Here is a 111466-nt window from a genome sequence, read left to right on the forward strand (position 1 = left end):
ATCGCCGCCGCCGTCGTGTGCCTCATCGAGGCACTGGTGCTCGTCGTGACGGCCTTCCTCTACGGACTCGAGCTGGCGGACGGTCGTGCCGTGGACGCCAATACTGCCTCCATGTCCCTCGTGGTCTGCCTCATCTTCGCCATCCTGCTCGCGGTGCTGGCCGCTGCCTGGCGCAAGGGGGCGTTGTGGCCGCGCACCCCGACCCTCGTCTGGAATGTCCTGCTCCTGCCCGCGGCCTGGACGCTCACGACGACCAACGGGATCTGGGTCGGCCTCGCTCTGGCGGGCGTCGCCGTGGCGGGGATCGTCGCGTCCGCGCTCGCGCCCTCGGCGGACCTGACCGACACGGCGCTCTGACGTGGGGACCTTCGACGTCGTCGAGGCGGACATCGCCTCCCTTCGCGCGGCGCTGGTATCCGGCGAGACGACGAGCGAGGAGCTGGTTATCGCCTACCTCGCTCGGATCGCTGCCCATGACAGTGCCGGCATCCGGCTCAATGCCGTCGTCGTCGCCAACCCGGACGCTCTCCGGGACGCGAGGGCCAGCGATGCGCGGCGGGCGAAGGGAGAGACGCTCGGCCCCCTCGACGGCATCCCCTACACGGCCAAGGACTCCTACCTCGCCCGCGGGCTGACCTGTGCCAGTGGGTCACCCGCATTTGTCGACCTCGTGGCCCAGCGTGATGCCTTCACCATCGAGCGGCTGCGCGGCGGGGGCGCGGTACTCATCGGCCTGACCAACATGCCGCCCATGGCAAACGGCGGTATGCAGCGAGGTGTCTACGGACGGGCGGAGAGCCCGTACAACGGCGACTACCTCACTGCGGCCTTCGGCTCGGGGTCGTCCAACGGGTCGGGGACAGCGACGGCGGCGAGCTTCGCGGCCTTCGGGCTGGGGGAGGAGACCTGGTCCTCCGGCCGGGCACCGGCGAGCAACAACGCGCTCTGCGCCTACACGCCCTCGCGCGGGGTGATCTCGGTGCGCGGCAACTGGCCGCTCGTGCCGTCGATGGATGTCGTCGTCCCCCAGACGCGCACGATGGCCGACCTGCTCGAGGTCCTCGACGTCGTCGTCGCCGACGACCCCGAGACCACGGGCGACCTGTGGCGCACCCAGCCCTGGATCGACGTGCCGGCCGCCTCGACCGTGCGTCCTGCGTCCTACCCCGAGCTGCACCCGCGTGACGCGTCCCCCCTTCGCGGGCTGCGTCTGGGGGTGCCCCGGATGTACCTCGGCACCGACGAGGAGGCTGGTACCGGCGTCGGATTCGGGGGGCCGATCGGCGATCGGATCGTGCCCCGCCCCAGCTCTCTGGCGCTCTTCGAGGCAGCCCGGGCCGACCTCGAGGCCGCGGGTGCCGAGGTCGTCGAGACCGACTTCCCGGTCGTCTCCAACTACGACGGGGACCGGGTCGGTGCGCCGACGGTGCGCACCCGCGGCCTGCTGCCCGACGGCTACCTCGACGAGGAGATCTGGGACCAGTCGATGTGGGGCTGGGAGACCTTCCTGCGGGCCAACGGCGATCCTGCGCTCCACCGACTCTCGGACGTCGACGGGCCGCAGATCTTCCCCCACCCGGCGGGGTCGCTGCCGTACCGCTACGGCGAGCTCGACTTCGACCTCGCCGACTACGTCACCCGAGCCCGAGAGGTGGGCGTCGTCGAGGACGTCACCACCCTGCCCCTGCTCGAAGGGGGCCTGCGCGGCCTCGAGGAGACGCGACGGGTCGACCTCGAGGAGTGGATGGACGGGCTCGGGCTCGATGCCGTGATCTTCCCGGCGGTCGCCGACGTCGGCCCGGCCGACGCGGACGTGCGCGAGGAGTCGGCCGACATCGCCTGGCGCAACGGTGTGTGGGTGGCCAACGGCAACCTCGCGCCGCGGCATCTGGGCATCCCGACCGTCACCGTCCCGATGGGCACGATGACCGACATCGGCATGCCGGTCGGACTGACCTTCGCCGGGCGTGGCTGGGACGACAACCGGTTGCTGAGGATCGCTGCGGCCTTCGAGGCGACGGGTCGGCGGCGCACGGAGCCGCCTCGCACGCCGCGCCTGGGCTGACCGCTGACGACGAGGACCGGACCCGACCCGACCAGGCGCCGGGATCACGGGCGGGTCGCCGGCACCGTTGCCGGTGGGTGAGCGACCTGCACCTCCTCGGCCCGACCGTCGACGACGAGATATCCGCGCCCGGGGACGCGGGGGAGAGCCGGCACCCGCAGGCCGAGGGCATCACCGTCGGAGCGTGCCGAGGGCTGCAGGAGCAGGCCGGTGCGGGCCCGGGCCAGGTCGGAGACGAGGCCGCGGACCTGGCCCGCGGCGGTCTGTGTCGACGTCGAGGCGATGACGAGGCCGCGGTCGGCGTCGAGCCGGCGCAGGATCTCCTTGAGCACATCAGCGACCGGGGTGCCGTCGAGCCGCTCGACGTCGTCGGCGACGACGGCCAGGTCCGGATGGCGTTGACGCAGCGCCACGAGCGTGTCGCGATCGTCCGGCCCGACGACGGGGCAGCCGAGGTCTGCGGCGACCTCGGCGGAGCCGATCACCACCAGGGGGTGGCCGGCGGTCACGAGCTGGCGGGCGAGCAACGTCAGAGTTGTTGAGCGTCCGCTGCGTGGGGGGCCGCAGACGAGGAACCGGCGCGCTCCGTCGGTGCGCCAGACCACCGGCTCCCTGCCACAGCCCCCGACCCCGAGGGGTACGCGCTCGCGGTCGGCCCCGGCGAGCTGGCCGAGCGGGACGGCTGTGGGCAGAGCCTCCACGACCCATGGTGGAGTGCGGGGTCCGGGCTCCTCGACCGGCCCGTCCGGCAGCCACCGGGGCAGCGCCACCTGCACGAGGTGGCCGCCGGGCTGGAGCCGCCCCCGTCCGGGGACCAGGCGCTCGGAGACCTCGGTGCGTGTGAGGCCCGCGAGGGCTGCATCGCCACGGTCACTCAGGTGCAGTACGAGGCGGGTCGTGACGAGCGAGGACACCCTGCCGGAGAGCAGCTCGCGACCCCCGGTCACGAGCACCCGCAGGCCCAGTGCGATGCCATCACGCATGAGCGTCTCCAGCGCCTCGGCGCTCTCGCCGAGGTCGATCGACCCGCGGGAGCGGGTGACGCGCCCCCACCCGTCGATCGCGAGCAGGAGGTGGGGCGGGGGCGGCGTGCTCCTCGGGTCCGTGTCGTGCGCCGCCCACCAGGCGTCCAAGGTCGAGTGACCGCTGGCACGCAGGACCGAGCGTCTCTCGGCGAGGTCGTCCTCGAGGCGGTCGAGGAAGCGCCCGACCACCGTGCTCTCCTCGCCGTCGACGACGCTGCCGACATGAGGCAGCTGCGCCAGGGCGGACAGGCGGGAGGAGCCGTCGCCGATGACCTGTACCTGCAGACGGTCCGGCGCCCACCGTCCGGCAGCGGCGGTGATGAGCGAGGCGATGCTGCTCGTGCGCCCGGAACCGGGGCCGCCGACGACCATCCAGTGTCCCTCGGTGGTCGACCAGTGCAGAGGTGACTGGCGTTGCTCGACCGGCAGGTCCACGAGACCGAAGGGCGCCCCGCCCACCTCGTCGACGGGCAGTGCCGCAGCCTCGAGCGTCTCCGGCAGTGGAGGCAGCCAAGGGCGGTGGGGCACCGGCAGATCCAGCGAGCCGGCGAGCCGGGTCATCATGCTCGTGAGGCGCTGCAGGTCGGTCGAGCCGGCGTCGTCGATCGCCGGGGGAGCGGGCCAGGGCTGACCCGGCCGGCGCACGAGCAGCGCGCCGCCGGACCCCGCGGCGTGACCGGCGACCCGTCCGGTCTGGAAGGGCCGTGCCGGGCTCCCGCCCGTGCTCGCCAGAGCCCGGCCCGGTGAGGACTCCGGGATGTCCACCGCGTCGGCGCAGCCGATGACGTCGTCGCTGTCGACCCGATCACGCACGCGCAGGGCGATGCGCAGGTTGACATTGGCCTTGATGTCCGCGGAGACGATGCCGCCCGGGCGCTGGGTGGCGAGCACGAGGTGGACGCCGAGCGAGCGGCCGACCGCGGCGATGCGCATGAGGTGGGCGAGGGCGTCGGGCTGCTCCTCGGCGAGCATGCGGAACTCGTCGATGACGATCATCAGCCGGGGCAGCGGCTCTCCCCGGTGGTCGTCGATGTCCTTGGCCCCCGAGGCGGCGAGGACGTGCTCGCGCCGGGTCAGCTCGGCGTCCAGGCTCGTCAGGGCCCGCTCGGCCGCGGCCGGGTCGAGGTCGGTGAGCATGCCGACGGTGTGCGGCAGCCGCGCGCACTCGGCGAACGCGGCGCCGCCCTTGTAGTCGACGAGCACGAAGGTGATCTCGCGGGGTGACAGGTGCGCGGCGAGCGAGGCCACCCAGCTCTGGAGGAACTCCGACTTGCCGGACCCCGTCGTCCCCGCGACGAGGGCGTGCGGTCCGTCGCGGCGCAGGTCGATGCGGAAGGCTCCCTCACCGGCTGCGCCGACGACGACGTCGAGGGCAGCGGGACGCTGCGCGCCGGCTTCTCGCCAACGCTCCCGCGTCAGGGTCTCCTCGTCGGGGGAGAGGTCGAGCAGGTCGACGAGCCGTGCGGCCGAGGGCAGGCTGCCTCCCTTCGCGTCCGGTGTCGCGTCCCTCAGGGGAGCGAGTGCCGAGGCGATGCGTCGCCCCCAGGCCTCGCCCGTCCCGTCGAGGACGCCGCGGGCCGCCTGCTCACCGGCGAGCAGCAGCCGCAGGTCGTCGCCGTCGAGGGTCGCCACGGCTCGGGCCTCGTGCGGCAGCTCGGCCGGGCTGTCGGCGAGGGCGACGACGAGGACGCGCTGCGGACCCCCTTCGCTCATGATCGTGCGCAGTCCCGGGTCGGCCCGCCAGGTGCCGACCCCGTCCACGATGACGACGTGGGTGACCGGCAGAGGCTCGCCCTCCCGGCGGCGCTCGAGCGAGCTGGCGGCGCGTTCGGTGGTGAGGCGGGCGAGCCCGGCGAGCAGGGCAGCGCCGCTCTCGGGGGTGGTGGCGACACGAGCGGAGTCCGGCAGGTCGTCGTGGGCGCGCAGGTGGACCAGGCCGGCGAAGGGGGCCCACCACCCGTCGTCGTCGGCGACCAGGCTCACCCGCACGTCATGGTGGGAGTGGAGCACGACGAGCTGGCCGAGCAGGTGTCGCACGAGGCGATCGCGCGACCACTGCGGACCGGCGATGCCCAGGACCCCTGCCTGTGCGAGGTCGACCGTGAGCGGCACGTCGTCGAGGACGGGGTGACCGCGCGTCCCCGGGCCGTGCTCGACTTCCAGCCTGGCGGGCTGCGCGCCCAGGCCGAGACGCAGGCTGAGGTGCTCGTCGTGCTGGGTCCGTCTCTCCCAGAGGCGGGTCGACTCGCCTCTGGCAGCGTCGAGCAGCGCCGCGGGGTCCGGTGCGACCCGCAGCCGCTCACGTCGCTCGGCGGCCAGCGACGCGGTGAGCCGGGTGCTGGTCCGGGCCCGCTCGCGAACCCATTCGGCGTGGGCTTCACGGTGCTCGCGTCGCGAGCTCGTGCGGTCCGACAGCGTCGAGCCGAGGACCATCACGGGGGACAGGAGGCCGAGGAGCAGCATCCGGGGTCCGAAGAAGAAGGCGAGCACGCCCGCGAAGGGCAGCGGCAGGAGCACCATGACCCACGGGATGCGACGGCGCGTGGGGGCCGTGGGCTCCGGGGGTACGCGGATGGTCACGGGCGCAGCGGTGCGGGGCAGGTGGGGGGTGGGGTTGACCCCGAGGGTGGCCTCGCCGGTCGGGGTGCGTCGGGCGGGGCGCGGGCGGCGGGCCTCGATGGTGAAGCTGCTGTGCCCGGCCGTGAGATGGCAGCCGGACCGCACGCGCACGCCCTCGGGCGGGACCGGCGTGCCGTCCAGCCGGGTGCCGTTGGTCGTGCCGAGGTCGCGCAGGTGCACGCCGTCACGATCGACGGTCAGCTCGAGGTGCTCGCGGGAGAGGGCGTCATCTGCCAGTCGCAGCGTGGCGGCGTCGCCACGGCCGATGGTGTGCTGGCCGGGGGTGAGGTCGTGCGTCCGACCGGCGTCGGGTCCGCACGTCGTCACCAGACGAAGGGTGGCCCGCCTCGACTCTCTCGCAAGGGGGCCGGCGTCACCGAGGACGAGTGCGACTCCGTCGAGCAGGGGCGGCAGACCGACGGGTGCATCCTGGGTGAGGCGGTCCTCGCCGACGTGCACGGACGTGCCCGCATGGCCGACTGCGTGCAGCAGGTCACCGAGCGTGTGGTGCTCCTCGGCGCGGACGTCGATGGTCTCGGTGCCCCCGCCGCGGGTGTCGATGAGGGTCATCCGCAGCTGCATGTGGGCACGGTAGGACGATCGGCGTCATCGACGTCGGGAGTTGTCCACAGGCCCGTCAGGGATCAGTCGTCGAAGCCCCGCGCAGCGAGCGCGTCACCCATGGCATCGGCCCGCCTCAGTGCGCCCACGATGAGCGGGACGGCGAAGGCCCGGGGACTCGCGCCGAGCCCCCGGGCGTGCTGCGCCTCGCGCACGCGGCGTCCCAGGTCGATGATCAGCGGCACGGCGCGGATCGCCAGCTGGAGCATCAGCCCGACGCGCTCCGGGTTGACCCCGACCCGACGCAGCGGGCCGCACACGCGGACGACGACGTCGACGAGGTCGCTGGTGCGGGTCGTCAGCGTCACGAGGTTGGCGAGCAGCACGAGGGCGACGAGGACCCCGACGATGACGAAGGCCCGCTCCCAGCCCGCCACGACGGTCTGGAAGATCCCGAGCGGCACCATGACGATGAGCAGTGGTCGCAGCATCTGCAGGAGCACGCGCACCGGCATCCGCGCGAGGGCGTAGCCGGCGAGCACGAGGACCAGGCCGGCCGCGGTCACCTCGGGCGATCGGACGAAGGGAGAGACCAGCCCGGTGAGCAGCAGGCCGGCGAGCTTGGCTCCTGCGGGCACTCGGTGCAGGACGGAGCGCCCTTCGCGGTAGAGCCCGATCACCGGTCGCGGTCCATGAGGTCGAGGTAGTGGGCGACGGAGTCTGCCGGGGTGCCGTCGTGGACGAGCCGGCTGTCGTCGAAGACGAGCACCCGGTCGAAGTCGGTGAGCAGGTCGAGGTGGTGCGTCACGAGGACGACCTGCTGGGGGAGGGCCCGGACGGCATCGGCGACGCGGCGGGCGTTGCGGATGTCGAGCAGCGTCGTCGGCTCGTCCATGACGAGCAGGTCCGGCTCGGTGACGAGCACTGCGGTCAGCGCGAGCAGCTGCTTCTGCCCACCGCTCAGCAGGTGTGCCGGGTGGGCGCCGCGGCCGTCGAGCCCCTGGGCCGCCAGGGCGGCGTCGACGCGGGCTGCGATCTCGGCCTTGGTCAGCCCGCGGCGCCGCAGGGAGAAGGCGACGTCCTCCGCGACCGTCGGCATGACGATCTGAGCATCGGGGTCGGTGAAGCAGAAGCCGACCCGTTTGCGGACCTCGCGTCCCTGCCCGGCCGTGTCGATCCCGTCGAGGGTGACCGCGCCGTGCTCGGGGACGACGAGCCCGTTGAGCATCCGGGCGAAGGTCGACTTGCCGGACCCGTTGGCCCCGATGACCCCGATCCGAGGCTCCTCGAGGCGGACCGTGAGATCGCGCAGCACCGGTGTGCCACCGTCGAACCCGTGTGTGACGTCCCTGACGTCGATCAGCATGCCTGCACCACCATCGCGACGCCCTGACCGCCGCCGGCGGCGATGGCGGCGAGGCCGATCCGGCCCCCTTCGCGCTGGGTGACGAGCTGGTGGAAGAGCCGCACGGCGAGCACGGCCCCGGACGCACCCCAGGGGTGACCGAGCGCGAGCGCTCCGCCGTCCGCACACACGCGAAGCGGGTCCAGCCCCAGCTCGTCGCAGCACGCGAGGATCTGCCCGGCGAAGGCTTCGTTGAGCTCGATGACGTCGATCTCGTCCAGGCCGACACCGGCGCGTTCGAGCGCGAGCCGGGTGGCGGGGACCAGGCCTCGACCGGGCCGGTCGGGCTGCACCCCGGCTGTGGCGGTACTGAGGATGCGCAGCCCGGGGACCCCGAGACGGGCGTGTGTCGTCTCGTCGACGATCGCCACGGCAGCGGCCCCGTCGCTGATGCCGCAGGAGTTGCCGGCGGTCACCGACCCGTTGTCGCGGAAGGCGGGTCGCAACCTCGCCAGCTTGTCGACGGTGAGCGCGGGCTTCGGACGGTCGTCGCGTGCCACCCCGTCCACGGTGACGATCTCGTCGTCGAAGCAACCCGCGTCGCGAGCCGCCACGGCACGAGCGTGCGAGCGTGCGGCGTACTCGTCCTGGCGTTCCCGGGTCACGCCGGCCTCCAGGGCCAGCAGGTCGTTGGCGAGGCCCATCTCCGGGTCGTCCCACCCTGCAGGGGCGAAGGGAGCGCGCTCGTATCGCTCGGGGTCGGCGCCGTCGACGGGTGGCCAGTGCCGCCACGGAGCGGTGCTCACCGACTCGACCCCACCGGCGAGCGCGGCTCGCGCGCCGCCGCGCACGAGCTGCGCCGCGACGTCGATGGCGGCCAGCCCGCTCGCGCACTGCCGGTCGACCGTCAGGGCCGGCACGGTCACAGGTAGCCCACCGGCCAGCGCTGCGGAGCGCGCGACGTCGCCCCCTGGGCCCATGCAGTTGCCCAGGACGACGTCTGAGATCTCTTGTGCGGCAAGGCCGGAGCGCTCAAGAGTGGCCGCGAGGACGGGGCCGGCGAGGCGGTCGGCGGTCAGGCTCGACAGGGAGCGACCGGCCGTGCCGATGGGGGAGCGGGTCGCGGCGATGATGACGGGGTCGGTCATCGGGACGCCTCGAGGGCCACGCGCACGGCCGCCCGGTCGACCTTGTCGTTGGCGGTCATGGGCAGCGGGTCGAGGTGCAGCCAGCGGCGTGGACGCTGCGCGGGGGTGAGCTGCTCACGGGCGAGGGCGGTCAGGCGGGGCACGTCGCCAGCATCGGTCACCGCGGCAGCGACCACCTCACCGAGGTCGGGGTGCGGCAGTCCGACGACGACGACGTCGCCGGTGGCGAGGGGGCGCAGCACGTGCTCGATGTCAGCGACCCTGACGGTCTCGCCCGCGGTCGTGATGCCGCCGGCGCGACCGTGGACGAGGACCCGGCCGTCGACGACCTCGCCGCGATCGCCGACGCTGGCCCAGCCCCCTTCGGCCTGCAGCTCGTGTTCCGGCTCGAGGTAGCCGTCGCTGACGAAGGGGGAGCGCACCCACAGCTGCTCGTCGCGAGCCTCGACGTCGACGCCGGGGAAGGGGCGCAGCGCGCCAGCGTGCTCCCCCCACGCGACGAGGGAGAGCTCGGCGGCTCCGTAGTAGTGGTGCAACCGCCCGCCGGCGGCACGTACCCGAGCAGCCTCCGCGGCGTCGATCCGGTCGCCCGCCACGACGAGCTCACGGCCGCTGAGGTCGGTGTCGTCGGCGAGGAGGCGGCGCAGGGCGGTCGGGGTGAGGTGGGCGTGCGTGGCGTCGGCGACGCGGGCGACGAGTGTCGCGCCGACGGCGTGCGCGTGGACTGCGGCGAAGAGGTTCATCGTCGCGGTCACCGGTCCGGGGACCCAGACGCGGCTGTCGCGGGTGGTGCCGGTCAGGTCGCTGACGGCGGCGAAGGAGTCGGTCCACGAGGCGGTCGTGCGCACGATCGTGCGTGGGCGGCCGGAGGTGCCGGAGGTGGGCAGGGCGACGCGCAGCCCCCTGTGCTGCGCGTCGCCGAAGGCGGCGACCGGGTCATCGGTGGCGAGCACCTCGACGACCTCGGCCACGGGGGCCTCAGACGAGGGCATCTGCACGCTCCGCGCGGCGTGAGCGGATCAGGCCGGGGTAGGCCGCGTGCACCCCCTTGGCGACGAAGGCGCAGATGACGGCCTTGATGACGTCGCCGGGCATGAAGGGGGCGGCCGCGACGAGTGCTGCGCCGACGCCGAGGTCGAGGCGCACCATCATGCCGAGGACGCCGAGCAGGTTGAGCAGGAGGACACCGCCGAGGATGTTGATGCCGATGCCGGCAGCGACGCGGTAGGGGGTGCCCATGGCATTGGTCATGACGCCGACGCCGAAGGCCGCGATCGGATAGCCGATCAGGTAGCCGACGCTCGGCCCGGCGAAGACCCCGAGACCGCCGCGCCCGCCGGCGAGGAGCGGCAGGCCCAGCGCGACGAGCGCGAGGAAGAGCAGGACGGCCAGGCCGCCACGGCGACCCCCGAGGATGGCGCCGGCGAGCATGACACCCAGCGACTGCGCGGTGATCGGGACGGCATTGCCGAAGGGGGCGACCGCGGGGATGAGGCCGAGGACGGCGATGATGCCGGCGAAGGTGGCGATCTGGGCCAGGTCGCGGCCGGTGTGGCGCTGCGGGGACACGGGGTGCCTTCCGGTCGAGGGAACCCCGATCATGGCATGGTTCGAGTCGTCAGCAGAACACCGTTCAGGTGACATTGTCCACAGGTCCGAAGAATCTCGAGATGCGAAGCGCGCGTAAATGGCTAGCGTTTCTGCTCTGTGGACGGGGGAGGACCGTCCACGTCACCGCCACGCAGTACGAAGGGGGGCACCTTGGACGCCGTCGAGACCGTCGAGACCGAGGTCCGCGAGCTCATCCGACGCTCGGGCCTGGACCCGGTCCGCGAGACCGCGGAGGTCGCCGACCTCGTGCGTGCTGCCGTCACCGACTACGACGAGCGCGCCACCCAGGGCGGGCTGCCGCTGCTCGGCAACTTCGAGGCAGCGGTCAAGTCGGTCCTCGACACGGTCGCCGGCTTCGGGCCCCTGCAGCGCTACTTCGACGACCCCTTCGTCGAGGAGATCTGGATCAACAGCCCCAGCCGGGTCTTCGTCGCCCGCAATGGCGTGTCGGAGCTGACGAGCACGGTGCTCACGGCCGACGAGGTCCGCGACCTCGTCGAGAAGATGCTCAAGTCGTCCGGCCGACGGATCGACCTGTCGTCGCCCTTCGTCGACGCGACATTGCCCGACGGCAGTCGGCTGCACGTCGTCATCCCGGACATCACCCGGGAGCACTGGGCGGTCAACGTCCGCAAGTTCGTCGTCAAGGCCGACCACCTCGACGATCTCGTGCGGCTCGGCACGCTCACCAAGGAGGCCGCAGTCTTCCTGCAGGCCGCGGTGGCGGCAGGTCTCAACGTGCTCGTGGCGGGAGGCACGCAGGCCGGCAAGACGACCCTGCTCAACTGCCTCTCCGCGGCCATCCCGGCGAGGGAGCGGATCGTGACGTGCGAGGAGGTCTTCGAGCTGAAGATCCCGATGCGCGATGTGGTCTCCATGCAGTGCCGGCAGTCCAACCTCGAGGGCATGGGCGAGATTCCGCTGCGCCGGCTCGTCAAGGAGGCGCTGCGCATGCGCCCGTCGCGCATCATCGTCGGCGAGGTGCGCCAGGCCGAGAGCCTCGACCTGCTCATCGCCCTCAACTCCGGACTGCCGGGGATGTGCACGATCCACGCCAACTCGGCTCGCGAGGCCGTCACCAAGATGTGCACCCTCCCACTGCTGGCCGGCGAGAACGTGGGGTCGCGCTTCGTGGTGCCCACCGTCGCCGGGTCGATCGACCTGGTCGTCCACGCGGCGCTCGAAGCCGATGGCATGCGCCGCGTCCGCGAGATCGTGGCGCTGCCAGGGCGGATCGAGAACGACGTCGTCGAGATCAGTGACATCTTCACCACGCGAGAGGGCCGGCTCGTGCGGGCCGACGGCTACCCGCCCCACCGGGACCGCTTCGCTCGCGCCGGATATGACGTGACCGCGCTGCTCGGTGGCGGTCCCTCGTGACCGGGGTGCTGGTCGGGGCACTGCTGGGTGTCGGGCTCTTCCTCATCTGGTGGTCCATGTGGCCCCACGACGAGGAGCGGGTCGCCACGCACCGCGACCACAAGGTCATCCGGCGCCTCCGCGACGATCTCGCGCAGGCCGGTTACCGGGGGATCGGTCCCGCGGGCCTGCTCACAGCGTGCGCGATCGCCTTCGTGCTGATCTTCGTCACCGGCGTCGCGCTGACGCGCGTCCCAGCCATTGCCCTGTGCTTCGCGGTCATGGCGGGGTGGGCTCCGGTCGCCGTCGTCAGCATGCGGGCAAGGGCGCGGCGCGCACACCTGAGGGACCTGTGGCCCGATGCCGTGGACAACGTCACCTCGGCCGTGCGGGCCGGACTGGCTCTGCCAGAGGCCTTGTCCCAGCTGTCGGTCCGTGGTCCGGAGGAGCTGCGTCCTCCATTCGCCGAGTTCGCGAGCGACTACCGCACGACGGGCCGCTTCAACGACTGCCTCGACCGGCTCAAGATCCGCTTGGCCGACCCCGTCGGGGACCGGCTCGTCGAGTCTCTGCGCATCGCCCGCGAGGTGGGTGGCTCGGACCTGGGCTCGCTGCTGCGGACCCTGTCGACCTTCCTCCGCGAGGACGCTCGCACCCGCAGCGAGCTGGAGACACGGCAGTCGTGGACCGTCAATGCAGCCCGCCTGGCCGTGGCGGCGCCGTGGCTCGTCCTCGCGATGCTCTCCACGAGACCAGAGTCTGTTCAGGCGTACAACACCTCGACGGGCGCGCTCGTCCTCGCCGTCGGTGCGGCAGCGACCTTCGTGGCCTACCGGGTCATGGTCCGCATCGGGCGTCTCCCTGAAGAAGAGCGGGTGCTGCGATGACAGATCTCGTGCACTCCGTCGGTCTGGGGCGCAGTGGTGCACTGCTCGGCCTGCTCCTCGCCCTCGGTCTGGCGCTGATCCACCAAGGCTTGCCCCGGCACCGCCGCGCCACCCTGGACGACCGCCTCGCGCCATACCTGCGTGACACCCCCAGGCCCTCGCGGTTGCTGGCCATCGAGGACGTCACCCTCATCGCCGTCATCCCGACCGTGCTGCGGCCCCTGGTCACCGACCTGGCCCGTCGGGTCGAGTCGATCCTGGGTGGCACCGCTTCCGTGCGTCGCCGTCTGCTGCGCTCCGGCAGGACGCCGGACACCGACCACTTCCGGGCCGAGCAGGTCGTGTACGGCTTCGCGGGCGCAGTCCTCGGAGGTGTCCTCGGCGTCGTCTACGTGACGGGGCAGGGGCGCTCGCCGATCTTCTTGCTCGTGCTCGTCCTGCTCGGTTTCGCCATCGGGGTCGTCGTTCGCGACAGCCTGCTCAGCCGTGAGGCAAACCGCCGCGAGGCCCGGATGCTCGCCGAGTTCCCCACAGTGGCAGAGCTGCTCGCGCTCGCCGTCGGTGCAGGGGAGGGCGCGGCAGGTGCCCTCGAGCGTGTTGTCCGCCTCTCTGACGGTGAGCTGTCCGACGAGCTCGGGCGCTGCCTCGCCGACGCCCGAGCCGGTGCGAGCCTGCCGTCAGCGCTGCAGGGTCTGGCCGACCGCACCGGGCTCACCTCGCTCGCGCGGTTCGTCGACGGCATCGTCGTCGCGGTCGAGCGCGGCACCCCTCTGTCCGAGGTATTGCGTGCCCAGGCGCAGGACGTCCGTGAGCAAGGACGCCGGCTGATCATGGAGGCCGGTGGCAAGAAGGAGATCGCGATGATGGTGCCGGTGGTCTTCGGCGTCCTCCCGGTCACGATCCTCTTCGCGCTCTTCCCGGGCCTCGGCTTCTTCCAGTTCCAGATGTGACCAGACAGCACCACGCCACCAAGGAGATTCGCATGACTGACCCACTCATCAAGGCCCATGTCCGCCTGACCGCTACCATCCGTCGCGCGACGGCCCGACTCGACGACGAGACCGGTGACGTCCCCGGCTGGGTCCTCATCACCCTCATGACCGCGGCCCTCGTGACCGGTATCTGGGCGATTGCGGGCGAGCAGCTGAAGACCATGTTCGAGAGCGCCCTCAACGGCGTCACCGGACCCGACCAGGTCCACGATTGATCGGTGCCCCGCGTCTGGACGATGACCGCGGATCGGCGGTCGTCGACTTCACCCTGACCTCGACGCTGCTCCTCTTCATCTTCCTCGCGGTCTTCCAGCTGGGGCTCACCCTGCACGTGCGCAACACGTTGATCTCGTGCGCGAGCGAGGGCGCGAGATACGGCGCCCGCGAGGGTTCGTCGGCTCAGCAGGGGGAGGACCGCACGAGGGATCTGATCGGCCGGTCGCTGTCGCCACGGTACGCACGCAGCGTGACCTCGAGTACCGCGTCGACGAGCTCTGGCGTGGAGGTGCTCGTCATCGACGTCTCGGCCCCGGTACCCGTGGTCGGGCTCTTCGGGCCCGGTGGAGGACTCGACGTCTCGGGCCGCGCCTTCCTGGAGTCCCAGTGAGTGGCCCGCTCCCGTCCGCCCGTGACCGCCTGGCTGACGAAGGGGGGACTGCCGTCATCGAGTTCGTCTGGCTGGCGGTTCTGCTGCTCGTCCCGCTCATCTATCTGGTCCTGTGCCTCGCCCGTCTGCAGGCGGGGTCCTATGCCGTGACCCAGGCTGCGCGCGAGTCGGCACGTGCCTTCGTCACCGCATCCGACGACGCTTCGGCAGACGCCCGTTCCCATGCCGCAGCCGACATCGCCTTCGAGGACCAGGGCTTCGCCGGTGGCGGGTCGCTCACGGTGAGCTGCTCCGCGACGCCGTGCTTGTCACCGGGGGAGTCGGTGACGACGCGGGCAGCGGTGAGCGTCCCCCTTCCGCTCGTCCCGGCATTCTTGGGCGACTCGGTGCCCTTGCAGATCCCGGTCTCCGCGACTCAGGTGGCTCCCGTGCCGCGGTACGAGGTCCGATGACCTCCCTTCGACATGCCGTGCGCACGCGGTGGCGTGACGACCGCGGGCAGCTGAGCGTCCTCGTCCTCGGGCTGACCGTCATCGCGATGACCCTGATCATCGGAGGGTTGGCGGTCACCTCCGTGCAGATCTCTCGCATGCGGCTGCTCGACGTGGCCGACTCCGCCGCGCTCGGAGCCACCGATGACGGTGCCGAGAGGATCTATGACGAAGGGGTGGGGGCCGACCTTCCGCTCGACGACACCACTGTCCGCGAGAGCGCAGCGACCCACCTGTCCGAGAGGTCACGTCCCCACGGGCTGGAGAGCTGGGCGGTCGCGCCGGGAACCGGCAGCCCTGACGGACGCACCGCCGTCGTGGTGTTGACGGGGGAGGCGGACCTGCCCCTCATCGGCGGTCTGCTGCAGTCGATGGGTGGGTCGGTCACGGTGACTGTCGAGTCGAGGGCCCGGGCTGGCGTCGTCTCCGACCAGGAGTGAGCAGCGACGGTCGGCTGGGGGCGTCCCTCCGCCTCGCGCGGTCGTCGCAACCCAACCTCGAGCCTGCTGCGCTCCCACGTGACAGTCCGAGGTGACACGATGACGGCGCGGGGAGACCGCACCATTCGTTCGGGAGAGGCACGCGCGTGGAGCAGGAGCTGTCTGGGGATAAGTCCCTGACGCATGGGGCCGACGAGGATGAGTCCACCGAAGCCGGGTCGACCTCCGGCCCGACGGTCGAGTCCGAGATCACGGACGAGCCGAGCGGCACCGATTCAGCAGCAGCTGAGCCAGCTGCCACCGACCGCGGGGACACCGACGAGGTCGTCCACACCAGCGACGGCGAGGTCATCCCCGAGCACGTGGCGGCGTCCGACGCCGAGACGATCCCGGTGAGCGAGCTGCGCACACCCGAGCGAGAGCACGAGCACGACGAGCTCCCGATCAAGGCGAGGGTCTCGCTGCCCCCGACCCTCACCCTTCTCCTCGGCCTGGCTGCCACCGTCATCGCGATCGCCGGTCTCAAGCAGGTTGCCGGCATCGTCGCCCCGACCTTCCTCGCTGCAACGCTGATCATCGCCGTCTACCCGATCTACAAGACGCTGCGCCGTTTCCTCGGGGGAGCGATCGCCGGGCTGCTGCTCATCGTGATCCTCTACGGGATCCTCGCGGCACTGGGCGCCTCGATCGGCATCGCCGCCAGCAAGTTCGCCTCCGAGCTCGCCCGGCCCGAGTACACGAGCACCTTCACCGGCATCGTCTCCGACGGTCGCGACTTCCTGACCTCCAAGGGGATCGAGGCCCAGGAGATCGACGACGCGATCGCCAACTTCGACCTGCGCAACCTCACCGGCCTCGCGAGCTCGCTGGCCAACACGGTCACCGGACTGACCACGACCATGCTCTTCCTGCTGACGGTGATGATCTTCCTCGTCATGGACGCCGGTGGGTTCGCTCGGCGCCTCGCGGCGATCCACCGGCACAAGCCGGATGTCGCCGATGCGCTCGTCGACTTCGGCTACCGGGTGCGCAAGTACTGGATCGTCTCGACGGTCTTCGGTGTCATCGTCGCCGTCATCGACTACCTGGCGCTGATGTGGCTCGGCGTGCCGCTCGCGATGACCTTCGGCCTCTTGTCCTTCGTGACCAACTACATCCCCAACATCGGCTTCGTCCTCGGCCTGATACCGCCGGCCTTCATCGCGCTGCTCTCCGGAGGGGTGTCGACGATGGTGTGGGTCATCGTCGTGTACTCCGTCGCCAACTTCCTCATCCAGACGATCCTGCAGCCGAAGTTCACGGGGGACGCGGTCGGCATCAACGGCAGCACCGCCTTCTTGTCGCTCGTGTTCTGGGCCTACGTCTTCGGCGCGCTCGGTGCCCTGCTCGCGATCCCCTTCACGCTCCTCTTCAAGAGCCTGCTCATCGATCGGGACCCCAGCGCTCGGTGGGTCAACCAGTTCATCGCCAGCTCCCCGGAGGAGGGGACGAGCGCGCAGCCCCTGTGACTTCGGGGTGTCGTGGGCGCCTGAGTATGGACTGCTCAGCCCGGCGCGCAGGTCACGTCGTCGACGACGTCATTCGGTGTCGTGAACCGTCATGTCGCCCCGCGTGAGGTTGGTCGTCTCACCGGATGACCCCTGGCCATGGTCACGGACAACCACGGGACATCGGGCAGGTTGCGGGACCCGCGAACGTGCCCGATGGCCGTGAGCGCGGGTGGTGGCCGCGGACAGCGCCTGCCGTAAGGTGCCTGCTGTGGCTGTCGACTTCGAGTTCGAGATCAAGAACCTCCGCACGACCATGGGCTCGGTGCGTGAGGTCACGGACGTCCCTGCCCTCGAGGTGCAGATCACGGATCTGGAGGAGCAGGCCGCCGCTCCCGACCTGTGGGATGACCCGGACAAGGCTCAGGGCGTGACCTCGGCGCTGTCCCGGGCCAACCACGAGCTCGAGCGAATCAACACCATGGACGCGCGGATCGACGATCTCGAGGCCCTCGTCGAGCTCGGCCAGGAAGAGCACGACGCCGAGACGCTCACCGAGGCCGAGGACGAGCTGGCCAAGATCGCCAAGGCGGTCGGCCTGCTCGAGGTCCGGACGCTGCTGTCGGGGGAGTACGACGAGCGCGAGGCCGTCGTCTCCATTCGCTCCGGCGCCGGTGGCGTCGATGCCGCGGACTTCGCCGAGATGCTCATGCGCATGTACCTGCGCTGGGCCGAGCGCCACGGTTACCCGACCAAGGTCATGGACACCTCCTACGCGGAGGAGGCGGGGCTGAAGTCCGCCACCTTCGAGGTCAACGTCCCGTACGCCTATGGCAACCTCTCGGTCGAAGCCGGGACCCACCGTCTCGTGCGCATCTCGCCCTTCGACAACCAGGGCCGCCGCCAGACCTCCTTCGCTGCCGTCGAGGTCATCCCGCTCATCGAGAGCACCGATTCCATCGACATCCCGGACAACGAGTTGAAGATCGACGTCTTCCGTTCCTCGGGCCCGGGCGGCCAGTCGGTCAACACCACCGACTCCGCCGTGCGCATGACGCACATCCCGACCGGCATCGTCGTGTCGATGCAGAACGAGAAGTCGCAGATCCAGAACCGGGCCGCGGCCCTGCGCGTCATGCAGTCACGACTGCTCCTGGCCAAGAAGGCCGAGGAGGCCGCCGAGCGCAAAGAGCTCGCCGGTGACGTCAAGGCGAGCTGGGGCGACCAGATGCGCTCCTACGTGCTGAACCCCTACCAGATGGTCAAGGACCTGCGCACCGAGCACGAGACCGGCAACCCCTCCGGCGTCTTCGATGGTGAGATCGACGCCTTCATCGAGGCTGGTATCCGCTGGCGCATCGAGCAGGCCAAGTCCGACGACTGATCCTCGGGGGAATCGTTCGATGGGTGGGGAACCCGGCTCGTCGGACGTTGCCGTCGCACGCTCGAAGGTGATCACGCGGAAAGAACTGCGTGACTGGTTCTGGCCTCTGAATGCGGCGCAGCCCCCGGACGAGCATCAATACTTACCGTTTCGGAGAGTATGGGCCTGTCGATGATGGGATACTCGACTCGCAATGACAGGCCACGTTGGTTAACGTCGCCTCGTCGAGGCAGGACGAGCAGGGGGAGCACCAACAGATGACCGCAGGACCGCAGACCGAGGTGCCCGCGCATCCGGCTGTCCCGCCCGCGCCCGAGCAGGTCGGGGCCGTCAAGCCTCGTCGCAACGTGCGCCTGGTGCTTCTCGGAGTGGCTTTGGCCGTTGTTTTCGCGCTCCTTGCCGTCTGGGCCGTGAACCGCGCCGGGGAGGCTCGCAGCGTCGTTGTCGTCAGCAAGGACATCCGCGCTGGGGACCAGATCGCCTCCTCCGACCTGGCCACGACCCAGCTGCGTGGTGGTGAAGACGTGGAGACGGTGCCGTCCTCCAAGCTCAACTCTCTCGTCGGCAAGCGCGCAGAGCAGGCCATGCCGGCCGGGACGCTTGTCACCGAGTCCGACTTCGAAAACCGCATCACCCCCCGGTCGGGAGATGCCATCGTCCCCATCGCCGTCACCTCCGGTCAGTTCCCGGCCAGCGGTCTGCAGCGCGGCGACGTGGTCCGTGTGGTCGTGACCGGTGGCGGTCAGAACATCGAGGGCCTCGAGCCCGGGACATCCTTCAGCGGGGTCGTCCTCGCCCTGGGGACGCCCGACGACAAGGGAGGCATGACGGTCGACGTCTCCATCTCATCGGCCGACGCCCCGTCCGCGGCGGCAGCTGCCGGTACCGGCCGGATCGCCATCATCAATGTCGCACCGGGCGGCACGGGTCAGGAAGGCTGACTCGTGGCCCTGCACATCCTCACCTCCCTCAGCGGGTCACCGGGCGTCACCTCGACTGCCATGACCTGGGCCCAGGTCAGCGACCGGCCGACCCTGCTCGTCGAGGCCGACCCGGCGGGCGGCTCGCCGATGCTGTGCATCGGATGGGGCGGGTCGCACCCGCACAACAGGTCGATCCTCGACCTGGCCGCTCATCCACCCGGCGAGTACGTCGAGAGGATCTGGGAACTCGCGATCCCGCTGCCCGGGCGCGAGCGTAAGGCCTGGCTGGTGCCCACCGTGGGCACGACCGCGCAGATGCGGTCCCTGATGAGCGTCTTCGGTCCGCTGGGCGAGGCGCTCGCGCGCATCAGCCGCGACAGCCATGTCGATGTCCTCGTGGACCTCGGCCGGCTCGGCGCAGCAGGCGCATCCACGCAGCTGTGGGCGCACGCCGACACCGTCCTGCTCTTCACCGACAGCACGCTGCAGGCGCTCAACACCCTCGCCGTCGGTGCCCCGTCGCTCGTGGACGAGCTCGATGGCATCGGAGCGCGGCACCGGCTCGCGGTCGTCCCCGTCCTCGGCGACGAGAAGGGAGCCTCCAACCGTCCGTACGGGATGCGCGAGATCAGCGGCATCACCGGCGGAGTCACCGTCCTGCCCGGTGTCGCACGCGATACCAAGGCCGCAGGGTCGCGCACCTGGGGCAAGCGAGGTCGGTACCCGGTCAGCGTCAAGCGGCTCATCGCCAGCGTTGACCAGCACGCTCGCGCGGCCAATGACGTCATGGGCGTCGGGGGAGCCACCGCATGAGCCCCAAGTCGACGCCTGATCCGACCCAACCAACGGACCTGCCGATCTTCGCCCAGCGTCCGGCGCCCCCTTCGCGGGCACTCGGAGGGGCCGCTCCCTTCGCCCAGCGTCAAGGGGCCATGCCTCCGCCCCCACCGCCTGCCTCCTACGGCTCGACGCCGCAGACGCCCGGCGCCCACGCGGCACCCGAGTCCACAGCTCCGCGCTCGACGCTGCGAGCGAACCAGCCACCGGCGCCAGCAGGCGAAGTCGCCCACGCCGACAACGAGGACCGGGGTCCGGTCGGCAGTCGTCAGTACCAGATCCGCGAGGCGCTCGACCGGCTCAAGCGAGTGGACTGGGCAGCGGTCCAGCACCTGCGCAGCCAGGTCAGCGCTGCGCTGACCCTCGTGTCGGAGGACACCGTCCTCGATGAGTCGCGCCACCGCACGACAGTCACTCGGATGACCATGCAGGCCATCGACGACTGGTCCCAGGACCGCATCGCACGCGGCGAGGGTGTGGTCTCCCTCGACGCCCAGGCGGCGCTGCGCGAGGCAGTGCTCGACTCGATGTTCGGGGCAGGGCGGCTGCAGCCGCTCCTCGACCTCCCGGGGATCGAGAACATCGAGATCGAGGGCCACGACGGAGTCACCCTCGAGTTCAGCGATGGCTCCCTCGAGGCGGGTCCGCCTGTCGCCGACAGCGACGCCGACCTCATCACCGAGATCCAGCACATCGCGCGCACGTCAGCCACGGGCGAGCAGCAGTTCTCCATGGTCCGTCCGTGGCTGCGCCTCGCGCTGCCCGACGGCTCGCGCATGGCGGCCGAGGCGTGGCTGTCGCACCGCCCCTCCATCACGATCCGCAAGCACCCCTACATCGACACCGACCTGGCCCAGATGAAGGAGCTCGGGGCGATCGACGACTCCCTGCAAGCCTTCCTCTCCGCCGCGATCCGCGCCGGCAAGAACGTCATGGTGTCCGGGGACGCCGGATCGGGCAAGACCACCCTCGTGCGTGCCCTGCTCAACGAGCTCGACCCGCGTGAGCGACTGGCGACCATCGAGGCCCAGTACGAGTTGCTCATGCACCGCCTGCCCGAACGACACCACCGGGTGTGGGCGGCTGAGGCCCAAGGCGGGGGAGAAGTGGGCGCCGACGGCCGTCCCGTCGGCGAGGTGACCCTGACCAGGCTCATCGAGCTCAGTCTGCAGAAGAACGTCACTCGCATCGTCGTCGGCGAAGTGGTCGGAGAAGAGGTCATGGCGATGATGGAGGCCATGCAGGGCGGCCGCGGCTCGATCTCGACCGTGCACGCCCACTCGGCCCTCGACACCGTCGAACGCCTCGTCACCCTCATCACCCGCGCCCGGAGCAATGTCGACACCTCCTTCGGGTACCGCCTCGTCGCGCAGAACGTCGACCTCGTCGTCCACGTCGGTCTCGTCGACGAGTCGCACCTCGACGGCGGCCGCAAGTGGCGCCACGTCGACGAGGTCGTGGCCCTGGAGGTCTCCCGCGACACTCACGTGGCCCACACCCGGATCTTCTCCCCGGACGACTTCGGTCGGGCCTGCCCGACCGGTCAGCTGCCGGAGTGGATCAACGACATCGAGCGACACGGGTTCGACGCCGGTTGGCTGGACCCCGCAGCGAGCACCTGGGGCGCTCCGCCCGAGCTGCTCATCCGGCACAGGACGGCGTGATGACCGGCTTGGCGATCATTGCCGCACTCGGTCTCGCCGCGGCCCTCACTCTCATCGCCGCGGGGCTGACGACGCCACCCCGGGCTCCGACGCGTCCGCGTGCCCGCCGCAAGCAGAGCGCGACCTTCAGCCCCGTCGACCGTCGCAACCTCGCCATCGGTGGCGTGGTCGGCCTCCTGCTGGCCCTCTACGGGTGGGTCATCGCATTGATCATCTTCCCCGTCTTTGCCGTGGCTCTTCCGTGGCTGATGCGCATCGACCGAGGCACGACCCCCGAGCAGCTCGAGGCGGTCGAGGAGTGGGTCCGCTCCCTCTCGGGTGTCATCGGTGCGGGTCAGGGCATCGCCGGCGCGATCATCGCGACCCGGGTGTCATGCCCCGACCAGATCCGACCCCAGGTCGACCTGCTCATCAGCCGCATCCACGCCCGCAGGCCCCTGGCGGACGCCCTGTACGCCTTCGCCGACGACGTCGACAACCAGATCGGCGACTTCGTCGCGACGGCCCTGATCCAGGCCGCCCAGCACGAGGGTGCTGGCCTGCGTGAGGCACTCGGCGGGATCGCCGCCGACGTCACCGAGGAGGTGCGTGCTCGGCGCGACATCGAGGCCTCGCGCGCCGGTGCGCGCACTCAGGCCCGACTCATCACCGTCGTGGTCATCGGCGTGCTGGCCCTCTTCGTCTTCTTCACGCCCATCGGGGCGCAGTACCGCTCACCCAACGGTCAAGCCGGTCTGCTGATCCTGTCCTTCCTCTTCCTCGGAGCCCTGTACTGGCTCAAGCGGGTGGCGACGGTCAAGCCCCTCGCTCGCTTCCTCGTGCGTCCCGTCGTGACGGACGTACAGCGATGAGCCCGCTGGTGCTGGCCATGGCGATCTCGGCGATCGCGGGTATCGGCGTGGCACTGGTCGTTGCCGGGCTCACACCCGCGAAGCCCGACCTGAGTGCAGCGGTCGACCGGATGCGCCCCCGGACGCTACGGGAGAGCCGGGCCACGCAGGTCGTGCCGACGGACCGGACGCGGACCGAGACCATCGGAGCCTGGGCGCGGCACCGCACCGATCGGTATGCCGTCCTCAAGGCCCCGCTCGAGGACCTCGAGCTCCTGCAGGTCCCGGTCGAGGAGCACTACGGCAAGAAGGCGATCGCGGCCGGCGCCGCCCTCGTCGGCTGCACCCTGCTGCCGATGGTCCTCGGATTCGGCTTCGTCATCCCCTTCGGCATCGGTCTGGCCTTCGCGGTCTTCGCCTGGTTCGTGCCTGACCTGACGGTCCGAGACCGCGCCAAGAACAGTCGTGAGGACTTCGCCTACGCGGCGGTCTCCTACCTGCGCCTGGTCGCCATCGCTCGACGGGCCGGGCTCGGCCTCGTCGCCTCGCTCGACTCCGCCGCCCGCAAGTCGGACTCGTGGATGTTCTTGCGCATCCGCGAGGAGCTGCGTCTGGCGCGGTGGTCCGGCGAGACGTCGTGGGACGCCTTGGAGCGGTTGGCCGGACGGACCAAGGTGCCCGAGCTGAAGGAGGTCGCCGACATCATCCGTCTCGCCAACGACTCCGGAGCGAGCGTCAGCGACAACCTGCTCGCGCGCGCTGCCTCCATGCGTGATCGGCTGCTCACCCGGGAGCAGACCGCCGCCAACTCGGCCACGAGCTCGATGGGCATCCCCCTCGCGGCTCTGGCCGTCCTCTTCCTCATCGCCATGCTCATCCCCGCTGCCATGCAGCTCTCCCCAGGCTGAACCATCCGACCTTCGGCACACTAGACACCAACACATCAGGAGGAACCCGTGATTCGCTCGCTCGTCTTCATCTCCATGCTCTGCATGGCCCCCGTCCGTCACCTCGACCGCGCGCTCGAGGCGCGTGGTCAGGACCCGGAAGCCGGCCTGACCACCCTCGAGTACGTCATCCTCGGCGCTCTGGTCCTGGCTGTCGTGGTCACTGTCGCCGCCGTCATCACGGGCAACCTCGAGAGCTGGGCCAACCAGATCCCGAGCCCCTGAGAGAGCTCGCGACGGTGAATCCAGGACGACCAGCAGTGACTCGCCACCCTCGTCGGCTCCGGGCCGAGTCGGGGGCGGTGACGCTGGAGGGCGCCATCATGGCGCCGGTCGTCATCCTGGCGACGATGATCATCGTCCAGGCAGCGTGCTATTTCATGGCCAACACGACGGCCACCAACGCCGCTCAGATCTCGGCAGAGATGGCGCGGGTGCGCGGGGCGACGGACACGGACGGGGTGCAGGCCGGTCGTGACTACCTGGCCGACATCGACGCGATGTCGCAGGCGACGATCAGCGTCACCCGGTCCGGAGGCAGGGTCACTGCGACGGTGACGGCACCGGCGCCGTCCATCGTGCCGATTGTCCCGATGCCCGACGTGCGGTCCGAGATCAACGTCCCGGTGGAGCGGGTGACCCGTCAATGAGGCGTGGGGACGATGGCAGCATCACCCTCGAGATGGCCATCTGTGCACCGGTCCTCGTGGGCATGCTCGTCCTCGTGGGCATTTTCGGACGCACCGCCATGGCCAACTCGCACGTCGACGGCGCAGCCTTCAGCGCAGCGCGCGCCGCGTCGATCGAGCGCACCGGAGGTGCGGCACAGACCGCCGGTGAAGCGGCGGCGCGCGACTATCTCGACCAGCAAGGACTCTCCTGCGCCGACATCAGCGTGTCCGTCGACACGAGCGGGTTCTCCGCACCCGTGGGGACGTCGAGCCAGGTGAGCGCCGAGGTGTCCTGCCAGGTGCCGCTGTCCGATCTGGCTGCCCTCGTCCCGATGCAGGACCGGACGTACACAGGCGTGGCGGTCAGTCCCATCGACCGTTACCGAGGAAGGTGATCGCGGTGTCGCACATCTCCAGACGTCTCGCGGACGAGAGCGCCTACGTGGCCGTGTGGACCGTCGTCATCGGCAGCGCCCTCATGCTGGCCGGGGGAGTTGTCTACGACTCCGCGGACAAGGCCAACGAGGCCCGTCGCGTGACCATGGTGGCCAACGAGGCCGGCCGGGCCGCGGCCCAGGAAGTCGGTTCCGGTGTCATCGCCGGGTCCTCGGCCGATGTGGACCCAATCAGAGCGGCGCAGGCCGCTCGTGAGTACCTCGCTGCCACGGGTATCGATGGAGACGTGAGCGTCAGTGGCAACCAGGTGACGGTGACGACCTCCCAGCGGTGGGCGCCCAAGATCATGCCCGTCCTCCAGCCCGACACCCTGACCGCGACGACTGTGGTCGACCTGGAGAGGGTCGATCCGGGGACCGCGCCGTGACCCCGGCGCCTCAGCAGTCCAGCGGCCGGGTGCTGCTGCGAGGGTTTGTCGCGCTTGTGGGGATCCTGCTGATCGTCGTCGGGCTGCCCGCCGCGCTCGTGGTGCTCGGGGGCAACCCCCTTCCGGCCGAGATCCCGTCGCTGAGCGAGGTGGGGGACGCGCTCACCCGCCCTGATGACGGCACCCTGCTCATCGCCATCATCACGGTCGTCGGCTGGCTCGTGTGGGCCTCCCTCGCGCTGTCCTTCCTCGTGGAGATCCCCGCCGCCATCCGCGGTGTCCCCGCACCGCGGCTGCCCGGTCTGTCATGGCAGCAGGGGCGCGCTGCCGCCATGACAGGCGCCGTGGTCGCCATGCTCGCCATCGGCGCGGTGGGCGGCGCGACCCCGGCCAACGCCCTGACGCAGGACATGGGCACCGGCAGCGCGACGCCGGCCACCGCCCTGGCGCAGGACATGGGCTCGAGCCCGTCAGCGGGCGGCGACAGCGCCGGGCCCTCCGCCTCGGGAGCAGCCGAAGGACACGTGGTCACGGTGCGGACGGGTGACACCCTCTGGGACATCGCCGATCGAGAGCTCGGTGACGGTCAGCGCTATCCCGAGCTCCTCGCCTCGTCGGCGGGTCTGCCGCAGCCCGACGGGGGAGTGTTGTCGTCAGCAGACGACATCCGTCTCGGGTGGCTGGTGATGATCCCGACAGCGACGCACACACCAGTCGTGCCCGTCGCTCTCTCGCCCGCCGCAGTCCAGCTCGACGAGATGATGAGCAACGATGGTGGAGCAGCGCCGTCGGCCGCGGACGTTGTCGCCCCGGCACCGGCACCGGCCCCGGTCGCGCCGGCAGCCGGCTGGGCAGCCGGGTCGGTCGCCGCCGCCCCGGATGCCCCTGTGCACGAGGTCACCGAGACTGATCGTCAGGGGCCTGCGGCCACCACCGGCCTGGGGCTCGTGGCAGGTGCCGGTCTCTTGGCCTTCGTCGAGGCTCGTCGCCGAAGGCAGCGCAGGGGACGTCGGCCCGGATGGCGCCTTGTGCTGCCGTCGGACGCCGCGACCCGCACCGAGTGGTGGTTGAGGGGTGCCTCTGACGTGCCGGGCCATGCCGACCTCGACGCGGCCCTGTCAGACCTCGCGGCCCGATGTACCCCAGCGGCTCTGCCCTCGCTGCGCGCGGCTCGTCTCGGTGATGCCGAGATCGAGGTCTATGTCGTGGAGGAGCACCTGGAGCTCCCCGCTCCCTGGATCTCCGCAGGCGGTGGCACGTGGGTCCTCGACCGCCGTCAGGTGCCCGCTCGCGACCGGGTGCTCCGCACGCAGTGGCCGGCCCTGGTCACGATCGGCGAGGACGAGGCCGGTGCCCGGATCTTCGTCAACCTCGAGGAGGTCGGAGCCCTTGAGCTGCACGGCCGTGCCCAGGAGACGGAGGCGGTCCTCACTGCACTCGCCGTCGACCTGGCGACCTCTGAGCACGTCCGCCACCGGGTCACGGTCGTGGGCGCCCTGCCCGACCTCGTGGAGGCGGTGGACGACCCACTCGTCACCCACAGCCCCGACGTGGCAGACGTCCTCGCTCGGCTCGAGCGTCAGGTGGGAGACGGCGGGCTCGACACCGAGATCCTGCTCATCGCCTCGACACTCGGCCGCGACGAGATCCAGCGACTGCGTGCGCTGCTCGCCGGCTCGCGAGGAGGCGCTTTGTCGGTCGTCTCCACCTCCCGCGGGCTGGCCGACTGGTCGATGGTGGTCGAGGCGCGTCACGAAGGCCTGTCTGCCGTCCTGGCGCCGGTGGGGATGTCCCTGCGGCCCGCAGCCGTGACCCGCCCGGGATATGACGAGCTCCTCGAGCTCCTGAGGTCGACCTCCCAGCCGACGGTCCCCGGTCCGGCCTGGACCGCTGGCTCCGACCACGACCCGTTGACGATCGCCACCGTGCCCCGGCGCCGTTTCCCGCCGGGTACGGGGGCCGACCGAGCCAGCGGCCCGACCTCACAGACCGACGAGGCTGCGCAGGTGCGCGTCCTCGGACCACTTCAGGTGACCGGACCGGGACAGCTCCCTGCTGACGAACCACTGGCGGCCGAGCTGGCGACCCTGCTGTCCCTGCACCCCGGATCTGATGCCACGGGCCTCGCCGCAGCTCTCGGTCTGCCGCCGCTGGCCGTCCCGGTGGCGCTCCAGCACGTCGACCGTTGGCTCGGCTCGGGTGGAGCCCCGGGGGTGGGCGAGGTCGACGGCCGCTACAGCCTCACCGGACCGCTGGTCGACTGGCAGCAGCTGCGGTCCCTCGTGGGGCCGGCGGTCGCGACTGCTGACTCCGCCAGCGTGCGCGCTGCACTGATGCTCGTGCGGGGCTCACCTCTCGACGGTGTGCCCCGGCACCGCTACGGCTGGGCCGCGTCCGACCGAGCGGAGATCTGCGCGGCTGTCGCGGACATCGCGCACGAGCTGGCCCAGCGGTCATTGCGTGAGGGCGACCCCGACGGTGCGACCTGGGCGGCACGCAAGGGTCTGCTCGCCGAGCCCGTGAGCGAGACCCTCTGGCGCGACGCCCTCCACGCCTCGTGGCAGAGCGAGCAGGTGGAGCAGGCCCGCGACACCGCCGAGAGCGCTCGCCGGACTCTGGGGCACCTGGGATCGCTCGAGACGGACACGACCATCGTCGTCGACCGGCTGGCGACCACCGGGTCGGCAGAGGACGCGCAGACCCTGCGGCCGCGGGCCTAACGCGCCGAGGTCACACGGGTGTCACGAGCGTGCAGCGAAGCGGCATATCCTGCAGGCGGCCATTTACCCCCTTCGTCCCCCTGAGGCCCCGAGCAGCTGATGATCCGTTTCGAGAACGTCACCAAGAGGTATCCCAACCAGAACCGTCCCGCGCTCGACGGGATCGACCTCAACATCGATCGCGGAGAGTTCGCCTTCATCGTCGGGGCATCCGGCTCGGGCAAGTCGACCTTGGTCCGCCTGACCATCCGCGAGGAGATCGTCAGCTCCGGCCGCCTGCTGGTCGGGGGCCACGACCTGCGCAAGATGCCTCAGCGCAAGGTGCCGCAGCTGCGTCGCCAGGTGGGCACGATCTTCCAGGACTTCCGCCTGCTGCCCAACAAGACGGTTCAGCAAAATGTCGCGTACGCGCTGCAGGTCATCGGCCGCCCGCGTCGCGCCATCCGTGCCCTCGTGCCCGAGACCCTCGAGCTCGTCGGCCTGGCAGGGATGGAGAAGCGGATGCCGCACGAGCTGTCCGGTGGTGAGCAGCAGCGGGTCGCGATCGCTCGCGCAGTGGTCAACAAGCCGCCGGTGCTGCTCGCCGATGAACCCACGGGCAACCTCGACCCCGCGACCAGCCTCGACATCGTCCACCTGCTGCGCCGCATCCACGACTCCGGCACCACGATCGTCATGGCCACCCACGACAATGTCATCGTCGATGAGCTCAAGAAGCGCGTCATCGAGCTCGAGCACGGCCACATCGTGCGCGACGAGGAAGGCGGCAGCTACGTGCCCAAGGCCGTCGACAATCGTGATCTCGACGAGCTCGAGGCTGAGCGCGACGACGACCTCGACGAAGGGAGCACGGTCCCGCCCCAGGACCGCCCCATCGGTGAGGTGCATGCACTGGACGAATGGGACGACGACGCTGAGGACCTGCTGCGATGAAGCCTTCCGTCTTCGCCGATGCCTGGGAGGGCCTGCGGCGCAACAAGTCGATCGCCGTCTCGGTGATCCTCGTGACGATGATCTCCCTGTACCTGCTCGGTGTGGGCCTGCTCGCGCAGCGTCAGGTCGACCAGATGAAGGGCTACTGGTACGACCGCGTCCAGGTCTCCATCTACATGTGCACCGATGGCGCGCTGCAGCCCAACTGCACCGGTGAGGCTGCCACCCAGGACCAGAAGGACTCCGTCGCGGCCCAGCTGAAGGACATGGAGCCGCTCGTCAAGGACGTCTACTACGAGTCCGAGAAGGAAGCCTTCGACCGCTTCAAGAAGGACTACAAGAACTCTCCGCTGGCCAGCAACATCAGCGTCGGTGACATCCCGCCGAGCTACCGGGTGCAGCTGTCCGACCCCGAGCAGTTCGAGACCGTCGCCTCCGCCTTCGAGGGCGCGCCCGGCGTCGCGAGCGTGCCCAACCTGCGTCAGGTCTTCGCGCCGCTCTTCCGCGCGATCAACATCGTCACCGGCGTGATGATCGGGCTCGCCGTCCTCACCCTCGTGTCCGCTGTGCTGCTCATGGCCACGACGATCCGCCAAGCCGCCTTCACCCGTCGGCGGGAGATCGCGATCATGAAGCTCGTGGGAGCGTCCAACCGGACGATCCGCACCCCCTTCATCATCGAGACCATCGCCTCGGGGGTCATCGGGGCGGTGATGGCGGTCGGCCTGCTGTGGGTTACGGCGTGGGCTCTTTTCGACAAGTACCTGCTGCACACGCAAGGGGCGGGCAGTGGTTACATCTCCACGGCAGACGTGTGGATCATCGCCCCCTTCCTGCTCGTCGGCGTCGTCGTCCTCGCCATCGGGACCTCGACCGTGACCCTCTGGCGCTACCTGCGCGTCTGACGAGGCACGCCGCGCCGGTCAGGGTCCTGTCGCGATGAAGGTTTCGTGGCTACCGTGGTCCACGATGCAGCGCACCTCCCCTCCTCAGGCTTCTCGTCGTACCCGTGCACTCACGGGAGCGGCGCTCTCGCTGTGCCTGCTCGCGGGTGCCGGTCATGCCTTCGCGACGACGCCTGACCCGCAGACGCAGAAGGGTCAGGTCGACCAGGACCTCAAGGACGCCCGGGGAGACCTGCACGACACCTCCAAGGAGCTGGTCGCGGCCTACGACAAGCTCGCCTCCACCCGAAAGAAGCTCCCGGGCGCCCGCAGTGCTGCTGCGGCGGCAGAGCGGGCAGAGACCACGGCGAAGGGGGAGTACGACGATGCCGTCGCCGCCTACGACCTGGCCAAGGCCAACGAGGACAAGGCCGAGAAGCAGCTGAAGACGACCAGCTCGAAGATCACGTCCTCGCGTCGAGCTGTCGCCGGTTTCGCGGGGCAGCTCTACCAGCAGCAGGGGATGGGCACCTTGGCCGTGGCCGTGGGGACCGAGACCCCCGCTGCCTTCATCGACAAGATGATCATGGCGGAGTCGGCCGGTGACACGCAGACGTCAGCTCTTGAGGAGCTGAGCACCTCTCGGGCCAACCTCGTCTCCACCGGGGACCGGCTCAAGGCACTGCGCAACAAGACCAGCGCGGCCAAGACCACCAAGCAGACCAAGCTCACGGCAGCGACGGATGCCAGCACCAAGGCAGACGCGAAGAAGGCCGATCTGGAGACGCTCGAGAGCGACCAGAAGCGCCAGTCGGCCAAGCTGAGCCGAGAGAAGAAGAAGGACAAGAAGCGGGTCGACAGCCTGCAAGCCCAGTCCGACAAGCTGACCAAGGTCCTTCAGGAGCGCGCCCGCAAGGCCCGCGTCCGCGAGGCAGCCATCAAGAAGGCCCGAGAGGCGCAGGAGAAGCGGGAAGCGGACGCTCGCGCTCGCGCTGCCCGCTCGACCCCGTCGCGGAATGCCCCGACAGCCAGCGTGCGTTCCGACCCCAACCCGCCGGCGCCCAGGAGCAGCGGCGTCCTGCAGGCCCCGAGCACTGCGCCGGTCAGCTCGGAGTTCGGGTTGCGGTTCCATCCGATCCACCACACTTGGCGGCTGCACGCCGGGCGCGACTACGCCGGCAGCTGCGGCAGCCCGGTCTACGCCGCCACCGGTGGCACGATCATCTCGGCTCTGCCGCCAGGATCCACCGGTGGCTACGGCAACCAGATCGTCATCGACCACGGCGTCAAGCGCGGAAGCTCGCTGGCCACGACCTACAACCACCTGCAGTCCTTCGCGGTGCGCAGCGGTCATGTCTCGCGCGGTCAGGTCATCGGTTACGTGGGCACCACAGGCAGCTCCACCGGTTGTCACCTGCACTTCGAGACCCGACAGAACGGCACCCCGGTCGACCCGCGAGGCTGGCTCTGAGCCGTCGCCTGCGACAAACCGGCGGGACCTTGGCCGGGGTCACGGGGTACCGTGGCCCGTCAGCACGTCGGACCCGCGAAGGGGGAGCACCATGGCCAAGAAGACCACCCAGGGCGAGCTCGTCGTCGCGCGCAACCGCAAGGCCCGCCACGACTACCTCATCGAGGACACCTACGAGGCCGGACTGGCGCTCATGGGGACCGAGGTCAAGGCCCTGCGCATGGGTCGAGCCAGCCTGACCGACGGCTTCGCGATCTTCTACGGAGACGAGCTCTACCTCGAGGGAGTCCACATCCCCGAGTACGTGCAGGGCACGTGGACCAACCACACGCCGCGTCGCCGCCGCAAGCTGTTGCTCCACCGCTCGGAGCTCGACAAGATGGCGGTCAAGGTCCAGGGGAGTGGCCGCACGATCGTGCCGCTCTCGCTGTACTTCAAGAACGGCCGCGCCAAGGTGGAGATCGCTGTGGCGACCGGTAAGCGCGAGTACGACAAGCGGCACGCTCTGCGTGAGCGTCAGGACCGTCGGGAGACTGACCGGGCCATCTTCGGTCGCGGGCGCGAGTAGTCCCGGGAATGCGTTTGTCCCTTCGCGCTGTTGAGGGGATACTGAGAGCACAACTGAACAGCGTGACGTGTCCATCCCATGGGGGTGATCGGTTTCGACATTGGCCGGTCCTTCAGGGGAAGCGGGTCGAGGATGCACGGTTATCTCGTTAACGCTCCGTGCAAACTAATAGGTGCCGATTCCAATCGCACCGACTTCGCCCTCGCCGCCTGAGCGAGCCTGAAGTCCGTTGGCCTAGGTTTGATCTCGACCTAGATCCCAGCGTCAGCTAGAGATCTTGCTGCGTCGTCATGTCGGGGGACGGCGCGGGACTCTTACTCGACTGGGCCTGTCGGGGGACGTGTGCGCGCGAGCCCCGGGGCCGAGAAAATCCATAGCGCACTGCACCCGGAGAAGTCCTGTTCGTCTGTCAGTGGACGCGGGTTCGATTCCCGCCACCTCCACCATCTTGGGCACGTCACGCGCAGTCCCGTGCTTCGCATGCTCAGCACGGGACGTGATCTACATGCAGCACGACGAAGGGCGGGACCGTTGCGGTCCCGCCCTTCGTCGCTGTGCGTGTGAATCAGAGGATCACTTGAAGGCGTCCTTGACGTTTTCGCCGGCCGCCTTCAGGTTGCCCTTGGTCTCCTGGCCCTTGCCCTCAGCCTGGAGCTCCTCGTTGTCGGTCGCCTCGCCAGCGGCGCCCTTGGCCTTGCCGGCCATCTGGTCCTTCGCGTTCTCGATCTTGTCGCCGATACCCATGGAGTCCTCCTGTTGGTGGGTGGTCCTCCACGCAACCACAGGTCGAACCCGGGCGCCACCCCTCGACGTGATGACGGGCGAAGGGGGATCAGCCAGCGGACTCGCTGGCGGCCACCTGCGCCTTGACCTCATCCATGTCGACGGCCTCGACCGCGTCCAGCAGCTGCTCGAACTGCGCCTTGGGCAGGGCGCCAGCGCTCTGGTGCAGGAGGATGCCGTCCCGGAAGGCCATGAGGGTGGGCACGGACGAGACATTGGCCAGCGAGGCCAGGTCAGGGTTGTCGTCGATGTCGACCTTGGCGAAGGTGACGTCTTCTCGGCTGTCCGCGGCGGCCTCGAAGACCGGGGCGAACTGGCGGCACGGTCCGCACCAGCTGGCCCAGAAGTCCACGATGACCGTTCCCTCGCCGGTGACGGCGGAGCGGAAGCTGTCTAGATCGAGGTCGGTGATCTTGCTCATGAACTCAACTGTAGGCCGAGACACGCACGAAAGCCCAAGGGCGGTGTGTTGTGCTGGCTCGGTGCCCGCCCTGACGACCCGCAGTTTGATGGTTCCCGCAGCGTTGACGGTGGCTGTCGTCGTGCAGCTGGTCGTCCTCTACGCGCCCGATGCTCCCGGTCCGCCATCGCCGATTCCCCACAGCGACAAGGTGATTCACGCGCTCGTCTTCGCCCTCCCGGTGCTCGTCGCCGGTCTGGGTGGGCGTGTGTGGTGGCCTGCCGCGGCGGTCCTGTGCGCGGTGCATGCGCCTGTGAGCGAGGTCATCCAGCACGTGGCGCTTCCGCACCGATCGGGGGACTCGTGGGACGTCCTGGCCGATCTGGTCGGTGTCGGGCTGTCGTCAATAGGGGTACTATTAGTGGTTCGGCGACTCCGGCGTCGCCGAACTTAGAAACTCGCACGTCGCTTCCGACCTGAGATGTCGCCCGCGCCCTTGTGTGCGGGTTTACCCATTTCAGAGACGAACGAAGGATCACCTGTGCCTGCGAAGAAGAAGCCCCGTTGGACGACCGCCCAGAAGAACACGGCGAAGTCCACGCCCAAGGGCCCCAAGAAGGCCCACCACCGGGGCCAGGCGCCCACTGACGCACCCCCGCGCTCCAAGGACCGCTGGCGCGACCGCGAGGACGCGACCGGTGGCGAGCGGCCCAAGCGCGTGCGTCGTGACGGCACAGAGGACCGCGGTCAGCGGACCTGGGAGCGGCGCGAGGACCGCGGCGGTTACCAGGGGCAGCGTCCCGACAGCCGTGGCGATGACCGCCGTGGTGGGTACCAGGGGCAGCGTCCCGACAGCCGTGGCGATGACCGTCGCGGTGGGTACCAGGGGCAGCGTCCCGACAGCCGTGGCGATGACCGTCGCGGTGGGTACCAGGGGCAGCGTCCCGACAGCCGTGGCGATGAGCGTCGTGGTGGGTACCAGCGCCGCGATGACCGGAGCGATGACCGTGGTGGGTACCAGGGGCAGCGTCCCGACAGCCGTGGCGATGACCGTCGTGGCGGTTACCAGGGGCAGCGTCCCGACAGCCGTGGCGATGACCGTCGCGGTGGGTACCAGCGCCGCGATGACCGGAGCGATGACCGCGGCGGTTACCAGGGGCAGCGTCCCGACAGCCGTGGCGATGACCGTCGCGGCGGGTACCAGCGCCGCGATGACCGGAGCGACGAGCGGGGCGCCTACCAGCGCCGTGACGAGCGTCGGGGCGGGGTCGAGCGCCGCTCGGGCTCGGACGACCGCCGTCGGGGCCCGGCCCCTCGTTTTGACCGGGAGCAGACCGGTGGTCGGCCGGCCCGTTGGCAGCGCGACGGTGACGACGCCCGCAGGGGTTCGGCGCCGCGCTTCGAGCGCGAGCAGAACCGCCGCGGTTTCGCCCCTCGTCACGACCAGACCGAGGACCCTGAGGCGCTGCGTCAGGAGGCCGACACCTGGACCTCCTCCGCCCGCACCTCCGCGAGCGGCCCGGTAGAGGTCGGGCAGGACAACGGCTTCGCCGCACTCGGTGTGCCGGAGGTGCTCGTCGAGCGACTGGCCCGCGACGGCATCACCGCCCCCTTCGCCATCCAGGAAGCAGCCCTGCCCGACGCGCTCGCCGGAAAGGACGTGCTCGGTCGCGGCCAGACCGGCTCCGGCAAGACGCTGGCCTTCGGCCTGCCGATGCTGGCCCGCCTCTCCGGTGGTCGTGCCCGCAGCCGCAAGCCGCGTGCGCTCATCCTGGTCCCGACTCGTGAGCTGGCGATGCAGGTGAGCGACTCCCTGGAGCCGCTCGTCCACGTCTGCGGCCTGCGGATCAAGCTCGTCGCAGGTGGGCTGTCCTACACCGGCCAGACCGCCGCGCTCGACAAGGGCGTCGACGTCCTCGTCGCGACCCCGGGTCGCCTCGTCGACCTGCTCGATCGCGGCGCGCTCACCCTCGACGAGGTCGAGGTGGCCGTCCTCGACGAGGCCGACCACATGGCCGACATGGGCTTCCTGCCCTCCGTCACCCGGATCCTCGATGACTGCGCCCCCGGCGGGCAGCGACTGCTCTTCTCTGCGACGCTCGACCGTGGTGTGTCTGACCTCGTCGATCGCTACCTGACCGACCCGGTCACGCACAACACCAACGACGTCGGCGCCAGCGTCACGACGATGGACCACCACCTGCTCCTCATCGAGCCGCAGCTGAAGAAGCAGATGACCGCCAAGATCGCGGCCCGCCCCGGCCGCACGGTGATCTTCGCGCGGACCAAGCTCGGCTGTGAGCGCATCGCTGGCCAGCTGCGTGAGGAGGGCATCGCCGCGGCGCCGCTGCACGGTGGTCTGACCCAGTCCTCGCGCAACAAGACGATCGGTGCCTTCCGCACCGGGACCCTCCCGGTGCTCGTCGCGACCGACGTCGCTGCGCGTGGCATCCACGTCGACAACGTCACGCTCGTCATGCAGGTCGACCCGCCGGCCGACCACAAGGACTACCTCCACCGCGCCGGCCGCACCGCTCGCGCGGGGGAGAAGGGGAGCGTCGTCACCCTCGTCCTGCCGCACCAGCGCAAGGACGTCACCCGCATGGCCGCCCAGGCCGGACTCGAGGCGCGGCCGATCCAGACCGCTCTGGACGCCGAGGTCCTCACGGACATCGGGGCCACCGAGCCCACCGGCCAGCCGATCTCGGATGCGGACTTCCGCAAGCTCGTCGACCCTCGGCCGGCTCGTCGCCACTCGGGCACCGGCGGCCCTCGCGGCGCCCGTGACCACCGCGGCGGCAACCGTGGCGGCGGTCGGCAGGGTGGCTACCGAGGTCGCTCCCGCGACTAAGGTCTGAGCATGGACACCTCGCTCGCCGGTCAACTCCTCGTGGCGACACCAGACCTCACGGACGACCTCTTCGCCCGCAGTGTGGTCCTGGTGCTGCAGCACGACGAGACGACCGCCGAGGGGGTCATCCTCAACAAGCCCCTCGAGACGTCCGTCGACGAGGTGCTGCCCGGCTGGCAAGCGGGGTCGAGCCTGCCGCAGCGTGTCTTCCAGGGCGGCCCGGTGCAGATCGACTCCGCGATCGGGCTCGCGGGCCTGCCCGGAGACGCCGACGAGCCGCCGGGGGTCAAGAGACTCTTCGGTGCCATCTCGCTGGTCGATCTGGACTCACCGCAGGAGATCATCTGGCCGCAGGTGAGCTCCCTGCGGATCTTTGCCGGCTATGCCGGGTGGAGCGCTGAGCAGCTCGCCGACGAGCGGGCCAACGGTGGTTGGTATGTCGTCGACAGCGAGGTGGGCGACATCTTCGACGAGGACCCGGCCACGCTGTGGCGTCGCGTCCTGCGCCGTCAGAGCGGGTCCTTGGGCTGGGTCTCGACCTATCCGGTGGACCCTGACCTCAACTGACCCGGGATGTCTACGATGGTGACCATGAGCACGCCTGCCGACCCGACCCAGCCCGGTTCCCCCGTCACGGAGCCCGGTGGCCCCTCGACGTCGACGGCGGTGCTCGAGCGCACCGAACCGACGCCTCACCTGGTCGAGCCCGGGGACCACGAGCGGTTCAGCCACTATGTCCGCAAGGAAAAGATCCTCGAGAGCGCGCTGTCCGGCGAGCCGGTCAAGGCGCTGTGCGGCAAGACCTGGATCCCGGGGCGCGATCCGGAGAAGTTCCCCGTGTGCCCGATCTGCAAGGAGATCTACGACGGGCTGCGGGCCCCGCAGGACGGCGACGGGGACGAGGGCTGACGCTCGGATGACGTCCTTCTACCGTCAGCTCGACGAGCGCACCTTCGACTCCCTTCCCTCGACTGCCGGTCCGTGGAGCCCTCACGCTCAGCACGCCGGCCCACCGGCCGCTCTGCTGGCCCGCGCGATGGAGCGGCACGAACCGGCTCCCGGCGCTCGTCTGGCCGATGTGCGGCTCGACATCCTGGGGCCCATCCCCGTGGCTCCGCTCACGATCGAGACCGAGGTACTGCGAGGCGGTCGCTCGATGCAGCTCCTGCAGGCCACGGCCAGCGTCGACGGCCGTCGCGCGGCCATCGCTCGGGCATGGCGGATCATGCGGGCACCGGAGGACTTCCCACAGCTGGTCGGACGTCGTCCGGAGACGGTGGAGCCGGTGCCCGAGGCGAGCGGTACTGGCCACCTGCGGATGCCCGGAGCGCACGAGGACGGGTACCTCAAGGCCATCGAGTGGCGAGTCGTGTCCGGGGGCGTGGGCACCGGTGGTGTCACGTTGGCGTGGGGCCGGCAGCTCGTGCCCCTCGTCGAGGGCGAGGAGCCGACCGGCTGGCAGCGCGCCCTCGTGCTGGCTGACTCCGGGGGCGGCATCACCCTGACGCTCGACCCGCGGCGACACACCTACATCAACTGCGACCTGCACGTGGCCCTCGACCGCGACCCCGAGGGGGAGTGGATCCGGATGGACTCGCAGGCGCTGGCCAGCCCGGGCCATGGCGGCACCGTGCGCACGACGCTCGCCGATGTCCGCGGCGAGCTGGGCACCGGCCTGCAGACCATGGTGGCCATGGACGCGCAGTCCTGATCGGGGAGATCAGCGGCCGAACGGGTCGTCATTCGGTCCTGTCACCGTGGCGATCTACAGTGTCCCTGCGATGAGTCAGTCAGCTGCTTCCAACCTGTCACCCGCCTTCCCGAGGCGGGCAGCGTGGGGTACCGCCGGAGCGCTGCGCGCCTGGCAGGCCGAGGCTCTCAAGGGTTATCTGGCGAGCGGGCGCCGGGACTACCTCGCGGTGGCGACCCCGGGAGCCGGCAAGACGACCTTCGCGCTGCGGGTGGCCGTCGAGCTGCTCTCCACGGGTGAGATCACCAGCGTCACGGTCGTCGCGCCCACCGAGCACCTCAAGACCCAGTGGGCCGATGCCGCGGCGCGGATCGGGATCCATCTGGACCCCAAGTTCTCCAACTCCACGGCCGTCACCTCGAGTGACTACGACGGTGTGGCCGTCACCTACGCGCAGGTGGCCTCCCGCCCTTCCGTCCACGAGAGCCGTACCCGGGCCGAGCGCACCCTCGTCATCCTCGACGAGATCCACCACGGTGGTGACAACAAGTCATGGGGTGACGGCATCCGCACAGCCTTCGAGCCGGCGATCCGACGGTTGTCCCTGACGGGGACCCCCTTCCGCTCCGACACGAATCCCATCCCCTTCGTCGGCTACGAGTACGGCGACGACGGCATCCTGCGCTCCAGCAGCGACTACACGTACGGCTACGCAGAGGCACTGCGCGACGGCGTCGTCCGACCGGTGCTCTTCATGGCCTACGGCGGGGCGATGCGGTGGCGCACCCGTGCCGGCGACGAGGTGGCCGCACGGCTCGGTGAGCCGATGACCAAGGACCTCGTCGCGCAGGCCTGGCGCACCGCGCTGGACCCCAAGGGTGAATGGATCCCGTCGGTCCTCGCTGCCGCCGACAAGCGCCTGACCGAGGTGCGCCGTGGTGTCCCCGACGCCGGTGCGATGGTCATCGCGACCAACCAGACCCAGGCTCGCGCCTACGCGCGCATCCTCACCGAGATCACGGGGGACAAGCCCACGGTCGTCCTGTCCGACGACAACGGCGCGTCGCAGAAGATCGAGGACTTCTCCGCAAGCACCTCCCGCTGGCTCGTCGCCGTGCGCATGGTGAGCGAGGGAGTCGACGTCCCTCGGCTGTGCGTCGGGGTCTACGCGACCTCGACGTCCACGCCGCTGTTCTTCGCGCAGGCCGTCGGGCGCTTCGTGCGGGCCCGTGGGCGGGGCGAGACCGCTTGCGTCTTCCTGCCGAGCGTCCCGATCATCCTCGCCCACGCCGGCACACTCGAGGAGCAGCGTGACCACGCTCTCGACCGGCCCGAGGCCCGCGAGGACGAGGCGCCCCTCTGGTCCGAGGAGGAGGGCATGCTCGCTGCCGCCAACCGGAGCGACGGCGCCAGTGATGACCTGCTCGGCTCCTTCGAGGCGCTGGAGTCCGACGCGCACTTCGACCACGTGCTCTACGACAAGCAGCAGTTCGGGCTGCACGCCGAGGTCGGGTCCGAGGACGAGCAGGACTACCTCGGTCTGCCCGGCCTTCTCGAGCCAGACCAGGTGCACGCCCTGCTCAGCGAGCGCCAGACCAAGCAGTCCAAGCGCACCGGCCGCACGCGCAAGGACGACGACGCGCCCATCGCTGCCCACCGCGCGCTGGCCGCCCAGCGCAAGGAGCTCAACAAGCTGGTCGCGGCGTATGCGACCAAGACCGGCTCTCCGCACGCCAACATCCACATGGATCTGCGGCGAGCCTGCGGTGGGCCCGAGCTCGCCCAGGCGACGAGTGAGCAGGTCACCGAGCGGATCGAGCGGATCCGGCGTTGGTTCGTGGGCAAGCGCTGATCGACCCGCCTGCACGGCTCGTGGTCATCGGCGTCTTCGTCTGTCTGCCGTCCTTCTGACAGCCACCGCTGTTCCCGATCCGGACCGGAGGGAGGCATCATGGGGGGCATGACCGTACTCGCGTGGATCCTCGTCGCACTGGCGATCCTGGTGCTCGTCCTGACGCCATTGCGTCTTCGGGGTGCCCGTGGGCAGGACGGCATGGTCGACTTCTCGGGGTGGGTGCTCAACCTGCATTCGATCACCCTCTTCGTCGGGCTCGCCCTGATCGTGCTGCGACTGCTCGGTGTGCACGAGTCCGGCTTCGCCACCTGGGTGGCGATCATCTCCCTTGTCATCGCCTCGCTCATCGGGCTCAGCTTCCTCGCCCGCTGGCGGCGCTCGAGGTCCCGTCACGCGGTCGACTTCGCCGGTGACAGCTGGACGCGTGGGCCGTGGCTCTCGCAGATCGCGCACATCGGGCTGATGATCGGCACGATCCTCTTCGCCTGGCTGCTGCTCGCCGACAAGATCTGAGGGGCCGCCCTTCGAGACGCTTGCTGCGCAAGCTCCTCAGGGACCGTTCAGGTCCGCTCCTCAGGGACCGTTCAGGTCCGCTCCTCAGGGACCGTTCAGGTCCGCTCCTCAGGGACCGTTCAGGTCCGCTCGTCAGGACCGTTCAGGTCCGCTCGTCAGGACCGTCGGCTAGTCAGACGCGGTGCGCCGCTGCCTCGACGAGCGCCCCGGTGCGCATCTCCAGGTGTGTCACCAGTGCGATCGAGGTGCTCGCCCGCACGACGTGGGTGTCGTCGATGATCGCGTCGATGACCCGGCCCAGGTCTGCGTTGTCGGTCGCGACGATCCTGATGATCAGGTCGCCCATCCCCGTCGTCGAGTGGATCTCCAGCACCTCGGGGATGGCGAGCAGGTGGTCGACGACGGCCTGATGGCCCAGTCGCTGCCGGATCTCCAAGGTGCACAGCGCCGTCACCGGGTACCCCAGCGCCGCTGGGTCCACCGTCGGCGCGAAGGAGCGGATCACTCCCTTCGTCTGCAGTCGATCGAGCCGAGCCTGCACGGTGCCGCGGGCCACGCCGAGCGCGCGGGACGCACCGAGGACACCGATCGACGGGCGATCGGAGAAGAGCGCGATGAGGCGAGCATCGAGCTCGTCGATGACCGATGGTCGCGGTTCCCTGGCATCCATAGTCATATTGTCGTTGGTCATGGCCTCTCGAAGCAACAGATTGCGCACCGTGTGCATCCCTGTCATGCGCTGTTGCACAGGCCCGCTGAGGGCAGCATCCTGACGACATGTCGAACACCGCGGTTGAACTCACCAGGCAGGAGCGCGAGGCCCAGCTCGACCTCGACCAGCTCAAGCAGCTCGTCGGGCTCGTGGCGTACGACGAGGAGGCTGACCCCTTCCCGGTGACCGGGTGGGATGCGATCGTCTTCGTCGTCGGCAACGCGACGCAGGCTGCGCAGTACTACCAGTCGACCTGGGGGATGGAGCTCGTCGGCTACTCGGGCCCGGAGAACGGCAACCGGGACCACAAGGCCTTCGTCCTGACCTCCGGCTCGATCCGCTTCGTCCTCAAGGGCGCGGTCAGCCCAGACAGCCCGCTCATCGCCCATCACACCGCGCACGGTGACGGCGTCGTCGACATCTCCCTCGAGGTGCCCGATGTCGACAAGTGCATCGCCCAAGCCAGGGCCGCCGGGGCCACGGTCGTCCAGGAGCCCGAGACGGTCTCCGACGAGTTCGGGTCGGTGCGCATCGGCGCGATCGCGACCTACGGCGAGACGCGGCACACCCTCGTGCAGCGCACCGTCGACGGGCAGACCTACGCCGGTGCCTACCTGCCCGGCTATGTCGAGCGGACGTCCACCTTCGTCAAGCGCGACGGCGCCCCGAAGCGGCTCTTCCAGGCCCTCGACCACATCGTCGGCAATGTCGAGCTCGGCAAGCTGGACGAGTGGGTCGGCTTCTACAACCGGGTCATGGGCTTCATCAACATGGCCGAGTTCGTCGGCGACGACATCGCCACCGACTACTCGGCGCTGATGTCCAAGGTCGTCGCCAACGGCAACCACCGGGTGAAGTTCCCCCTCAACGAGCCGGCGATCGCCAAGAAGCGCAGCCAGATCGACGAGTACCTGGACTTCTACGGCTGCCCGGGTGCCCAGCACCTCGCACTGGCGACGAATGACATCCTGCGCACCGTCGACGAGCTGCGCAAGGAGGGCGTCGAGTTCCTCGACACCCCGGACGCCTACTACGACGACCCCGAGATGCGAGCCCGCATCGGTGAGGTCCGTGTCCCGATCGAGGAGCTGAAGTCCCGCAAGATCCTCGTGGACCGGGACGAGGACGGATACCTGCTGCAGATCTTCACCAAGCCTCTCGGCGACCGCCCGACGGTCTTCTTCGAGATCATCGAGCGGCACGGGTCGCTGGGCTTCGGCAAGGGCAACTTCAGGGCACTCTTCGAGTCGATCGAGCGCGAGCAGGACAAGCGCGGCAACCTCTGAGCAGGTCCTGCGCAGCATGACGAAGGGGAGCGGCCCACCACGTGGTGGGCCGTTCCCCGTCGTCATGGAGCCCGGATAGGCTGAGGTGACCCTCACCAAGGAGCCGCGTGACCTGGTCCCACTTCACCTCGACCTTTGCGGGGCTCTTCGTGATCGTCATGCTCCGGGCCAATGCCACGTACTGGATCGGTCGCGGGGCGGCTGCCGGCACGCGCCGCTGGCGCCGGCTCGAGGGGGAGCCCTCGCCGGCTTGGCGACGGGCTCAGGCGCTGGTCCATCGCTGGGGGCCGCTGGCGGTCGTCGTCTGCTTCCTCACCGTGGGCATCCAGACCGCCGTCAACGCCACGGCCGGTGCCACCCGCATGCCGCTGCTCCGGTACCTCCCGGCGGTGACGCTCGGCTCGTTGCTGTGGGCGGCGCTCTACGCAAGTGTCGGTCTGGCCGCAGCGCAGGCGTGGCTCGCGGCGGCTGCGCGCTCGCCGGTGGTCGCGACGATCGTCGCCGCGCTGCTCGTCGTCGGCGTGGTCGTGCTGGTCATGCGTCGGCGTGCTCAGCGGGACGTGAGATCGTGAGCGCATGAGCACCCCCGAGCGCGCCGGTTGGTACGACGACCCGGAGGACGAGTCACTGCTGCGGTACTTCGACGGGATCATCTGGAGCGACCGCACCGTGCCGCGCCGAGCCCCCTCGGCCACGCCCTCCCTGACGCCGGACCCCACCGGTGGACCCGCCGCAGGTGTCGCGCCGCAGACGCCGACAGGAGTCGGCACCGATGTCTTCGGTCGACCGACGGGCCACAGAGCCGGGCCGGCTGCGCCGAGTCCGTACGGTGCGCCGTACGGCACTTCGCACGCCCAGGCGTCCGAGCCGACGACGACCGACGGGCAGGTCCTCGCCTCGTACGGCGCACGCGTCGGTGCGTACCTCCTCGACTCCGTCATCCTGTGGGTGCTCTACGCGCTCTTCGCCGGGTGGGCCTGGTGGCTGTGGATGAAGGACTACATGTCTTTGGCCTGGGATGCCGCGCTGACCAATCAGCCAGAGCGCGTCGAGCAGCTCACGCCGGAGCAGCTGCTCGGCATGCTGGACTGGAAGTTCTTCTTCATCGCACTGGGCATCACCCTGCTCGTGCAGGCGATCTACCAGGTCGGCTTCCTCAGCACGCGCAGCGCGACGCCGGGCAAGATGGCACTCGGGCTGTCGGTGAGGTCGGTGGACCGACCGGGCCGGCTCGGTGTGGGCACGGCCTTCATGCGCATCCTGCTGCCCTTGGCGATCGGTGTCTTCTCGGTCATCCCGCTCGTGAGCTACCTGACGTCCTTCGTCGCGATCGCCGACCTCGTGTGGCCGATCAAGGACCAGAAGCGTCAGGCACTGCACGACAAGATCGCCGGCACGCAGGTGGTCAAGGGCAAGCAGCCCCGCGCGACCCCGACAGAGAGCTGATGCGTCCGGGGGGCGCTCGACCTCAGGCCTCGGGCGCGGACAGCACCCCCAGAGCCGTCAGCTCGCCGATCGGGTCGGTGACATCGCAGCAGCCGTAGCCGGCGAACGATGCCCGCACCGCGGCGACGTCGGAGGCGGACCAGCCCCGGACGATCTGGGCGAGTGGTTCTGCCTCCCGCACCTCGAGCAGGTCCGAAACGGTGCGTTCATCGGCTCCGCCGGCACTGGCATGCACCGCGACGAGCACGTTGAGCAGGCCGTGCTGCGGCTCCCAGCCGGTGTCGACCCCGTGGTCGCCTCGCACCGCGTGGTGCAGACCTCCCGTCAGGACGAAGGGGACGTAGTGCCGCCCCGCAGCGAGGACGAAGGCCGCCAGCTCCGCGGCGTCCGGCCAGGCCCACTCGGCCGTGGCGCCGGTGCGGAACTTCGCCCGGACATCGGCGAAATCGCTCGCTGACGCGATGTCGGACAGAGCAGCGTCAGGATCGGTGCGGTCCACCTCGAGGTGGATGGGTAGGTCGCCCGGGTCGATGCTGCGCCAGCCGGTCTGCCACGCCATGTCGATCGACGTCAGGCGGGTGCGTGGCTCCTCGCGCAGGGACGCGAAGGCGGCGACGATGTCCTCGATCGCGGTCCCCGGGCGGGCGACCAGGCCGATCGCAGGGGGAGCCGGGGAGCCGGCATCGAGCGCGGCGGCGAGATCGGTGACCGCGGGCACCCCCACGAGGAAGGGCCCGACGACGTCAGCGTGGGGTCCGGACCGGTGCCGGGCGTGGGCGGACAACGCGTCGGCCATCGTCAGGGCGGCGGGCGGAAAGAGCGCCGCGTCGCCCACGAGGGAGATGAACAAGGCCGGGTGCGCGGGCCGGGGAGCGGGGTTGGGGCTGCTCGACATGGCAGGAAGGCTACCCGTCGGAGTCGGGTCCGTGGTCGCCGTGGTGGACGAGCACGGCGCGCACCAGCGCGCCCATCCGGCTGCGCTCGGGGACGAGGGGGGTGACCCCCTTCGCCAGGAGTGGTGCGGCGGTGACCGGCCCGACGGCCGCGAAGAGGACGTCCTCGTGGGACCGGCGGACGATCGCGTCCGCGACACCCACCGCTTCCGCCACGGCCCACCACGCCTCGACTGCCGGTGCTGAGGTGAAGACGACGTCGTCGATCTCACCCGCGGCCACGGCGCGGACGGAGGCGGTGACCGCGGCGGGGTCCGGTGCGGGGCCCCAGCGGTAGACGACGAAGGGAGCGACCCTCGCCCCTGCTGCGGTGAGGGCCTCGTCCAGCCCGTCGGAACCGTTGCCGTGGTGCTGGACCGCGACCACGGTGCCGGCGACACCCTCGGCGAGCAGGTGGTCGGTGATCTCGGCGGTCGTCTCCGAGGTCGCGACCCACTCCACCGCGAGCCCGGCAGCGATGAGCGCACCCTTGGCCTTGGGGCCGCGCGCGAGGATGCGGGCCGCGCCCAGCACACGACGCAGCTCCTCGCCGACCCCGGCGACGTCGGCCGCCTCGAGCCAGCCCTTCAGCCCCGTCCCCGTGGTCACCACGAGCAGGTCCGGCGGGTCGGCGAGCAGGGCGCGGGTGTCCTCGACGAGGCGCTCGTCGTCGCTGTGGTGGACGATCGACATCGCCGCCGCGTGACGGATCATGGCGCCCCGACGGGCGAAGGCCTCGGCCAGGTCGTCGCTGCGGCGATCGGCCGTGATGAGCACGGTGCGCCCGGCCATCACCGCGGGCAGCGGGGTGCTCATGCGCCGGAGCTCGCCGTGGTGGCGCCCGCGTCGAGCATCTCGGCCAGGGCGGCCTCGGTGGTCGCCGGGGCGACGCCCGCGATCGTGTCAGGGAGCAGTCGCACGGCAAAGCCCTCACGCAGGGCGTCGAGCACGGTCGCGCGCACGCAGTGGTCGGTGGCGATGCCGCCCACGTCGAGGTCGGTGATCCCACGGCCGCGTAGCCAGTCCGCGAGGCCCGTGGCGGCGTCGGAGGCCGTGCCCTCGAAGCCGCTGTACGCGGCCTCGTGCGCCCCCTTGCGGAAGACCTCGTCGACGTGGGGGAGCGCTGGTGCGAGCGAAGGGTGGAAGTCGGCTCCCGCGGTCCCGGCGGCGCAGTGCACGGGCCAGGTCGTCGTGAAGTCGGGCTCGCCGTCGCGAGCCCAGTGATCGCCCGGGTCGTGGTGCCAGTCGGCCGTCGCGACGATGGCTGCGTACTCGGCTGGCGCCCCGTCGCGGTCGGCGACGACCCGCTCGGCGGCCCGGGCGGCCACGGCAGCGCCGCCCTCGACCGCGAGGGAGCCCCCTTCGCAAAAATCGTTCTGGACGTCGACCAGGACCAGTGCGCGGCTCATGCCCTCGAGCATGGCACGACAGGCGCGGGGCAGGTCGTGGCCGTCAGTCGAAGAGGGACCAGAAGTGGTCGAAGGCGGTCGTCGTGCCCGGTGCGCCCACGGTCACCTGGGTGGCGAGGAAGGCGGCTCGTCCGGTCTGCGGATCGGCGTACCCGATGGTGCCCATGCCCCCCGCCCAGCCGACCAGGCCGCCGGGGCGGACCTCGACGTGGAGGCCCCAACCGCAGCCGGTGCCGATGAACCCCGTTGCGGTGGAGCGCTGCTCGTCGGTGAGAGCGTCGGTGCGCATCGCGGTGAGCGACTCCTGCGTGAGGACCCCGGGTCCGCCGACCAGGGACCGGAGGAAGGTCAGCTGGTCGTCCACGGTCGAGACGAGCCCGGTGGCGAGGGAGGGGAAGTCGGGCTCGGCGACGTAGGTGCCCAGCGGGAGCTCGAAGGGGGCGAGCCCTCCGGTCGACGAGGGTGCGAGCGGGGTCATCATGCGGTCCGGGTCGCCGGTGAAGGTCGTGCCCGTCAGGCCGAGCGGTCGCAGCAGGTGCTCCTCGAGCAGCTCCGGCATGGTGCGCCCGCTCGCCCTGGCGAGCAGGACGGCGAGGGCCTCGCTGCTCGTGTGGTAGCGCCAGGCCGTGCCCGGGTGGTTGGCCAGCGGGAGCCCGCCGAGCCGCGACATGAACTCGTCGGGTGACATCTGCGGCCCCCACGGACCGGGCTGCAGGCCGCGCTCGCCCATCGCCTCGGCGAGCGGACCGGGCTCGCTGACCCAGCCGAACCCGGGTGTCATCGTCAGCAGGTGGCGCAGGGTGATCGCGCGCTCCGCAGGGACGGTCGCGGTGAGGTCGGCCTCGGGGGAGACGAGCACGCGGGGCTCCGCGAGCTCGGGCAGCCACGGGTCGACGGGTTCGTCGAGGTCGATGACGCCCAGCTCGACCAGACGGAGCGCGAGGGCGCCGGCGATGGGCTTGCTGTTGGATGACAGCACGAGCTGGGTCGCGCGGGTCATCGGCGGACCGCCGACCGAGCGCGCACCGCCCACGCGGACGTCTCGGTCGGCAGCGTCGGCGAGCCCGGCGACCCACCCGGCGACCTTCCCTTCCTCGACGAGACGGTCGAGTACCGGTGCGAGGTCATCCAGCGGAGTCATCTCCCCACCGTGGCAGAGATGCCGGCTGGGGCACAGGCCTGAAGGGCAGGACGCGACCGGCCCGGGTGGGTCCGGACCCCCCTTCGGCGTGAGACTGGGGCCATGACCTCCTGCCCGATGCCCGGAGTCCCGCAACTCCACCCGACGTTGGCCCATCGCTTCAGCCCGGTCCGCTTCCGCGAGGACACGACGGTGTCGCGTGCCCAGGTCGACACGCTGCTCGACGCCGCCCGTCGTGCGCCGTCGGCAGGCAACTCCCAACCCTGGCACTTCGTCGTCGGCACGCGCGGTGACTCGGTACACCGCCGCATCGTCCCCCTTCTGGCACGCAGCTCCGCGGCCTGGGCGCCCACCGCGTCCCTGATCATGGTCAACCTCGCGGTGGTGGGCATCGAGGACGCACCGGAGTGGGAGTACTCGGAGTTCGCGCGGTACGACCTCGGCCAGGCGGTGGCGCACATGAGCATCCAGGCACTGACGATCGGGCTCGACGCGCACCAGTTCAGGGCCTTCGACCGGGAGGCCGTGGCGGTTGAGTTCAGCATCCCGGCCCATGTCGAGGTCACCTCGATGACCGCCTTCGGCGTGGCTGACCACGCGCCGGACGAGGTCCCCTCTCCGGGTACGAGCCGCGAGCGTCGCACGGTCGCCCAGGTCATCTGGGAGGAGCCGCAGGACGGTGTCCTCAGCCGGCGGTGACCTCTGCGATCTCCCTGTCCGAGCGCAGGACGCAGAAGAGATTGCCCTCCGGGTCGGCGAGCGTCACCCAGCCCGTGCCCGGCCCGTACTGCCCCCGCAGGTCGTCGTGGAGGGTCGCGCCGTGGGCGAGCAGACGGTCGACCTCCGCGGCCTGGGTCCCGTCGGTCGGCCGCAGGTCGAAGTGCATCCTGTTCTTCCCGGGCGTCGGGTCCGGGACCTCGATGAAGAGCACCCGGTGGCCGCTCTGCGGGTCCACGAGCATGCACTCCTCGTGGCCCGGCAGGTTGGGGTCGCCCGGGACGTCGGTGTAGCCGATGACCACCTTCCACCACTCGGAGAGGGCGTAGGCGCCGATGCAGTCGAGTGTGGTGTGCGAGATGCGGGAGGTCATCCCAGCACCCTCGGGCAGGCCGCGGCGCAGCGCAAGCGAGTTGTCGTCAGGCCAGGGCCAGCCGGTAGCCACGCTTGACGACGGTCTCGACGACCCGACGGTCACCGATCGCCTCGCGCAGACGGCCCACCGCCACCTCCACGGCATGCCCGTCGATGGACTGTCCCGGGAGCACGCCGAGCACCTCGGCCCGGCTGACGACGTCCCCCTTCGCCCTGACGAGCAGGTGGAGCACGGACAGGCCGCTGGGGGAGAGCGCGAGCACCTCGTCACCGAGGACCGCGGCGGTGCTGCGCAGCTGCAGCGGTCCGCCGACGGTCTCGATGGCGGTGGCCATCATCCCTTCGTAGTGACCGACGACCGCGCGCACGAGGGACCCGAGACGGCTGCGGTCGGGCAGGAGCGGAGCGATCCCCGCAGCTCGGAGGGGACGTGCCGTCACCTCGCCGATCGCCGCCACGACGAGCGTGCCGCTGCGTGCCCGCCCGATGACCGAAGGGAGCACACCGGCCTCATCGGCCGCGTCCAGCCACGCAGCCGCCGCGGGCGCGGACGTGAAGACGACGACGTCGACGTCGCCGACGGCCACCGCCTCGATCCCAAGGACGACCGCGTCGGGGTCCACCGGGGGCCCCCACCGGTACACCACCAGCGAGGCGACGTCGGCCCCAGCCGCGGCGAGGTCGACATCGAGCTCGTCGGCGCCCGCACCGTGGTGCTGGACCGCGATGCGTTGTCCCGAAACCCCTTCGGTGAGGAGCGCATCACGGATCTCGGCCGACGTCTCGGACTGGGCCACCCAGTCGGTGTCGATCCCGACGGCCTGGATCGCGCCGCGGGCCTTGGGCCCACGGGCGATGACCCGGGCCGAGGCGAGCACCTCGTGCAGCTCGTCGCCGATGCCCGCGGCATCGGCCGCCTCGACCCACCCGCGGAACCCGATGGCCGTCGTCACGACGACGACGTCCGGCGGTGACGCGACGAGCGCATGAGTCTCCCGCACGAGTTCGGCGTCCGCCGTGTGGGGAACGATCGTCAGCGCGGGCGTGTGCACGACCCTCGCTCCCCGACGCTCGAGCGCGGCGCGCAGGTCACCGGATCGCCGGTCGCTCGTGACGAGCACGACGCACCCGGCGAGCAGCTGCGGCAGGCTCATCCGCGATCGACAGCGCCCGCGGCACCACCCACGAGCACGGCTCCGTCGACGACCCGGACGGGCCAGGTGCGCAGGGCGATCGGGTCGCTGCCGGCACCGTCCAGGCACGCGCCCGTGCGCAGGTCCCAGATCTGCTTGTACATGGGCGAGACGATCGTCGGCACGTCACCCCGCGTGCCGACGAGACCACGCGCGATGATCTGCGCCCCGCTGTACGGGTCGCGGTTGTCGATGGCGTACACCTGCCCGTCGTGCGTGCGAACGATCGCTACCTGGGCACCATCGACGAGAGCGACGGAGCCCCGCTCGGGGACGAGGTCGGTCAGCGCGCACACACGGACGGCGGCGGCCTCGGGACGGGCTGTGGGTGTACTAGTCATGCTCGGACCTCCAGAGTCGTACCGGCGATGAGGACGGATCCCGAGGCGCGTTCCTGCGCGGTCGCCGGACGGGCCTGCCCGCGCTCGCCCACGTAGGCGAGGGAGTCGTCGACCGTCTCCGGCGCATTGACGAAGGGGGCGAAGCGCGCCAGCTTGTCGGGGTCGGCGAGCGTCGCGGCCCACTCGTCGCGGTAGCCGTCCACGTGGGCGGCCATCGCGGCGTCGAGGTCCTCCGCGATGCCCAGGCTGTCGTGGAGGACCACGGAATGGATCGCGTCGATCCCCCCTTCGTGCTCCTCGATCCACGGGGCGGTGCGCTGCAGGCGGTCGGCGGTGCGGACGTAGTACATGAGGAAGCGGTCGACGGTGCGCACGAGCTCGTCGGTGTCGAGGTCCTCGGCGAACAGCTGCGCATGGCGGGGGGTGAAGCCCCCGTTGCCGCCGACGTAGAGGTTCCATCCGTTGTCGGTGGCGATGATCCCGACGTCCTTGCCGCGGGCCTCGGCGCACTCACGGGCGCACCCGGAGACACCGAGCTTGATCTTGTGCGGTGAGCGCAGCCCGCGGTACCGCAGCTCGAGGTCGATCGCCAGACCCACGGAGTCCTGCACACCGAAGCGGCACCACGTGGAGCCGACGCAGGACTTCACGGTGCGCAGCGACTTGCCGTAGGCGTGCCCGGACTCGAAGCCCGCGTCGACGAGGCGCTGCCAGATCTGCGGCAGCTGGTCGATGCGCGCACCGAAGAGGTCCACGCGCTGGCCTCCGGTGATCTTCGTGTACAGACCGAAGTCCCTGGCGACCTCACCGATCGCGATGAGCCCCTCGGGGGTCACCTCGCCGCCGGGGATGCGCGGGACGACGGAGTAGGAGCCGTCCTTCTGCAGGTTGGCCATGACGAAGTCGTTGGTGTCCTGGATCGTCGCGCGCTCACCGTCGAGGATGTGCCCGGTGCCGAGCGAGGCGAGGATCGAGCCGATGACCGGCCGGCAGATGTCGCACCCGCGGCCCCTGCCGTGCCGCGCGATGATCTCGCTGAAGGTCGTGAGGCCCTGCACCCGCACGACGTCGAAGAGCTCGGCGCGGGAGAGGTCGATGTGCTCGCACAGCGCTCGGCTGACCTCGACCCCGGCAGCCTCGAGCTCGCTCGTCACGAGCTTCTTGACCAAAGGTAGGCAGGAGCCGCAGCTCGTCCCCGCCTTGGTGCAGGCCTTGACCCCGGCGAGGTCGGTGCACCCCCCTTCGCAAACGGCACGACGGATCTCGCCCGCGGTCACGTTGTTGCACGAGCAGACCGCGGCCTCGTCGGGCAGGTCGCCTGCAGGAGCGGGAGCCAGGCCCTCGGGCAGCAGGTGGGCGGCCGGGTCGCCACCGAGCTCACGACCCACCCTGGGACGCAGCGAGGAGTACGCCGAGGCGTCACCGACGAGGATGCCGCCGCGCAGCGTCCTGGCGTCGTCGCTCATGACGAGCTTCTTGTAGACGCCCGCCACCGGGTCGGAGATGACGACCTCGAGCGCTCCCGGCTCCTGGGCGAAGGCATCGCCGAAGCTCGCGACGTCGACCCCGAGGAGCTTGAGCTTCGTCGACAGGTCCGCGCCGGGGAAGGTACCTGACCCGCCGAGCAGACGGTCGGCGACGATCTCGGCCATCGTGTACCCGGGGGCGACGAGACCCAGGCACCGGCCCCCGATGCAGGCGACCTCACCGATCGCCCAGATCGCGGGATCCGCGGTGGCGCAGGCGTCGTCGACGACGACCCCGCCACGCTCGCCGACCTCGAGCCCGGCATCTCTGGCGAGCTCGTCACGCGGCCGGACCCCGACGGCGAAGATCACCACGTCGACGTCGAGCGCCGGCCCCTCACTGAACTTCATCCGCGAGACCGCGCCCCGCTCGCCGACGATCTTCGAGGTCGCGGTGGAGGTCCGAACGCTCACCCCGAGGCCCTCGATGAGTCGCTTGAGCGCCTCGCCGCCGCCGCCGTCGACCTGCAGCGGCATGAGCCGTGGGGCGAACTCGACGACCGTCGTGTCGACATCGAGCGCGCGCAGCGCACCAGCCGCTTCGAGCCCCAGGAGGCCACCTCCGACGACTGCACCACGCACCGGTCGGTCGACCTCCCCTCGGCGCTGCTCGACGAAGGCGCGCAGGTCGGCGACGTCGTCGATCGTTCGGTAGACGAAGGCTCCTCGCAGGTCCTTGCCCGGCACGGGTGGGACGGCAGCGTAGGAGCCGGTCGCGAGGACCAGCGCGTCGTAGCCCAGTACCTGGCCGGTGCTCGTCGTGACGGTCCGCGCCCCACGGTCGATCGCCTCGGCGCGTACACCGCGACGCAGCGTGACGAGCGGGTCGTCCCACAGCTCCTGCCCCCCGAGGGCCAGGTCCTCCGGCTCACGGCCGGTGAAGTAGGAGGTGAGCGCGACGCGGTCGTAGGGCGCACGGGGCTCCTCGGCGAGCAGCGTGACCGCCCAGCGGCCCTCGCCGTCACGGGCGCGCAGTGCATCGACGAGCCGGCGAGCGACCATGCCTCCGCCGATGATGACGAGGTGCTGCTGGGTGGTGGGTGCGGTGTCCTCTGGCATGTCGATCACGTTAGGAAGCCCTCGTTTCTGCCTGGTCTTGCTCGTGTTTCGCCTGTGTGAACCCGTCCTCACGGGCCGCGGGAGCGGTGGGAGAAGGGGCATCCCCGGCGTGCAGCCAGTCGAGGATCCCGCAGAGCGCATCCGTGCATCCGCCGCAGCCAGTGGTGGCTCGGGTCGCCTCGACAATCTGCTCGACGGTCGTTGCGCCGGAGGCGAACTCGGTGCGGATCTCCCCCTTCGTCACGCCGTTGCAGCGGCAGATGGTCGCCCGGTCCGGGATGAGCGAAGGGGAGTCCCGCTGCGTGCCCGAGGTGGCCGGGGAGATGGCCGGCAGGAGGAGGTGCGCCGGGTCCGCGGGCAGCGGGGTCTGCCTCGTGTAGCTCGTGACGAGGTCGGTGCCGATCCGTCCGGCGCCGACGGCGGTGGCGCCGACGAGCCGCCCGTCCCGCACGACGATCTCCAGGTGTCGGCCGGCGGAGGGGTCGCTGAGCCGGACGACGCGCAGCGCTGGGTCGTCGGTGCGGCCGCTGCCGCAGATGCCCATCGTCACGAGGTCGACGCCGGTCGTCTTCGGTCGGACGACATCGCCCACGCCGGTGGTCGCCGGGGCGGGGGCGCCGCTGGTGAGCAGACCGGCCAGGCGGTGCGCCTGCTCCCACCCCTGCCCGACCAGCCCGCTGGCGCCACAGGGCGGCTGGGCACAGTCGCCGATCGCGTGGATACGCGGGTCGGCGGTGGTGAGGTCCTCGTCGACGACGATCCCGCGCTCGACGGCGAGCCCGCACCCCTCGGCGAGGTCGACACGTGGCAACGTCCCTGTGGTCAGGACGAGCAGGTCGGCGGCCAGCACCTCGCCGTTGTCGAGACGGACCCGCCGCAGCCGGCCGTCCTCGACGACGACCTCCTCGGCGGCGACCCCGACGCGCTGGTCGACGCCCGTGCGCCGCAACGTCGACTCGACCACCCGGCTCGCGGCCTCGTCGAGCTGCCGGTCCATGAGGGCCGGGGCGGGGTGGACGACGGTGACCGCGAGGTCGCGTCGGGCGAGACCGCTCGCGGCCTCGAGCCCGAGCACGCCCCCGCCGAGGACGATCGCCCGTCGGGCGTTGAGCGTCGCCGCGATGATCTCCCGGGCGTCGTCGATCGAGCGCAGGACGTGGACGCCGTGCGGCAGCTCGGGCTCGTCGAGGCCGGGCATCGCGGGGACGCGCGCGGCGGCACCGGTGGCGAGCACGAGGTGGTCGTAGGGGATCCGGGAGTCGTCGGAGAGCACGACGTCCTGCCGCTCGCGGTCGATGGTGCGCACCGTGGTGCCGCGCTGCACGCTGACGCGCGGATGGACGGGGGAGGGCATGGCGATCGACGACCAGCCCCGCGACCCGGCCACGACATCGCTGAGCAGCACGCGGTTGTAGGTCTCCCCGGCCTCCTCGCCGAGCACCGTGACGAGGTGCTTGCCCGCAGCGTCGGCGGTGGTGAGGTCCTCGACGAAGCGTGACCCGACCATCCCGTGGCCGATGACGACGACGTGACTCATGCGAGGACCTCCGGGGCGATGGTGTCGGCGGCCCGGACGGGCCGGACCTCGACCGCGCAGACCTTGAACTCCGGCATCGAGGAGATCGGGTCCACGGCGTCGTTGGTCACGCGGTTGACGCTCCCCGCACCCGGGTGGTGGAAGGGCATGAAGACCGTGTCCGCCCGGACCCGGTCGGTCACCCTGGCCGGGGCGATGACGCACCCGCGGGCGGTGACGAGCTCGAGCTCCTCGCCCTCCTCGACGTCCAGACGGTGGGCGAGCAGCGGGTGGACCTCGACGAAGGGGGTGGGCTGCGCAGCGAGCAGCGCCGGCACCCGCCGCGTCTGGACACCGGACTGGTAGTGCTCGAGCACTCGTCCCGTGATGAGGAAGAGCGGGGCGTCGGGCCGCAGCTCCTCGGCCGGCCCGACGTGGTCGACGGCAATGAACCGCGCCCTGCCGTCCGGGGTGGGGAAGCCGTCGAGGAGGACGCGCGGGGTGCCCGGGTGCGGTGCCTCCCCTGCGTCGGTGGCGGGGCAGGGCCAGTGCAGGTCGGCCTCGCGGTCGAGGCGTGCGTGGGACAGCCCGGAGTAGTCCGCGCGTCCGCCGGCGCTCGCCCGGGCCAGCTCGTCGAAGACCTCCGCCGGGTCGGTCGACCACGAGCCCGGGGCTGCGAGGCGCTGCGCGAGCTGCGACCAGACCCACAGCTCGGAGACCACCCCCTCCGGTGGGTTGATCGCCTTGCGGCGCCTGATGATCCGGCCCTCGAGATTGGTCATCGTGCCCTCCTCCTCGGCCCACTGGGTGACAGGTAGGACGATGTCGGCGAGCGCGACCGTCTCGCTCGGGAAGATGTCGCAGACGACGAGGAGGTCGAGCGCCCGCAGACGGTCGACGACGGCGTCCGCGCGCGGGGCGCTGACCACGGGGTTGGCCCCGTGCACGAGCAGGGCGCGTGGGCCTCCGGGCGTGCCGAGCGACTGCAGCAGCGCGATCGCCGGCAGCCCCGGGCCGGGCAGGTCCTCGGGGTCGACGCCCCACACGCCAGCGACGTGCTCGCGTGCCGCGGGGTCGGTGATCATCCGGTAGCCCGGCAGCTGGTCGGCCTTCTGCCCGTGCTCTCGACCGCCTTGGCCGTTGCCCTGGCCGGTGAGAGCGCCGTAGCCGCTCCCTGCGCGCCCGACGAGCCCGAGCGTGAGGGCTAGATTGATCGCGGCGGTGACTGTCGCGGTCCCTTGGCTCGACTGCTCGACACCACGGCCGGTGAGGACGTACGCGCCGGCCCCGCCGTGGGCCGGGCTGGCCCCGGCGAGCAGCCGGGCGGTGCGACGGAGCTCGTCGGCAGGGACACCGCACACCTGCTCGGCGCGCTCGGGCCACCACGCGGCGACCGATCGGACGACGTCCTGCCAGCCGGTCGTGCGCTCGCTGACGTACGGCTCGTCGACGAGCTCCTCGGCGACGAGCACGTGGAGCAGGGCCTGGAGCACGACGAGGTCGGTGCCGGGCACCGGCTGCAGGTGGATCCCGTGGCCGTCCTCGGTGAGGTCGGCGGTGGCCGATCGACGTGGGTCCACGACGACGAGTCCCCCGGCGTCGCGTGCACCGGACAGGTGCGGGACGAAGGGGGGCATCGTCTCCACGACATTGCTCCCGAGCAGCAGGACGGCGCCGGCCGTGTCGAGGTCGGCGACGGGGAAGGGGAGGCCCCTGTCGAGGCCCAGCGAGCGGTTGGCCGCGGCCGCTGCGGATGCCATGCAGAAGCGACCGTTGTAGTCGATGTTCTTGCTGCGCAGGGCGACCCGGGTGAACTTGCCGAGCTGGTAGGCCTTCTCGTTGGTGAGGCCACCGCCGCCGAAGACCGCCACGGCATCGGGTCCGTGCTCGGCGGCGACGGCACGCAGCCGGTCGGCCAAGAGGTCCAGCGCCGACTCCCAGGTCACCTCGCGCAGCTCGCCGCCCCGGTCACGCACGAGGGGAGCGGTGAGTCGGTCCGGCGCCCGGAGCAGCTCCGCGGAGGCGCCGCCCTTGCGGCACAGGCCTCCCCGGTTGGTGGGGAACTCGCGTCCGGCCACGAGCAGGGGAGGGAGGCTCCCTTCGGCGCGGGTGAGGGTCATCGCGCACTGCAGCGCGCAGTACGGGCAGTGGCTGTCGGTCATCAGATGCCCTCGCCGGCCAGCCGCGCGCCGCGACGCAGGTAGACCGCCCACGTGATCGTGGACATGAGGACGTACGCGGTGATAAAGACACCGATCGCCGGCACGAGCGAGTCGTGGGCGGTCATCGACATCGCGAAGCCGCGCGGCACGAGGAACCCGCCGAGCGCCCCTACGGCCCCGGCGATGCCGATGCACCCGGCGGCACCGCGTCGCGCCGTCGCGAGCTCGTCGCCGCTACGGACGCCGGCGCGGAAGACCGCCGGGATCATCCGGTAGGTCGCACCGTTGCCGGTCCCTGCCCCGACGAAGAGGACGAGGAAGGCGGTGAGGAAGAGCGCGAAGGAGTGCATCGACAGGGCGAGGATCGCTGCTCCGGCTGCGGTGCCCATGACGGCGAAGGCGGCGATCGTCACCCGGGCACCCCCGAACCGGTCGGCGACCATGCCGCCGATCGGACGGCTGGTGGCACCGAGGACCGCTCCGAGGAAGGCGAGCGAGGTCGACGTCTCGGGGAACTGTGTCGTGAGCAGGGTGGGGAAGGCGACGGAGTACCCGATGAAGGAGCCGAAGGTGCCGATGTAGAGGACGGAGATGATCCACGTGTGCGGGTGCGTCGCGGCCCGGGCCCAGCTGCGGTGGTCGGACCGGGCCGTGCTGAGGTTGTCCATCCCGCGCCAGGCTCCGGCAGCGGCGAGGAGCACGAGCGGGACGAAGACCAGACCGGCGCGCTCGAGGTGGATCCCGGCGCCGACGGCGATGACCGCGGGGATGATGAGCTGGACGATGCCGGTGCCGAGGTTGCCACCGGCAGCGTTGAGCCCCAAGGCCTTTCCCTTCTCCGCCTCGGGGAAGAAGAAGGAGATGTTGGTCATCGACGAGGCGAAGTTGCCGCCACCGAAGCCGGCGAGGGCGGCGACGGCGAGCAGGGTGGCGAAGGGGGTCTCGGGCCGGCCCACGACCCACGCCAGGGAGAGGGTCGGCAGGAGGAGGAGCAAGGCGGAGACGATCGTCCAGTTGCGTCCGCCCACGAGCGGGATCATGAAGGTGTACGGCACCCGCAGTGAGGCGCCGACGAGGCTCGGCACCGCGATGAGCCAGAACTGCTGGTCGAGCGTCAGCACGAACCCGGCCGCGGGCAGCTGCGGCACGACGACGCTCCACAGCGCCCACACGCAGAAGCCGAGGAGCTCCGCCAGCACCGACCAGCGCAGGTTGCGCTGTGCGACGGCGCGGCCACTCGCTGCCCAGAAGCCGGCGTCCTCCGGGTCCCAGTGGTCGATCCACCGCCCGGCGCGGAGGACGGGCCCCGCTGGGGCAGCGGCGATGTCGGGCGTGACGACAGTGGTCGGCGAGGTCATGCGCAGAGGCTCGCAAGCGGGTGTTTCGCGCTCCCACGGGTGGGGTTAATCCCGTGTTAACCGCCCCGCACGCCGGCGACCACGCACGTGTGAGGCCACGAAGGAACCCTGCGGATGCAGGGGGAGGGGTCAGGGGGTCTCGGTGAGGAAGATCGTCTCGACCGCTGGCTGCCCCTGGCTCAGCTGGTGCGCGGACCGCGGCAGCTCGGCCACGGATGCCTCGTGCCGGGCTCGTCCCGCCTCCAGCGTCGCGTGCTCACGCCCGACGACCTCGCCGTCGGCCACGAGTCGCACGAGCAGGTCGCGGTCGTCGGCGTCGCCGACCGGCTGCTCGCCGATGCCGAGCACCTCGGCCTCGACGACACCGAGCGGGTTGCGGCGACGCAGCGCGTACTTGCGTCCACCGATCGACACCTTGTCCTTGCTCTTCTTGGCGACCCCGATCATCGTGCCCGCGTCGTCCTCACGGGCGACGAGCTTGTAGACCATCGACGCGGTCGGGTGTCCGGAGCCGGTGACCACGCGCGTCCCGACGCCGTAGGTGTCGACCGGTGCCGCGGCCAGCGCGGCGATCGCGTACTCGTCGAGGTCGGAGGTGACGACGATCTTGGTCTCGGTCGCGCCCAGCGCGTCCAGCTGCTCGCGGACCTCGCTCGCCTGGACCACGAGGTCCCCCGAGTCGAGACGCACCCCACCGAGGGAGGTGCCGCCGACCTCGATGGCCGTGCTCACCCCTTCGGTCACGTCGTAGGTGTCCACGAGCAGCGTGGTGCCGGTGCCGAGGGAGGCGATCTGCGCCTCGAAGGCCTCGCGCTCGCTCTCGTGGAGCAGGGTGAAGGCGTGCGCCGCGGTCCCGCCCGTGGGCACGCCGTAGCGGCGTCCCGCCTCGAGGTTGGAGGTCGAGGAGAAACCGGCGATGTACGCCGCCCGGGCCGCAGCGACGGCTGCCCCGTCGTGGGTGCGGCGGCTGCCCATCTCGATGACCGGTCGGGTCCCGGCCGCACCGGTCATCCGTGAGGCCGCCGAGGCGACCGCGGAGTCGTGGTTGAGGATCGACAGGACGACCGTCTCGAGGATCACGCCGTGCGCGAAGTCGGACTCGACGACGAGCACGGGGGAGTAGGGGAAGTAGGTCTCGCCCTCGGCGTAGCCCCACACGTCCCCGTCGAAGCGGTAGTCGGCGAGGAAGTCGAGCGTCCGCTGGTCGACGACCTCGCGGTCGCGCAGGTCCGCCAGCTCCGCGTCGCCGAAGCGGAAGTCCTCGATCGCGTCGAGCACCCGCCCGACCCCGGCGAGGACGCCGTAGCGCCTTCCCGACGGCAGCCGCCGAGCGAAGGTCTCGAAGACGCACTGACGCGATGCGGCGCCGCTGTGGAGGGCAGCCTGGAGCATCGTCAGCTCGTAGTGATCGGTGAGCAGCGCGGTGCTGGGTCGGATCGTCACGCTGGCCACTCTAGGGTGGAGGGCGTGTCCATCGCCCCAGCCGAGCAGCAGACGAGCGAGCCCGACGTCGTCGAGGCCGTCGACACCCCGTGGATCACGTTGGTGTGGAATGACCCGGTCAACCTCATGTCCTACGTGACCTGGGTCTTCCAGACGCACTTCGGGTACTCCAAGCAGCAGGCCGAGAAGCTCATGATGGATGTCCACCTCAAGGGGCGCGCCGTCGTGGCGAACGGCCCCAAGGAGCAGATGGAAGCCGACACCGAGGCGCTGCAGGGCTACGGCCTGTGGGCGACCTTCCAGAAGGACGTCTGATGGCGCACGCGTTCACCGCCGACGGTCAGGAGCTCGTCGCGATCATGGACGAGGACGAGCGGGCCGTCGTGGCCGGCCTGTGCCTGCAGGTCATGGACCTCGTCGCTCCCACCAGCACCACGGCGAAGGGGGATCCCAGCGACCCCTTCGAGGCGATCGTGGCCGGGCTGGGTGACCTGGCGACGGACACCGAGGACGGTGCGGCCGGACTCGACGTGCCCGACCGGGCCTTCGGTCTCGACCACGACCGTGACCCGGCGCTGGATCGCCTCTTCCCGACGGGCAACCGCGAGGACGAGCAGGAGGCGGCGGAGTTTCGCCGGTTCACCGAGCAGGGGCTGCGCCAGCGCAAGCACCAGGGCCTGACGACGACGGTGCGCACCCTCGAGGCTGCCGACGACGACCGGTGGGTCGTGACGCGGGCGCAGGCACCGGCCGTGCTCATCGCGCTCACCGACATCCGACTCGTCATGGGCGAGCGGCTCGGGCTGCGCACCGACGAGGACGCCAACCGGCTCGAGGAGCTCATCGAGACCCTCGATGCGGACGACCCCGCGGTCTTCGCACTGAGCATCTACGACTTCCTCACCTGGCTGCAGGAGTCGCTGACCCAGGCACTCATCGGCGAGGACGACGAGTGAGCAGTGCACCGGCAGCGGCCCAGCCCATCGGCATCTTCGACTCCGGGCTCGGCGGTCTGACGGTCGCCCGCGCCGTGCTCGACCAGCTGCCCCACGAGTCCATCGCCTACCTCGGCGACACGGCGCGAGCCCCCTACGGCCCCAAGCCGATCGCCCAGACCCGCCAGTACGCGCTCGAGTGCCTCGACCGTCTGGTCGACCACGGCGTCAAGCTCCTCGTCATCGCCTGCAACACGGCCAGCGCCGCCGTCCTGCACGATGCGCGCGAGCGCTACGACGTCCCGGTCGTCGAGGTCATCCGGCCGGCCGTGCGCCGCGCTGTCCTGGCCACGCGCAACCAGCGCGTCGGCGTGATCTCGACGGCGGGCACGCACCGCTCGCGGGCCTACCTCGACGCCTTCGCCGCGGCCCCCCAGACGCAGGTCATCTCGCAGCCCTGCCCGCGGTTCGTGGAGCTGGTCGAGGCGGGGACGACGTCCGGGCCGGAGGTGCTCGACGTCGCGCGCGCCTACCTCGCCCCCCTTCGTCAGGCAGAGGTGGACACCCTCGTGCTGGGCTGCACCCACTACCCGCTGCTGACCGGCGCGCTCTCCTACGTCATGGGCGAGGGTGTCACGCTCGTCTCATCGGCCGAGGAGACCGCCAAGGACGTCTACCGTGTTCTTGCGGACCTCGACCTGCTGCGCCCCGAGACCCTCCCGGACCCCGCCCACGGGTTCACGACCACGGGGGACCCGGAGCGCTTCCGGTTGCTGGCCCGCCGCTTCCTCGGACCCGAGGTCGCAGATGTCTTCGCCACCTTGGGAGAAGAGCGTTGAGGCTCACCGTCGTCGGCTGTTCCGGCTCCTTCGCAGGACCGGACTCGCCCGCCTCGTGCTACCTCGTGACCGCCGAGCACGAGGGCCGTACCTGGCGCCTCGTCCTCGATCTGGGCAACGGCGCACTCGGCGCGCTGCAGCGGCACACCGACCTCGCCGACATCGACGCGGTCCTGATCAGCCACCTGCACCCCGACCACTGCATCGACCTGACCGGTCTGTACGTCACACGCACCTACCGTCCGGAGGGCCCGCTCACCGGACGGCTGCCCGTCTACGGTCCGGCCGGGAGCGAGCAGCGGCTCACCGATGCCTACGAGGGCATGGCCGAAGGGGGGATGTCCGGCGTCCTCGACTTCCGCCGGATCTCCACGAGCGTCCCGACGCACATCGGTCCTTTCGTCGTGCGGTCCTTCCGCGTCGACCATCCCGTGGAGGCCTACGGCTTCCGGGTCGAGGCCGACGGCGCGGTCCTCGCCTACAGCGGTGACACCGATGTCTGCGATGCTCTCGGGCCCCTCTTCGCCGGCGCCGATCTCGTGCTCGCCGACTCCGCCTTCGTCGAGGGACGCGATGAGGTGCGCGGTGTCCACCTCACCGGACGGCGTGCTGCTGAGGCCGCGCTGGCTGCTGGTGGGGTCGGTCGCCTGATGCTCACCCACATCCCTGCGTGGAATGACCCGGAGGTCTGCCGGGCGCAGGCGGCCGAGGTGTGGCCCGGCGAGGTCGAGCTGGCCCGCCCGGACGCGACCTACGAGATGTGAGCCTCCCACCGCTGGAGATCAGCGACGTCATCACGCCGGGGCCGGTCCGCCGATCGGAGGCCGTGGCGCGCCTGCGAGCGGCCGGGCAGCTGCCGGCAGCGCGTCTCGTCGAGCGGATGCCGGCCACGGACGACGTCCTCGACGACGCGCACGTCGTGGCGCTCATGCGCCGTGTGCACGCCGAGCTGCAGCGGCTCGGGGAGGAGCTGCAGCTGCCGCACCGGGTCGCCGAGGACCTGGACCGGCTGCGGGAGCGAGCGGGGCGCCCCCTTCGTCGGGTCGTCGACCTGGGCTGCGGCAGCGGGTACGTGCTGCGGTGGCTGAGCCACGCGCCGTCGATGGCGGGGGTCGAGCTGGTCGGGGTGGACCACGACCCCGGGCTGATGGAGTGGGCCGCGCGGCTCGGCGCGGCCGACGGGTGCCGCGCGCGCTTCGTCGTGGGGGACGCCCTGGCGCCCGGAGTCGCGATCGAGGACCCCGAGGCGACGGTCGTCATCTCGAGCGGCGTCCTGCACCACCTGTCGGCGCAGGACCTGCGGGGCTTCTTCGCCGCGCACGAGGCGGCCGGCGTCGCCGGGTTCGCGCACTACGACCCGGAGCCCGGATGGTTGACCAACCTCGGCTCGTGGGTCTTCCACCGGGCACGGATGCGCGAGGCGGTCTCCCGCCATGACGGCAACCTGTCGATGCGGCGTGCCCACCCGGCCGCCGTGCTCCGCGACGCCGTCGCCGCCGGTGCGCCGGGCTACTCCGCCGAGTGCGCGAGCGGCCAGAGCGTGCTGCGGGTGCTGCGTCCCGTCACGGGGACGAAGGGAGCCTGATGGGCTGGGTCCTCGCCCTCACCCTCGTCGTCGGGCTGGACGCGGCGCTCAGCGGGTACCGCGCCGTGCAGGGACGGTCCGGCCGTCTGCCATCGCGTCGGCGCGACCTCACCGCGCACCTCACCGGTCTCCGGGTGGGCATCATGCTGCTGGCGGTGCCCGTCGTGCTCGGGGTGATGGCGACGTCCGAGGCCGAGCGCGAGGCGGTCGCCCGTGCCGGTGTCCTCTGGTCGTCCTGGCTGGCCCTGCCGACCGTCCTCGCGCTGCTCGTGCTGCTGACGCTCACCTGGCGCTGGCGCTACCTCGCCACGGCGCTCGTGCTCGGCCCGATGACCTGGCTGCGCCCGGTGGCTGCCGTGATGGCGGGGGTCGCCGGCGCCGCCCAGGTCGAGGAGTGGCCGGCCAGGGCGGCGGTGCTGCTCACGGTGGTGGCCGTCCTGGCCGTCGAGCCGGTCGTGGGGCGCGTCTCGTACTGCAGTTCGGGGGAGAGGCGACGAGATCCCGGGGATCTCACCGGGCTCGCGCGCTGAACTGCAGTACGACACGCGGTCGGCTCCAGCGTCAGACGGGCACGATCATCGGCGTCCCGGCCACGGGGTCCGGGACGGTCACGCACTCGACGCCGAAGACCTCCTGCACCAGCTCCGGGGTGACGACCTCGGTGGGGGAGCCCTCGGCGACGACGGCGCCGTCGCGCATGGCGATGACGTGGTCGGCATGACGGCACGCCTCGTTGAGGTCGTGCAGAACCATGACGACGGTGATGCCGCGCTGCTCGTTGAGCTCCCGGAGCAGGCGCAGGACCTCCAGCCGGTGGGCCAGGTCGAGGTAGGTCGTCGGCTCGTCGAGGAGCAGCACAGGGGTCTGCTGGGCCAGGACCAGGGCGACCCAGACTCGCTGACGCTGACCGCCGGACAGCTCGTCCACGACACGGTCCGCCAGCTGAGAGGTGCCCGTGGCGGCCATGGCCCCGACGACGGCGTCCTCGTCCTGTGCGGTCCATCGTCCGAAGGCACCTCGGTGCGGGAACCGTCCGCGGGCCACGAGGTCGCGCACGGTGAGCTGTTCGGGGACGACATTCGTCTGCGGGAGCAGGCCGAGGCTGCGGGCCACCTGACGCGTGGGCAGCGAGTGCACGGGCTGACCGTCGAGCAGGACGGCACCGCCACTGGGCCGCAGGACCCGGCCCATGGATCGCAGGAGGGTCGACTTGCCGCAGCCGTTGGGTCCGACGATGGCGGTGACGACCCCGTCCGGCAGCTCCAGGTCGAGACCCTGCAGGACGGCGCGGTCGCCGTAGCCCACATCCAGTCCGGCGGCCCGTACGAGCGGTCGCTCCTGTGCTGGCGCGGCGGGACCGGTCGAGGTCGTCGTGGTCGTCATGAGGTACGTCCCATCCGATGGAGGAGCCAGAGGAGGTAGGGGGCCCCGAGCGCGGCCGTGACCACGCCGGCCGGCAACGAGGTGGGGGCAAGGAGGTTCTTGCCGATGACGTCGGCGACGAGGACGAGCAGCGCGCCGATGAGCGCGGCGCACGTCAGGGTGCTCGGCGAGGTCGGACCGACGAGCCGCCGGGCGATGTGGGGGGCGCCGAGCGCGACGAAGGCGATCGGTCCCGTGACTGCCACCGCCACCCCGGCGAGCAGGGCGGATGCGAGGAGGAGGAGGTGACGTGTCCGCGTCACGCTGACCCCGGCCCCGATGGCGAGCTCGTCCCCGAGCTCGAGGGTCGCCAGGTGGCGCAGGAGTACATAGGCGAGCGGCAGGGTGAGGGCGGCCCCCACGAGGATGCTCGTGACGTGGGTCCACGTCCGCGCGTGGAGACTGCCGGCGAGCCACACCTCGGCCGCTCCCAGGCGGTCGACCGGGATGCGCGCGATCGTCAGGGTCACGCCGGCGCTCGCGATCGCGTGCAGCCCGATGCCGATGAGGACGAGGCGGGCACCCGACGGGTTGCGGTGCCCGAGCGCCTGGAGGAGCGCGGTCGCGACCAGCGCTCCCGCTCCGGCGGCGAGCGGCAGCAGTGCCGGGCTGACCGCAGCGCTGATCGCCACGACCGTGGCCAGGCTCGCTCCGGCGGTCACCCCGACGATGTCGGGGGAGGCCAGCGGGTTGCGCATGAGTCCCTGCATGAGGGTGCCCGATGCACCGAGAGTGGCGCCGGCGCCGAGCGCCACGAGGATCCGGGGGAGGCGCAGCTCCCGGACGATGAAGACATCACCGGGGTCGCCGAGACCCAGGGCCGCGCCCACGGCGCGGCCGACGGACAGCTCGCTGGACCCGAGGGCGATGGCGCAGGCCATGGCGGCGAGGACCATCACTGCCAGGGCCGAAGAGAGGACGACCGCCCGTGCTCGGGGCTGCCGGGGGAAGGCGGTCACAGGACCCCCTTCGCTCGTGCGGCGATGCGGATGAGCACCGGCGCTCCGATGAGTGCGGTGAGGACCCCTGCCTGGATCTCGGAGGGGCGGGCGATGACGCGACCGACGAGGTCGGCGGTGAGCAGCACGATCGGGCCGAGCACCGCCGACGTGATCAGCACGTCCCGGTGCGCACCGCCGACGAGGGCTCGGGCGAGGTGGGGGACGATCAGGCCGAGGAAGGCGATGGGTCCGGCGACCGCGACGGCGACGGCGGACAGCGCAACCGCGGTCGCTCCAGCGAGGAGCCGGACGCGACGTGGGTGCTGGCCGAGACCGACGGCGGCCTCGTCCCCGAGCGACAGCGCATCCAGCGAGCGGGCCAGCAGCGCGGCCGCGACCAGCCCCAGACCGACCAGGGGGAGCAGGGGGGAGACCGACGACGCATCACGACCGGCGAGCGAGCCCGCGAGCCAGTGACGCACCTCGTCGGCGTCCGTGTGGTTGAGCGCGAGGAGGCCCTGGGTCCAGGCCGAGAGCAGCAGGGAGACGATCGCACCCGACAGGGCCAACCGGATCGGGGAGAGGGCATCGCGTCCCGTTCCGGCCAGCGCGAGGGCGGTGCCCGCGGCGACCGCGCCCCCGACGAAGGCGGCCCACACGGCGTACGAGGCGGGGGCGCCCAGCATGGCCACGACCACGACGACGGCGAAGCCGGCGCCGGCGGTGATGCCGAGCAGGGTCGGGGAGGCGAGCGGGTTGCGGGTGGCGCCCTGGAGGAGCACGCCCGCCACGGCCAGGCACAGACCGGCGACGAGACCCGCGACGGTGCGCGGGAGACGCAGGTCCATGACGATGAGGTGGGCCTCGGTGCTCCGCTCCCCGAGGAGGGCCTGGACGACCTCGCGGGGAGGCAACGGGACCGAGCCGATGGCGAAGCTGGCCAGGACGACGGCCGCGAGGACCACGACGAGCACGGCCGGGACGAGGGTGGCCCGGGCGGCGCCCGTCCGGGGTGCGCGTGTGGCCGCGCGCACCCCGGACGGACGCAGGTCGACGCTCACTTGTCGGTGAGCAGGTTGTCCTCGAGGTCGTCGAGCATGGCGTGGGCCGACCCGATGCCGCCGCCGAGGTTCCAGTGGCTCTCGTCGACGATGACGACGTCGTCCCGCTTGACGGCCGAGAGGTTCTTCCACAGGTCGGTCTTGGTCCAGTGGTCGAGCTGCTCGTCGAGGGTCCGGTTGCCCTTCTGGGCATAGTGCTCGGACGAGACCATCTGGAAGATCACGTCACCGTCCATCTCCGGGATGCGCTCTTCGGAGATCTCGATCAGCTGCTCGGACTTCTCCCAGTCCTTGACCCGCTGGGCCTTGGGCCGCTTCAGGCCGACGTCGCGCAGGACGGAGCCCGGGAACCCGGTGAGGTAGATGCGCACCTCGTCCGGCATGAAGCGGATGACCGAGGCCTCGGTGTCGGCCTTGCCGGCAGCGACGAGGTCCTTGCTCAGGCCGTCGACCCGCTTCTCGTAGTCGGCGAGGATCTTCTCGCCCTCCTGCGGCCGGCACAGCGACTCGGCCCACAGGGAGACGTTGTCCTTCCAGCTCACCCCGATGGTCTCCGAGACGACGGTGGGCGCGATCTTCGACAGCTTGTCGTAGAGGGCCTCGTGGCGCAGCTTCGAGCCGAGGATCAGGTCGGGCTTGAGGGAGGCGATCTTCTCCAGGTCGGGCTCGATCTCGGTGCCCACCACCTCGGCCTCCTCGACCTCGTCGGGCAGGTACTCGTACCAGTCATCGGTCCACGGCTCGACGACGCCGACCGGCGTGACCCCCAGAGCGAGGACCGAGTCGGTCTGGCCCTGGCCGAGGGTGACGACCTTCTTGGGCTCGCACGGGACGTCCGTCGTGCCCATGGCGTGCTCGACGGAGGCCGAGTTCTCGGAGTCCGCGGAGGCCCCGGGGTCCGAGGATCCGCAGGCTGCGAGGGACAGGGACAGCGCGGTCGCGATCGCGACCGCTCCAAGGCGTGGTGTCATCAGGGGGCTCCGGGGTGGGGACGAGGGGCTGGGCATGGAGAAAACTAGGGTGTTAGGTAAGGCTAACAACACTAGATCTTGCATGACGAGACGCGCCGGTGCCGGAAGGCGGTCGACGTGGGCACCCACCGGCTGGTTGGCTGGCCCCATGGACGCGCGACTGCCCGCCCCCCTTCGTCCCGGCGACACGATCGCCGTCACCGCACCGAGCAGCGGTGTCCCCCAAGCGCTCTGGCCCCGTCTGGACGCCGCGATCGCACACCTGCGGCGTCGCGGCTTCGAGGTGCTCGAAGGGGTCTGCCTGCGCGATGCCGACGACCACCACGTCAGTGCCTCGCGGGAGGCCCGCGCCGACGAGCTGATGGCCCTGCTCGTCGACCCCGACATCGCCGCCGTCGTCCCGCCGTGGGGCGGTGAGACGGGCATCGACGTCCTGCGGTTCCTGGACTTCGAGCTGCTCGCCGAGTGCGACCCCTGCTGGTACGTGGGGTTCTCCGACCTCACGACCACGATGCTCCCGCTGACCCTGCGCTCCGGGTGGGCGACGCTCCACGGGCAGAACCTCATGGACACGCCCTACGCGCCTGCGTCCGGCCTGCTCCACTGGCTCGACGTCGTGATGAGCGAAGGGGGTGAGCTCACCCAGTCCGCGGCCACCCACAAGCGGGCGGAGGGCTGGGACGACTACGTCGCCGACCCGCAGGTCGCCGAGCTGACGCTCAACGACCCGGCCCGGTGGTCACTCCTGGAGGGTGAGGTGGCGGGCTTCGCCGGCCCGCTCGTCGGTGGGTGCATCGAGGTCCTCTCGCCGCTGGTCGGCACCCCCTTCGCCGACGTGCCCGCGTGGGCCGCCGAGCAGGCGCAGCCGCCGGTCGTCCTGCTCGAGGCGGCCGAGGGCAATGCCTTCGAGATCGCGCGGGACCTGCACGGGATGCGGCTCGCGGGGTGGTTCGACCGGTGCTCAGGAGTGCTCGTCGGCCGGACGCCGGCACCGGACGCCCCCACCCTCACCCAGCACGACGCGGTGCGCGACGCCCTCGGAGACCTCGATGTGCCGGTCGTGCTCGACGTCGACTTCGGCCACCAGCAGCCGATGATGCCGCTCGTCCTCGGGGTGGAGGCCCGGGTCGAGGTCGGACCGGAAGGTCAACGGATCACACAGGACCTGGGGCGGTCCTGACCCGCTCGAGCACCCAACGCGCGATGCGCTCGCCGATGATCTCGGGGGACCGGGCGAAGGAGTAGTGGTTCACCGGCTTGCCGGGGTCACCCGCGGCCTTGGCGAAGGTGAACCTCTCGACGTCGGCGCCGACAAACAGAGCGACGAGCGCGTCCACGGCCGCCGGGGGAGCGAGGGAGTCGTTGTCGAGGTCGACGACGAGCATCGGGAGCCGTCGATCACGCAGGCCGGTGGTGACGTCCTGGCGGCGAGGGGCGAGACGACCGGTGCGGGCGAAGGCTGCCCACTCCCGCATGAGCGTCATCGGCTGGGTGCCGCCGAAGCCGAGCCGTGCGCCGGGCCAGTACCCCAGCACCCGCGAGACCGTCCCGATGAACTGGGTCTGGGCCAGCGTCTTGAGCCCCTGCTGGGTGCGCCAGTGCGTGCTCCCCGATCCGATGAGCACCACGGCGTCGACGGCCGGCTGGTCACCGGACAGGTGGGTGGCGAGGACGTGGCCACCGAGGGAATGGCCGAGCGCGACGACCGGGCCGGGGTGCTCTCGACGCACCGACTCCACGACTGCTGGCAGCCACTCGTGGGCCAGCTCCGTGTAACCGAGGTCCTGACCGCGTCCGGCCAGCGGCCGCGCAGCGCCCTGTCCGGGATAGTCGGCGACGCCCGCCGTCACCCCATGACGGGCGAGCTCGTCGACGAAGGGTCCGTAGTAGCCCGCCGGCACGCCCATGGCGGGCAGCACGAGGACGAAGGGGGTCGACCCCTCGGCCTGTGCGACGTGCAGGGCGGTGGTGCCGCCGTCGGGGAGGGTGATCTCGCTGTGCTGGTTCACGTCGGTGAGGGTAGACGGTGGTGCCGTCAGCCGGAGCGCCGGTCGGCGTCCGCGATGGCCTCCACGACGGCCTGTTCGACGGCGGGCCGCTGCTGGGCGAACTGTGGCCCCGTCACCAGGATCCTCTTGACGAAAGGAAAGCCGGCGTCGAGCAGCTCGTGCCACCCGTGCAGCGTCAGGTCGACCGTCTCCGGGACGCCCAGCTCGGCGTGGCTCCACCCGACATCGCGGGTGAGGCCACCGCGGTCGACGGCCTCGGTCAGCCCCACCTCGTACGCGCGCACGACGGCACTCTTGGACTCCAGAGCCGTCACATCGCTCCAGAAGGTGGCCAACGGCCCGCGCGCGAGGACACCTCCGCGGAAGGCCAGCAGGTAGCTCTGCAGGTGCTCGGCCGGCCAGCGGTTGGCCGTGGCCCCCCAGACGTCGGTCGTGCTGTTGACCAGCCGACCCAGCAGCTCGTCCAGAGGTGCGAGCGGCCCGATGAGGGAGTCGTTGGTGAGGACGACGAGGTCCTGGTGCGCGAGCTCGGGCCACGTGCGCAGGGCGTACGCCCATGAGCCGAAGTCGTAGGCCGTGTTGCCACGGCGCGTCACGGCCACACCGATGGGCACGTCGGTGTGGCGCAGCCGGACCCACGGGTCCCGGGCGGCCACCACGAGCACACCGAAGCCTGCATCGGCCCAGGCGCGGGCTGCTCGCAGCGCGTCGGGCCGGACCGCTGCGCCGGCGGACCACTCGGCCAGCACCACGACCCGATCCCGACCGAGCACGTCGTCGAGCTCGCCGCCGACGAGTCCCTCGCGGACGGGCAGACGCTCGTTGGCCCACCGCTTGAGCGACCACCGCGCGTCGCGCAGGCGTCTGCGGGTCTCCTGCTCCCAGTCCTGCACCCGATCGGTGAGCGTCGGCGCCCCGCTCTCCTGCGCCCGCTCGTGCGTGCCCCGCAGGGTCCACGCCGTGGCCTCCGCGGCCTTGGTCAGCTCACCGGGGTGGGCGGCCCACAGCGAGGTGAGTCGTCCGAGCTGCCGGACCCGGCCGCGGGCGAGGACGGTGCGCGACGGGGACGCGTCGTACCCCAGGTCGATCTCGAAGCGCTCGCCGACCACCCTGGGATGGACGCGCACGCCGTTGACGATGTTGGACACGTTGCTCCCGTGGAGAACCTGGGCCCACATCGGCGGGGCGGCGACCTCACGCAACCGGCCGTGCCCACGTGCGCGGGCGTGCTTGGTGACGTAGACCGTCGCCGGCGGCTCGCCGTCACGGCGGGCCTCGATGAGCGAGAGGAAGGGGTTGGAGAGCACATCGCAGCGGTGGACGGCCCCGCTGCGCTCGATCTGGATCCCTCGGGGGAAGCCGACGAAGAGCTGCGGCTGCTCGACGAACTGGGCCTGCACGGACGCCATGAAGTCCACTGCGATGGCGTCGTCGCTGTCCATGCGGGTGGTGATGACGAAGGGGGCATGGCTGCGGACCGCGACGTGCTCGGCGAAGCTGTCGCGACGGAAGGGCTCGTGGGTCCAGATCGGGGTGAAGGTGCCCTGGGCGAGCTCCTCGACCTCGTCTCGGAACCCCGCAGAGCAGCGGTCGTCGAGCAGGACGAGCCACTCGAAGCCCTGACCGCCTCGCTGGGAGAGCACCGACGGGAGAGCCGCGTCGACGAAGAACCCGAGCCGGTAGTAGAGCCAGTCCTCGCTCGCCGGGGCGGCATCGGGTGCCATCACCGCGCTGAAGCGCGTCAGCAGGAAGTGATCGAAGGGAGCGCCCACCTCGCCATCATCGCCGATCGTTAGCCTGAGCCCATGACTGACACCACCCCCCGCCACGACGGACGTACCCCCGAGCAGCTGCGCGAGGTGCGGATCACCCGCAACTGGCTCGACCACGCCGAGGGCTCGGTACTCGTGGAGTTCGGCCGCACCCGCGTGCTCGTCGCCGCCTCCTTCGAGGCCGGCGTGCCGCGCTGGCTCAAGGGCCAGGGGACCGGCTGGGTCACCGCCGAGTACGAGATGCTGCCGCGCAGCACCAACACCCGCAGCGGTCGCGACTCCCGCAAGGGCAAGGTCGGTGGCCGCACCCACGAGATCTCCCGACTGATCGGCCGAAGCCTGCGCGCGGTCATCGACACCAAGGCGCTGGGGGAGAACACGATCGTCCTCGACTGCGACGTCCTCCAGGCCGACGGAGGTACCCGCACCGCGGCGATCACCGGCGCCTACGTCGCGCTCGTCGACGCCATCGAGGACGCCCGCAAGCGCGGACTCATCGCGCCCGGCGCCAAGCCCCTCACCGGATCCCTGGCCGCCGTCTCGGTCGGCGTCGTCGGTGGACGTGCGGTCTGCGACCTGGACTACCCCGAGGACTCCACCGCGGAGACGGACATGAATGTCGTCATGACCGGGACCGGCGAGTTCATCGAGGTGCAGGGAACGGCCGAGGGTGCTCCCTTCGACCGCGACCTCCTGAGCCAGCTGCTCGACCTCGCGACCACCGGCTGCGCCGACCTCACGGTCAAGCAGCAGGAGGCGCTCGCCGAGACCCCGCGGGAGCGCGTGCAGTGACCCGGCGGGTCGTCCTCGCGACGCACAACGAGCACAAGGTGAGGGAACTTCAGCAGATCCTCGCGGAAGCCCTTGGTCCTGAGGCCGGGCTGGGCCTCGAGATCGTCTCGATGGCGGCCTTCCCCGAGGTCGGTGAGATCCCCGAGACTTCAGTGACGTTCGCCGGCAACGCCCGGCTCAAGGCCGAGCACGTCGCGATGCGCACCTCGCTCCCGGCGCTCGCGGACGACTCAGGGCTCGCTGTCGAGGTCCTCGGCGGCAGCCCCGGGATCTTCTCCGCCCGTTGGTCGGGTCTGCACGCGGGGGAGGACCTGCCCCGCGCCGAGAAGGACCGGCGCAACCTCCAGCTGCTCCTCGACCAGCTCGCAGACGTCCGCGACGAGCACCGCCGCGCGGCCTTCCGGTGCGCGGCCGTCCTCGCGATCCCCGGTGGCACGACGGTCACGAGCGAAGGGGAGGTCCCCGGAGTGATCGTGCGGGAACCCTTGGGGGACAACGGCTTCGGTTACGACCCGATCTTCGTGCCGGACGGCGACACCCGAACCCTCGCCCAGTACACCGACGTGGAGAAGAACGCGATCAGCCACCGCGGCCGCGCCTTCCGCGCGATGGTCCCGCTCCTGCGCGAGCACCTGTAACCCACACCCCCAGACTCTGCATTGCCCTATGGCAATGCAGGGTTCGGTGCCGAAGGCGGGACTTGAACCCGCACACCCTTACGGGCACGTGGACCTAAACCACGCGCGTCTGCCAATTCCGCCACTTCGGCTCGGCTGGCAGTCTAGGCGGGTGAGTGCACACACCTTCACGACCTCCCTTCGCTGGAGCGGGTCGACCGCCGTGGGCTACGACGGCTACCCCCGCGAGCACGGCCTGACGATGTCTTCGCACGACGTCCTCGCCAGCAGCGATGCCGCCTTCGGCGGTGACGCCCAGCTGCCCAACCCGGAGCAGCTCCTGGTCGCCGCGGCGAGCAGCTGCCAGATGTTGTCCTTCCTGGCAGTCGCTGCCCGCGCCCGTCTCGACGTCGTCGAATACCGCGACGAGGCGGTGGGTGAGATGCCCGAGGACAACCGACCGATGTGGGTGACGCGGATCGTCCTGCGCCCGCGGATCACCCTCGGCAACCCGGCTCCACGGGCCAAGGTCCAGCGGCTGGTCGATGTCGCCCACCGGGAGTGCTTCATCGCGCAGAGCGTGCGGAGCGAGATCGTGCTGGAGCCCACCTTCCGGGGTCTCGTCGACTGAACCCGCATTGCCATAGGGCAATGCAGGTGGGAGGGCGGGCTCAGCGGCGGGTACGCCCCGGCACCGACCGCGGGTCGAAGCCGTAGGGCAGCTCGAGTCGGTGGGCGCGCATGAGGGGCTCGTCGGCGAGCACCTCACGTGTCGCGCCATCAGCCACCACCCTTCCGTCGGAGAGCACGACCGAGCGCTCGCACAGCTGCAGCGCATAGGGCAGGTCGTGCGTCACCATCAGCACCGTGATCTCCAGACCGTCGACGATCTCGGCGAGCTCGCGCCGCGAGGCGGGGTCGAGGTTGCTGCTCGGCTCGTCGAGCACGAGGATCTCGGGACGCATCGCCAGGACGGTGGCGACGGCCACGCGCCGCTTCTGCCCGAAGGACAGGTGGTGCGGCGCACGGTCGGCCACGTCGCTCATCCCGACGGCTTCGAGTGCATCGGCCACCCGCTGGTCGACCTCTGCCGGAGACAGACCGAGGTTGCGCGGGCCGAAGGCCACGTCCTGCGCGACCGTCGTCATGAAGAGCTGGTCGTCAGGGTCCTGGAAGACGATGCCCACCCGCCGGCGCACGTCGAGCAGGTGCTCGCGCACGACCGGCAGCCCCGAGACCGCCACCGACCCCGACGTCGGCACGAGGATCCCGTTGAGGTGGAGCACGAGGGTCGTCTTGCCCGCGCCGTTGGGCCCGAGCAGGGCGACGCGCTCGCCCGGGTGGATGTGCAGGTCCACGCCATCGAGCGCGAGGTGACCATCGGGGTAGGTGTGCCGCAGGCCGCGCAGCTCGATGACAGGGGTGCTCACCGGGACACCATCGCAGCCACGAGCACGACGGCCGCAGCCAGTGGCAGCGTCATGGCGATGAGCCACGCCCGCAGGACGACGGCGATCGGCTCGACATGCATGTGACCGTCGTGGCCTCGCGACAGCATCGCCAGGTGCACGCGCTCGCCCCGCTCGTACGAGCGGATGAAGAGAGCCCCGGCCGTGCTCGCCAGGACCGGCCACGACCGCAACCCGCCGCCGCGGAAGCCCCGCGACTCCCGGGCCACCCGCATCGCCTGCAGCTGCCCGCTGATGACATCGGCGTAGCGGACCATGAAGCCGAGGATGAGCACCAGCTGAGCTGGCAGCCGCAGTCGCGCCAACCCCGAGACGATGTCGGCGGGCTGCGTGGTCGCCGCGAGGAGCAGCGAGGCGCCCACCCCGAGCGTGCCCTTGGCCAGCAGGTTCCAGGCGCCCCACAGTCCCGGCTCCGAGAGGGTCAGCGGTCCGATGTCGACCCGTGGTCCGGTCGCGACGAAGGGCATGAGTGCGGCGAAGATGACGAAGGGGACCTCGATGAGCAGTCGAGGAGCCAGGTGCCGCAGCGGGACCCGGCTCGCGAGGATCACGCCGAGCAGCAGCAGCGCATGGACCCCGAAGGCCCAGATCGCCTCCCGCGGTGTCGCGACGACGGCGATGACGAAGAGCAGCGTGGCGAGGATCTTCAGGTGCGCCGGCATGGCCTGCAGCCACGACCTCCCGTGGTGGGCCAGCGCGTGGTGGTGGGAACCGGCCACCTCAGTCGCGACGACGGACGACGAGGCGCAGCAGGAGCCACATCAACGCGCCGGTGAGCAGGACGCCGACGACACCGGCGAGGCCACCGGAGAGGAAGCCGCTGTCGACCCCCTTCGTCCCGTAGTCGGCGAAGGGGGAGCCGGCACTGCCGTGGTCCCCGGCCGAGTCGGCGAAGCCGAGCGTCTCGGCGACGTGCTCGAGCCCGTCGGGGTGGCCGGACACCCAGAAGCTCACGATCGCGGCGAGCAGCAGGCAGACGGCCAGGCCCCCCAGGACGAGGGTGCGCGTGGAGATGCGCTGCTTCACGGGGTCACCGACTCACGGTCGGCGGAGGTCGATCGACCGGTGGGCAGGTGCTGCGCACCGTGCACGAGGTCAGGGCGGACGGACATCACCGCGGAGACGACGAGGTAGGTGATGACTGCTTCGCCGATGCCGATGACGACATGCCAGGTGATCATCGCGCCGAAGAGGGTGCCGGCCGGCACCGGGGCGGTCCCGCCGAGCACGAAGAGCGCGGCAAAGACCGCGGCGGCGACGGGGACCGACAGCAGGGCCCCGATGGCCGCAGCCACGGGCACCGACCTCGCGCGCGAAGGAAGGACTCGCCGGACGAGGGCGAAGACCAGCCAGCCGACCCACACGCCGACCAGCGCCATGAGAGTGACATTGGTGCCCAGCGCCGTCAGGCCCCCGTCGGCGAAGACCAGCGCCTGAACGAGCAGGACCACGGTGATGCACAAGGTGGCGGTCCACGGGCCGACGAGCACGGCGGCCAGGGCGCCGCCCAGCAGGTGCCCGGAGGTCCCCGTCGCCACGGGGAAGTTGAGCATCTGCGCGGCGAAGACGAAGGTCGCGACGAGACCCGCCAAGGGAGCGACCCGGTCATCGAGATCGCCACGGCTGCGACGCAACGCCAGCGCGACGCCTGCGACGGCGACGATCCCCGTGGTCACGGAGGTCGGGGCGTCGAGGAATCCATCAGGGACGTGCATGCGACTCCTTCACGGCGGTGCGCGCTGGGATAGTTTGGGGCGCGTCCACCGACCATATTGCACGTGTGTGCAGGCACAGAGAGCGAGGCGACATGGGCGAGCGGCTCACCCCGGGCGATCAGGCTCCGGACTTCACCCTTCCCGACGACACCGGCGGGCAGGTGTCGCTGAGCGACTTCCGCGGCAAGCGGGTGATCGTCTACTTCTACCCGGCGGCGATGACGCCGGGGTGCACCAAGCAGGCCTGCGACTTCAGCGAGTCGCTCGAGGCGCTGCGCGCGAGCGACACGGAGGTCGTCGGCATCTCGCCGGACACGCCGGAGAAGCTCGCCAAGTTCCGCGAGCGAGATGGCTTGACCATCACCTTGCTCTCCGATGCCGACAAGTCGGTGATGACGGCCTGGGGCGCATATGGTGAAAAGAAGTTGTACGGCAAGGTCGTGCAGGGCGTCATCCGCTCTACGATCGTCGTCGGACAAGATGGTGTGGTCACCCACGCCCAGTACAACGTCAAGGCGACGGGCCACGTGGCCCGTGTCCGCCGTGACCTCGGCATCGAGTAAGGACGGAACCACCACGTGAGCAATGACAACCCGAGCATGACGAAGCTCGAGAACGACATCGTCACGACCCGTGACCGGCTCGCCCAGACGATCGACGAGCTGAGCGTTCGCGCGGCTCCCAAGAACGTCATCGCGCGGCAGAAGGAGCAGGCCAAGGTCACCTTCACCAAGGCGACGCGGACCGAGTCAGGCGAGCTACGCATGGACCGGGTGGCGATCGCCGCGGCGGCCGTCGTCGGGCTCGTCGTGCTGAAGATCGTCTCGGCCAACCGCAAGCAGAAGAAGTGGGAGCGCCAGCGCGCCAAGCGTTCCTGGTGACCTACCGCGAGAGCGACGAAGGGGGGTCCCGCCGGTTGGCGGGACCCCCCTTCGTCTGTCGTGGAGGCGTCGAAAAACCGCGGAATGACACCGATTTCGTTCTGCGGGCTGGCTGCTGCTAATGTTTCTCCTCGCGCGCCAATAGCTCAATTGGCAGAGCAGCTGACTCTTAATCAGCGGGTTCGGGGTTCAAGTCCCTGTTGGCGCACCGTTCACGAAGGGCCCCACCGCATTGCGGTGGGGCCCTTCGTCGTACCCCATCCACCGGCCCGGTGCTACGTTCACTACCCCGGACACAGCGAGGCGACAGCGGGGACCGACATGCACCCAGTGAAGACCTTGGCCGTCATCCTGGCCGGAGGCAAGGGCTCTCGCCTGCATGGCCTCACCGATGACCGCGTCAAGCCGGCTTTGCGCTTCGCGGGGACCTACCGCCTCATCGACGTGGCGCTGTCCAACCTCATGAGCAGCGGCATCACCGATGTCTGGGTCGTCGAGCAGTACCTCCCGCACTCGCTCAACGACCACCTGTCCAACGGCCGCCCGTGGGACCTTGACCGCAACCGGGGCGGGCTGCAGATCCTCGCCCCCTTCACCGGGGCGACGGGGGAGGGTTTCGCCGAGGGCAACAGCGACTCCCTGTGGCGCCACCGCGAGCGCATCGCCAGCTCGGGTGCGGATGTCGTCCTCGTCCTCAGCTCGGACCACCTGTACGTGGCCCGGCTGGAAGAGGTGGTGGCCGATCACGTGGAGGCAGGCGCTGATCTGACGATCGTCACCACGCGCACGGACGGTGACGCCTCACAGCACGCCGTCGTCCTTTCGGACGACGACGCCACGGTGACGGACTTCGCCTACAAGCCCGACGAGCCGGCGAGCGATGTCGTGGCAACGGAGATCTTCTGCTTCGACGCGGCCGAGTTGCTCCTCGCGCTCGAGCGGCTCCACGACGAGCTCGGAGAGCTGGGCGACTACGGGGAGGACCTGGTCCCGTGGTTCGTCGACAATCGTCGCACGCGCGCCCACCGCTTCGAGGGGTACTGGACCGACATGGGCACGCTCTCCTCGTACTGGCGCGCCCACATGGAGCTGCTCGACGGCACGGGTGTGGCGCTCGACGACGCGAGCCGCCCGATCCGCTCTGCCCAGCCACAGCTGGTCCCGGCCCGGGTGGCCGCTGGTGCGGTCGTCGCCGACAGCCTGCTCTCGCCGGGGTCCCAGGTGGCGGGGACCGTGCAGCACAGCGTGATCGGCCCCGGAGTGGTGATCGACCGCGGTGCCCACCTCATCGACTGCGTCGTCCTGGACGACGTGCACATCTGCTCGGACGTCCACCTGGAGGGATGCATCGTCGTCGACGGTGCGGACCTCTCGCGGGCGGTCACGCTGGGCACCCCGTCGTCCGTGACGCTCGTCGACCTCGACGGGAGGGTCAGCGCCACCGACGCGCGTCCCTAGGACGTCAGCCGCGCCACTCGTCGAGATCGATGTCCTCGTCCGCGTCGGCCTCGCCGCGGCCGCGGGCGATGAGCCCGGCAGCCGCCAGCAGGACGAGCAGGACGCCCAGTCCGGCGATCCAGACCCACGTCGGGACGCCGCCGTCGCTGGCGCCCTCGACTCCGTCCGTCGGCGCTGCGGCGGAGGAGGAGGAGCTGCTGGTGCTGTCGGGTGCGGTCGGCTGGGTCTCGCCGTCGGTTGCGCTCGTCGACGAGGAGGGGGACGAGGAGCTGCTCGTCGGTGCGGTCGTCGAGCCGGGGGTCGGCGACGTGGCGCCAGGGCTGCTCGCGGGGGGCGCGGTGGCCGAGGACTCGCTCGATGTCGGGGACTCGGTGGAGTCGCTCGTGGTGGAGGTCGGCGGGTCGACGGCGCCCTCGTCACCGGCGGGCGGTGTGTAGGTGAACTTCACGGTTCCGCTGATCGGGTGGCCGTCGGCGCTGATCACCTTGTAGGTCACCGTGTAGTCGCCGGCGGCGAGCGAGGACTTCAGAGGTTGGTAGACCGTGTTGCCGTCGACCTCGAGCTTGCCGTCGGTCGCGTCGGTGGAGCCGCTCTTGACGCTGACCTGGTTGAGGCTGTCCTTGATCGGCTCGTTGAACCGCAGCATCACCTCGGGCGGTGTCGCCGTGAGTGTCGACCCGTCCTTGGGGCTCGACGCCTCGAGGCGCGCGTGGGCCGATGCAGGGGAGGCCGTCACGGCCATGGCGACGAGCAGCGCTGCGAGAGTGAGGATTGCGCTCGCAAGGCGGACGAAGGGGGCAGGAGTCCGGTGTGTGGTGGTCACTGGACCATCGTGCCTGATGACTCGACGGCAGTGCGGGAGGCGAGTGGTCACGAGCACCCTCGAAGAGCAGGTACGATGGTCCCCGCTGCCCGAAGTTCAGGGCACATGGTGGGTATAGCTCAGCTGGTAGAGCATCGCCTTGTGGTGGCGAGGGCCGCGGGTTCAAGTCCCGTTACTCACCCCAAAGATGAAGGCCCCCCGGTTCGCCGGGGGGCCTTCATCTTTTTTCTCGTCGCAGGGTCAGCTGACCTGGTACTTCGCGGCGATCTGCTTCAGCTCGGCGCTCTCGAGCCCGGGCTGGGGACGGAAGACGGCCTCGCGGTAGTACCGCAGCTCCGCGATGGACTCGGTGATGTCGGCCAGCGCTCGGTGGCCGCCGTTCTTCTCCGGCGAGGCGAAGTAGGCCCGCGGGTACCAGCGCCGCGAGAGCTCCTTGATCGAGGAGACGTCGATCATCCGGTAGTGCAGGTGACCTTCGAGCGCGGCCATGTCACGTGCGATGAAGGCGCGGTCCGTGGCGATCGTGTTGCCACCGATGGGAGCCTTGCCCGCGTCGGGCACGTACTCCTTGATGTGTGCGAGGACGGCGTCCTCGGCCTCCTTCAAGGAGGTGCCCTCCGCGAGGACATCGAGCAGACCGGACATGGTGTGCATGTCGCGGACGAAGTCGTTCATCTGCGTCAGCGCAGCCTCCGGCGGCCGGATGATGATGTCGATGCCCTCGTCGAGCTGGTTGAGCTCGTAGTCCGTGATGAGGACAGCGACCTCGATGAGCGCGTCGTGCTCGAGGGAGAGCCCGGTCATCTCGCAGTCGATCCAGACGATGCGTTCGGACGAAGTCGAAGAAGTCACGCGCGTCACCATACCGACCCGGCCCGAGTCACCCGCGTCACTGGGGAGTTCTACCCACCGACAGCGGTGGTGGGCTCGGTTAGCGTGGCGCCATGAGCTCGACTCCGCCACCTCCTCCCTCCGGTCAGCCGCCGGCACCCGTGGGACCGCCGCCGCCCCCGAGGCAGGCTGGCCCGCCCCCGCCGCCTCCGGGTGCGCGGACGACGCCCCCGCCTCCCCGTCAGCCGTCCGCGACACCCAGCACGGGTGGGGCGTCCGAGGACACCCTCACGCGACGGATGCTGCGCCGCGGGGCACCCGAGGAACCGGAGTGGTACCGCACGGCCAGCCGCTCGATCGCGCTCGCGGAGGAGGAGGCACGGACCGACTCCCGGCAAAAGGTCCTGGCCCAGCAGCAGGCCTACGAGGCCCAGCAGCACGCAGCGGCCCAGGCCGCAGCCCAGCACCACGCCAACCAGGCCTTCGCCCAGCAGCAGGCGCAGCACCAGGCCTGGCTGCAGCAGCAGCAGTACAGCGCTCACTACGTGACCTCCCAGGCCGAGGCCAACCCGACCCCGCGGCCCACCCTGCGCACCTGGTTGCTCGCCGGGATCGTCGCCGTGGCGTCCCTGGTCATGCTGCTGCTCTTCGCGCTGTACTACGGTCTCGCCTTCGGCATCGTGCTCAGCCTCGTCAGCCTTCTCGCGGCCCTCATCCCGCTGACGCTCGTCGTCCCGATCTTCTTGTGGCTCGACCGCTTCGAGGCGGAGCCGTGGAGGTACCTGCTCACGGCCTTCCTCTACGGGGCGCTGGGGTCGACCTTCCTGGCCATCATCGGCAACGGGATCTTCGGGGCGGTGCTGGGCTCGATCTTCGGTGCCGGCAACCAGGACGTGCTCACCGCAGTCATCGCCGCACCCCTCGTCGAGGAGACGACCAAGGGCGTCTTCCTCCTGGTCATGTGGTGGTTCATGCGGCGGGAGTTCAACGGCCTGACCGACGGCATCGTCTACGCGGGCATCGTGGCCGCCGGGTTCGCCTTCACCGAGAACATCCAGTACTTCGCGGGTGCCGCCATGGAGCAGGGCGTGGCCGGGTTCGGCTGGACCTTCGTCCTGCGAGGGCTGGTCACCCCCTTCCTCCACCCGATGTTCACGAGCATGACCGGTATCGGCGTCGGGCTGGCGGCCATCTCGCGGTCCATGCCGGTCAAGTTCGTCGCGCCCGTGCTCGGCTGGTGCGCCGCGGTGCTCCTGCACGGACTGTGGAACCTCAGCGCCTCCAACGGCCTGCCCGGCCTGATCACGGGGCTCGGGGTGGGATTCATCGCCTTCGTCAGCTTCATCTGCTTCGTCGTCTGGACCCGCCGGCGTGAGGCGCGGGTGATCGGCCAGCACCTGGTGGCCTACGTCGACACCGGCTGGATCTCTGGCGACGAGGTCGGGATGCTCGCCTCGATGAAGGCACGCCGTGCCGCGCGTCGGTGGGCGAAGTACCACCGGGGCCCGCAAGGGGTGCGGTCCATGCGCAGCTTCCAGGACTGCGCGTCCGAGCTGGCCCTGCTGCGATACCGGCAGCTGAGCCACGTGGCCGAGCCCTCGTCGCTGGAGCGCGAGCGGGTGCTGCTGGACTCGATGACGGCCCGCCGTCGCGAGTTCGCCGGAGCCGTCTAGCCCGCGGAGGGGCCGACGACGACGTCGAGCGACTGCGCGGTCAGCGCGGCCACGGCGGCGCGGTGGTCCCCGGCAGCCAGCGCCACATCGGCGATCGAGATCGCCGCGGGCCGCGGTGCGTCGGCCCGCCAGTCGATGAGCGCCGGAACCTCGAGCGGACCGGACACGAGGACCTCTGACGGGTCGACCACGAGACCGTGGCCGGTCGCCTTGAGGACAGCCTCCTTGCGCGCCCAGACCTGCGCGCGCGCGACGAGCAGGTCGTGCCCGGCGAGGCCGCCGAACCCCGGGGTCTCGTCGCGGGAGAGCGTCGCCCCGGCGAAGCCCTCGAAGTCGGCGTCGGTGAGGTCCTCGACATCCACGCCGACACCCGCGCCCTGCGCCACGGCGACGACCGCGACATCGGGGGTGTACGAGAGGGAGAAGTGCCATCCGGGCGCCTCGACGAGGCTCGGCTTGCCGTGCTTGGCGCTGTCGCAGGTGGTGCACCGCCGCTCGAAGACCAGCGAGGCCGGGTCGCGCTCGAGCAGCTCCCCGAGGACGCGCCGCACCAGTGCGTGCCCGGTGACGAAGGGGGCGGCCTGCCGCTTGCGCTCGGCCCGGGCGCGCTCGCCGTCGTCGAGCAGAGCAAGGTCGGCGGGGGAGTCGCTCACCACGGCCTCGCGCACGATCACACGGACGGACATGGACCCGATCATGGCAGGTCAGGACGGTCACTACACTGAACCCCGCCCCGCGTGGTCACCAGTGACACACGGGGCGAGCCTCCGTAGCTCAGGTGGACAGAGCAAGGGCCTTCTAATCCCTAGGTCGTTGGTTCGAATCCAACCGGGGGCGCTCCGTCGTTTCGCGCACTGCCGCAGGGCTTTGGCTGGTTAAGGTGGGCGCATGGCTGAGATCGCACGGGACAGTGCTGTGGACGGCGACCTCCTGGCGAGGATCTCGGCGTTGCGCGATGAGGTCGACCGGAGCCGGCTGACCCTGGACCTGCCGAGCACGCAGCAGGCACGTGTGGAGCGGCAGGCGCTGCTCGACCAGCTCGACGACTACGTCATCCCGCGGCTGTCCTCGATCGACGCGCCGCTCCTGGCCGTCGTCGGGGGGTCGACCGGCTCGGGCAAGTCGACGCTGGTCAACTCCATCCTGCGCCGCGAGGTGAGCCGTTCCGGCGTCCTGCGTCCCACGACCACCAGCCCCGTGCTCATCCACCACCCCGATGACGAGCGGTGGTTCCGCGACGCGCGGATCCTCCCTTCGCTCGCCCGGGTCACCGGTGAGGACCGGGGTGAGCCGCAGCCCGGCACCGTCCGCCTCGCCCCCTCGCAGACCCTGCCGCCCGGGATGGCGATCCTCGATGCCCCCGACATCGACTCCGTCGTGTCGGCCAACCGCGAGCTGGCGGCCCAGCTCCTCTCTGCAGCCGACCTGTGGCTCTTCGTCACCACCGCGGCCCGGTACGCCGACGCGATCCCGTGGAACCTGCTGCGTCAGGCCGCCGAGCGGGGGACCGCCGTGGCGCTCGTGCTCGACCGCGTCGACCGCCCGGCCATGGCCGAGGTCCGCACGCACCTGATCGAGATGCTGCGCGAGCAGCACCTCGAGACCGCCCCCGTCTTCACGGTCCCCGAGACGCAGCTCGACGCCGAGGGGCTCATCCCCGAGGCCGACATCGAGCGTCTGCGGGGCTGGCTGACGGCGCTCGCCGGCGACCAGCGGGCCAGGACGAGCATCATCCGCCAGACCCTCCAGGGAGCCCTGCGCTCCCTCGACGGCCGCGCGCAGCGTCTCGTCGAGGCCGCGCAGTCGCACCGCGAGCAGACGAGCAGCCTCTCGCAGGCCGCCTACGACGCCTACGACAAGGCCGAGGAGGGCGTCACCGACGGCATGCAGGACGGCCAGCTGCTGCGCGGCGAGGTTCTCGCCCGGTGGCAGGAGTTCGTCGGTACAGGAGAGTTCTTCCGCAAGGTGGAGAAGGGGGTCTCCAAGATCCGCGATCGGGTCACCTCCGCGGTGTCCGGCGGCCCACCGCCCTCCGCCCAGCTCGACGAGGCCCTGCACACGGGCGTCAGCGCGCTGCTGATCTCCGAGGCGGACACGGCGGCGGCGACGGTCGCGCGGACCTGGCGCGGCACCGAGGCGGGACCTGTGGTCCTCGAGGGGCACCCCGACCTGGCGCGCTCATCCGCGCAGCTCGAGCCAGCCGTCGAGCGCCTGGTGCGTGACTGGCAAGACGATGTGCTCGACATCGTGCGCGCCGAGGGCGCCAACCGCCGCACCAACGCCCGCGTGGCCGCGTACGGCATCAACGGCATCGGCCTCTTCCTCATGCTCGTCTCCTTCGCCCACACCGGGGGAGTGCTCGTCGCCCCGGAGGTGGCCATCGCCGGTGGCACCACGGCCCTGGCCCAGAAGGTGCTCGAGGCGATCTTCGGCGACCAGGCGGTGCGCGACATGGCCAGGAAGGCCCGCTCGCTCCTCATCGATCGGGTCGAGGCGTTGTACGCGGCCGAGCGGGACCGCTACACCGAGGTGACCGGGGACCTCGCCGTGAGCGAGGCCCAGATCCGCCGCCTCCAGCAGGCGACCGCAGCGATCGGTGAGGTAGTGCGATGAGCCGGCTGAACCCCCTTCGTCGATCCGGTGGTGCCGAGGCGGCCCTGTCGGTCGAGGAGTTGAGCGCACGAGCCGACGCGCTGTCCGGCGCCCTGGAGATCGGCGGTTCCCGACTCGAGCCCGCGCCGGCCACGCGCGCCGGTGAGATCGTCGACAAGGTCCGTGAGCGCACCTCCCTCGTCGGTGGCCACACGGTCGTCGCCCTCGCCGGTGCCACGGGGTCGGGCAAGTCCTCCCTCTTCAACGCACTCATCGGCGCCGAGGTGGCTCGATCGGGGATGCGCCGACCGACGACCTCGACCCCCACCGCGGCCGTCTGGGGCTCGGAGCCCCCGGGCGAGCTGCTCGACTGGCTCTCCGTCGGCACCCGGCACCAGGTCGAGGGGCCTGACGCGGACCACCTCGAAGGTCTCGTCCTCGTCGACCTGCCGGACTTCGACTCGCGCGAGTCCGCCCACCGTGAGGAGGCGACGCGGGTCCTCGAGCTCGTCGACGTCTTCGTCTGGGTCACCGACCCGCAGAAGTACGCCGATGCCGTCCTCCACGACGACTACGTCGCGGTCCTGCGTGAGTACGGCGCGGTCACCATCGTCGTGCTCAACCAGGTCGACCGGCTCCCCGCCGGTGGGCAGGAGCAGATCGAGGGGGACCTGGCGCGACTCCTCGAGCGCGACGGCCTCGCCCGCAACGAGGTCATCGGCACCTCCGCGCGCACCGGCGCCGGCCTCGATGAGCTGCGCGCACGCCTGCACGACGCGGTCGAGCACTCGGATGCCTCCCGCCACCGGCTGGGTGCCGACCTGCGGACTGCGGCCGAGGGCCTGTCCTCGTCCGTCGCCGACGTCGAGGCAGGGGTGCCCGACCGCACCCGCGTCGAGCTCGTCGACGCCCTGGCGCGCAGCGCCGGCGTCCCGACCGTCGTCGATGCCGTGGCCCGGGACTTCCGCATGGAGTCGTGGGCGCGGACCGGGTGGCCCTTCACCCGCTGGGTGCGGGCCTTCCGTCCTGCGCCCCTGAAGCGTCTGCGCCTCGATCGGCAGGCCGAAGGCTCTCCCGACATCACCGAGCACGACGTGCGCGCGGTTCTGGGTCGCTCGTCGATCCCGCCGCCGGCGCCCGCAGCGCGCGCCGCGGTCGATCTCGCGTCCCGCCGCATCGGTACGGCCGCCGGCGAAGGGCTGCCCACCCGGTGGGCCGATGCTGTCGCTGACGCCGCGCGCCCCCCGAGCAAGGACCTCGCCGACGACCTCGACCAAGCCGTCATGCGCACCTCCCTCCGGGGCCGCAAGCCGATGTGGTGGGCGCTCTTCGGGCTGCTCCAGATCCTGCTCGCGGTCGCTGCCCTGGTCGGGCTCGTCTGGCTCGTCGTCATCGCGCTCGCCGGGTGGCTGCAGCTGCCGGCCATCCCGACCTTCGACGTCGGCCCCTTCGCCACGCCCTTCCTCCTGCTCGTCGTCGGTCTCCTCGCCGGCCTGCTGCTCGCGGCGGTCGGCCGTTGGCTGGCCGGGATCGGAGCGCGCAAGCGGGGCAAGATGGTCGACAAGCGCTTGCGACTGGCCATCGGCGAGGTCGCGAACGAGCGGGTCGTCGAGCCCGTCGAGCAGGTGCTGACCGACCACGCCGGCTCGCGAGCGGGGATCCAGCGCGCGCTCGGCTGAGCATCCGTCCACATCCTCGGTCAGCGATTCCTGGCTCTCCACACAGTGCGCAGGGTCGTGCTCGGCCCTCTCCCGACCCTCGAGGGTGGAACCCACGAGCCGCCCGGTCCACGGGGGGCGGGAGAGCTGGGAGAGCAGTCATGAACGAGACCGTCATCACCGTCTGTGGACGGGTCGTCGCCGACCCCGAGCACCGCAGCACCAAGGCAGGGACGCAGTTCACCACCTTTCGGGTGGCGAGCACCGTACGCCGCCGCAACCGCGAGGGGGTCTTCGTCGACGGGCCGACGAGCTTCTACAACGTCGCGGCCTACCGGTCGGTCGGGATGAACTCGCACACGTCCTTGCGCAAGGGGGACCCCGTCGTCGTCTACGGACGGTTGACGATCAACACGTGGCAGCGGGTCGACGAGTCCTGGGGCAGCTCGCCCGAGGTGGAGGCCATCACCGTGGGCCACGACCTGACCTTCGGGACCACCGAGTACGCCAAGGCGGGTCGCGGGGCTGCGGATGCTGCCGCCCAGGAGGCCTCCCAGCACGGGTACACGATGATGACCGACCGGATCGAGTCCGGCGATGGGCAGCGCTGGGGTGCTCCGGTGGACGCGTCGTCGGGCGAGGACGCAGAGGGCGGCGCGGGGACCGCGGAGGAGGTCGCGGAGGTTTCTGTGCCCGTCTGAGCGGGCGTCCCGGGTCGGGCAGGGGGGGAGGCGATTCGGGCGCGGGGGCAGGAGTGGATAGCCTGCCCCCATGGCCGATTACATCTACACCATGGTCCGTGCGCGCAAGGCACACAACGAGAAGGTCATCCTCGATGACGTCTCGATGTCGTTCTTCCCCGGAGCCAAGATCGGCATGGTCGGGCCCAACGGCGCCGGCAAGTCGACCATCCTCAAGATCATGGCTGGGATCGACCAGCCGAGCAACGGCGAGGCGAGCCTCAAGCCGGGTGCGACGGTGGGCATCCTGCTGCAGGAGCCGCCGCTCAACGAGGACAAGACCGTCCTGGGCAATGTCGAGGAGGGCGCTGGCGAGATCAAGGCCAAGCTCGACCGCTTCAACGCCATCTCCGAGGAGATGGGCGAGCCGGACGCCGACTTCGACGCGCTGATGGAGGAGATGGGCAAGCTCCAGGAGGAGATCGACCACGCCGACGCCTGGGACCTCGACTCCCAGCTCGAGCAGGCGATGGACGCGCTGCGTTGCCCGCCGCCGGACAGCCCCGTCACCAACCTCTCCGGTGGAGAGCGTCGCCGGGTGGCCCTGTGCAAGTTGCTCCTGCAGAAGCCTGACCTGCTGCTCCTCGACGAGCCCACCAACCACCTGGACGCCGAGTCCGTCCTCTGGCTCGAGCAGCACCTCGCCGCCTACGCCGGCGCCGTCGTCGCCGTGACGCACGACCGGTACTTCATGGACAACGTCGCCCAGTGGATCGCCGAGGTCGACCGCGGCCGCCTCTACCCCTACGAGGGCAACTACTCGACCTACCTGGAGAAGAAGCAGGAGCGCCTGCAGATCCAGGGCAAGAAGGACCAGAAGCTCGCCAAGCGTCTGAAGTCCGAGCTCGAGTGGGTCCGCTCCAACGCCAAGGCACGCCAGACGAAGTCGAAGTCGCGACTCGCGCGCTACGAGGAGATGGCCGCCGAGGCCGACCGCACGCGCAAGCTCGACTTCGAGGAGATCCAGATCCCGCCGGGCCCGCGCCTGGGCAGCAAGGTCATCGAGGTCAAGGGCCTGAAGAAGGGCTTCGACGAGCGGGTGCTCATCGAGGACCTGTCCTTCTCCCTGCCGCGCAACGGCATCGTCGGCATCATCGGTCCCAACGGTGTCGGCAAGACGACGCTCTTCAAGACCATCGTCGGCATCGAGGAGCCGGACGCCGGCATCGTCGACATCGGCGACACGGTCAAGCTGTCCTACGTCGACCAGAACCGTGGCGGCATCGACCCGGAGAAGAACGTCTGGGAGGTCGTCTCCGACGGGCTCGACCACATCCAGGTCGGGCAGGTCGAGATCCCCTCGCGCGCCTATGTCAGCCAGTTCGGCTTCAAGGGTCCGGACCAGCAGAAGAAGGCCGGGGTGCTCTCCGGTGGTGAGCGCAACCGTCTCAACCTCGCGCTCACCCTCAAGCAGGGTGGCAATGTGCTGCTCCTCGACGAGCCGACCAATGACCTCGACGTCGAGACCCTCGGGTCGCTCGAGAACGCACTGCTGGAGTTCCCGGGCTGTGCCGTGGTCATCTCTCACGACCGGTGGTTCCTCGACCGCGTCGCGACGCACATCCTCGCGTACGAGGGCACCGAGGACAGCCCAGCCAGCTGGTACTGGTTCGAGGGCAACTTCGATGGCTACGAGGCCAACAAGGTCGAGCGCCTGGGCGCGGACGCGGCACGTCCGCACCGCGTCACGCACCGTCGCCTCACCCGCGACTGAGCGGGCAGACAGCCTCGACCTCGTAGTGCGGCCGGCCCGAGCGGTCTTCGCGTGAGACGAAGACGGTGGCCTCCTCCGCGAGCCAGGTCGGGCCGGAGTAGGCCTCCATGGCCCGGAGCCAGTGCGTCCCGTCGAAGGCCCGGCGCGACCGCGCGAGCGTGAGGTGCGGCCGGTAGTCACCTCCCGCCGTCGGCACGTCGAGCCGGGAGCACGCGGTCCGCATCCTCAGGGCCAGTCGCTCCAGGTCTTCCAGACAGCGCGGGTCCTCGGGGCGGATGTCCGTCCACATGACGCGGGCCTCACCGGCATGGGGAAACATGCCAGCGCCCTTCAGGCGCAGAGGGATCGGGTCGGTCGAGTCGGCGACGGCGGTGATCTGGTCGAGCAGGGAGTCGAGCCTGCCCTCAGGCACCTCGGCCATGAAGGCGAGCGTCACGTGCCACAGGTGCGAAGGCGTCCAGCGCAGAGGTGAGTCGACCGCGCGCCGTGGCTCGACGAAGGCCTCGAGGTCGGTATGGGCCTCCTCGGGTGGGACGACCGCGGCAAAGACACGCACCGGTCCATTGTCCTGTCAGGGGAGGACGAAGGGGGAGCCGGCGCGCGCCGGTAGCGTGCGGGCATGCCTTCATTGCTGGAGCAGGTCGACGGTCGGGCGAGCATCGTCGACGAGAGCCTCACGGGCGATCTCGACGACGGGGAGCGCCTCGCCGGGGTCGAGCTCATCGGCTGCACGATCCGCGACGCGACCTGGGCCGGCGCGATCCTCGCCGGGGTGCGTCTCGAGGGCTGCACGATCGAGCGCCTCGACCTCTCCCGGGTGCGCCTGCCCGACTCGGTGCTCGACGGATGCACCTTCACCGGCTGCAAGGCCCTCGCGACATCGTGGTCGATGCTGCGTGAGCCGATGCTCTCGCCCGACCCGTGCACCTGGCTGGACTGCCAGCTGTCCATGGGCAGCTTCAGCGGGCTGGACCTCACCGGCGCCCGCTTCGAGCGCTGCGTGCTCACCGACGCGGACTTCGACGCGGCTGTCCTCAAGGACGTCGTCGTCGAGGACAGCTCGCTGGGCGGCTCCCGCTTCGTCCGGGCCGATCTGCGTGGGGCTGACCTGCGTGGCGCTCGCGACTACGTGATCGACGTGCGCGAGAGCCGGGTGGAGGGGCTGCGGGTCGACCCGGTCGGTGCACTCGGGCTGCTCACCCCCTTCGGCATCGTCCTGGAGTGACTCAGCCGTAGATCTGCGTCAGGGCGGCGTCGATGTCCGGGTAGGCGAACTCGAAGCCCGCCTCGCGCAGCACTGCCGACGTGCAGTGCCGTCCCGTGAGCGCCAGCGCAGGGTCGCTGCGCAGACCGATCGCACCCAGGTGCAGCAGCGCGGCCGGCGTCGATGGGGCGGCAGGTCGGTGCAGGTGGCGGCGCAGGGCAGCCATCAGATCGGCATTGCGCACTGGTCCGGGCGCGGCCGCGATCAGCGGACCGTCGGGGATGTGCACCCGGGGGTCGAGGCCCAACGCGGCGACCGCCATCCGCAGCCAGTCCTCGTGGTGCACCCAGCTGAACCACTGGTAGCCAGACCCGACCCGACCACCGAGACCCGCTCGCGTGAGCCGAGCGAGGATCTGCAGGGCCGGCGCGCCCCGGTCGAGGACGATCGAGGTGCGCAGCAGGACGAGGTGCTCGCAGTTGGCGCCCTGCGTCGCCTCCTCCCACGGGCGGGCGACTCCGGTCATCTGGGGGAGCCCGGGCTCGAGCACCGGGGTCGTCTCGGTGACGCGCTGCTCGTGGGCATCGGACCAGATGGCCGTGGTGGAGGCCTGCAGCCAGGAGACGAGCGGGCGCTCCAGACGCTGGCTGGCAGCCACGAGGGCTCGGGTCGAGTCCACCCGGGAGCTGCGCAGCTCGGCGATGTTGGCAGCGCTCGGTCGCACGTCGACGAGCTTGCCGGCGAGGTTGACCAGTGCGACCCCCGCCTCGTCCTGCGAGTGCAGGACCTCCGCCCAGTCGCCGACGGTGCGCCCGTCCCAGACGACCTGCTCGAAGGGCAACCGCGGATCGCGGCGCCGAGTGATGATGCGGACCTCGTGACCGAGGCCGAACAGCCTGGCGGCGAGCAGCCTTCCCAGGGACCCCGATCCGCCGGCGATGACGATGCGGGGGAGTCCGGGGTCGGGCTGCGCTCCGGCGAGGCGGGCCAGGCGGACGCAGGCGTCCGTGAGGCCGCGGTCGAGGTCGTCCGCGACGCCGGCGGCGACCAGGGGGGCGAGCGGGCCGGTCACCTCCAGGCTCTGGGTGAGCCGTGTGCCGTCCTCGGACGGCTCCAGCGACCACCTGACGCGCATGGCGCCGGCCGGGTTGGGCTGGGTCAGCTCCAGGCACCGCCCTTCGTCCCGCTCCGTGATGCGAAGGGGAGGTGCCGTCCGGTCGTGCAGGGCGCGAGGCCAGCCCCGGCTCGGCGAGTAGGCGCCGGCCGCCCCCTTCGTCGCCGGTCCTTCGAAGCGGACCGACGCGATGGCAGGCTCCCACTCCGGCCAGCGGGTGGGGTCGGAGAGGACGCGCCACACCGCCTCCGGTGCGGCAGGCAGGTGGTGGGTGGCGGTGCGGCTCCAGGGCATCAGGCTCTCCTTCGTGCTCCCACGAGGCGCAGGGCAAGAGCCCCGTAGGACTGGGCGATGGACTCAGGGGTGGTGGCCTTGATGCCGGGGTGGTACCAGCGGGCGACGTCGACGACGAGCGACAGGGCCGCGAGGGCAGTGGCGCGGGTGTCCTCGACGTCGAACTCGCCGGAGGCCACTCCCTCGGCGATGATCCGCTCGACGACGGCGTCGATCTCGCGACGAAGGGTGAGCACCTCACGCTGGTGATCGGGGGAGAGATGGCGGAACTCGTACTGCACGATGCGGGCGATCTGGTGCTGCTCCGCGTGCCAGCGGGCGAACTCGGAGATGACCTCCTGCAGCGCGTCCGTCGGGGACGCGGCCTCGTCGGCAGCCGCGGCGAGTGCGTCGCGGGCGGCGACGTGCCCGACGCGACTGAGCTGGAAGAGCAGGTCCTCCTTGCTGGCGAAGTGCACGTACACGCCGGCGGGGGACAGGCCGGCGCGCGAGGCGATGTCCCGCGTGGTCGTGGCGTGGAACCCCTTGTCCGCGAAGGCGTCAGCCGCGGCCTCGAACAGCCGCACGACGGTGGGGTTGTCGTGGGCGGGGAGGGAGGGTGTTTGCGCGGTCACGGTTGACAGCATGCCCCCAGAAGGCGAAACTAAGCAAGCGCTTAGTCAAGTTTTTGGATCAATGTCATCTGAACCAACATGTCGGCACGTCAGTGCCAGAGAGGTGTGGACATGCCCCGCAACATCTACGAGGAGGACCACGAGTCCTTCCGTGCCTCCGTCCGCGAGTTCGTCGAGCGGATGCTCGTCCCCCGCGCGGAGTCGATGATCGCCGAGCACTCGATCCCCCGCGAGGTCTGGCTCGAGGCCGGCAAGCAGGGCTTCTTCGGCCTGGAGATCCCCGAGGAGTTCGGCGGCGCCGGCATCGAGGACTACCGCTTCAACGCCGTCCTCGCCGAGGAGCTGTCGAAGTTCAACGCCGCGACCAGCTCGTGCTTCGGGATCCACTCCGACATCACCGCGCCCTACATCGTGGCGCTGGGTACGCAGGAGCAGAAGCAGCGCTGGCTCCCGGGTGTCGCCGCGGGCGAGAAGATCCTCGCGATCGGCATGACCGAGCCCTCTGGTGGCTCGGACCTGGCCAATCTCAAGAGCATCGCGGTCAAGGCTGACGACGGCTCTGGCGACTGGATCATCAACGGCTCCAAGACCTTCATCACCAACGGCCACCAGTGCGACCTCGCGGTCGTCGCGGTCCGCACGGACCCGACCAAGGGCGCCAAGGGCATCTCGCTCTTCGTCCTCGAGAAGGAGGACGAGGGCTTCACCAAGGGCCAGCCGCTGGACAAGGTCGGCCAGCCCGAGTCGGACACCTCAGAGCTGTTCTTCGACAACGTGCGCGTCTCCGGCGACCGGCTCCTCGGCCCCGAGGGCATGGGCTTCATCTCGATGATGCAGAAGCTGCCGCAGGAGCGTCTCGGCAATGCGATCGCCAACATCGCGGGGGCCAAGCAGATCCTCGAGGAGACGATCCAGTACACCAAGGAGCGCAACGCCTTCGGCCAGCCGATCGGCGCCTTCCAGCACAACAAGTTCAAGTTGGCCGAGCTCGTGACCAAGGTCGAGGTCACCGAGGCCTACCTCGACTCCTGCGTCGTCGCGCACGCCGCCGGCAAGCTCACCGCGGTCGATGCCGCCAAGGCGAAGTGGTGGGCCGCCGAGGTCCAGTGCGGCGTCCTCGACGAGTGCGTCCAGCTCCACGGTGGCTACGGCTTCATGAACGAGTACCGCGTCGCCCGCGCCTGGAAGGACGCGCGCGTCCACAAGATCTGGGCCGGCACCAACGAGATCATGAAGGAGCTCATCGGCCGCGACCTCGGCCTCTGATCGCACCGGGTCGCTCTTCGAGCCCAGCACGACCGAGAGCCGGTCGCACCGTGAGACGCGGTGCGACCGGCTCTGGTCTTCCCAGACGAGTTTGAGACACTGGACACCATCGAGCGAAGGGAGCCGCGTGAACACCACGGTCCATGTCATCACCGTCTCCGATCGGGTGAGCCGCGGAGTGCGGGAGGACCGCTCCGGGCAGGCTGCCCGTGAGGTCCTCGAGTCGGCTGGCCACGAGGTCACGTCCAGCGTCATCCCCGATGGCGCGGAGGAGGTCGAGTCCGTCCTGCGCGCCGCCATCGCGGCCGGTCACCGGCTGCTCGTCACCACGGGTGGCACCGGCCTGACCCCGCGCGACCGCACGCCCGAGGGCACCGCGCCCATCCTGGACCGTGAGGTCCCAGGTCTGGCGGAGCTGCTCCGTGCAGAGGGTGCACGGCACACCCCCTTCGCCGCACTCTCCCGTGGGCTCGTCGGCATCGTCGATGCCGGTCCCGAGGGCCCCGGCGCCCTCGTCGTCAATCTCCCCGGCAGCACGTCTGGGGTCCGTCAGGGGCTGGACGTGCTCCTGCCCCTCGTCGAGCACGTCCTCGACCAGATCTCCGGAGGCGACCACTGATGTCGAGCACCGCATGGATCGCCACCGAGGGGATCGACCTCGCCGCGATGCTCACGAGCGTCAGCGGTCCGGCCCACGGGGCCGTCGCGAGCTTCGTCGGTCAGGTGCGTGACCACGACCCCGAGGCCTCGGGCACGGTCGTGGCGCTGCGCTACTCCTGCCACCCGGACGCTCAGCGGTTCATCGAGGAGATCGTCGAGCGGACCACCATCGCGCACGACCCGCAGGGTGAGGCGGACGTCCGCGCCACCCACCGCATCGGCGACCTCGACGTCGGCGACCTCGCCCTCGTCGTGGTCGTCGGTAGCGCCCACCGTGATCTCGCCTTCACTCTCTGCCGTGCCGTCGTCGAGGCGGTCAAGCACGAGCTGCCTGTCTGGAAGCAGCAGTTCGAGGTCGACGGTTCCCACACCTGGTCAGGATTGAGCTGCTGATGACTCGCCCACTGATGGACACCCACGGTCGACTGCACCGAGACCTACGCGTCTCGCTGACCGACAAGTGCAACCTGCGCTGCACCTACTGCATGCCGGCCGAAGGTCTGACCTGGCTGCCCAAGGACGAGCTGCTCACCACGCCAGAGCTGCTCACGCTCGTCGAGGCCGCGGTCACTGCGGGCATCACCGAGGTGCGCCTCACCGGCGGAGAGCCGCTCGTGCGGCCCGATGTCGTCGAGATCGTCGCGGCCATCGCCGCGATGCAGGGGCCCGAGGGCTCGCCCGAGGTCTCGATGACGACCAACGGGCTCGGTCTGGCCAAGACCGCCTCAGCGCTGGCCGAGGCCGGGTTGGCCCGGGTCAACGTCAGCCTGGACACGTTGCGTCCCGAGCGCTTCCACGAGATCACCCGGCGCGATCGCTTCCACGAGGTCGTCGAGGGGATGGCGGCGGCGCACGAGGCCGGACTGCGACCGGTCAAGATCAACTCCGTGCTGCAGCGGGGGATCAACGACGACGAGGTCGTCGACCTGACCCGTTGGGCGGTGGAGCACGGCTACGAGCTGCGCTTCATCGAGCAGATGCCGCTGGACGCCCAGCACTCCTGGCAGCGCACCGAGATGATCTCGGGCGAGGAGATCCTCACCGCCCTGCGGGGGGCCTTCGAGCTCACCGAGGTGCCCGGACGTGGAGCAGCACCGGCAGAGCGCTTCCACGTCGACGGTGGTCCCGCGTCGGTCGGTGTCATCGCCTCGGTGACGATGCCCTTCTGCGGGTCCTGCGACCGGCTGCGGCTCACTGCAGACGGCCAGCTGCGCAACTGCCTCTTCGCCAACGGCGAGACGGATCTGCGTGCGCCCCTGCGCGCCGGAGCCACCGAGGCGCAGATCCATGAGCTCGTGCACGAGTGCCTCGCGCTCAAGCGTCCCGGGCACGGCATCAACGAGCCCGGGTTCCTCCAGCCGCCGCGCCCGATGAGCGCGATCGGCGGCTGAGTGGCGGCCGGTCTGCTCCTACCGGTCCTCCGACCCGATCAGCCCCCGGCGAAGGGGGGCAGCACGTCGATCGTCGACCCTGCGGTGACCGGGGTGGAGCTGTCGTCCACGTAGCGCCCGGCGTGCAGCACGGAGCACCGCTGCAGCACCTCGGTCAGACGCGCGCCATGGGCGGCCTCGGCTGCCGCGAGGACCTCACCCACGGTGCTCCCGGACAACTCCTCCTCGTCGGTGCCGGCCGCCTCTGCGGCCCCCGCGAAGTACCTGATGGTCGTCATGCCTGCTCCTCCCGCTCGGTGATGGTCGCCTCGATGGCCTGCTGCATGGAGTCGATGTCGACGGGCCGCCCCTGCTCCTGCAGGTGCCCGACGGCGACACCGAGGATGTAGGCGCCCACGGGAGCCATCGGGCGTTCGAAGCCGTGGGCGATCTTCTTGGTCATCGCGTGGATCGTCACGACGTCGACCGACTCGGCGTCGACACCCACTGCTGCGCAGGCGTCCTCGATCCAGTCGGCCCACAGCTCCCGGGTCTTCTCGAAGTCGGTCATGACGGGTCCTGCTCCTGCAGCCGGTGCACCCAGTGGGCGTGATCGGTCCAGGTGTCGATGTCGGCCACGGCGTCGTCGCTGGCGGGCACGGTGACGAGAACCGACTGGGCAAGGAGACTCTTCATCGACCGGTCGCGCGGGGAGCCCAGCTGCTCGAGGGCTCGTCGCAGGGATGCGGTGCGGTGGATGCCCAGCAGCCACTGGGGGTGTCCCGTGGAGTCGACCAGGCACCAGCCGTCGTGCTCGCCGGTGTCGACGTCATCGCTGCGCTGTGCGTACGACCAGGCGGAGAGCAGCCGGCCGAGGGCGGGAAGTGGGTCGGCCAGGTCGCAGGCCAGCAGCACCGTCCACTCCGCCGGCTCGGTGGGGGACAGGGCGTCGAGCCCTGCCGCCACGCCTGCCACGGGCCCGCCCAGGGGCGGGTCCTCGAGGGTGCGGTGCACGCCCTCGGGGACCTCGACGTCACCGACGACCGCGATCTCTCGAGCGTCCGCGACCGAGACGAGCACCCGGTCGACGAGTCGTCGTCCCTCGAGCTCGACATCAGGCTTGCTGGCTCCGCCGAGACGCTCGGCAGCGCCGCCGGCGAGCACCACGGCGTCGAAGGGGGTGGGGTCCTTCATGTGTCCTCCCGGGTCCACGTGCCAGTGCGTCCGCCGGTCTTCTCCAGCAGCCGGATGTCGGTCATGTGGGCGCTGCGGTCGCGCCCCTTGACCATGTCGATGACGGCGAGGGCGGCGACGGAGACGCTGGTCAGCGCCTCCATCTCGACGCCCGTGCGGTCGGCCGTGCGGACGGTGGCGGTGATGTCGACGCCGGCATCGGTGATGACCAGGTCGACGACGGCCCCGTGGACGCCGATGACGTGGGCGAGGGGGAGCAGCTCGGGAGTCTTCTTCGCCGCCTGGATCCCGGCGATGCGCGCGACGGCGAGGACATCTCCCTTCGGCACGGTGCCGTCACGCAGCAGGGCGACGGTCTCGGGGGAGGTGACCACCCGCCCGGCCGCGGTCGCCGAACGGATCGTCGGGGTCTTGTCGGTGACGTCGACCATCCGGGCATGACCGGAGGAGTCGAGGTGCGTCAGCGGGTGGTCCATCTACAGGCTCCTGATCTGCACGATGTCGCCGGGCTCGACGGAGTCGATCTCCTCGGCGACGATCGCCAGCGCGTGTGCGCCGGCGAGGGAGGTGACCATGTGGGAGGCCGAGCCCCTGCGGTGGGTGGGGGTGGCGACGAGGCGACCCGTCTCGTCGCTGGAGAGCCGTACAGGGACCAGCTGCCGACGACCGGCGGGTGAGCGCCACCCGGTTCCGGCGACGGCCCGGGTGGGGCCGGCGGTCGGCTCACGGCCGAGCATCCGGTCGATCACCGGGCGACCGAAGACCTCGAAGGAGATCGCCGTGCTCACCGGGTTGCCGGGGAAGGCGATGACGGGGACTCCGTGCCACCGCGCCCAGCCCTGCGGCTTGCCCGGCTGCATGCGCAGGTGACGGAAGACGCCTGCGGCCGACTCCTCGAGGACGATCCGCGAGACGTCGAAGTCGCCGACGCTCACCCCGCCCGTGAGCAGGACGAGGTCTGCACCGTCGGCGAGCTCGTCGAGACCGGAGGTGAAGCCCTCGGTGTTGTCGGGCAGGACCACGGGTCCACGCACCTGCACGCCGAGCTCGGAGAGTGTGGCGGCCAGGTGCGTGCCGTTGGACTCGAAGATCTGCCCGCGCACGAGCGAGCCACCGGGTGCGACGAGCTCGTCACCGGTGGCAGCGACGGCGACGACCGGGCGTCGCCGCACGGTGACGGTCGCGGCGCCCGCGGCGGCCAGCGAGCCGAGGACGCGACCGGTGATCGTCACGCCGGCCTCCGCGACGACTGCGCCCTCGCGCACGTCCTCACCGGCATCGCGCACGTGCTGCCCCAGTGAGCGGGCCTCGGCGATCGTCACGGTGCTGGTTCCACCGTCGGTGACCTCGACCGGGACGACCGTGTCGGTGTCGGACGGCAGGGGGGCGCCGGTCATGATCCGTACGCACTCGCCGGCGTGCACCGGCGGGTCCTCACTGGACCCGGCCGGCACGGCACCGACGACCCGGAGCGTCACGGGCGGGCTCGTGAGGTCCTCGTGGAGCACGGCGTAGCCGTCCATGGCCGAGTTGGCGAAGGCGGGCACATCGCCGGCAGCGTGCACCGGTCTCGCCAGCACGCGGCCGAGAGCCTGCGCAAGCGCAACCTCCTCGGTGGCGTCGAGGGCTGCGGTCCCGGCGAGCAGGGTCGTGAAGAGCTCGTCGAGATACTCCTCGACGGTCAGCAGCACGCGTTGGGTGGGGTCACTCATCTGGTCTCCACGGTGAGCGGGATGGGATCGGGCCACGCGAGCATGCCGCCCTCGAGGACGAAGAGGCGCTCGAGTCCGCGCGCTCGCAGGGCAGTGGCCGCGAGGTGTGCCCGAGGGCCGGCGCGGCAGACCAGGACGATGTCGCGGTCCGACGGGAGGCCGGCGCTCGCGGCCGGGTCGCTGGTGAGGACGGCCACCGGGATGTGGACCGCGCCGGGCACGGTGCCGGTCGCCACCTCGTGGTCCTCGCGCACGTCGATGACGAAGGGGGTGTCCGCGCCGGTGAGTCGGGCCGCGAGGGCGGCAGGGGAGAGCATCGCGGTGGAGGAGGTCGATGTCTCGGCAACGGGGAGAGCCGTCGCGCGAGGCACCGCCGGGCGGACCGCCCGCGGCCCGCGCGCCACGAGCGGGATCTCTCGCTGGGTGGCCGCGAGGACGTCGATGAAGAGCAGCCGTCCGAGCAGAGCGACGCCCACACCGGTGATCAGCTTGATCGCCTCGGTCGCCATCATCGAGCCGACCTGACCGACGAGGGGGCCGACGACACCGGCGTCGCCACAGGCGGGGACCGACCCCGGGGCCGGGGGCGTGGGGAAGAGGTCACGCAGGCCGGGAGTCGGGTGACCGTCCGGCGCAGCGGTCCAGAAGACGGTCAGGTGGGCCTCGGTGCGGTAGACCGCGGCCCACACGAGGGGGATGCCGAGCTCGTCGCAGGCGTCGGCGACCGCGTACCGGGTCTCGAAGTTGTCGCTGCCGTCGAGGACCAGGTCGTGGCCGGCGAGGATCGTGCTGGCGTTGTCGGCGTCCAGGTGCTCGCTGACCCCCGTGATGGTCACATCGGGGTTGAGCGCGCGCACTCGCTCGAGGGCGCTGTCGATCTTGGGTCGACCGACGTCGGCCGTGGAGTGGATGACCTGACGCTGCAGGTTGGTCTCGTCGACGACGTCGTCGTCGACGACGGTGATCCGACCGACCCCGGCGCCGGCCAGGTACAGCAGCGAGGGCGACCCGAGTCCGCCGGCGCCGATGACGGCGATGCTGGCCGCGAGGAGGCGACGCTGCCCCCCTTCGCCGATGGTGGGCATGAGGAGGTGGCGCGAGTAGCGACTCACCTGTGCCCCGGTGAGCGCCGGCCCGGGGGCGACGAGCGGGGGAAGTGTCATGGTGCTGACGGTAGTCCGCTCACCTCTTGCTCGGCAGGTCGGGCTTGTCCCAGCCACGAGGCGGCGCCTGGGTCCCGGTGCCGTACCCACTGCGTTCATCGCGCGATCGATAGACGATGTAGGGCCGGGTGAGGTAGCCGACCGGTGCGCTGAAGACGTGGACGAGCCGGGTGAAGGGCCACATCGCGAACAGCGCCATGGCCACGAGCGCGTGCAGCTTGAAGCCGAAGGGGGCATCGGCCATGAGCTGCGGATCGGGTCGGAAGGTGAAGACCCCGCGCCACCACGGCGAGACACCGTCGCGGTAGTTGTACTCTCCGCCGAACTGCAGGAGCGAGCCGGCGACGGTGTTCCACATGCCGAGGGCGATGACAGCCCCGAGGAGGACGTACATCACCTTGTCGTTGGTCGTCGTCGCGGAGAAGACCGGACCGGTCGTGCGCCGCCGGTAGACGAGGATGACCAGCCCGACGAGCGTCGCGATGCCCGCGGGGATGCCGCCGGCCAGTGCGATGACGTGGTACGCGTGGCGGCTCAACCCGAAGGCGTCGGTCCACACCTGCGGGATGACCAGGCCGATGACGTGGCCGGCCACGACGCCGATCATGCCGAAGTGGAAGAGCGGGCTGCCGATGCGCAGGAGACGGTCCTCGTAGAGCTGGGAGGAGCGGGTCGTCCACCCGAACTGGTCGTAGCGGTAGCGCCACGCGTGCCCGACGACGAAGGTCGCGAGGGTGAGGTACGGGACGATGACCCAGAGGAAGACGCTCATCGGGGGGCTCCTACGGGGATGGTCGGGCCGAGGTCGGCTCGCGCGGACGGCTGGGTCGCCGGCGGCTGGCTCGCGCCGTCGAGAGCGGGGTCCAGCGCGTAGGGGGACTGGTCGATGCCGACCTCCTCCTGGGGCGGACCGTCGGCGATCAGTCGGGCGAGGACCTGCTCGTCGTCGCCCTGGAGGGTCGGCAAGGTGGCCCGCAGGGCGACGACGAGTGGTCGCCACGGGGACTCGCGGTCGGTGAGCGCCCGGTGGAGCAGCTCGATGCCCACCCGGTGGTCGTTGAGCAGCTTCCACGCCGTGTGGGGGTCCGCGCTCGCGCCGAACTCCAGGAGCACGCACAGGTGGTCGGGCAGCTCGCTGCTCTCGTCGCTCATCTCGACACCCGAGGCGCGATAGGCCTGCCGGAACTGCACGAGCGCAGCTCCTCGCGTGCGGGTGTCCCCGTGGAGGAAGTAGGTCAGGTGGAGGGAGCACTTGCGGGTGACGTCGAAGGTGTCGACGTACGCGCTCTGCACCTCCGCCAGCGAGACGGTGTCCAGGTGGTCGAGGAAGGAGAGCAACGGAGCGCCCACGTGCTCGGGCAGGCTGGCGGCGCTCTGCCGCAGGACGGGGCGAAGGGAGGCCAGCCGCTCGTCCGGGTAGTCCAGCAGGAGCGAGATGAGCTGCCAGGCATCGGCCTGCTCCTGCCCGGCCAGCTTCGGCGCGCTGCGACGGTGGCGTCGCCACGGCATCATCGCGGCTCACCTGCCCGGTCAGAGTCCTGCGGGAAGAGCCCCTGCGGTGTGCCCTTGCCGTCCCAGTTGAGCAGGTTGACCCGGCCGGCCTTGTCGCCGCCTGCGACGAGCTGGTCGGAGGTCTGGCGCTCCTGGAGCATGTGGAAGTTGTCCACCGCGACGGGGGTCAGCGACCCGCGACCGGAGCCCTCGCCGAAGGGGCCCGAGCCCTCGTCGAGCGGGGTGTCGTACCCGGAGACGGCGCAGTCGGTGGCCAGCTCCTCGAGGGAGTGCGCCTGCTCCCCGTGGGCCGTGGGGATGACATAGCGCTCGTCGTACTTCGCCAGGGCCAGGAGGCGGTACATGTCGTACATGTCCTCCTCCGTCATGCCGACCGCATCGGGGATCTCCGCGCGGGGGTCGCGACCGAGGTTGATGTCGCGCATGTAGCTGCGCATGGCCGCGAGCTTCTTGAGCACCTCGTCCACCGGGCCCACATCGCCGGCAGTGAAGAGGTTGGCCAGGTACTCGACCGGGATGCGCAGGGTGTCGATCGCGGCGAAGAGGTTGTCCTTGTCCTCGCCGTCGTACCCGGTGTCCTTGATGACGTCGACCACCGGAGACAGCGGTGGGATGTACCAGACCATCGGCATCGTGCGGTACTCCGGGTGGAGGGGCAGAGCCACCTTGTAGTCCATGATCAGCCGGCGCACGGGCGAGGACTTGGCGGCCTCGACCCAGTCACCGGGGATGCCCGCCTCCTCGGCGGCCCGTTGGATCTGCGGGTCGAAGGGGTCGAGGAAGACCGAGCGCTGCGCCTCGTAGAGGTCGTGGTCGTCCTCCACCGAGGCTGCGTCGAGGACACGGTCCGCGTCGTAGAGCATGATCCCGATGTAGCGCAGGCGACCGACGCAGGTCTCGGCGCACACGGTCGGGATGCCGACCTCGATCCGCGGGTAGCAGAAGGTGCACTTCTCGGCCTTGCCGGTCTTGTGGTTGAAGTAGACCTTCTTGTACGGGCAGCCGGTGACGCACATCCGCCAGCCGCGGCACTTGTGCTGGTCGACGAGGACGATGCCGTCCTCCTCGCGCTTGTAGATCGCCCCCGAGGGGCAGGAGGCCGCACAGCTGGGGTTGAGGCAGTGCTCGCAGATCCGCGGCAGGTAGAACATGAAGGTCTGGTCGAACTCGAACTTCACCTTGTCCTCGATGCCCTTGAGCATCGGGTCCTTGGCAGCGTGCTCGGCGCTGCCGGCGAGGTCGTCGTCCCAGTTGGCCGACCACTCGATGTTCATCGGCTTGCCCGAGATCAACGAGTACGCCCGGGAAACCGGGAAGTTCTTCTGGGCCGGCGCGTTGAGGACCGTCTCGTAGTCGTAGGTCCACGGCTCGTAGTAGTCACTGATGTTCGGCAGCTTCGGGTTGGAGAAGATGTTGAGCAGCTTGTTGATCCGACCACCGGCGCGCAGCTTGAGGCGACCGTTCGGGGAGCGGACCCAGCCCCCCTTCCACTCCTCCTGGTCCTGGTATCGGCGCGGATAGCCCAGACCCGGTCGGGTCTCGACATTGTTGAACCAGACGTACTCCATCCCGGACCGGTTGGTCCAGGCCTGCTTGCAGGTGACCGAGCAGGTGTGGCAGCCGATGCACTTGTCGAGGTTCATCACCATCGACATCTGGGCCATGACGCGCATGTTCGTTGTCCTCTCGTCGCCCGGGCTCAGTACTCGACCGGCGCGGTTCGCTTGCGGATCATCGTGACCTCGTCGCGGTTGTTGCCCGTCGGACCGATGTAGTTGAAGAAGTAGGACAGCTGGGCGTAGCCACCGATGAAGTGGCTCGGCTTGAGCAGGATGCGGGTGAGGCTGTTGTGGATGCCGCCGCGCTTCTGGTCGGTCTCGGTCAGGGGGACGTCGATGAGCCGGTCCTGCGCGTGGTGCATGAAGACCGTGCCCTCGGGCATCCGATGGCTGACGATGGCTCGGGCCGCGACGACGCCGTTGCGGTTGACCGCCTCGATCCAGTCGTTGTCCTTGACGCCGATCTTGGCCGCGTCCTGGTCGGACATCCACACGGCCTGACCGCCGCGGCTCAGGCTGAGCATGAAGAGGTTGTCCTGGTACTCGCTGTGGATGGACCACTTGTTGTGCGGGGTCAGGTAGCGCACCGCGACCGACACCGATTCGCCGTCGGCCTGGTGGGTCTCGCCGATGGGCCGCTCACCGAACAAGCGGGTCATGTTCAGCGGCGGCCGGTAGGTCGGCAGTGCCTCACCCATCGCCAGCATCCAGTCGTGGTCGAGATAGAACTGCTGCCGCCCCGTGAGGGTGTGGAAGGGCTTGAGTCGCTCGATGTTCTGGGTGAAGGGGGCATACCTGCGGCCGCCGGCCTCGCTGCCGGACCACTCGGGTGAGGTGATCACCGGTGCCGGTCCCGCCTGGGCGTCGGCGAAGGTGACGTGCGCGCCCTCGTGCTCTGCGGCCAGGTCGTGCATGTGCTGTCCCGTGCGCTTCTCGAGGTCCTTGAAGCCCTCGGTCGCCAGACGCCCGTTGGTCGTGCCCGACAGTCGCAGGATGGCCTCGGCCACGTTGATGTCCGTGTCCAGCTTCGGCCGACCGGCGGTGGGGCCACCCCTGACCACGCCATTGAGGTCGCGCAGCTCCTGGACCTCCTGCGTCGGGTCGTACTTCACGCCCTTGGTCATCATCCCGACGTCCTCGAGCAGCGGGCCGATCGAGGTCAGCTTGGCGTAGACCGCGGTGTAGTCGCGCTCGACGGCGGCGATCGTCGGCATGGTCTTGCCCGGGACGGGCTCGCACTCGCCGTACTTCCAGTCCAGGACCCGACCGTGGACGGCCGACATCGCCTCTGGGGTGTCGTGCCACAGCGGCTTCGCCACGACATCGGTCCGGGTACCGAGGTGGTCGACGGCCATCTCGGAGAACCGCTTGGCGATGACCTTCCACGTGTCCCAGTCGGTCTTGGACTGCCACGGCGGAGCGATCGCCGGGTTGAAGGAGTTGACGAAGGGGTGCATGTCCGTGGTGTTGAGGTCGTGCTTCTCGTACCAGGTGGCCGCAGGCAGGACGACGTCCGACAGCAGGGTCGAGCTGGTCATGCGGAAGTCCAGCGTCAGCAGCAGGTCGAGCTTGCCCTCGGGCAGCTCCTCCGGCCAGGCGATCTCCGTCGGGCGCAGGTCCGCCGAGGCCTGCTGCGCCCGGACGGCGTTGCTCGTCCCGAGCAGGTGCTTGAGGAAGTACTCGTTGCCCTTGGCCGAGGAGCCGAAGAGGTTGGAGCGCCACAGGGAGAGCACACGGGGGAAGTTGTCCGGGGCCTCCGGGTCCTCGATCGCGAAGCGCAGGCTGCCCTCCTTGAGCGAGGCGGCGACGTAGTCACCGACGGGGACGCCGGCAGCAGCCGCCTCGTCGGCCACGACGAGACTGCTGCGGTCGAACTGAGGGTAGGAGGGGGCCCAGCCCAGTCGTGCCGACTGGGCGAGCAGGTCCATCGTCGTGCGTCCTTGGAAGGCACCCGTGCTGCCGTTGATCTCCTCGGCGGAGAAGGTGTCGTAGCGGTACTGGCTGGTGTTGACGTACCAGTACGCCGTCTGGTTCATGTGCCGAGGTGGGCGCACCCAGTCGAGGGCGAAGGCCATGTGCTGGAAGCCCATGAGCGGGCGCACCTTCTCCTGCCCGACGTAGTGGGCCCAGCCGCCGCCGTTGCGTCCTTGGCACCCCGTGATGGACGTCAGGACGAGCATGGCCCGGTACGCCTGGTCGGCGTGGTACCAGTGGTTGACGCCGGCGCCCATGATGATCATGCCTCGACCGTTGGTGTCGATGGCGTTCTGCGCCCATTCGCGAGCCAGCCGCACGATCTGCTCGGAGGGGACTCCGGTGAGCTCCGCGCCCCACCCGGGTGTGGCCGGCACGCTCGTGTCGGTGTAGTCGCTCGGCCACGTCCCGGGCAGCCCCTCCCGGCCGACGCCGTAGTGGGCGAGCATGAGGTCGAGGACCGTCGTGACGACGTGGTCGCCGACGCGCCGGACCGGGACGCCCCGGCGCTCGGTACCCATCTCGCCGTTGAGGTTGTCGAAGCGAGGCAGCTCGACCTCGACCACCTCGTCCGAGCCGTAGAGGCTCAGGCGGGGTCGGATGTCGCCGAGGTCGAGGTTCCACTGCCCGGCGGCCTCACCGAAGCGGTGGCCGATCGAGCCGCGTGGGATGGCGACCTCGTCGGTGGCCTCGTCGAGGACGGCCGGCTTCCACATGGCGTTCTCGCTCGCGGCCTCGGGGTGGTCGAGGTCCCCGGCGACGAGGAACTTGCCCGGACGGTAGGCGCTCCCGTCCTCGGCGCGCTCCAGGCTGATCAGGTACGGCAGGTCGGTGAAGGTCTGGTTGTACTCGGTGAAGAAGTCGACCCGCTGGTCGACGAAGAACTCCTTGAGCACGACATGGGCCAGGGCCATCGCGAGCGCCCCGTCCGTGCCCGGTGCTGCGGCGACCCACTCGTCGGCGAACTTCACGTTCTCCGCGTAGTCGGGGGAGACCGCGATGACCTTCTGCCCGCGGTAGCGCGCCTCGGTCATCCAGTGCGCGTCCGGGGTGCGGGTCATCGGGACATTGGAGCCCCACATGATCAGGTACGCGGCATCCCACCAGTCGCCGGACTCGGGCACGTCGGTCTGGTCGCCGAACATCTGCGGTGAAGCATTGGGCAGGTCGGCGTACCAGTCGTAGAAGGAGAGCATCGGGGCACCGATGAGCTCGTGGAAGCGGGCGCCCGAGGCGTAGCTGACCTGGGACATCGCCGGGATCGGCGAGAAGCCGGCGATGCGGTCGGGACCCCAGCGCTTGATGGTGTAGACGTGGGCGGCCGAGATCATCTCGACGGCCTCCTCCCACGAGGCGCGCACGAGCCCACCCTTGCCGCGGGCGGCCTTGTAGGTGCGGGTCAGCTCCTCGTCCTGCACGATCGAGCCCCAGGCGACGACCGGGTCGCCGTAGCGCTCCTTGGCCTCGCGGAACATCTGCAGCAGCGTGCCGCGGACGTAGGGATAACGAACGCGCGTGGGGGAGTAGGTGTACCAGGAGAAGGCGGCCCCTCGCGGGCAGCCGCGCGGCTCGTACTCGGGACGGTCGGCCCCGGTGCTCGGGTAGTCCGTCTGCTGCGCCTCCCAGGTGATGATCCCGTCCTTGACGTAGATCTTCCACGAGCACGATCCCGTGCAGTTGACGCCGTGCGTGGAGCGCACCACCTTGTCGTGGCTCCAGCGGTCACGGTAGAAGGCATCGCCGGCACGACCGCCCTCGATGAACATCGCCCGCTGGTCCTGCGAGATCCGCGCCTTGGTGAAGAAGCGTCGGGTGCCGACGAGTGCCTCCGACAGCGGCCCGTCCAGACCTGCTGAACGGGGTGGCACGGTGAGGGGTCCATGGGTGGGCGACGGGGTCATGAGATGCCTCCTCGAGGGGCAAAGCGGGTCCGGGTGGTGACGTGGGCCGTGCAGAGGGTCGGCGTGACGAAGGGGGTGAGGGACAGCTCGGCATCGCGCTCACCGAGGACCTCGAGGGCGCCGCGCATGAGGCCCCGGTGGACCCCGCAGACGACCTCTGGCAGATCGCGGGCCAGCTCGCCGAAGGGACACGCGACCACGTCGACGTCGACGGTCCGGCCGTCGTCGTGGGTGCGGACCGCGGGGGTGTACCCCCAGGCCCGCAGGACATCGATCACCAGGTCGACCTTGCTCAGCCAGGCTCTGGCCGTGGCGGCTGGCTCGGTCGACGAGATGCGAGCGACGAGGTCGTCGGCGCGCGCGTGCGCCCATGCCGCGCCGGCCTGCTCGGGTGCCAGGGGCGTGCCGTCGGCCGTTCGTGCCGACCAGGCCTCGGCGAGCAGGGACGCGAGCGTGGCGTAGGAGTCGGACCGGGCCGCCTCGAAGGACCCTGCCGCGGCGACGTACCGCTTGCTGGGCCGCCCGGCACCGGGCGACCGTACGGAGTGGCCGTCCACCAACCCGGCAGCGACGAGCCGGTCGAGGTGGAAGCGGACCGTCGTGACGTGGAGGCCGACCAGCCGGCTCAGCTCCTGGGCGGTCAGTCCCTCATGACGTTGGCCCGCGGGCAGGTTGGACAAGGTGTCGATGATGTCGCGACGCACGGCAGAGCGCAGCAGTCCGGCGCCCGTGCCAGCCGGCTCAGTGCCCTCCGAGGTCTGGACCCCGGGACTCCCCGGTGTGCTCTCCACAGGGGCGAGTCTGGCAGATAAAAATGATTCGCACGAGGGTGGTTTGGCGGGGTCGGGTGGTCTCCCAACGGCATCCCGCAATCCGCCTCGTGACACCCGACCTATGTGGAGGAGGTGCCCCCGGTGGCGGTGTCCCGCTGCTTGATCCGCACCATCGCCTCTTGGGCGATCGTGGCGACGAGGGCACCCTCCTCGTCGAAGACCTTGCCGATCATCAGCCCACGCCCCGACCGGGTCGACGGGGACTCCTGGTCGTAGAGCAGCCAGGCGCCGGGGTCGACGGGACGGTGGAACCAGATGGTGTGATCGATGGTCGCCGCGGTCAGGCCGGGCTGGGCCCACGTCAGGCCGTGGGCGCGCAGCATCGTGTCGATGGGGCTGTAGTCGGAGGCGAAGGCGAGGACGGCGCACCGGGTCAGCTGGTCATGAGGTAGCTGGGCCACCGTGCGGAACCACACGCGCTGGTGTCCGTCGAGCTCGGGCGCGGGGACGACCATGATGTCGCCGTCGACATAGCGGTGGTCGACCGGCCGGCTCGCGATGTACTGGGCTCGTGGGTGGTCGATGCCGGCGTACTTGTCGGACACGGAGCCAAGGTTCTCGGGGTAGGGGACATCGGGCATCGCCAGGTGGTGGTCCAGGCCGTCAGACGGGTCCTGGAAGGACGCGGTCATCGACAGGATGGGACGCCCGTGCTGCAGGGCGTGGACCCGACGCGTGGAGAAGGATCGGCCGTCGCGCATCCGCTCGACGGCGAAGCGGATCGGCAGGCTCGAATCACCCGGGCGCATGAAGTAGGCGTGCAGGGAGTGCGGCATGCGGTGCGGCATCTCGGGCAGGACGGTGCGTCCGGCAGCGACGAGCGCCTGCGCGAGGACCTGGCCGCCGAAGACCCGGCCGTGCGGCATGGCGATGCTCTCGCCCTCGAAGACGTCGGCGGCGCTCGCGCCGAGCTCGCCCACACCTTCTGGTCCCTCGACCCGGATGGTGGCGTGCCCGACGTCTTCGAGATCGAGAGTGGCCAAGGCGGTGCTGAGCGCGATGCGCTGGGCCTGCTCGATGGACTCGGCGGTCATGGGGCTCCTCGTCGTGTGGTCAACGACGTGACTCTAGGCGAGAGACGGGTGTGCTTGTGAGACCCGTTCCACCGACTGGCCGGGGGTCGCGGGTCAGCCGTCCAGCCCCAGGACGAAGGGGAGGACCTCCTCGACCCCGGCGCGCCGCAGGGCGCGGGCAGCCACGGTGAGAGTCCATCGCGAGTGGGCGATGTCGTCGACGAGCAGGACCGGCCCACGCAGGTCACCCAGGGTGGCGGCGAGCTCGGGACCGACGACGAGGCGTTCCCACACACCCGACAGGCGGTAGGCGGAGTTGCCGCCCGGCTCGCCGATCGGGCCGCCGTCGACCAGGTCGAGCGAACCGAGCACGGGCAGGCGCCCGATCTGGCCGAGCTGCTCGGCGAGCGAGCCGATCAGCGTCGGGTGGGAGCGCGACGGGATGGTGACGATGCCGACGGGCCGCGTCTGCCAGCCCCACTCGGCGAGCACCCGCACGCAGGCGCGGATCGTCGACTCCGGGACCGGCTGATCGGTGGCGAGCAGCTCGCGGACGCGCGGACCCCACCCCAGGTCGGTCAGGCGGGCGAGCCCGCGTCCCTGCGACATCGCCTCTCCGGCAGGGATCTTGCCCTTGACGTCGACGCCCAGCCGGCCCATGCCCGTGGGGTACTGGGCCCGGGGGTCGAGGTCCACGCCAGCGCGATCGAGGGTCGATCTGGCCGACCCCAACGCGTCCTCTGGCACGTCCGCGTCGATCCACGGACCGGCACAGCGGTCACAGCGGCCGCAGTCGTGCGCGCTCGGGTCGTCGAGGGTGCGCTGGAGGAAGGCCATCCGGCACCCGTCGGTGGTGATGTAGTCGAGCATGTGCTGCTGCTCGGCCTCGCGGGCCGAGGCCACACGCTCGTATCGCTCGGCGTCGTAGACCCACGGCTGGCCGGTGCTGAGCCAGCCACCGCTCACGCGCTGGACCGCGCCGTCGACGTCGAGCACCTTGAGCAGCAGCTCCAGGCGCGTGCGTCGGATGTCGACGATCGTCTCCAGCGCTGCGGTCGAGAGGGCCTTGCCCGCCTCGGCGAGAGCCGTCAGCACCGCCGCCGCCTGGTCCTCGCGGGGCATCGATGCGGAGGCGAAGTGCTTCCAGATGGACACGTCGTCGTGGCCGGGCAGCAGGACGACATCGGCGCGCTCGGTGGCGCGGCCGGCACGACCGACCTGCTGGTAGTAGGCGACCGGCGAGGAGGGCGCACCCAGGTGCACGACGAAGCCGAGGTCCGGCTTGTCGAAGCCCATGCCCAACGCGCTGGTCGCGATGAGGGCCTTGACCTTGTTGTGGCGCAGGGCCTCCTCCATGGCGGCGCGCTCCTCGGTGTCGGAGCGACCGGTGTAGGCGGCGACCTCGTAGCCGGCCGACTGCAGGGCCGCCGCGACGTCCTCGGCGCCGCTGACGGTCAGCGTGTACACGATCCCGCTCCCCTCCAGCTGGCCGAGGTGCGTGGCCAGCCAGGCCAGGTGGCGGTCCATCCCAGCGCGGGGGAGCACCCCGAGCCGCAGGCTGTCGCGGGCGAGCTGCCCACGCACCGTGAGCACCTCGTCCTGCGTGCCTGCGGCCAGCTGCTCCTCGACATCGAGGACCACGCGCTCGTTGGCGGTCGCCGTCGTCGCGAGCACAGGGGTGCCCTGCGGCAGCTCGCCTAGCAGGTCCTTGATCCGGCGGTAGTCAGGGCGGAAGTCGTGCCCCCAGTCGCTGACGCAGTGCGCCTCGTCGACGACGAGCAGACCGCAGCGCCGGGTGAGGTCGGGCAGCTGCTCCGCGCGGAATCGAGGGTTGTTGAGCCGCTCGGGACTGACGAGCAGCACGTCGACCTCATCGCGGGCGAGCCGGCCCCGGACGTCGTCCCACTCCTGCGCGTTGGAGGAGTTCATCGACACCGCCCGCACCCCCGCGCGCTCGGCCGCTGCGATCTGGTCGCGCATGAGCGCGAGCAGGGGCGAGACGATCAGCGAGGGACCCGCTCCCTTCGCCCGTTGCAGCTGGGAGGCGACGAAGTAGACCGCTGACTTGCCCCACCCGGTGCGCTGGACGACGAGCACGCGCCGGCCGCCGCCGACGAGCGCCTCGATGGCCTCGAGCTGGCCGTCGCGGAAGGTGACGTCGTCGCGCCCGACGAGGCGCCGCAGGACCGCGGTGGCGTCGTCGGTCAGGGCCGTGGTGGGGGAGGAGGTCATGCGCTCCACCGTAGGCGAGGGGTCTGACGGCCACCGGCAGCCGGGAGGGTTGGGGAGAGCCGGGAGCGGCGGTGGGAGGATGTGGACATGACGAGCCAGCCCCCTCCCCAGACCAGGTTCACGGCGGAGGTGGTCCTGCGCTGGGGCGACATGGACGCCTACGGCCACGTCAACAACGTGCAGTACCACCGGTTGCTCGAGGAGGCACGCATCCGTGCCTTCAGCGAGTGGTTCCACGCCAGCGGTGGCGACTCGATGCTCCGTTCCGGTGTGCTGCTGGCCCGGCAGGAGATCGAGTTCCTCGAGCAGCTCGCCTACCGACCCGAGCCGGTCGCGATCGAGATGTGGGTGACCCATCTCGGGGGCGCCAGCTGGGACATGGGCTACGAGATCCGCGACGAGGACGCCCTCTATGCACGCGCCGAGTCCACCATGGTGGCCTTCGACCTCGCCGCCCAACGTCCTCGCTCCCTCAGCGAGGACGAGCGCGCCGCGCTCACGGCGCTGCTCGACGCCCCCGTCGCCATGCGGCGTCGGCGATGACCTCCCTCCGTCTCGCCGACGGGGAGAGCGCCGCGGACCTGACGACCTACCTCACACGGGCCAAGCGTCTGGACGAGGCGGGCGATGTCCGCCTCCAGGCGGTCGGCAACGTGCTGGCCGTGTGGACCTGCGTGGTCCCCGGTCGCGGGCTCGGCAGCAACGGGCTCGTCCTGGGTCTGCGGACCTTTGCCCTGGCCGAGGCCGCCCACCTCGACACGACGACCCCGATCTCGACGATCACCGACCGGCTCGCCCGCGGTGGCACCGACATCGAGCAGCCGCCGGTGACCTCCCAGCCCACCTGGCGTGCTCTCAGCCCGCCGCGTTCCGGCTGGGAGCCCGTGGGGCGGGTCTCCGACACCGACCTCGCCGAGGTCGCCCGGGCCGGCATCGCCGAGGTCGCCCAGGGCGCTCCCGAAGGGTCCGGTGCGGCCGCGGTCGCGGACCTGCGCTCGCGGGTGTGGGGCCGGATGACGCAGACGGTCCCGCCGGTCCCGGCCGGCACGGCCTTCGGGCTGCATGCCCTCGGTTTCTTGCGGCCGGCCCCAGACGCGCAGGCGAGCGTCCACACGATCGGTCCTTGGACCCGGGTGGCGACCGAGGGCGGCTTCGTCCTGGCGCGCTGACCCCCCTTCGTCGCGGTCGATCGCACCCATAGTGTGGTGCTCGTGGACGATCACTGTGCCGACCTGCCCACCGACATCGACGACGCGAGACTGGCTCTCGAGCTGACCAGGCGGGCAGCCGAGCTGGCCTCCCGCATGCGGGCCGAGGGACTCTCGGGGGAGTCCAAGACGTCCATCTCCGACGTGGTCACCGCCGCCGACCACGCCGCCGAGGACCTCGTGGCGGGGGCCCTCGCCCGGTTGCGCCCCGACGACGGGATCGTCGGCGAGGAGGGCGCTGCCGTGCGGTCCCGATCCGGCCGCACCTGGGTCATCGACCCGGTCGACGGGACCTACAACTTCCTCGCCGGGCTCGGTACGTGGTGCAGCGCGCTTGCCCTGCGAGATGGCGAAGGGGTGGCGCTCGGGGCGGTCCACCAGCCCGCCGTCGACGAGGCCTGGGTGGGCGGTCGAGACCTGCCGACGAGCCTCAACGGACGACCGCTCGAGGAGCTGGCCGACCTCCCGCTGGCGGAGGTGGCCATGGCCACCTACCTCCACCCCGGGGTCCTGCACGTGGACACGCTGCGCGAGCCGTGGCTCGCGGCGATCGCTGGAGCAGCGACGGTGCGCATGTTCGGCTCCGGCTCGTGCGATCTGGCGGCCGTCGCCGGTGGGCGCGTCGGGGTGTGGGCCCAGCAGTCGGTTCCGGAGTGGGACTGGCTGCCCGGCGCGGCCCTGGTCACCGCCGTCGGTGGTCGTGCCGAGCAGGTCGAGGCGCACGGTCACACCTGGAGCGTGGCGGGGCGCCCCACCGCGGTCGAGCAGGTCATCGCTGCCCTGCGCGGCCAGGGCGAGCCGCGCGGCCAGGGTGAGCCACGCGGCCAGGGCGAGCCACGCGGCTAGGGACGAAGGGGGTGACCCCGCTCCGCGAGCACGTCCCGCAGGGTGTCGATCCGGTCGGTGACGATGCCGTCGACCCCGAGGTCGAGCAGCCGGTGCATCTCCTGCGCTTCGTCGATGGTCCAGACGTGCACGTGCTTGCCCACGCGGTGGGCAGCGGCGACGAGGCGGCGGGTCACGAGAGTGACGGGCACCGGCCCGACCTGCTGCCGGATCGGGATCTGCAGCGCCTGCGAGGGGGAACGCAGCAGCCGGTGCAGCACGCTCGGGAGCAATCGCGTCGTTGCGACGTCACGCGGCCCCGCCGAGGTCGCGAGGTCCGGTCCGAGCGCCCGACGGACCGAGCGTAGCCGGGCGTCGCTGAAGGAGCCGATGCATACGCGGTCGATGGCGTCGTGGCGGCGGATCGCCGCGACGAGCGGCTCGATGGCACTGGGGGACTTGACGTCGATGTTGAAGCGCGCGTCGGGGAAGGTCTCGAAGAGCTCGTCCATGAGCGGCACCGCGTCGAGTCCGTGGATGCGCGCGGCTGCGACCGCCTCCCACGGCAGGTCGGCGAGCGCTCCCTTCGCATCGGTGACGCGGTCGAGCACGTCGTCGTGGAAGGCGACGAGCCGGCCGTCCGCCGTCGAGTGCACGTCCGTCTCCAGGTAGCGGTAGCCCATGTCGACGGCCTGCTGGAAGGCGGCGACGGTGTTTTCCCGCCCGACATTGGGCTCGAAGGTCGACCCGCCCCGGTGGGCGAGCCCGATGGGGGTGGCGTCGGCGAAGTAGGCGAAGTCCGAGGCTGCTCTCACGGGCACCAACCTAGGCGACCAAGGTCAGTGCTGCGCGATGCAGAACTCGTTGCCGTCGGGGTCCGCGAGCGTCACCCAGCGGAAGCCCGCGCTTTCGTGGTCGGCGACGTGACTGGCTCCGCCCGCCAGCAGCAGCCGGGTCGCGCCGTCGAGGTCCGCGGTCCCCAGGTCGAGGTGCAGCCGGTTCTTGCCGGAGGTGGGTTCGTCGACCTTCTGGAAGGCGAGCATCGGCCCATGGGGCAGCTCGACGACCACGAACCAACCGTCGTTGTCCTGGGTGATGGTGCCGTCGGTCTGCCTCGCCCACCAGGTGGCGAGGGCAGTGGCGTCGGTCGTGTCTGTCGTGATCATGCCGAGTGTCAGGCTCATGCATCGACACTAGGGCGCGACCCCGACAACGGACGTCCGTCAGCGCAGGAAGGCGTCGATCCGCTCCACCGTCGCCGCCGTCACCGCAGCGTCGTACCCCGGCAGGTCCGGGTCGGTGAAGAGGTGCCCACGGCCG

The 111466-nt window shown here is 70.7% G+C and carries 115 protein-coding genes, 4 tRNA genes and 1 other RNA gene (2 of these 120 cut by a window edge); 66 read left to right on the forward strand and 54 right to left on the reverse strand.

The annotated features are described in order from the left end of the window. On the forward strand, positions 1–357 hold the 3' portion of the coding sequence (locus tag ASG73_RS08655) for a hypothetical protein (RefSeq protein ID WP_055993550.1). It extends 42 nt beyond the left edge of the window; only the last 357 of its 399 coding nucleotides appear in the window; the start codon falls outside the window, past its left edge; the stop codon is at positions 355–357. A gap of 1 nt (position 358) precedes the next feature. Beyond that, on the forward strand, positions 359–2065 hold the full coding sequence (locus tag ASG73_RS08660; protein ID WP_055993552.1) for an amidase: 1707 nt from the start codon (positions 359–361) through the stop codon (positions 2063–2065). A gap of 44 nt (positions 2066–2109) precedes the next feature. Here ASG73_RS08660 and ASG73_RS08665 read toward each other — a convergent pair whose 3' ends face one another. The 6 genes from ASG73_RS08665 to ASG73_RS08690 form a co-directional block, all read right to left on the reverse strand. Beyond that, complete coding sequence (locus tag ASG73_RS08665) at positions 2110–6291, reverse strand: FtsK/SpoIIIE domain-containing protein (RefSeq protein ID WP_055993554.1); 4182 nt, start codon at positions 6289–6291, stop codon at positions 2110–2112. 62 nt (positions 6292–6353) lie between these two features. Next, on the reverse strand, positions 6354–6950 hold the full coding sequence (locus ASG73_RS08670) for an energy-coupling factor transporter transmembrane component T family protein (protein ID WP_055993557.1): 597 nt from the start codon (positions 6948–6950) through the stop codon (positions 6354–6356). After that, positions 6947–7636: an energy-coupling factor ABC transporter ATP-binding protein gene (locus ASG73_RS08675; protein WP_156466219.1), complete on the reverse strand. Its 690-nt coding sequence runs from the start codon at positions 7634–7636 to the stop codon at positions 6947–6949. The genes ASG73_RS08670 and ASG73_RS08675 overlap by 4 nt, the downstream gene beginning before the upstream one ends. Beyond that, the gene (locus tag ASG73_RS08680) at positions 7630–8763 is read right to left on the reverse strand and encodes a thiolase family protein (protein ID WP_055993558.1); all 1134 of its coding nucleotides are present in this window, start codon (positions 8761–8763) and stop codon (positions 7630–7632) included. Before ASG73_RS08680 ends, ASG73_RS08675 begins: the two co-directional genes overlap by 7 nt. After that, positions 8760–9755: an AMP-binding protein gene (locus tag ASG73_RS08685; protein WP_055993560.1), complete on the reverse strand. Its 996-nt coding sequence runs from the start codon at positions 9753–9755 to the stop codon at positions 8760–8762. Before ASG73_RS08685 ends, ASG73_RS08680 begins: the two co-directional genes overlap by 4 nt. Then, positions 9742–10332 (reverse strand): biotin transporter BioY, encoded by a 591-nt coding sequence (locus ASG73_RS08690; RefSeq protein WP_200946737.1) that lies wholly within the window; start codon positions 10330–10332, stop codon positions 9742–9744. Before ASG73_RS08690 ends, ASG73_RS08685 begins: the two co-directional genes overlap by 14 nt. 192 nt (positions 10333–10524) lie before the next feature. Here ASG73_RS08690 and ASG73_RS08695 point away from each other — a divergent pair, with 192 nt between their 5' ends. The 24 genes from ASG73_RS08695 (at position 10525) to ssrA (ending at position 31738) form a co-directional block, all read left to right on the forward strand. Then, on the forward strand, positions 10525–11754 hold the full coding sequence (locus ASG73_RS08695; RefSeq protein ID WP_055993565.1) for a CpaF family protein: 1230 nt from the start codon (positions 10525–10527) through the stop codon (positions 11752–11754). Next, positions 11751–12620, forward strand: coding sequence for a type II secretion system F family protein (locus ASG73_RS08700; protein ID WP_055993567.1), 870 nt, complete (start codon positions 11751–11753; stop codon positions 12618–12620). The genes ASG73_RS08695 and ASG73_RS08700 overlap by 4 nt, the downstream gene beginning before the upstream one ends. Continuing rightward, on the forward strand, positions 12617–13570 hold the full coding sequence (locus tag ASG73_RS08705) for a type II secretion system F family protein (protein WP_055993571.1): 954 nt from the start codon (positions 12617–12619) through the stop codon (positions 13568–13570). Before ASG73_RS08700 ends, ASG73_RS08705 begins: the two co-directional genes overlap by 4 nt. A 32-nt stretch (positions 13571–13602) precedes the next feature. Further along, on the forward strand, positions 13603–13827 hold the full coding sequence (locus ASG73_RS08710) for a hypothetical protein (protein WP_055993573.1): 225 nt from the start codon (positions 13603–13605) through the stop codon (positions 13825–13827). Continuing rightward, positions 13824–14219: a TadE/TadG family type IV pilus assembly protein gene (locus tag ASG73_RS08715; RefSeq protein ID WP_156466220.1), complete on the forward strand. Its 396-nt coding sequence runs from the start codon at positions 13824–13826 to the stop codon at positions 14217–14219. The genes ASG73_RS08710 and ASG73_RS08715 overlap by 4 nt, the downstream gene beginning before the upstream one ends. Beyond that, positions 14216–14671 carry a TadE/TadG family type IV pilus assembly protein gene (locus tag ASG73_RS08720; RefSeq protein ID WP_055993576.1) on the forward strand — a complete coding sequence of 152 codons (456 nt, stop codon included), beginning with the start codon at positions 14216–14218 and terminating at the stop codon, positions 14669–14671. The genes ASG73_RS08715 and ASG73_RS08720 overlap by 4 nt, the downstream gene beginning before the upstream one ends. Then, positions 14668–15150: a pilus assembly protein TadG-related protein gene (locus tag ASG73_RS08725; protein ID WP_156466221.1), complete on the forward strand. Its 483-nt coding sequence runs from the start codon at positions 14668–14670 to the stop codon at positions 15148–15150. Before ASG73_RS08720 ends, ASG73_RS08725 begins: the two co-directional genes overlap by 4 nt. A 146-nt stretch (positions 15151–15296) precedes the next feature. Then, positions 15297–16658 carry an AI-2E family transporter gene (locus tag ASG73_RS08730; RefSeq protein ID WP_055993582.1) on the forward strand — a complete coding sequence of 454 codons (1362 nt, stop codon included), beginning with the start codon at positions 15297–15299 and terminating at the stop codon, positions 16656–16658. A 250-nt stretch (positions 16659–16908) separates the two neighbouring features. Continuing rightward, positions 16909–18021 (forward strand): peptide chain release factor 2, encoded by a 1113-nt coding sequence (gene prfB / locus ASG73_RS08735; protein ID WP_055993585.1) that lies wholly within the window; start codon positions 16909–16911, stop codon positions 18019–18021. Positions 18022–18278: 257 nt separating this feature from the next. Continuing rightward, positions 18279–18962, forward strand: a complete 684-nt coding sequence (locus ASG73_RS08740; protein ID WP_055993588.1) for an SAF domain-containing protein — start codon at positions 18279–18281, stop codon at positions 18960–18962. Positions 18963–18965: 3 nt separating this feature from the next. Beyond that, positions 18966–19757 (forward strand): hypothetical protein, encoded by a 792-nt coding sequence (locus ASG73_RS08745; RefSeq protein WP_055993591.1) that lies wholly within the window; start codon positions 18966–18968, stop codon positions 19755–19757. Further along, positions 19754–21445 (forward strand): CpaF family protein, encoded by a 1692-nt coding sequence (locus ASG73_RS08750; protein WP_082567108.1) that lies wholly within the window; start codon positions 19754–19756, stop codon positions 21443–21445. The genes ASG73_RS08745 and ASG73_RS08750 overlap by 4 nt, the downstream gene beginning before the upstream one ends. Beyond that, on the forward strand, positions 21445–22296 hold the full coding sequence (locus ASG73_RS08755) for a type II secretion system F family protein (RefSeq protein ID WP_055993597.1): 852 nt from the start codon (positions 21445–21447) through the stop codon (positions 22294–22296). The genes ASG73_RS08750 and ASG73_RS08755 overlap by 1 nt, the downstream gene beginning before the upstream one ends. Beyond that, positions 22293–23183: a type II secretion system F family protein gene (locus ASG73_RS08760; protein WP_082567109.1), complete on the forward strand. Its 891-nt coding sequence runs from the start codon at positions 22293–22295 to the stop codon at positions 23181–23183. The genes ASG73_RS08755 and ASG73_RS08760 overlap by 4 nt, the downstream gene beginning before the upstream one ends. 48 nt (positions 23184–23231) lie before the next feature. After that, complete coding sequence (locus tag ASG73_RS08765) at positions 23232–23447, forward strand: hypothetical protein (protein ID WP_055993602.1); 216 nt, start codon at positions 23232–23234, stop codon at positions 23445–23447. A gap of 35 nt (positions 23448–23482) precedes the next feature. Further along, positions 23483–23872, forward strand: a complete 390-nt coding sequence (locus ASG73_RS08770; protein ID WP_055993605.1) for a TadE/TadG family type IV pilus assembly protein — start codon at positions 23483–23485, stop codon at positions 23870–23872. Further along, positions 23869–24288: a TadE/TadG family type IV pilus assembly protein gene (locus ASG73_RS08775; RefSeq protein ID WP_055993608.1), complete on the forward strand. Its 420-nt coding sequence runs from the start codon at positions 23869–23871 to the stop codon at positions 24286–24288. The genes ASG73_RS08770 and ASG73_RS08775 overlap by 4 nt, the downstream gene beginning before the upstream one ends. 5 nt (positions 24289–24293) lie before the next feature. Further along, positions 24294–24716, forward strand: a complete 423-nt coding sequence (locus tag ASG73_RS08780) for a hypothetical protein (RefSeq protein ID WP_156466222.1) — start codon at positions 24294–24296, stop codon at positions 24714–24716. After that, complete coding sequence (locus ASG73_RS08785) at positions 24713–27436, forward strand: BTAD domain-containing putative transcriptional regulator (protein WP_055993613.1); 2724 nt, start codon at positions 24713–24715, stop codon at positions 27434–27436. The genes ASG73_RS08780 and ASG73_RS08785 overlap by 4 nt, the downstream gene beginning before the upstream one ends. Positions 27437–27535: 99 nt before the next feature. Next, positions 27536–28369: a cell division ATP-binding protein FtsE gene (ftsE, locus tag ASG73_RS08790; protein ID WP_055993616.1), complete on the forward strand. Its 834-nt coding sequence runs from the start codon at positions 27536–27538 to the stop codon at positions 28367–28369. Then, positions 28366–29274, forward strand: coding sequence for a permease-like cell division protein FtsX (gene ftsX, locus ASG73_RS08795; RefSeq protein WP_055993619.1), 909 nt, complete (start codon positions 28366–28368; stop codon positions 29272–29274). The genes ftsE and ftsX overlap by 4 nt, the downstream gene beginning before the upstream one ends. Before the next feature lie 64 nt (positions 29275–29338). Continuing rightward, complete coding sequence (locus ASG73_RS08800) at positions 29339–30724, forward strand: peptidoglycan DD-metalloendopeptidase family protein (RefSeq protein ID WP_055993621.1); 1386 nt, start codon at positions 29339–29341, stop codon at positions 30722–30724. Between the two features lie 91 nt (positions 30725–30815). Beyond that, positions 30816–31292 (forward strand): SsrA-binding protein SmpB, encoded by a 477-nt coding sequence (gene smpB, locus ASG73_RS08805; protein ID WP_055993624.1) that lies wholly within the window; start codon positions 30816–30818, stop codon positions 31290–31292. Between the two features lie 80 nt (positions 31293–31372). Beyond that, positions 31373–31738, forward strand: a transfer-messenger RNA (tmRNA) gene (gene ssrA / locus ASG73_RS17560). 127 nt (positions 31739–31865) lie between these two features. Here the strand turns inward: ssrA and ASG73_RS08810 are convergent. Beyond that, positions 31866–32036: a CsbD family protein gene (locus tag ASG73_RS08810; RefSeq protein ID WP_055993625.1), complete on the reverse strand. Its 171-nt coding sequence runs from the start codon at positions 32034–32036 to the stop codon at positions 31866–31868. A gap of 88 nt (positions 32037–32124) precedes the next feature. Then, positions 32125–32496, reverse strand: a complete 372-nt coding sequence (trxA, locus tag ASG73_RS08815) for a thioredoxin (RefSeq protein WP_055993628.1) — start codon at positions 32494–32496, stop codon at positions 32125–32127. 61 nt (positions 32497–32557) lie between these two features. Here trxA and ASG73_RS08820 point away from each other — a divergent pair, with 61 nt between their 5' ends. The 7 genes from ASG73_RS08820 (at position 32558) to ASG73_RS08850 (ending at position 39384) form a co-directional block, all read left to right on the forward strand. Then, complete coding sequence (locus tag ASG73_RS08820; protein WP_235499401.1) at positions 32558–32929, forward strand: VanZ family protein; 372 nt, start codon at positions 32558–32560, stop codon at positions 32927–32929. Positions 32930–33016: 87 nt separating this feature from the next. After that, positions 33017–35326, forward strand: a complete 2310-nt coding sequence (locus ASG73_RS18385; protein ID WP_055993631.1) for a DEAD/DEAH box helicase — start codon at positions 33017–33019, stop codon at positions 35324–35326. 9 nt (positions 35327–35335) lie between these two features. Continuing rightward, on the forward strand, positions 35336–35893 hold the full coding sequence (locus ASG73_RS08830) for a YqgE/AlgH family protein (RefSeq protein ID WP_055993632.1): 558 nt from the start codon (positions 35336–35338) through the stop codon (positions 35891–35893). Between the two features lie 24 nt (positions 35894–35917). Further along, positions 35918–36235, forward strand: coding sequence for a DUF3039 domain-containing protein (locus ASG73_RS08835; protein ID WP_055994494.1), 318 nt, complete (start codon positions 35918–35920; stop codon positions 36233–36235). A 7-nt stretch (positions 36236–36242) separates the two neighbouring features. After that, positions 36243–37037 (forward strand): thioesterase family protein, encoded by a 795-nt coding sequence (locus tag ASG73_RS08840; protein ID WP_055993634.1) that lies wholly within the window; start codon positions 36243–36245, stop codon positions 37035–37037. A 70-nt stretch (positions 37038–37107) separates the two neighbouring features. Then, positions 37108–38868, forward strand: a complete 1761-nt coding sequence (locus ASG73_RS08845) for a DEAD/DEAH box helicase (RefSeq protein WP_055993639.1) — start codon at positions 37108–37110, stop codon at positions 38866–38868. A 108-nt stretch (positions 38869–38976) separates the two neighbouring features. After that, on the forward strand, positions 38977–39384 hold the full coding sequence (locus ASG73_RS08850) for a hypothetical protein (protein ID WP_156466223.1): 408 nt from the start codon (positions 38977–38979) through the stop codon (positions 39382–39384). Positions 39385–39556: 172 nt separating this feature from the next. On the opposite strand, the gene ASG73_RS08855 is transcribed toward ASG73_RS08850, so the two are convergent. Continuing rightward, on the reverse strand, positions 39557–40060 hold the full coding sequence (locus ASG73_RS08855; protein ID WP_055994496.1) for an Lrp/AsnC family transcriptional regulator: 504 nt from the start codon (positions 40058–40060) through the stop codon (positions 39557–39559). A gap of 101 nt (positions 40061–40161) precedes the next feature. Between ASG73_RS08855 and hppD the strand changes: the two genes are divergently transcribed. The 3 genes from hppD to ASG73_RS08870 all read left to right on the forward strand — a co-directional run bounded on the left by hppD (position 40162) and on the right by ASG73_RS08870 (position 42828). Next, positions 40162–41382 carry a 4-hydroxyphenylpyruvate dioxygenase gene (gene hppD / locus ASG73_RS08860; protein ID WP_055993644.1) on the forward strand — a complete coding sequence of 407 codons (1221 nt, stop codon included), beginning with the start codon at positions 40162–40164 and terminating at the stop codon, positions 41380–41382. Between the two features lie 107 nt (positions 41383–41489). Continuing rightward, entirely contained in the window at positions 41490–41954 is a 465-nt protein-coding gene (locus ASG73_RS08865) for a DedA family protein (protein WP_162253972.1), read from the forward strand. A 4-nt stretch (positions 41955–41958) separates the two neighbouring features. Continuing rightward, entirely contained in the window at positions 41959–42828 is an 870-nt protein-coding gene (locus ASG73_RS08870; RefSeq protein ID WP_055993647.1) for an RDD family protein, read from the forward strand. A 22-nt stretch (positions 42829–42850) separates the two neighbouring features. Here the strand turns inward: ASG73_RS08870 and ASG73_RS08875 are convergent, their stop codons facing one another. The 4 genes from ASG73_RS08875 to ASG73_RS08890 are packed head-to-tail and all read right to left on the reverse strand — an operon-like array spanning position 42851 to position 46310. Further along, positions 42851–43723, reverse strand: a complete 873-nt coding sequence (locus tag ASG73_RS08875) for a hypothetical protein (RefSeq protein WP_055993650.1) — start codon at positions 43721–43723, stop codon at positions 42851–42853. A gap of 10 nt (positions 43724–43733) precedes the next feature. Next, complete coding sequence (locus tag ASG73_RS08880; protein WP_055993653.1) at positions 43734–44576, reverse strand: uroporphyrinogen-III synthase; 843 nt, start codon at positions 44574–44576, stop codon at positions 43734–43736. Then, the gene (locus tag ASG73_RS08885) at positions 44573–45169 is read right to left on the reverse strand and encodes an isochorismatase family protein (RefSeq protein WP_055994502.1); all 597 of its coding nucleotides are present in this window, start codon (positions 45167–45169) and stop codon (positions 44573–44575) included. Before ASG73_RS08885 ends, ASG73_RS08880 begins: the two co-directional genes overlap by 4 nt. Positions 45170–45212: 43 nt before the next feature. Beyond that, on the reverse strand, positions 45213–46310 hold the full coding sequence (locus tag ASG73_RS08890; protein WP_055993656.1) for a serine hydrolase domain-containing protein: 1098 nt from the start codon (positions 46308–46310) through the stop codon (positions 45213–45215). Positions 46311–46412: 102 nt separating this feature from the next. Between ASG73_RS08890 and ASG73_RS08895 the strand changes: the two genes are divergently transcribed. Then, positions 46413–47009 carry a nitroreductase family protein gene (locus ASG73_RS08895; protein WP_055993658.1) on the forward strand — a complete coding sequence of 199 codons (597 nt, stop codon included), beginning with the start codon at positions 46413–46415 and terminating at the stop codon, positions 47007–47009. Here the strand turns inward: ASG73_RS08895 and ASG73_RS08900 are convergent. The 8 genes from ASG73_RS08900 to ASG73_RS08935 form a co-directional block, all read right to left on the reverse strand. Further along, entirely contained in the window at positions 46996–47400 is a 405-nt protein-coding gene (locus tag ASG73_RS08900; RefSeq protein WP_055994504.1) for a VOC family protein, read from the reverse strand. The genes ASG73_RS08895 and ASG73_RS08900 overlap by 14 nt on opposite strands. 46 nt (positions 47401–47446) lie before the next feature. Beyond that, positions 47447–48556, reverse strand: a complete 1110-nt coding sequence (locus tag ASG73_RS08905) for a uroporphyrinogen-III synthase (protein WP_055993661.1) — start codon at positions 48554–48556, stop codon at positions 47447–47449. Further along, complete coding sequence (nirD, locus tag ASG73_RS08910) at positions 48553–48936, reverse strand: nitrite reductase small subunit NirD (RefSeq protein WP_055993664.1); 384 nt, start codon at positions 48934–48936, stop codon at positions 48553–48555. The genes ASG73_RS08905 and nirD overlap by 4 nt, the downstream gene beginning before the upstream one ends. Continuing rightward, positions 48933–51521: a nitrite reductase large subunit NirB gene (gene nirB / locus ASG73_RS08915; RefSeq protein ID WP_055994507.1), complete on the reverse strand. Its 2589-nt coding sequence runs from the start codon at positions 51519–51521 to the stop codon at positions 48933–48935. The genes nirD and nirB overlap by 4 nt, the downstream gene beginning before the upstream one ends. A gap of 10 nt (positions 51522–51531) precedes the next feature. Continuing rightward, positions 51532–53058, reverse strand: coding sequence for an FAD-dependent oxidoreductase (locus ASG73_RS08920; RefSeq protein ID WP_055993669.1), 1527 nt, complete (start codon positions 53056–53058; stop codon positions 51532–51534). Next, the gene (locus ASG73_RS08925) at positions 53055–55199 is read right to left on the reverse strand and encodes a molybdopterin oxidoreductase family protein (protein WP_055993671.1); all 2145 of its coding nucleotides are present in this window, start codon (positions 55197–55199) and stop codon (positions 53055–53057) included. Before ASG73_RS08925 ends, ASG73_RS08920 begins: the two co-directional genes overlap by 4 nt. Continuing rightward, positions 55199–56557, reverse strand: coding sequence for an MFS transporter (locus ASG73_RS08930; RefSeq protein ID WP_055993676.1), 1359 nt, complete (start codon positions 56555–56557; stop codon positions 55199–55201). Before ASG73_RS08930 ends, ASG73_RS08925 begins: the two co-directional genes overlap by 1 nt. Before the next feature lie 129 nt (positions 56558–56686). Further along, a complete protein-coding gene (locus ASG73_RS08935; RefSeq protein WP_055993679.1) occupies positions 56687–58009 on the reverse strand; it encodes a nicotinate phosphoribosyltransferase in 1323 nt (440 codons plus the stop codon). A 15-nt stretch (positions 58010–58024) separates the two neighbouring features. Between ASG73_RS08935 and clpS the strand changes: the two genes are divergently transcribed. Genes clpS through ASG73_RS08965 form a run of 6 tightly spaced genes read left to right on the forward strand, consistent with a single transcriptional unit; the run spans position 58025 to position 61889 of the window. Then, on the forward strand, positions 58025–58315 hold the full coding sequence (gene clpS, locus ASG73_RS08940; protein WP_055993682.1) for an ATP-dependent Clp protease adapter ClpS: 291 nt from the start codon (positions 58025–58027) through the stop codon (positions 58313–58315). After that, complete coding sequence (locus tag ASG73_RS08945) at positions 58315–58956, forward strand: DUF2017 domain-containing protein (protein ID WP_055993685.1); 642 nt, start codon at positions 58315–58317, stop codon at positions 58954–58956. Before clpS ends, ASG73_RS08945 begins: the two co-directional genes overlap by 1 nt. Next, complete coding sequence (murI, locus tag ASG73_RS08950; RefSeq protein ID WP_055993688.1) at positions 58953–59774, forward strand: glutamate racemase; 822 nt, start codon at positions 58953–58955, stop codon at positions 59772–59774. The genes ASG73_RS08945 and murI overlap by 4 nt, the downstream gene beginning before the upstream one ends. After that, entirely contained in the window at positions 59771–60538 is a 768-nt protein-coding gene (locus ASG73_RS08955) for an MBL fold metallo-hydrolase (protein ID WP_055993691.1), read from the forward strand. The genes murI and ASG73_RS08955 overlap by 4 nt, the downstream gene beginning before the upstream one ends. Beyond that, positions 60535–61359 (forward strand): class I SAM-dependent methyltransferase, encoded by an 825-nt coding sequence (locus tag ASG73_RS08960; protein WP_055993694.1) that lies wholly within the window; start codon positions 60535–60537, stop codon positions 61357–61359. The genes ASG73_RS08955 and ASG73_RS08960 overlap by 4 nt, the downstream gene beginning before the upstream one ends. Continuing rightward, entirely contained in the window at positions 61359–61889 is a 531-nt protein-coding gene (locus tag ASG73_RS08965) for a hypothetical protein (RefSeq protein ID WP_055993697.1), read from the forward strand. Before ASG73_RS08960 ends, ASG73_RS08965 begins: the two co-directional genes overlap by 1 nt. A 31-nt stretch (positions 61890–61920) precedes the next feature. Here the strand turns inward: ASG73_RS08965 and ASG73_RS08970 are convergent, their stop codons facing one another. Genes ASG73_RS08970 through ASG73_RS08985 form a run of 4 tightly spaced genes read right to left on the reverse strand, consistent with a single transcriptional unit; the run spans position 61921 to position 65754 of the window. Further along, positions 61921–62742, reverse strand: a complete 822-nt coding sequence (locus tag ASG73_RS08970; RefSeq protein ID WP_055993700.1) for an ABC transporter ATP-binding protein — start codon at positions 62740–62742, stop codon at positions 61921–61923. Beyond that, entirely contained in the window at positions 62739–63740 is a 1002-nt protein-coding gene (locus ASG73_RS08975; protein ID WP_055993703.1) for a FecCD family ABC transporter permease, read from the reverse strand. Before ASG73_RS08975 ends, ASG73_RS08970 begins: the two co-directional genes overlap by 4 nt. Next, complete coding sequence (locus tag ASG73_RS08980) at positions 63737–64783, reverse strand: FecCD family ABC transporter permease (protein WP_055993706.1); 1047 nt, start codon at positions 64781–64783, stop codon at positions 63737–63739. The genes ASG73_RS08975 and ASG73_RS08980 overlap by 4 nt, the downstream gene beginning before the upstream one ends. Beyond that, a complete protein-coding gene (locus ASG73_RS08985; RefSeq protein WP_055993709.1) occupies positions 64780–65754 on the reverse strand; it encodes an ABC transporter substrate-binding protein in 975 nt (324 codons plus the stop codon). The genes ASG73_RS08980 and ASG73_RS08985 overlap by 4 nt, the downstream gene beginning before the upstream one ends. A 148-nt stretch (positions 65755–65902) precedes the next feature. On the opposite strand from ASG73_RS08985, the gene ASG73_RS08990 reads away from it, so the two are divergent. Then, the gene (locus ASG73_RS08990; RefSeq protein ID WP_055993711.1) at positions 65903–66934 is read left to right on the forward strand and encodes a S66 family peptidase; all 1032 of its coding nucleotides are present in this window, start codon (positions 65903–65905) and stop codon (positions 66932–66934) included. Here the strand turns inward: ASG73_RS08990 and ASG73_RS08995 are convergent. Both ASG73_RS08995 and ASG73_RS09000 read right to left on the reverse strand, forming a co-directional pair. Next, on the reverse strand, positions 66909–67763 hold the full coding sequence (locus ASG73_RS08995) for an alpha/beta hydrolase family protein (protein WP_055993714.1): 855 nt from the start codon (positions 67761–67763) through the stop codon (positions 66909–66911). The two genes, ASG73_RS08990 and ASG73_RS08995, sit on opposite strands and share 26 nt — an antisense overlap. A 26-nt stretch (positions 67764–67789) precedes the next feature. Beyond that, positions 67790–69535 carry a glycosyltransferase gene (locus ASG73_RS09000; RefSeq protein WP_055993716.1) on the reverse strand — a complete coding sequence of 582 codons (1746 nt, stop codon included), beginning with the start codon at positions 69533–69535 and terminating at the stop codon, positions 67790–67792. 33 nt (positions 69536–69568) lie between these two features. Here ASG73_RS09000 and rph point away from each other — a divergent pair, with 33 nt between their 5' ends. After that, positions 69569–70327, forward strand: coding sequence for a ribonuclease PH (gene rph / locus ASG73_RS09005; RefSeq protein ID WP_055993719.1), 759 nt, complete (start codon positions 69569–69571; stop codon positions 70325–70327). After that, a complete protein-coding gene (gene rdgB / locus ASG73_RS09010; protein ID WP_055993722.1) occupies positions 70324–70965 on the forward strand; it encodes an RdgB/HAM1 family non-canonical purine NTP pyrophosphatase in 642 nt (213 codons plus the stop codon). Before rph ends, rdgB begins: the two co-directional genes overlap by 4 nt. A 47-nt stretch (positions 70966–71012) precedes the next feature. Here rdgB and ASG73_RS09015 read toward each other — a convergent pair. After that, positions 71013–71096, reverse strand: a tRNA-Leu gene (locus ASG73_RS09015). 20 nt (positions 71097–71116) lie between these two features. Between ASG73_RS09015 and ASG73_RS09020 the strand changes: the two genes are divergently transcribed. Then, entirely contained in the window at positions 71117–71575 is a 459-nt protein-coding gene (locus ASG73_RS09020) for an OsmC family protein (RefSeq protein ID WP_055993725.1), read from the forward strand. Positions 71576–71615: 40 nt separating this feature from the next. Here ASG73_RS09020 and ASG73_RS09025 read toward each other — a convergent pair whose 3' ends face one another. From ASG73_RS09025 to ASG73_RS09040, 4 genes are read right to left on the reverse strand one after another with little or no spacing between them, the layout of a single operon-like run. Further along, complete coding sequence (locus ASG73_RS09025) at positions 71616–72374, reverse strand: energy-coupling factor ABC transporter ATP-binding protein (RefSeq protein ID WP_055993728.1); 759 nt, start codon at positions 72372–72374, stop codon at positions 71616–71618. Then, entirely contained in the window at positions 72371–73132 is a 762-nt protein-coding gene (gene cbiQ, locus ASG73_RS09030; protein ID WP_082567114.1) for a cobalt ECF transporter T component CbiQ, read from the reverse strand. Before cbiQ ends, ASG73_RS09025 begins: the two co-directional genes overlap by 4 nt. 1 nt (position 73133) lies before the next feature. Continuing rightward, positions 73134–73439, reverse strand: coding sequence for a PDGLE domain-containing protein (locus tag ASG73_RS18165; RefSeq protein ID WP_055993731.1), 306 nt, complete (start codon positions 73437–73439; stop codon positions 73134–73136). After that, positions 73436–74128: an energy-coupling factor ABC transporter permease gene (locus ASG73_RS09040; protein WP_055993732.1), complete on the reverse strand. Its 693-nt coding sequence runs from the start codon at positions 74126–74128 to the stop codon at positions 73436–73438. The genes ASG73_RS18165 and ASG73_RS09040 overlap by 4 nt, the downstream gene beginning before the upstream one ends. Positions 74129–74220: 92 nt before the next feature. Between ASG73_RS09040 and bcp the strand changes: the two genes are divergently transcribed. The 4 genes from bcp to ASG73_RS09060 all read left to right on the forward strand — a co-directional run bounded on the left by bcp (position 74221) and on the right by ASG73_RS09060 (position 76467). Further along, a complete protein-coding gene (gene bcp / locus ASG73_RS09045) occupies positions 74221–74691 on the forward strand; it encodes a thioredoxin-dependent thiol peroxidase (protein ID WP_055993735.1) in 471 nt (156 codons plus the stop codon). 15 nt (positions 74692–74706) lie between these two features. Then, positions 74707–75009 (forward strand): DUF3618 domain-containing protein, encoded by a 303-nt coding sequence (locus tag ASG73_RS09050; RefSeq protein ID WP_055993738.1) that lies wholly within the window; start codon positions 74707–74709, stop codon positions 75007–75009. A gap of 135 nt (positions 75010–75144) precedes the next feature. After that, a tRNA-Lys gene (locus ASG73_RS09055) sits at positions 75145–75217 on the forward strand. A 113-nt stretch (positions 75218–75330) separates the two neighbouring features. Beyond that, the gene (locus tag ASG73_RS09060; protein ID WP_055993741.1) at positions 75331–76467 is read left to right on the forward strand and encodes a glucose-1-phosphate adenylyltransferase family protein; all 1137 of its coding nucleotides are present in this window, start codon (positions 75331–75333) and stop codon (positions 76465–76467) included. A gap of 4 nt (positions 76468–76471) precedes the next feature. On the opposite strand, the gene ASG73_RS09065 is transcribed toward ASG73_RS09060, so the two are convergent. Further along, the gene (locus ASG73_RS09065) at positions 76472–77290 is read right to left on the reverse strand and encodes a copper resistance CopC family protein (RefSeq protein ID WP_055993744.1); all 819 of its coding nucleotides are present in this window, start codon (positions 77288–77290) and stop codon (positions 76472–76474) included. A gap of 108 nt (positions 77291–77398) precedes the next feature. Between ASG73_RS09065 and ASG73_RS09070 the strand changes: the two genes are divergently transcribed. Next, positions 77399–77474 (forward strand) — tRNA-His (locus ASG73_RS09070). A 56-nt stretch (positions 77475–77530) separates the two neighbouring features. On the opposite strand, the gene orn is transcribed toward ASG73_RS09070, so the two are convergent. Continuing rightward, a complete protein-coding gene (gene orn, locus ASG73_RS09075; RefSeq protein ID WP_082567115.1) occupies positions 77531–78154 on the reverse strand; it encodes an oligoribonuclease in 624 nt (207 codons plus the stop codon). Between the two features lie 266 nt (positions 78155–78420). Here orn and ASG73_RS09080 point away from each other — a divergent pair, with 266 nt between their 5' ends. Continuing rightward, positions 78421–79794, forward strand: a complete 1374-nt coding sequence (locus ASG73_RS09080; RefSeq protein ID WP_055993747.1) for a PrsW family intramembrane metalloprotease — start codon at positions 78421–78423, stop codon at positions 79792–79794. Here the strand turns inward: ASG73_RS09080 and ASG73_RS09085 are convergent. Continuing rightward, positions 79791–80480, reverse strand: a complete 690-nt coding sequence (locus ASG73_RS09085; protein ID WP_055993750.1) for a 4'-phosphopantetheinyl transferase family protein — start codon at positions 80478–80480, stop codon at positions 79791–79793. The two genes, ASG73_RS09080 and ASG73_RS09085, sit on opposite strands and share 4 nt — an antisense overlap. Before the next feature lie 77 nt (positions 80481–80557). Here ASG73_RS09085 and ASG73_RS09090 point away from each other — a divergent pair. The 5 genes from ASG73_RS09090 (at position 80558) to ettA (ending at position 86498) form a co-directional block, all read left to right on the forward strand. Further along, positions 80558–80631, forward strand: a tRNA-Arg gene (locus ASG73_RS09090). A 51-nt stretch (positions 80632–80682) separates the two neighbouring features. Continuing rightward, positions 80683–82407, forward strand: a complete 1725-nt coding sequence (locus tag ASG73_RS09095) for a dynamin family protein (RefSeq protein ID WP_055993753.1) — start codon at positions 80683–80685, stop codon at positions 82405–82407. Beyond that, complete coding sequence (locus tag ASG73_RS09100) at positions 82404–84065, forward strand: GTPase family protein (protein WP_055993756.1); 1662 nt, start codon at positions 82404–82406, stop codon at positions 84063–84065. Before ASG73_RS09095 ends, ASG73_RS09100 begins: the two co-directional genes overlap by 4 nt. Positions 84066–84205: 140 nt before the next feature. After that, a complete protein-coding gene (locus ASG73_RS09105; RefSeq protein WP_055993759.1) occupies positions 84206–84745 on the forward strand; it encodes a single-stranded DNA-binding protein in 540 nt (179 codons plus the stop codon). Between the two features lie 70 nt (positions 84746–84815). Beyond that, a complete protein-coding gene (gene ettA, locus ASG73_RS09110) occupies positions 84816–86498 on the forward strand; it encodes an energy-dependent translational throttle protein EttA (RefSeq protein WP_055993762.1) in 1683 nt (560 codons plus the stop codon). On the opposite strand, the gene thpR is transcribed toward ettA, so the two are convergent. Continuing rightward, positions 86485–87054: an RNA 2',3'-cyclic phosphodiesterase gene (gene thpR, locus ASG73_RS09115; RefSeq protein WP_055993765.1), complete on the reverse strand. Its 570-nt coding sequence runs from the start codon at positions 87052–87054 to the stop codon at positions 86485–86487. The two genes, ettA and thpR, sit on opposite strands and share 14 nt — an antisense overlap. Positions 87055–87117: 63 nt before the next feature. On the opposite strand from thpR, the gene ASG73_RS09120 reads away from it, so the two are divergent. After that, positions 87118–87723 (forward strand): pentapeptide repeat-containing protein, encoded by a 606-nt coding sequence (locus ASG73_RS09120; protein ID WP_055993768.1) that lies wholly within the window; start codon positions 87118–87120, stop codon positions 87721–87723. Position 87724: 1 nt separating this feature from the next. Here ASG73_RS09120 and ASG73_RS09125 read toward each other — a convergent pair whose 3' ends face one another. Together ASG73_RS09125 and ASG73_RS09130 are read right to left on the reverse strand one after the other, a co-directional pair. After that, the gene (locus ASG73_RS09125; RefSeq protein WP_082567117.1) at positions 87725–89110 is read right to left on the reverse strand and encodes a DUF1731 domain-containing protein; all 1386 of its coding nucleotides are present in this window, start codon (positions 89108–89110) and stop codon (positions 87725–87727) included. Beyond that, entirely contained in the window at positions 89110–89724 is a 615-nt protein-coding gene (locus ASG73_RS09130) for a TetR/AcrR family transcriptional regulator (RefSeq protein ID WP_235499402.1), read from the reverse strand. Before ASG73_RS09130 ends, ASG73_RS09125 begins: the two co-directional genes overlap by 1 nt. Positions 89725–89835: 111 nt before the next feature. Here ASG73_RS09130 and ASG73_RS09135 point away from each other — a divergent pair, with 111 nt between their 5' ends. From ASG73_RS09135 to moaA, 4 genes are all read left to right on the forward strand, one after another. Then, positions 89836–90990, forward strand: a complete 1155-nt coding sequence (locus ASG73_RS09135; protein WP_055993774.1) for an acyl-CoA dehydrogenase family protein — start codon at positions 89836–89838, stop codon at positions 90988–90990. A 127-nt stretch (positions 90991–91117) separates the two neighbouring features. Next, the gene (locus ASG73_RS09140; RefSeq protein WP_055993776.1) at positions 91118–91609 is read left to right on the forward strand and encodes a MogA/MoaB family molybdenum cofactor biosynthesis protein; all 492 of its coding nucleotides are present in this window, start codon (positions 91118–91120) and stop codon (positions 91607–91609) included. Further along, positions 91609–92043 (forward strand): molybdenum cofactor biosynthesis protein MoaE, encoded by a 435-nt coding sequence (locus ASG73_RS09145; RefSeq protein ID WP_055993779.1) that lies wholly within the window; start codon positions 91609–91611, stop codon positions 92041–92043. Before ASG73_RS09140 ends, ASG73_RS09145 begins: the two co-directional genes overlap by 1 nt. Continuing rightward, positions 92043–93041, forward strand: coding sequence for a GTP 3',8-cyclase MoaA (gene moaA, locus ASG73_RS09150; RefSeq protein WP_055993782.1), 999 nt, complete (start codon positions 92043–92045; stop codon positions 93039–93041). Before ASG73_RS09145 ends, moaA begins: the two co-directional genes overlap by 1 nt. A 38-nt stretch (positions 93042–93079) precedes the next feature. Here moaA and ASG73_RS09155 read toward each other — a convergent pair whose 3' ends face one another. The 13 genes from ASG73_RS09155 to ASG73_RS09215 all read right to left on the reverse strand — a co-directional run bounded on the left by ASG73_RS09155 (position 93080) and on the right by ASG73_RS09215 (position 108113). Beyond that, positions 93080–93319, reverse strand: a complete 240-nt coding sequence (locus ASG73_RS09155) for a MoaD/ThiS family protein (protein ID WP_055993785.1) — start codon at positions 93317–93319, stop codon at positions 93080–93082. Then, positions 93316–93591, reverse strand: a complete 276-nt coding sequence (locus ASG73_RS09160; RefSeq protein ID WP_055993788.1) for a DUF6457 domain-containing protein — start codon at positions 93589–93591, stop codon at positions 93316–93318. The genes ASG73_RS09155 and ASG73_RS09160 overlap by 4 nt, the downstream gene beginning before the upstream one ends. Beyond that, positions 93588–94214, reverse strand: a complete 627-nt coding sequence (mobA, locus tag ASG73_RS09165) for a molybdenum cofactor guanylyltransferase (RefSeq protein ID WP_055993791.1) — start codon at positions 94212–94214, stop codon at positions 93588–93590. Before mobA ends, ASG73_RS09160 begins: the two co-directional genes overlap by 4 nt. Continuing rightward, entirely contained in the window at positions 94211–94690 is a 480-nt protein-coding gene (moaC, locus tag ASG73_RS09170; protein ID WP_055993794.1) for a cyclic pyranopterin monophosphate synthase MoaC, read from the reverse strand. The genes mobA and moaC overlap by 4 nt, the downstream gene beginning before the upstream one ends. Continuing rightward, positions 94691–95926: a molybdopterin molybdotransferase MoeA gene (locus ASG73_RS09175; protein ID WP_055993797.1), complete on the reverse strand. Its 1236-nt coding sequence runs from the start codon at positions 95924–95926 to the stop codon at positions 94691–94693. Continuing rightward, the gene (locus tag ASG73_RS09180; protein ID WP_055993800.1) at positions 95923–97089 is read right to left on the reverse strand and encodes a ThiF family adenylyltransferase; all 1167 of its coding nucleotides are present in this window, start codon (positions 97087–97089) and stop codon (positions 95923–95925) included. The genes ASG73_RS09175 and ASG73_RS09180 overlap by 4 nt, the downstream gene beginning before the upstream one ends. A gap of 19 nt (positions 97090–97108) precedes the next feature. After that, positions 97109–97861: a respiratory nitrate reductase subunit gamma gene (gene narI / locus ASG73_RS09185; RefSeq protein WP_055993803.1), complete on the reverse strand. Its 753-nt coding sequence runs from the start codon at positions 97859–97861 to the stop codon at positions 97109–97111. Then, a complete protein-coding gene (gene narJ, locus ASG73_RS09190; RefSeq protein ID WP_055993806.1) occupies positions 97858–98601 on the reverse strand; it encodes a nitrate reductase molybdenum cofactor assembly chaperone in 744 nt (247 codons plus the stop codon). The genes narI and narJ overlap by 4 nt, the downstream gene beginning before the upstream one ends. Further along, positions 98598–100274 carry a nitrate reductase subunit beta gene (gene narH / locus ASG73_RS09195; RefSeq protein WP_055993809.1) on the reverse strand — a complete coding sequence of 559 codons (1677 nt, stop codon included), beginning with the start codon at positions 100272–100274 and terminating at the stop codon, positions 98598–98600. Before narH ends, narJ begins: the two co-directional genes overlap by 4 nt. A gap of 26 nt (positions 100275–100300) precedes the next feature. Next, the gene (locus ASG73_RS09200) at positions 100301–104035 is read right to left on the reverse strand and encodes a nitrate reductase subunit alpha (RefSeq protein WP_055993812.1); all 3735 of its coding nucleotides are present in this window, start codon (positions 104033–104035) and stop codon (positions 100301–100303) included. After that, positions 104032–104826, reverse strand: a complete 795-nt coding sequence (locus ASG73_RS09205; protein WP_055993815.1) for a helix-turn-helix transcriptional regulator — start codon at positions 104824–104826, stop codon at positions 104032–104034. Before ASG73_RS09205 ends, ASG73_RS09200 begins: the two co-directional genes overlap by 4 nt. 101 nt (positions 104827–104927) lie before the next feature. Continuing rightward, complete coding sequence (locus ASG73_RS09210) at positions 104928–105902, reverse strand: acyl-CoA thioesterase (protein ID WP_055993817.1); 975 nt, start codon at positions 105900–105902, stop codon at positions 104928–104930. Between the two features lie 93 nt (positions 105903–105995). Further along, entirely contained in the window at positions 105996–108113 is a 2118-nt protein-coding gene (locus tag ASG73_RS09215; RefSeq protein WP_055993820.1) for a RecQ family ATP-dependent DNA helicase, read from the reverse strand. A gap of 87 nt (positions 108114–108200) precedes the next feature. On the opposite strand from ASG73_RS09215, the gene ASG73_RS09220 reads away from it, so the two are divergent. The 3 genes from ASG73_RS09220 to ASG73_RS09230 are packed head-to-tail and all read left to right on the forward strand — an operon-like array spanning position 108201 to position 110167. Further along, entirely contained in the window at positions 108201–108656 is a 456-nt protein-coding gene (locus tag ASG73_RS09220; protein WP_055993823.1) for an acyl-CoA thioesterase, read from the forward strand. Beyond that, positions 108653–109282 carry a hypothetical protein gene (locus ASG73_RS09225; protein WP_055993826.1) on the forward strand — a complete coding sequence of 210 codons (630 nt, stop codon included), beginning with the start codon at positions 108653–108655 and terminating at the stop codon, positions 109280–109282. Before ASG73_RS09220 ends, ASG73_RS09225 begins: the two co-directional genes overlap by 4 nt. 36 nt (positions 109283–109318) lie before the next feature. Further along, the gene (locus ASG73_RS09230; protein WP_442905362.1) at positions 109319–110167 is read left to right on the forward strand and encodes an inositol monophosphatase family protein; all 849 of its coding nucleotides are present in this window, start codon (positions 109319–109321) and stop codon (positions 110165–110167) included. On the opposite strand, the gene ASG73_RS09235 is transcribed toward ASG73_RS09230, so the two are convergent. The 3 genes in view from ASG73_RS09235 to ASG73_RS09245 are tightly spaced (at most 39 nt apart) and all read right to left on the reverse strand, a layout consistent with a single transcriptional unit that may run on beyond the window. Continuing rightward, a complete protein-coding gene (locus tag ASG73_RS09235; RefSeq protein WP_055993829.1) occupies positions 110164–110961 on the reverse strand; it encodes a glycerophosphodiester phosphodiesterase in 798 nt (265 codons plus the stop codon). The two genes, ASG73_RS09230 and ASG73_RS09235, sit on opposite strands and share 4 nt — an antisense overlap. Before the next feature lie 24 nt (positions 110962–110985). Further along, positions 110986–111330, reverse strand: coding sequence for a VOC family protein (locus ASG73_RS09240; protein ID WP_055993832.1), 345 nt, complete (start codon positions 111328–111330; stop codon positions 110986–110988). Positions 111331–111369: 39 nt separating this feature from the next. Continuing rightward, positions 111370–111466, reverse strand: partial view of a dienelactone hydrolase family protein gene (locus ASG73_RS09245; protein WP_055993835.1) — the 3' portion only. The gene runs 455 nt beyond the window's last position; the window shows 97 of its 552 coding nt (coding positions 456–552); its start codon lies off the right edge, out of view; its stop codon occupies positions 111370–111372.

This window comes from Janibacter sp. Soil728 (assembly GCF_001428305.1).
Lineage (GTDB): Bacteria > Actinomycetota > Actinomycetes > Actinomycetales > Dermatophilaceae > Janibacter.

What these genes read in the sequence shown, in the direction of transcription:
- ASG73_RS08665 (WP_055993554.1), bottom strand. Translation starts at nt 6,291, where the DNA reads ATGCAGCTGCGGATGACCCTCATCGACACCCGCGGCGGGGGCACCGAG.
- ASG73_RS08675 (WP_156466219.1), bottom strand. Translation starts at nt 7,636, where the DNA reads ATGCTGATCGACGTCAGGGACGTCACACACGGGTTCGACGGTGGCACA.
- ASG73_RS08680 (WP_055993558.1), bottom strand. Translation starts at nt 8,763, where the DNA reads ATGACCGACCCCGTCATCATCGCCGCGACCCGCTCCCCCATCGGCACG.
- ASG73_RS08685 (WP_055993560.1), bottom strand. Translation starts at nt 9,755, where the DNA reads ATGCCCTCGTCTGAGGCCCCCGTGGCCGAGGTCGTCGAGGTGCTCGCC.
- ASG73_RS08705 (WP_055993571.1), top strand. Translation starts at nt 12,617, where the DNA reads ATGACAGATCTCGTGCACTCCGTCGGTCTGGGGCGCAGTGGTGCACTG.
- ASG73_RS08710 (WP_055993573.1), top strand. Translation starts at nt 13,603, where the DNA reads ATGACTGACCCACTCATCAAGGCCCATGTCCGCCTGACCGCTACCATC.
- ASG73_RS08725 (WP_156466221.1), top strand. Translation starts at nt 14,668, where the DNA reads ATGACCTCCCTTCGACATGCCGTGCGCACGCGGTGGCGTGACGACCGC.
- ASG73_RS08740 (WP_055993588.1), top strand. Translation starts at nt 18,279, where the DNA reads ATGACCGCAGGACCGCAGACCGAGGTGCCCGCGCATCCGGCTGTCCCG.
- ASG73_RS08750 (WP_082567108.1), top strand. Translation starts at nt 19,754, where the DNA reads ATGAGCCCCAAGTCGACGCCTGATCCGACCCAACCAACGGACCTGCCG.
- ASG73_RS08755 (WP_055993597.1), top strand. Translation starts at nt 21,445, where the DNA reads ATGACCGGCTTGGCGATCATTGCCGCACTCGGTCTCGCCGCGGCCCTC.
- ASG73_RS08760 (WP_082567109.1), top strand. Translation starts at nt 22,293, where the DNA reads ATGAGCCCGCTGGTGCTGGCCATGGCGATCTCGGCGATCGCGGGTATC.
- ASG73_RS08775 (WP_055993608.1), top strand. Translation starts at nt 23,869, where the DNA reads ATGAGGCGTGGGGACGATGGCAGCATCACCCTCGAGATGGCCATCTGT.
- ftsE (WP_055993616.1), top strand. Translation starts at nt 27,536, where the DNA reads ATGATCCGTTTCGAGAACGTCACCAAGAGGTATCCCAACCAGAACCGT.
- ftsX (WP_055993619.1), top strand. Translation starts at nt 28,366, where the DNA reads ATGAAGCCTTCCGTCTTCGCCGATGCCTGGGAGGGCCTGCGGCGCAAC.
- ASG73_RS08800 (WP_055993621.1), top strand. Translation starts at nt 29,339, where the DNA reads ATGCAGCGCACCTCCCCTCCTCAGGCTTCTCGTCGTACCCGTGCACTC.
- smpB (WP_055993624.1), top strand. Translation starts at nt 30,816, where the DNA reads ATGGCCAAGAAGACCACCCAGGGCGAGCTCGTCGTCGCGCGCAACCGC.
- ASG73_RS08810 (WP_055993625.1), bottom strand. Translation starts at nt 32,036, where the DNA reads ATGGGTATCGGCGACAAGATCGAGAACGCGAAGGACCAGATGGCCGGC.
- trxA (WP_055993628.1), bottom strand. Translation starts at nt 32,496, where the DNA reads ATGAGCAAGATCACCGACCTCGATCTAGACAGCTTCCGCTCCGCCGTC.
- ASG73_RS08830 (WP_055993632.1), top strand. Translation starts at nt 35,336, where the DNA reads ATGGACACCTCGCTCGCCGGTCAACTCCTCGTGGCGACACCAGACCTC.
- ASG73_RS08835 (WP_055994494.1), top strand. Translation starts at nt 35,918, where the DNA reads ATGAGCACGCCTGCCGACCCGACCCAGCCCGGTTCCCCCGTCACGGAG.
- ASG73_RS08840 (WP_055993634.1), top strand. Translation starts at nt 36,243, where the DNA reads ATGACGTCCTTCTACCGTCAGCTCGACGAGCGCACCTTCGACTCCCTT.
- ASG73_RS08845 (WP_055993639.1), top strand. Translation starts at nt 37,108, where the DNA reads ATGAGTCAGTCAGCTGCTTCCAACCTGTCACCCGCCTTCCCGAGGCGG.
- ASG73_RS08850 (WP_156466223.1), top strand. Translation starts at nt 38,977, where the DNA reads ATGACCGTACTCGCGTGGATCCTCGTCGCACTGGCGATCCTGGTGCTC.
- ASG73_RS08855 (WP_055994496.1), bottom strand. Translation starts at nt 40,060, where the DNA reads ATGACTATGGATGCCAGGGAACCGCGACCATCGGTCATCGACGAGCTC.
- hppD (WP_055993644.1), top strand. Translation starts at nt 40,162, where the DNA reads ATGTCGAACACCGCGGTTGAACTCACCAGGCAGGAGCGCGAGGCCCAG.
- ASG73_RS08870 (WP_055993647.1), top strand. Translation starts at nt 41,959, where the DNA reads ATGAGCACCCCCGAGCGCGCCGGTTGGTACGACGACCCGGAGGACGAG.
- ASG73_RS08875 (WP_055993650.1), bottom strand. Translation starts at nt 43,723, where the DNA reads ATGTCGAGCAGCCCCAACCCCGCTCCCCGGCCCGCGCACCCGGCCTTG.
- ASG73_RS08880 (WP_055993653.1), bottom strand. Translation starts at nt 44,576, where the DNA reads ATGAGCACCCCGCTGCCCGCGGTGATGGCCGGGCGCACCGTGCTCATC.
- ASG73_RS08885 (WP_055994502.1), bottom strand. Translation starts at nt 45,169, where the DNA reads ATGAGCCGCGCACTGGTCCTGGTCGACGTCCAGAACGATTTTTGCGAA.
- ASG73_RS08890 (WP_055993656.1), bottom strand. Translation starts at nt 46,310, where the DNA reads ATGACTCCGCTGGATGACCTCGCACCGGTACTCGACCGTCTCGTCGAG.
- ASG73_RS08895 (WP_055993658.1), top strand. Translation starts at nt 46,413, where the DNA reads ATGACCTCCTGCCCGATGCCCGGAGTCCCGCAACTCCACCCGACGTTG.
- ASG73_RS08900 (WP_055994504.1), bottom strand. Translation starts at nt 47,400, where the DNA reads ATGACCTCCCGCATCTCGCACACCACACTCGACTGCATCGGCGCCTAC.
- ASG73_RS08905 (WP_055993661.1), bottom strand. Translation starts at nt 48,556, where the DNA reads ATGAGCCTGCCGCAGCTGCTCGCCGGGTGCGTCGTGCTCGTCACGAGC.
- nirD (WP_055993664.1), bottom strand. Translation starts at nt 48,936, where the DNA reads ATGACTAGTACACCCACAGCCCGTCCCGAGGCCGCCGCCGTCCGTGTG.
- nirB (WP_055994507.1), bottom strand. Translation starts at nt 51,521, where the DNA reads ATGCCAGAGGACACCGCACCCACCACCCAGCAGCACCTCGTCATCATC.
- ASG73_RS08920 (WP_055993669.1), bottom strand. Translation starts at nt 53,058, where the DNA reads ATGAGTCACGTCGTCGTCATCGGCCACGGGATGGTCGGGTCACGCTTC.
- ASG73_RS08925 (WP_055993671.1), bottom strand. Translation starts at nt 55,199, where the DNA reads ATGACCGACAGCCACTGCCCGTACTGCGCGCTGCAGTGCGCGATGACC.
- ASG73_RS08930 (WP_055993676.1), bottom strand. Translation starts at nt 56,557, where the DNA reads ATGACCTCGCCGACCACTGTCGTCACGCCCGACATCGCCGCTGCCCCA.
- ASG73_RS08945 (WP_055993685.1), top strand. Translation starts at nt 58,315, where the DNA reads ATGGCGCACGCGTTCACCGCCGACGGTCAGGAGCTCGTCGCGATCATG.
- ASG73_RS08965 (WP_055993697.1), top strand. Translation starts at nt 61,359, where the DNA reads ATGGGCTGGGTCCTCGCCCTCACCCTCGTCGTCGGGCTGGACGCGGCG.
- ASG73_RS08970 (WP_055993700.1), bottom strand. Translation starts at nt 62,742, where the DNA reads ATGACGACCACGACGACCTCGACCGGTCCCGCCGCGCCAGCACAGGAG.
- ASG73_RS08985 (WP_055993709.1), bottom strand. Translation starts at nt 65,754, where the DNA reads ATGACACCACGCCTTGGAGCGGTCGCGATCGCGACCGCGCTGTCCCTG.
- ASG73_RS08990 (WP_055993711.1), top strand. Translation starts at nt 65,903, where the DNA reads ATGGACGCGCGACTGCCCGCCCCCCTTCGTCCCGGCGACACGATCGCC.
- rph (WP_055993719.1), top strand. Translation starts at nt 69,569, where the DNA reads ATGACTGACACCACCCCCCGCCACGACGGACGTACCCCCGAGCAGCTG.
- ASG73_RS09040 (WP_055993732.1), bottom strand. Translation starts at nt 74,128, where the DNA reads ATGCACGTCCCTGATGGATTCCTCGACGCCCCGACCTCCGTGACCACG.
- bcp (WP_055993735.1), top strand. Translation starts at nt 74,221, where the DNA reads ATGGGCGAGCGGCTCACCCCGGGCGATCAGGCTCCGGACTTCACCCTT.
- ASG73_RS09060 (WP_055993741.1), top strand. Translation starts at nt 75,331, where the DNA reads ATGCACCCAGTGAAGACCTTGGCCGTCATCCTGGCCGGAGGCAAGGGC.
- orn (WP_082567115.1), bottom strand. Translation starts at nt 78,154, where the DNA reads ATGGTGACGCGCGTGACTTCTTCGACTTCGTCCGAACGCATCGTCTGG.
- ASG73_RS09080 (WP_055993747.1), top strand. Translation starts at nt 78,421, where the DNA reads ATGCTGCGCCGCGGGGCACCCGAGGAACCGGAGTGGTACCGCACGGCC.
- ASG73_RS09085 (WP_055993750.1), bottom strand. Translation starts at nt 80,480, where the DNA reads ATGTCCGTCCGTGTGATCGTGCGCGAGGCCGTGGTGAGCGACTCCCCC.
- ASG73_RS09095 (WP_055993753.1), top strand. Translation starts at nt 80,683, where the DNA reads ATGGCTGAGATCGCACGGGACAGTGCTGTGGACGGCGACCTCCTGGCG.
- ASG73_RS09100 (WP_055993756.1), top strand. Translation starts at nt 82,404, where the DNA reads ATGAGCCGGCTGAACCCCCTTCGTCGATCCGGTGGTGCCGAGGCGGCC.
- ASG73_RS09105 (WP_055993759.1), top strand. Translation starts at nt 84,206, where the DNA reads ATGAACGAGACCGTCATCACCGTCTGTGGACGGGTCGTCGCCGACCCC.
- ettA (WP_055993762.1), top strand. Translation starts at nt 84,816, where the DNA reads ATGGCCGATTACATCTACACCATGGTCCGTGCGCGCAAGGCACACAAC.
- ASG73_RS09120 (WP_055993768.1), top strand. Translation starts at nt 87,118, where the DNA reads ATGCCTTCATTGCTGGAGCAGGTCGACGGTCGGGCGAGCATCGTCGAC.
- ASG73_RS09125 (WP_082567117.1), bottom strand. Translation starts at nt 89,110, where the DNA reads ATGCCCTGGAGCCGCACCGCCACCCACCACCTGCCTGCCGCACCGGAG.
- ASG73_RS09135 (WP_055993774.1), top strand. Translation starts at nt 89,836, where the DNA reads ATGCCCCGCAACATCTACGAGGAGGACCACGAGTCCTTCCGTGCCTCC.
- ASG73_RS09145 (WP_055993779.1), top strand. Translation starts at nt 91,609, where the DNA reads ATGTCGAGCACCGCATGGATCGCCACCGAGGGGATCGACCTCGCCGCG.
- moaA (WP_055993782.1), top strand. Translation starts at nt 92,043, where the DNA reads ATGACTCGCCCACTGATGGACACCCACGGTCGACTGCACCGAGACCTA.
- ASG73_RS09155 (WP_055993785.1), bottom strand. Translation starts at nt 93,319, where the DNA reads ATGACGACCATCAGGTACTTCGCGGGGGCCGCAGAGGCGGCCGGCACC.
- ASG73_RS09160 (WP_055993788.1), bottom strand. Translation starts at nt 93,591, where the DNA reads ATGACCGACTTCGAGAAGACCCGGGAGCTGTGGGCCGACTGGATCGAG.
- mobA (WP_055993791.1), bottom strand. Translation starts at nt 94,214, where the DNA reads ATGAAGGACCCCACCCCCTTCGACGCCGTGGTGCTCGCCGGCGGCGCT.
- moaC (WP_055993794.1), bottom strand. Translation starts at nt 94,690, where the DNA reads ATGGACCACCCGCTGACGCACCTCGACTCCTCCGGTCATGCCCGGATG.
- ASG73_RS09175 (WP_055993797.1), bottom strand. Translation starts at nt 95,926, where the DNA reads ATGAGTGACCCCACCCAACGCGTGCTGCTGACCGTCGAGGAGTATCTC.
- ASG73_RS09180 (WP_055993800.1), bottom strand. Translation starts at nt 97,089, where the DNA reads ATGACACTTCCCCCGCTCGTCGCCCCCGGGCCGGCGCTCACCGGGGCA.
- narI (WP_055993803.1), bottom strand. Translation starts at nt 97,861, where the DNA reads ATGAGCGTCTTCCTCTGGGTCATCGTCCCGTACCTCACCCTCGCGACC.
- narJ (WP_055993806.1), bottom strand. Translation starts at nt 98,601, where the DNA reads ATGATGCCGTGGCGACGCCACCGTCGCAGCGCGCCGAAGCTGGCCGGG.
- narH (WP_055993809.1), bottom strand. Translation starts at nt 100,274, where the DNA reads ATGCGCGTCATGGCCCAGATGTCGATGGTGATGAACCTCGACAAGTGC.
- ASG73_RS09200 (WP_055993812.1), bottom strand. Translation starts at nt 104,035, where the DNA reads ATGACCCCGTCGCCCACCCATGGACCCCTCACCGTGCCACCCCGTTCA.
- ASG73_RS09210 (WP_055993817.1), bottom strand. Translation starts at nt 105,902, where the DNA reads ATGACCGCCGAGTCCATCGAGCAGGCCCAGCGCATCGCGCTCAGCACC.
- ASG73_RS09215 (WP_055993820.1), bottom strand. Translation starts at nt 108,113, where the DNA reads ATGACCTCCTCCCCCACCACGGCCCTGACCGACGACGCCACCGCGGTC.
- ASG73_RS09220 (WP_055993823.1), top strand. Translation starts at nt 108,201, where the DNA reads ATGACGAGCCAGCCCCCTCCCCAGACCAGGTTCACGGCGGAGGTGGTC.
- ASG73_RS09225 (WP_055993826.1), top strand. Translation starts at nt 108,653, where the DNA reads ATGACCTCCCTCCGTCTCGCCGACGGGGAGAGCGCCGCGGACCTGACG.
- ASG73_RS09240 (WP_055993832.1), bottom strand. Translation starts at nt 111,330, where the DNA reads ATGAGCCTGACACTCGGCATGATCACGACAGACACGACCGACGCCACT.